At 43.3% G+C, this 115,343-nt stretch carries 98 protein-coding genes and 3 pseudogenes (1 of these 101 running past the window's edge); 50 read left to right on the top strand and 51 right to left on the bottom strand.

All coding sequences use genetic code 11. From position 1 onward, the window contains the following. Nucleotides 1-351: the 3' end of a FecCD family ABC transporter permease gene (locus vsple_RS20655; protein ID WP_261884282.1), read on the top strand. It extends 621 nt beyond the left edge of the window; 351 of the gene's 972 nt are visible here — the last part of the coding sequence; its start codon lies beyond the left edge, outside the window; it ends in the stop codon at nt 349-351. A 2-nt stretch (nt 352-353) separates the two neighbouring features. Next, nucleotides 354-1,118, top strand: coding sequence for a Fe(3+) dicitrate ABC transporter ATP-binding protein FecE (gene fecE / locus vsple_RS20650; RefSeq protein WP_261884281.1), 765 nt, complete (start codon nt 354-356; stop codon nt 1,116-1,118). A 108-nt stretch (nt 1,119-1,226) separates the two neighbouring features. On the opposite strand, the gene vsple_RS20645 is transcribed toward fecE, so the two are convergent. The 7 genes from vsple_RS20645 to vsple_RS20615 form a co-directional block, all read right to left on the bottom strand. Then, nucleotides 1,227-1,622, bottom strand: coding sequence for a DUF2391 family protein (locus vsple_RS20645; protein ID WP_261884280.1), 396 nt, complete (start codon nt 1,620-1,622; stop codon nt 1,227-1,229). A 576-nt stretch (nt 1,623-2,198) separates the two neighbouring features. Continuing rightward, the gene (locus tag vsple_RS20640) at nt 2,199-3,215 is read right to left on the bottom strand and encodes a nuclear transport factor 2 family protein (RefSeq protein ID WP_261884279.1); all 1,017 of its coding nucleotides are present in this window, start codon (nt 3,213-3,215) and stop codon (nt 2,199-2,201) included. Between the two features lie 157 nt (nt 3,216-3,372). Beyond that, entirely contained in the window at nt 3,373-4,347 is a 975-nt protein-coding gene (locus tag vsple_RS20635; RefSeq protein ID WP_261884343.1) for a nuclear transport factor 2 family protein, read from the bottom strand. An 18-nt stretch (nt 4,348-4,365) separates the two neighbouring features. Beyond that, nucleotides 4,366-5,598: a carbohydrate ABC transporter permease gene (locus vsple_RS20630; RefSeq protein WP_261884278.1), complete on the bottom strand. Its 1,233-nt coding sequence runs from the start codon at nt 5,596-5,598 to the stop codon at nt 4,366-4,368. Nucleotides 5,599-5,622: 24 nt separating this feature from the next. Beyond that, nucleotides 5,623-6,648 carry a carbohydrate ABC transporter permease gene (locus vsple_RS20625; protein WP_255232925.1) on the bottom strand — a complete coding sequence of 342 codons (1,026 nt, stop codon included), beginning with the start codon at nt 6,646-6,648 and terminating at the stop codon, nt 5,623-5,625. Nucleotides 6,649-6,796: 148 nt separating this feature from the next. Beyond that, nucleotides 6,797-8,011, bottom strand: a complete 1,215-nt coding sequence (locus vsple_RS20620) for an ABC transporter substrate-binding protein (protein ID WP_261884277.1) — start codon at nt 8,009-8,011, stop codon at nt 6,797-6,799. Between the two features lie 108 nt (nt 8,012-8,119). Beyond that, nucleotides 8,120-9,247 carry an ABC transporter ATP-binding protein gene (locus tag vsple_RS20615; protein WP_255232927.1) on the bottom strand — a complete coding sequence of 376 codons (1,128 nt, stop codon included), beginning with the start codon at nt 9,245-9,247 and terminating at the stop codon, nt 8,120-8,122. Nucleotides 9,248-9,633: 386 nt separating this feature from the next. Here vsple_RS20615 and vsple_RS20610 point away from each other — a divergent pair, with 386 nt between their 5' ends. The 8 genes from vsple_RS20610 (at nt 9,634) to vsple_RS22055 (ending at nt 18,919) form a co-directional block, all read left to right on the top strand. After that, nucleotides 9,634-10,650 carry a nuclear transport factor 2 family protein gene (locus vsple_RS20610; RefSeq protein WP_261884276.1) on the top strand — a complete coding sequence of 339 codons (1,017 nt, stop codon included), beginning with the start codon at nt 9,634-9,636 and terminating at the stop codon, nt 10,648-10,650. Nucleotides 10,651-10,817: 167 nt separating this feature from the next. Continuing rightward, a complete protein-coding gene (locus vsple_RS20605; protein ID WP_261884275.1) occupies nt 10,818-11,837 on the top strand; it encodes an ester cyclase in 1,020 nt (339 codons plus the stop codon). Between the two features lie 797 nt (nt 11,838-12,634). Further along, entirely contained in the window at nt 12,635-13,888 is a 1,254-nt protein-coding gene (locus vsple_RS20600) for a sarcosine oxidase subunit beta family protein (RefSeq protein WP_261884274.1), read from the top strand. A gap of 14 nt (nt 13,889-13,902) precedes the next feature. Continuing rightward, nucleotides 13,903-14,187: a sarcosine oxidase subunit delta gene (locus vsple_RS20595; protein ID WP_261884273.1), complete on the top strand. Its 285-nt coding sequence runs from the start codon at nt 13,903-13,905 to the stop codon at nt 14,185-14,187. 11 nt (nt 14,188-14,198) lie between these two features. Beyond that, nucleotides 14,199-17,216 carry a sarcosine oxidase subunit alpha gene (locus vsple_RS20590; RefSeq protein WP_261884272.1) on the top strand — a complete coding sequence of 1,006 codons (3,018 nt, stop codon included), beginning with the start codon at nt 14,199-14,201 and terminating at the stop codon, nt 17,214-17,216. Then, nucleotides 17,209-17,877, top strand: a complete 669-nt coding sequence (locus vsple_RS20585) for a sarcosine oxidase subunit gamma (protein WP_261884271.1) — start codon at nt 17,209-17,211, stop codon at nt 17,875-17,877. The genes vsple_RS20590 and vsple_RS20585 overlap by 8 nt, the downstream gene beginning before the upstream one ends. A gap of 57 nt (nt 17,878-17,934) precedes the next feature. Further along, on the top strand, nt 17,935-18,801 hold the full coding sequence (gene purU, locus vsple_RS20580; protein ID WP_261884270.1) for a formyltetrahydrofolate deformylase: 867 nt from the start codon (nt 17,935-17,937) through the stop codon (nt 18,799-18,801). 16 nt (nt 18,802-18,817) lie between these two features. Next, nucleotides 18,818-18,919, top strand: coding sequence for a serine dehydratase beta chain (locus vsple_RS22055; RefSeq protein ID WP_420833828.1), 102 nt, complete (start codon nt 18,818-18,820; stop codon nt 18,917-18,919). A 28-nt stretch (nt 18,920-18,947) separates the two neighbouring features. Here the strand turns inward: vsple_RS22055 and vsple_RS20575 are convergent, their stop codons facing one another. Beyond that, the gene (locus vsple_RS20575; RefSeq protein ID WP_261884269.1) at nt 18,948-19,979 is read right to left on the bottom strand and encodes a GlxA family transcriptional regulator; all 1,032 of its coding nucleotides are present in this window, start codon (nt 19,977-19,979) and stop codon (nt 18,948-18,950) included. 552 nt (nt 19,980-20,531) lie between these two features. Between vsple_RS20575 and vsple_RS20570 the strand changes: the two genes are divergently transcribed. Beyond that, complete coding sequence (locus vsple_RS20570) at nt 20,532-21,884, top strand: ISNCY family transposase (protein ID WP_261883140.1); 1,353 nt, start codon at nt 20,532-20,534, stop codon at nt 21,882-21,884. Between the two features lie 152 nt (nt 21,885-22,036). Next, nucleotides 22,037-22,483, top strand: coding sequence for a helix-turn-helix domain-containing protein (locus vsple_RS20565; RefSeq protein WP_261884268.1), 447 nt, complete (start codon nt 22,037-22,039; stop codon nt 22,481-22,483). An 878-nt stretch (nt 22,484-23,361) separates the two neighbouring features. Here vsple_RS20565 and vsple_RS20560 read toward each other — a convergent pair. Then, entirely contained in the window at nt 23,362-24,396 is a 1,035-nt protein-coding gene (locus vsple_RS20560) for a methionine synthase (RefSeq protein WP_261884267.1), read from the bottom strand. Nucleotides 24,397-24,414: 18 nt separating this feature from the next. Further along, nucleotides 24,415-25,392 (bottom strand): DUF1852 domain-containing protein, encoded by a 978-nt coding sequence (locus vsple_RS20555; protein WP_261884266.1) that lies wholly within the window; start codon nt 25,390-25,392, stop codon nt 24,415-24,417. 375 nt (nt 25,393-25,767) lie between these two features. Here vsple_RS20555 and vsple_RS20550 point away from each other — a divergent pair. The 3 genes and pseudogenes from vsple_RS20550 to vsple_RS20540 form a co-directional block, all read left to right on the top strand. Beyond that, nucleotides 25,768-26,337: pseudogene (locus vsple_RS20550) on the top strand (sulfite exporter TauE/SafE family protein); the annotation flags it as partial. A 35-nt stretch (nt 26,338-26,372) separates the two neighbouring features. Further along, nucleotides 26,373-26,819 (top strand): GNAT family N-acetyltransferase, encoded by a 447-nt coding sequence (locus tag vsple_RS20545; RefSeq protein ID WP_261884265.1) that lies wholly within the window; start codon nt 26,373-26,375, stop codon nt 26,817-26,819. Between the two features lie 139 nt (nt 26,820-26,958). Continuing rightward, nucleotides 26,959-28,110, top strand: coding sequence for a tyrosine-type recombinase/integrase (locus vsple_RS20540; RefSeq protein WP_261884264.1), 1,152 nt, complete (start codon nt 26,959-26,961; stop codon nt 28,108-28,110). A gap of 31 nt (nt 28,111-28,141) precedes the next feature. Here the strand turns inward: vsple_RS20540 and vsple_RS20535 are convergent, their stop codons facing one another. Further along, nucleotides 28,142-28,750 carry a TetR/AcrR family transcriptional regulator gene (locus vsple_RS20535; protein ID WP_261884263.1) on the bottom strand — a complete coding sequence of 203 codons (609 nt, stop codon included), beginning with the start codon at nt 28,748-28,750 and terminating at the stop codon, nt 28,142-28,144. A 160-nt stretch (nt 28,751-28,910) separates the two neighbouring features. Here vsple_RS20535 and vsple_RS20530 point away from each other — a divergent pair, with 160 nt between their 5' ends. Then, nucleotides 28,911-30,137 carry an efflux RND transporter periplasmic adaptor subunit gene (locus vsple_RS20530; protein WP_261884262.1) on the top strand — a complete coding sequence of 409 codons (1,227 nt, stop codon included), beginning with the start codon at nt 28,911-28,913 and terminating at the stop codon, nt 30,135-30,137. A gap of 13 nt (nt 30,138-30,150) precedes the next feature. Continuing rightward, nucleotides 30,151-33,333 (top strand): efflux RND transporter permease subunit, encoded by a 3,183-nt coding sequence (locus vsple_RS20525; RefSeq protein ID WP_261884261.1) that lies wholly within the window; start codon nt 30,151-30,153, stop codon nt 33,331-33,333. A gap of 167 nt (nt 33,334-33,500) precedes the next feature. Here the strand turns inward: vsple_RS20525 and vsple_RS20520 are convergent, their stop codons facing one another. The 4 genes from vsple_RS20520 to vsple_RS20505 all read right to left on the bottom strand — a co-directional run bounded on the left by vsple_RS20520 (nt 33,501) and on the right by vsple_RS20505 (nt 36,195). Beyond that, nucleotides 33,501-33,998 carry a DUF2867 domain-containing protein gene (locus tag vsple_RS20520; RefSeq protein ID WP_261884260.1) on the bottom strand — a complete coding sequence of 166 codons (498 nt, stop codon included), beginning with the start codon at nt 33,996-33,998 and terminating at the stop codon, nt 33,501-33,503. Nucleotides 33,999-34,041: 43 nt separating this feature from the next. Continuing rightward, a complete protein-coding gene (locus vsple_RS20515; RefSeq protein ID WP_261884259.1) occupies nt 34,042-34,638 on the bottom strand; it encodes a DJ-1/PfpI family protein in 597 nt (198 codons plus the stop codon). A 4-nt stretch (nt 34,639-34,642) separates the two neighbouring features. Then, a complete protein-coding gene (locus tag vsple_RS20510; protein WP_261884258.1) occupies nt 34,643-35,092 on the bottom strand; it encodes a GNAT family N-acetyltransferase in 450 nt (149 codons plus the stop codon). A gap of 203 nt (nt 35,093-35,295) precedes the next feature. Continuing rightward, a complete protein-coding gene (locus vsple_RS20505) occupies nt 35,296-36,195 on the bottom strand; it encodes a LysR family transcriptional regulator (protein ID WP_261884257.1) in 900 nt (299 codons plus the stop codon). A gap of 114 nt (nt 36,196-36,309) precedes the next feature. Here vsple_RS20505 and vsple_RS20500 point away from each other — a divergent pair, with 114 nt between their 5' ends. Then, nucleotides 36,310-38,352, top strand: coding sequence for an alkyl/aryl-sulfatase (locus tag vsple_RS20500; RefSeq protein WP_261884256.1), 2,043 nt, complete (start codon nt 36,310-36,312; stop codon nt 38,350-38,352). A gap of 121 nt (nt 38,353-38,473) precedes the next feature. Here vsple_RS20500 and vsple_RS20495 read toward each other — a convergent pair whose 3' ends face one another. The 3 genes from vsple_RS20495 to vsple_RS20485 all read right to left on the bottom strand — a co-directional run bounded on the left by vsple_RS20495 (nt 38,474) and on the right by vsple_RS20485 (nt 41,513). Next, the gene (locus vsple_RS20495; protein WP_261884255.1) at nt 38,474-39,142 is read right to left on the bottom strand and encodes an NAD(P)H-dependent oxidoreductase; all 669 of its coding nucleotides are present in this window, start codon (nt 39,140-39,142) and stop codon (nt 38,474-38,476) included. Nucleotides 39,143-39,293: 151 nt separating this feature from the next. Beyond that, the gene (locus vsple_RS20490; protein WP_261884254.1) at nt 39,294-40,391 is read right to left on the bottom strand and encodes a Fic family protein; all 1,098 of its coding nucleotides are present in this window, start codon (nt 40,389-40,391) and stop codon (nt 39,294-39,296) included. Between the two features lie 231 nt (nt 40,392-40,622). Continuing rightward, the gene (locus vsple_RS20485) at nt 40,623-41,513 is read right to left on the bottom strand and encodes an EamA family transporter (RefSeq protein WP_261884253.1); all 891 of its coding nucleotides are present in this window, start codon (nt 41,511-41,513) and stop codon (nt 40,623-40,625) included. 97 nt (nt 41,514-41,610) lie between these two features. Between vsple_RS20485 and vsple_RS20480 the strand changes: the two genes are divergently transcribed. Next, complete coding sequence (locus vsple_RS20480; RefSeq protein ID WP_261884252.1) at nt 41,611-42,993, top strand: aminotransferase-like domain-containing protein; 1,383 nt, start codon at nt 41,611-41,613, stop codon at nt 42,991-42,993. Between the two features lie 114 nt (nt 42,994-43,107). On the opposite strand, the gene vsple_RS20475 is transcribed toward vsple_RS20480, so the two are convergent. Next, nucleotides 43,108-44,184: a LacI family DNA-binding transcriptional regulator gene (locus vsple_RS20475; RefSeq protein ID WP_261884251.1), complete on the bottom strand. Its 1,077-nt coding sequence runs from the start codon at nt 44,182-44,184 to the stop codon at nt 43,108-43,110. Between the two features lie 256 nt (nt 44,185-44,440). Here vsple_RS20475 and vsple_RS20470 point away from each other — a divergent pair, with 256 nt between their 5' ends. After that, nucleotides 44,441-46,543, top strand: a complete 2,103-nt coding sequence (locus vsple_RS20470) for an alpha-galactosidase (protein WP_261884250.1) — start codon at nt 44,441-44,443, stop codon at nt 46,541-46,543. A gap of 113 nt (nt 46,544-46,656) precedes the next feature. Next, nucleotides 46,657-48,429 carry a solute:sodium symporter family transporter gene (locus vsple_RS20465; RefSeq protein WP_261884249.1) on the top strand — a complete coding sequence of 591 codons (1,773 nt, stop codon included), beginning with the start codon at nt 46,657-46,659 and terminating at the stop codon, nt 48,427-48,429. A 35-nt stretch (nt 48,430-48,464) separates the two neighbouring features. Here vsple_RS20465 and vsple_RS20460 read toward each other — a convergent pair whose 3' ends face one another. Continuing rightward, nucleotides 48,465-49,151, bottom strand: coding sequence for a glutathione S-transferase family protein (locus vsple_RS20460; RefSeq protein WP_261884248.1), 687 nt, complete (start codon nt 49,149-49,151; stop codon nt 48,465-48,467). 102 nt (nt 49,152-49,253) lie between these two features. On the opposite strand from vsple_RS20460, the gene vsple_RS20455 reads away from it, so the two are divergent. Next, nucleotides 49,254-50,153: a LysR family transcriptional regulator gene (locus vsple_RS20455; RefSeq protein WP_261884247.1), complete on the top strand. Its 900-nt coding sequence runs from the start codon at nt 49,254-49,256 to the stop codon at nt 50,151-50,153. Between the two features lie 172 nt (nt 50,154-50,325). Here vsple_RS20455 and eat read toward each other — a convergent pair whose 3' ends face one another. The 3 genes from eat to vsple_RS20440 are packed head-to-tail and all read right to left on the bottom strand — an operon-like array spanning nt 50,326 to nt 54,022. Further along, entirely contained in the window at nt 50,326-51,723 is a 1,398-nt protein-coding gene (gene eat, locus vsple_RS20450; RefSeq protein ID WP_261884246.1) for an ethanolamine permease, read from the bottom strand. A gap of 24 nt (nt 51,724-51,747) precedes the next feature. After that, on the bottom strand, nt 51,748-52,617 hold the full coding sequence (gene eutC / locus vsple_RS20445) for an ethanolamine ammonia-lyase subunit EutC (RefSeq protein WP_261884245.1): 870 nt from the start codon (nt 52,615-52,617) through the stop codon (nt 51,748-51,750). Then, nucleotides 52,610-54,022, bottom strand: a complete 1,413-nt coding sequence (locus tag vsple_RS20440; protein ID WP_261884244.1) for an ethanolamine ammonia-lyase subunit EutB — start codon at nt 54,020-54,022, stop codon at nt 52,610-52,612. Before vsple_RS20440 ends, eutC begins: the two co-directional genes overlap by 8 nt. Nucleotides 54,023-54,223: 201 nt before the next feature. Between vsple_RS20440 and vsple_RS20435 the strand changes: the two genes are divergently transcribed. Both vsple_RS20435 and vsple_RS20430 read left to right on the top strand, forming a co-directional pair. Further along, nucleotides 54,224-55,144, top strand: coding sequence for a helix-turn-helix domain-containing protein (locus vsple_RS20435; protein WP_261884342.1), 921 nt, complete (start codon nt 54,224-54,226; stop codon nt 55,142-55,144). A 357-nt stretch (nt 55,145-55,501) separates the two neighbouring features. Then, on the top strand, nt 55,502-55,948 hold the full coding sequence (locus tag vsple_RS20430) for a hypothetical protein (RefSeq protein ID WP_261884243.1): 447 nt from the start codon (nt 55,502-55,504) through the stop codon (nt 55,946-55,948). A gap of 131 nt (nt 55,949-56,079) precedes the next feature. Here vsple_RS20430 and vsple_RS20425 read toward each other — a convergent pair whose 3' ends face one another. The 3 genes from vsple_RS20425 to vsple_RS20415 all read right to left on the bottom strand — a co-directional run bounded on the left by vsple_RS20425 (nt 56,080) and on the right by vsple_RS20415 (nt 58,468). Then, entirely contained in the window at nt 56,080-56,616 is a 537-nt protein-coding gene (locus vsple_RS20425) for a hypothetical protein (protein WP_261884242.1), read from the bottom strand. A 132-nt stretch (nt 56,617-56,748) separates the two neighbouring features. Continuing rightward, nucleotides 56,749-57,540, bottom strand: coding sequence for a hypothetical protein (locus vsple_RS20420; RefSeq protein ID WP_261884241.1), 792 nt, complete (start codon nt 57,538-57,540; stop codon nt 56,749-56,751). 46 nt (nt 57,541-57,586) lie between these two features. Beyond that, nucleotides 57,587-58,468: a hypothetical protein gene (locus vsple_RS20415; protein ID WP_261884240.1), complete on the bottom strand. Its 882-nt coding sequence runs from the start codon at nt 58,466-58,468 to the stop codon at nt 57,587-57,589. A gap of 1,016 nt (nt 58,469-59,484) precedes the next feature. Here vsple_RS20415 and vsple_RS20410 point away from each other — a divergent pair. From vsple_RS20410 to vsple_RS20365, 10 genes are all read left to right on the top strand, one after another. Further along, entirely contained in the window at nt 59,485-61,734 is a 2,250-nt protein-coding gene (locus vsple_RS20410; protein WP_261884239.1) for a hypothetical protein, read from the top strand. A gap of 359 nt (nt 61,735-62,093) precedes the next feature. Then, entirely contained in the window at nt 62,094-62,531 is a 438-nt protein-coding gene (locus tag vsple_RS20405; protein ID WP_261884238.1) for a hypothetical protein, read from the top strand. A 314-nt stretch (nt 62,532-62,845) separates the two neighbouring features. Continuing rightward, nucleotides 62,846-63,643 carry a metallophosphoesterase gene (locus vsple_RS20400; RefSeq protein WP_261884237.1) on the top strand — a complete coding sequence of 266 codons (798 nt, stop codon included), beginning with the start codon at nt 62,846-62,848 and terminating at the stop codon, nt 63,641-63,643. Between the two features lie 434 nt (nt 63,644-64,077). Further along, entirely contained in the window at nt 64,078-64,905 is an 828-nt protein-coding gene (locus vsple_RS20395) for a helix-turn-helix transcriptional regulator (protein ID WP_261884236.1), read from the top strand. 34 nt (nt 64,906-64,939) lie between these two features. Then, nucleotides 64,940-65,536, top strand: coding sequence for a LysE family translocator (locus vsple_RS20390; RefSeq protein ID WP_206929422.1), 597 nt, complete (start codon nt 64,940-64,942; stop codon nt 65,534-65,536). Nucleotides 65,537-65,551: 15 nt separating this feature from the next. Beyond that, entirely contained in the window at nt 65,552-65,962 is a 411-nt protein-coding gene (locus vsple_RS20385; RefSeq protein WP_206929423.1) for a DUF2000 family protein, read from the top strand. Nucleotides 65,963-66,244: 282 nt separating this feature from the next. After that, the gene (locus vsple_RS20380; RefSeq protein ID WP_261884235.1) at nt 66,245-67,183 is read left to right on the top strand and encodes a LysR family transcriptional regulator; all 939 of its coding nucleotides are present in this window, start codon (nt 66,245-66,247) and stop codon (nt 67,181-67,183) included. Nucleotides 67,184-67,334: 151 nt separating this feature from the next. Beyond that, nucleotides 67,335-69,278 (top strand): TonB-dependent receptor domain-containing protein, encoded by a 1,944-nt coding sequence (locus tag vsple_RS20375; RefSeq protein WP_261884234.1) that lies wholly within the window; start codon nt 67,335-67,337, stop codon nt 69,276-69,278. A 29-nt stretch (nt 69,279-69,307) separates the two neighbouring features. Then, nucleotides 69,308-70,195 carry an alpha/beta hydrolase gene (locus vsple_RS20370; RefSeq protein WP_261884233.1) on the top strand — a complete coding sequence of 296 codons (888 nt, stop codon included), beginning with the start codon at nt 69,308-69,310 and terminating at the stop codon, nt 70,193-70,195. A gap of 343 nt (nt 70,196-70,538) precedes the next feature. Then, a complete protein-coding gene (locus tag vsple_RS20365; RefSeq protein ID WP_261884232.1) occupies nt 70,539-70,943 on the top strand; it encodes a hypothetical protein in 405 nt (134 codons plus the stop codon). A gap of 440 nt (nt 70,944-71,383) precedes the next feature. Here the strand turns inward: vsple_RS20365 and vsple_RS20360 are convergent, their stop codons facing one another. Both vsple_RS20360 and dkgB read right to left on the bottom strand, forming a co-directional pair. Then, nucleotides 71,384-71,968, bottom strand: coding sequence for an NAD(P)H-dependent oxidoreductase (locus vsple_RS20360; RefSeq protein WP_261884231.1), 585 nt, complete (start codon nt 71,966-71,968; stop codon nt 71,384-71,386). A 1-nt stretch (nt 71,969) separates the two neighbouring features. Continuing rightward, nucleotides 71,970-72,770, bottom strand: coding sequence for a 2,5-didehydrogluconate reductase DkgB (gene dkgB / locus vsple_RS20355; RefSeq protein ID WP_261884230.1), 801 nt, complete (start codon nt 72,768-72,770; stop codon nt 71,970-71,972). 111 nt (nt 72,771-72,881) lie between these two features. Here dkgB and vsple_RS20350 point away from each other — a divergent pair, with 111 nt between their 5' ends. Beyond that, nucleotides 72,882-73,787 (top strand): LysR family transcriptional regulator, encoded by a 906-nt coding sequence (locus vsple_RS20350; RefSeq protein ID WP_255232950.1) that lies wholly within the window; start codon nt 72,882-72,884, stop codon nt 73,785-73,787. A 331-nt stretch (nt 73,788-74,118) separates the two neighbouring features. On the opposite strand, the gene vsple_RS20345 is transcribed toward vsple_RS20350, so the two are convergent. The 3 genes and pseudogenes from vsple_RS20345 to vsple_RS20340 all read right to left on the bottom strand — a co-directional run bounded on the left by vsple_RS20345 (nt 74,119) and on the right by vsple_RS20340 (nt 76,875). Continuing rightward, a complete protein-coding gene (locus vsple_RS20345) occupies nt 74,119-75,324 on the bottom strand; it encodes a CobW family GTP-binding protein (RefSeq protein ID WP_261884229.1) in 1,206 nt (401 codons plus the stop codon). A 467-nt stretch (nt 75,325-75,791) separates the two neighbouring features. Then, nucleotides 75,792-75,881, bottom strand: a pseudogene (locus vsple_RS21965) (SGNH/GDSL hydrolase family protein); the annotation flags it as partial. A gap of 190 nt (nt 75,882-76,071) precedes the next feature. Further along, the gene (locus vsple_RS20340; RefSeq protein WP_261884228.1) at nt 76,072-76,875 is read right to left on the bottom strand and encodes a polysaccharide lyase family 20 protein; all 804 of its coding nucleotides are present in this window, start codon (nt 76,873-76,875) and stop codon (nt 76,072-76,074) included. A gap of 513 nt (nt 76,876-77,388) precedes the next feature. Here vsple_RS20340 and vsple_RS20335 point away from each other — a divergent pair. From vsple_RS20335 to vsple_RS20320, 4 genes are all read left to right on the top strand, one after another. Beyond that, nucleotides 77,389-78,216, top strand: a complete 828-nt coding sequence (locus vsple_RS20335; protein WP_261884227.1) for an MBL fold metallo-hydrolase — start codon at nt 77,389-77,391, stop codon at nt 78,214-78,216. Nucleotides 78,217-78,524: 308 nt separating this feature from the next. Next, nucleotides 78,525-79,322 (top strand): CLCA_X family protein, encoded by a 798-nt coding sequence (locus vsple_RS20330; protein ID WP_261884226.1) that lies wholly within the window; start codon nt 78,525-78,527, stop codon nt 79,320-79,322. Nucleotides 79,323-79,419: 97 nt separating this feature from the next. Then, nucleotides 79,420-80,133 carry an AraC family transcriptional regulator gene (locus tag vsple_RS20325; protein ID WP_261884225.1) on the top strand — a complete coding sequence of 238 codons (714 nt, stop codon included), beginning with the start codon at nt 79,420-79,422 and terminating at the stop codon, nt 80,131-80,133. Between the two features lie 97 nt (nt 80,134-80,230). Beyond that, nucleotides 80,231-81,139, top strand: coding sequence for a DMT family transporter (locus tag vsple_RS20320; protein WP_261884224.1), 909 nt, complete (start codon nt 80,231-80,233; stop codon nt 81,137-81,139). Between the two features lie 216 nt (nt 81,140-81,355). Here the strand turns inward: vsple_RS20320 and vsple_RS20315 are convergent, their stop codons facing one another. Together vsple_RS20315 and vsple_RS20310 are read right to left on the bottom strand one after the other, a co-directional pair. Next, entirely contained in the window at nt 81,356-81,922 is a 567-nt protein-coding gene (locus tag vsple_RS20315; protein WP_261884223.1) for a carboxymuconolactone decarboxylase family protein, read from the bottom strand. Nucleotides 81,923-81,932: 10 nt separating this feature from the next. Beyond that, on the bottom strand, nt 81,933-82,517 hold the full coding sequence (locus vsple_RS20310; protein ID WP_261884222.1) for an NAD(P)H-dependent oxidoreductase: 585 nt from the start codon (nt 82,515-82,517) through the stop codon (nt 81,933-81,935). Nucleotides 82,518-83,160: 643 nt separating this feature from the next. Here vsple_RS20310 and vsple_RS20305 point away from each other — a divergent pair. Next, a complete protein-coding gene (locus vsple_RS20305) occupies nt 83,161-84,540 on the top strand; it encodes a nucleobase:cation symporter-2 family protein (RefSeq protein ID WP_261884221.1) in 1,380 nt (459 codons plus the stop codon). Nucleotides 84,541-84,690: 150 nt separating this feature from the next. Here the strand turns inward: vsple_RS20305 and vsple_RS20300 are convergent, their stop codons facing one another. The 4 genes from vsple_RS20300 to vsple_RS20285 all read right to left on the bottom strand — a co-directional run bounded on the left by vsple_RS20300 (nt 84,691) and on the right by vsple_RS20285 (nt 87,053). Continuing rightward, a complete protein-coding gene (locus vsple_RS20300) occupies nt 84,691-84,960 on the bottom strand; it encodes a Txe/YoeB family addiction module toxin (protein ID WP_261884220.1) in 270 nt (89 codons plus the stop codon). Then, nucleotides 84,953-85,207 carry a type II toxin-antitoxin system Phd/YefM family antitoxin gene (locus vsple_RS20295; protein WP_255232963.1) on the bottom strand — a complete coding sequence of 85 codons (255 nt, stop codon included), beginning with the start codon at nt 85,205-85,207 and terminating at the stop codon, nt 84,953-84,955. Before vsple_RS20295 ends, vsple_RS20300 begins: the two co-directional genes overlap by 8 nt. A gap of 188 nt (nt 85,208-85,395) precedes the next feature. Then, complete coding sequence (locus vsple_RS20290; protein WP_261884219.1) at nt 85,396-86,370, bottom strand: DHH family phosphoesterase; 975 nt, start codon at nt 86,368-86,370, stop codon at nt 85,396-85,398. Between the two features lie 200 nt (nt 86,371-86,570). Further along, nucleotides 86,571-87,053 (bottom strand): MarR family winged helix-turn-helix transcriptional regulator, encoded by a 483-nt coding sequence (locus vsple_RS20285; protein ID WP_150897498.1) that lies wholly within the window; start codon nt 87,051-87,053, stop codon nt 86,571-86,573. A gap of 130 nt (nt 87,054-87,183) precedes the next feature. Between vsple_RS20285 and vsple_RS20280 the strand changes: the two are divergent. Together vsple_RS20280 and vsple_RS20275 are read left to right on the top strand one after the other, a co-directional pair. Continuing rightward, nucleotides 87,184-88,092 (top strand): annotated as a pseudogene (locus tag vsple_RS20280) (EamA family transporter). Further along, nucleotides 88,089-88,682 (top strand): NADPH-dependent FMN reductase, encoded by a 594-nt coding sequence (locus vsple_RS20275; RefSeq protein WP_261884218.1) that lies wholly within the window; start codon nt 88,089-88,091, stop codon nt 88,680-88,682. The pseudogene vsple_RS20280 and the gene vsple_RS20275 overlap by 4 nt, the downstream one beginning before the upstream one ends. 146 nt (nt 88,683-88,828) lie before the next feature. Here the strand turns inward: vsple_RS20275 and vsple_RS20270 are convergent, their stop codons facing one another. The 3 genes from vsple_RS20270 to vsple_RS20260 form a co-directional block, all read right to left on the bottom strand. Continuing rightward, complete coding sequence (locus tag vsple_RS20270; protein ID WP_261884217.1) at nt 88,829-90,139, bottom strand: DUF1501 domain-containing protein; 1,311 nt, start codon at nt 90,137-90,139, stop codon at nt 88,829-88,831. Beyond that, nucleotides 90,136-91,776: a DUF1800 domain-containing protein gene (locus vsple_RS20265; RefSeq protein WP_261884216.1), complete on the bottom strand. Its 1,641-nt coding sequence runs from the start codon at nt 91,774-91,776 to the stop codon at nt 90,136-90,138. The genes vsple_RS20270 and vsple_RS20265 overlap by 4 nt, the downstream gene beginning before the upstream one ends. 200 nt (nt 91,777-91,976) lie before the next feature. Further along, complete coding sequence (locus vsple_RS20260) at nt 91,977-92,861, bottom strand: LysR family transcriptional regulator (protein ID WP_261884215.1); 885 nt, start codon at nt 92,859-92,861, stop codon at nt 91,977-91,979. 132 nt (nt 92,862-92,993) lie between these two features. Here vsple_RS20260 and vsple_RS20255 point away from each other — a divergent pair, with 132 nt between their 5' ends. After that, the gene (locus vsple_RS20255) at nt 92,994-93,665 is read left to right on the top strand and encodes a type 1 glutamine amidotransferase domain-containing protein (RefSeq protein WP_261884214.1); all 672 of its coding nucleotides are present in this window, start codon (nt 92,994-92,996) and stop codon (nt 93,663-93,665) included. 59 nt (nt 93,666-93,724) lie between these two features. Here vsple_RS20255 and vsple_RS20250 read toward each other — a convergent pair whose 3' ends face one another. After that, nucleotides 93,725-94,678, bottom strand: a complete 954-nt coding sequence (locus tag vsple_RS20250) for a helix-turn-helix transcriptional regulator (RefSeq protein WP_261884213.1) — start codon at nt 94,676-94,678, stop codon at nt 93,725-93,727. Between the two features lie 163 nt (nt 94,679-94,841). Between vsple_RS20250 and vsple_RS20245 the strand changes: the two genes are divergently transcribed. The 3 genes from vsple_RS20245 (at nt 94,842) to vsple_RS20235 (ending at nt 99,197) form a co-directional block, all read left to right on the top strand. Next, nucleotides 94,842-96,434 carry an alpha/beta hydrolase-fold protein gene (locus vsple_RS20245; protein ID WP_261884212.1) on the top strand — a complete coding sequence of 531 codons (1,593 nt, stop codon included), beginning with the start codon at nt 94,842-94,844 and terminating at the stop codon, nt 96,432-96,434. A gap of 21 nt (nt 96,435-96,455) precedes the next feature. Then, complete coding sequence (locus tag vsple_RS20240; protein WP_261884211.1) at nt 96,456-98,438, top strand: TonB-dependent receptor domain-containing protein; 1,983 nt, start codon at nt 96,456-96,458, stop codon at nt 98,436-98,438. Between the two features lie 204 nt (nt 98,439-98,642). Further along, nucleotides 98,643-99,197: a porin family protein gene (locus tag vsple_RS20235; RefSeq protein WP_261884210.1), complete on the top strand. Its 555-nt coding sequence runs from the start codon at nt 98,643-98,645 to the stop codon at nt 99,195-99,197. 97 nt (nt 99,198-99,294) lie between these two features. Here the strand turns inward: vsple_RS20235 and vsple_RS20230 are convergent, their stop codons facing one another. Next, entirely contained in the window at nt 99,295-100,941 is a 1,647-nt protein-coding gene (locus vsple_RS20230) for an SgrR family transcriptional regulator (RefSeq protein ID WP_261884209.1), read from the bottom strand. Between the two features lie 243 nt (nt 100,942-101,184). Here vsple_RS20230 and vsple_RS20225 point away from each other — a divergent pair, with 243 nt between their 5' ends. Together vsple_RS20225 and vsple_RS20220 are read left to right on the top strand one after the other, a co-directional pair. Further along, on the top strand, nt 101,185-102,810 hold the full coding sequence (locus tag vsple_RS20225) for a phosphoethanolamine transferase (RefSeq protein ID WP_261884208.1): 1,626 nt from the start codon (nt 101,185-101,187) through the stop codon (nt 102,808-102,810). A gap of 468 nt (nt 102,811-103,278) precedes the next feature. Beyond that, nucleotides 103,279-103,662 (top strand): hypothetical protein, encoded by a 384-nt coding sequence (locus vsple_RS20220; RefSeq protein WP_255232975.1) that lies wholly within the window; start codon nt 103,279-103,281, stop codon nt 103,660-103,662. Nucleotides 103,663-103,798: 136 nt separating this feature from the next. Here vsple_RS20220 and vsple_RS20215 read toward each other — a convergent pair whose 3' ends face one another. From vsple_RS20215 to vsple_RS20185, 7 genes are all read right to left on the bottom strand, one after another. After that, nucleotides 103,799-103,954 carry a hypothetical protein gene (locus vsple_RS20215; RefSeq protein WP_261884207.1) on the bottom strand — a complete coding sequence of 52 codons (156 nt, stop codon included), beginning with the start codon at nt 103,952-103,954 and terminating at the stop codon, nt 103,799-103,801. Nucleotides 103,955-103,957: 3 nt separating this feature from the next. After that, nucleotides 103,958-105,256, bottom strand: a complete 1,299-nt coding sequence (locus vsple_RS20210) for an MFS transporter (protein WP_261884206.1) — start codon at nt 105,254-105,256, stop codon at nt 103,958-103,960. Nucleotides 105,257-105,342: 86 nt separating this feature from the next. Then, the gene (locus vsple_RS20205; RefSeq protein WP_261884205.1) at nt 105,343-106,332 is read right to left on the bottom strand and encodes a DUF2955 domain-containing protein; all 990 of its coding nucleotides are present in this window, start codon (nt 106,330-106,332) and stop codon (nt 105,343-105,345) included. After that, nucleotides 106,322-107,386 carry an HlyD family secretion protein gene (locus tag vsple_RS20200; protein WP_261884204.1) on the bottom strand — a complete coding sequence of 355 codons (1,065 nt, stop codon included), beginning with the start codon at nt 107,384-107,386 and terminating at the stop codon, nt 106,322-106,324. The genes vsple_RS20205 and vsple_RS20200 overlap by 11 nt, the downstream gene beginning before the upstream one ends. A 348-nt stretch (nt 107,387-107,734) precedes the next feature. Further along, complete coding sequence (locus vsple_RS20195; RefSeq protein WP_261884203.1) at nt 107,735-108,082, bottom strand: hypothetical protein; 348 nt, start codon at nt 108,080-108,082, stop codon at nt 107,735-107,737. 138 nt (nt 108,083-108,220) lie between these two features. Next, a complete protein-coding gene (locus tag vsple_RS20190; RefSeq protein ID WP_261884202.1) occupies nt 108,221-109,831 on the bottom strand; it encodes a YadA C-terminal domain-containing protein in 1,611 nt (536 codons plus the stop codon). A gap of 709 nt (nt 109,832-110,540) precedes the next feature. Continuing rightward, nucleotides 110,541-111,413, bottom strand: coding sequence for a LysR family transcriptional regulator (locus tag vsple_RS20185; protein ID WP_261884201.1), 873 nt, complete (start codon nt 111,411-111,413; stop codon nt 110,541-110,543). Nucleotides 111,414-111,522: 109 nt separating this feature from the next. On the opposite strand from vsple_RS20185, the gene vsple_RS20180 reads away from it, so the two are divergent. After that, nucleotides 111,523-112,533: an NADH:flavin oxidoreductase gene (locus vsple_RS20180; protein ID WP_261884200.1), complete on the top strand. Its 1,011-nt coding sequence runs from the start codon at nt 111,523-111,525 to the stop codon at nt 112,531-112,533. 182 nt (nt 112,534-112,715) lie between these two features. Here the strand turns inward: vsple_RS20180 and vsple_RS20175 are convergent, their stop codons facing one another. Together vsple_RS20175 and vsple_RS20170 are read right to left on the bottom strand one after the other, a co-directional pair. Further along, nucleotides 112,716-113,150 (bottom strand): YeeE/YedE family protein, encoded by a 435-nt coding sequence (locus vsple_RS20175; RefSeq protein ID WP_261884199.1) that lies wholly within the window; start codon nt 113,148-113,150, stop codon nt 112,716-112,718. Next, nucleotides 113,151-113,573 (bottom strand): YeeE/YedE family protein, encoded by a 423-nt coding sequence (locus vsple_RS20170; RefSeq protein ID WP_261884198.1) that lies wholly within the window; start codon nt 113,571-113,573, stop codon nt 113,151-113,153. Nucleotides 113,574-113,892: 319 nt separating this feature from the next. Here vsple_RS20170 and vsple_RS20165 point away from each other — a divergent pair, with 319 nt between their 5' ends. Beyond that, on the top strand, nt 113,893-115,257 hold the full coding sequence (locus vsple_RS20165; protein ID WP_261884197.1) for an amino acid kinase family protein: 1,365 nt from the start codon (nt 113,893-113,895) through the stop codon (nt 115,255-115,257). Nucleotides 115,258-115,343: the final 86 nt, after the last annotated feature.

Below are 115,343 nucleotides of genomic sequence, written 5' to 3'. Positions count from 1 at the left end.
GACGTGTTAGGGTTGGGTGAGGAAAGTGCGACTACATTGGGCATTAAGCCGAAACAGATTCAGATTCTTGCATTGTTGGCGGCTGTCTTACTTGCGAGCGTCAGCGTTTCAGTGGCAGGAACGATCAGTTTCGTTGGATTATTGGCTCCGCACTTAGCCCGCTTATTGTTTGGGCATAATCATAAATTGTTAATTCCGGCATCGGCTTTACTTGGGGCCACTTTAGTGACTGTTGCAGATGCGTTAGCTAGGGGCTTGAACCCTCCAACAGAGTTGCCAGCTGGCGTGCTTACGTCAGTGATTGGTGCACCTTATTTCATTTTTCTTCTTCATCGTTATCGAGGTTGGTAACCATGCTAAAAACGCAAAATCTTTCGGTTGCATACGGCAAAAAAACGATCATCCCAAACCTCACGGTTTCAATCCCTAAAGGGAAGATTACCGCGCTAATAGGCCCCAATGGATGTGGTAAGTCAACCTTGTTAAAAACTTTGGTAAGAATTAATAAACCAATGTCAGGGCAGGTGCTGTTTGAAGGTAAACCGCTATCAAGTTATGGCGATAAAGTGCTCGCGCGTTCTTTGTCACTTTTGCCACAAATTCTAGTTAGTCCAGAAGGTATTACCGTTAGAAAATTGGTGGAGTATGGCCGTTCACCTTATGTTTCACATTGGGGAAAGTTAGGTAAAGACGATCAAATCATTGTCGAACAAGCAATGCGTGATACAGGTGTACGTGAGTATGCTGACCAGCCGGTTGAATCTTTGTCCGGAGGTCAAAGGCAGAGAGCATGGATCGCAATGGTGATTGCACAAGATACGGACATCGTAATGCTTGATGAGCCTACTACATATTTAGATATGTCTCATCAAGTCGAGCTAATGAGTTTAATGCAAAAAATGAATGACAAAGGTAAAACGGTGGTTGTCGTGCTCCACGACCTGAATCAAGCGTGTCGTTACTGCGATCATTTAGTGGTCTTAAAGCAGGGCCGTGTTGTGGTTGAAGGGGCTCCTGATCATGTGATAACGGAGGCGTTGCTTGACGATGTTTTTGATTTGAATGCGAAAGTTTTCCGCGATCCGATTTCAAATACCCCAATGTGCGTGGCGCTCTAGCTGTTGTTCGACTTTTCATTGTTATAAGACTGGCATTCCCAAACCAGATGATTTGTTTGCGTTGTCTCTCGAAGCTCTGGGTTGGGAACTTGGTCATTGAAACCACATTTATTCCTTATCAAAACCATCAACAATAATGGCGCCCATTGATGCTGGCATGGTGATAACGATGACTCGTTTTAACGCGACCAAAGGAGAATCAATTACAGGAAGTTTATCAATGCACAGTAGTACTAAAGCGACGACCATCATGGTCAATATATAGGCAATCGTGATACGCAATACAAATTCTATGACTCTGCCGCTGATATTTCTTTGGTAAACACTCTCAAAAGCATAAATTGATAAGAACAGGCATGATAGGAGAGAAAGTAACGCTAGGTTGGTCGTAGGTAAACTTTCTCCTAACTGCCAGGCTTCCTCAGAAAACGAGATAGGCACAGCGAGAGCAAATGCGCCAACAAAAATTTGTCCGGCATCTTCAAGGTTAAAACTCTTTGACACGCAACCTCCTAAGTATTGGCATGTTTGTTGGTGAAACTACTATGATTAGTATACCGTAGGAATTGGGTCTTGCTCGTGTAACTCTTTAAAACAGATGAGTTTTCGTTATAAATGAGGAAAAGCATGTTTCAATCAGTCTACTGAGAAAAAGCCACGAATGAACGGTTACACTCATAGGTTATGCTTGGTAGGTATCTTAATAAGTCTCTGGTTATGACCTAAACGCCTTAACAAATAATCAAATTGAATAAATAACTGAGACGATAAATGCGAACTAACGCACTATAACTAAATGTCTTTACTCTAAGTTGACTATTCAAGAGAGTATTTTAGTGAAGGTAATTATTATCGATTGATGACCTGGCTTTTCACTTGAGAATATTTGGAAAACGTTAGTAACTTGTCGTACTTATCTCACCATCGATCACGCGATTGATTTCACAGGCTTTCGTAATTCTAGGTCGGTCATTGTACATACATTTAAACAACGACGTTCTTAGTGAATCACTTAAGCCTGTGATAGTGAAGCTCAGAGCAAGATTTTTGTTGCTTTGACTCTCTATTTAGCACTTTTATTTAGTAACTAGGGTTCATAATACTAGCCGTTCGTTCGAGTACATCTAACCCTTGCTGCTTTAACCAGTATGGGAGATCGATCAGAACCCAGTTCTCTGACAGCTTATCGTCTTCTCGATAATACACATCCACGACTTGCATATGAGCTCGCGTTTCGCCGCCCGTCATACCCAAAAAACCACCTATCGGTGTGTTGGATAGGTTAGGCCAACCAAAGAAACAGGCGAATTTTCCCTCGGCAAATCGACAAACGTGCCCATTAAATGTCTTATCTTTAAGGTTTTGTCGAAATGGCAGTTGATGCTGTTGTTGATAACGCGGAATTGTATAAGTTGCACCAATTCCGCAAGGTCCATACCAGAGCATATCTTTAGACCATGTTTTCTCTAAAACCTCAGGTGGGCAGCCCATAGAACCACTTTCATTCAGTGTTGAAAGGTCATCCACCATCTGGTTCACAAGCGCTAGTGTCTGAACGCCTTCTTCCGGTTTAGCATCTTCAAACAGTAAACCATCATGATTTCTTGGCCCCGGATAAACAAAGTGTCGTCCTGTAGATGGAGGTAGTGGGTAACAGCCGGCTTGATCCATTACACCCAATAAATCAATGAACAGACCTGTTTTTGTTATCTTGTCATTTTCTACGCAGCTAAATTCTGCATAGCGGATATTCATGATTTTCCCGGTTGGGCGAATCCCTAAATACTCGGCGTCAAAGAGTCCCATAAAATGGCCCATACTCATAACCCACACTTCATCGCTCTCAACTTCATTTTCGCCAGCAATGAAAATATCTTGGCGACGCTGCATGCGCGTTATTGATTTCATTAGTGGCGACCAAAATACCTCTGCCGCTGCCTGCGCACCCTCTTGCTCTCGGAATGGGTAGACGCCGCGAAAAACATAATCTTCAGAGGTATGTTCCTTAAGTACATTGACCACGTTTTCATGACTTGCTTGTTCAATAGCGTCAAAGTAGGCTCGAACAATACGTTTTGCATTTTGAAATTTAGACATATCCCTTTCTCGTCTCAAGTTTATGAAAGTATTAAGTTTGTGGAAGTTAATGGATTGTGGGAGTAAAAGTTCTGTGGAAGTGAGCGTTTGTGCGAATCATCAGCGACAGGGAGAGTATTACCTCTCCCAGTTGAAGCTGTTTTCACATTGAGCCGTTTTAACCCAGCCCAAGTAAAATCTGTTTGGAAATCGCTACCTCATCAATTAAGGTGTACTCGCGGCGAATACCCCAAGGTCCAAACTCGGCATGAGAGATCCCCATTATATACACTGGCTGCTGAGTTGGTTTACCAAGTAAACCGTAACCGCTGTGAGTACCTTGCAACGACCAACGAATAGCGGCTCTTGGCGACATCATCGGATCGTCATTGCCCATCACGTGCTCAATCTTGAACTCAGCGTCGGGTAGGCTCGAGCGCAAGCTCAACCAGAAATGGTCTATTTCGCCATGCGATAGTGCGGTTCGATTGCTAGCGTATTCACCGATACAAGCTCGGTCGTAAACCGTTGGAATCACCGAAAACTCGGCGTGCATGATGCGTGTCAACGTATCTCGATACGCCTCACCCCATTCACTTTTATTGCCGGCACCTTGGTATGGTCCTTGAACATCTATCTCAGGTGTAAAGGGCTGAACACAGCGCTCCAGTCCACCCTCCAATTCAATGAGTTCGCTTGCGTACTCCATTGGCGTTTTCCCAAGTTGAAGCGCTATAGCACCTTGGTCTCTCACCAACCATTCATCATTAATCTGATCGTTAATAGCGTGACAATCCGCTAAAATTCTGTACTTAATTAATTTTCCCGTAGGTGCACCATAAGCTCCCGCATGGCTATGTGTTGCGGTACACAACAAACGGTGTGATGAAAGCAAGCCTTGCTCGGGAGTACCTGTCCAAATGACATCTTCTCCAAAGAGTTGGCGATCGGGTAATTCAGCTAAAGTCGACATTGTCGCAGCAATGACGCCCTCATTGCCTTGTACTACTGAAGCTGGTGAACGAACGATAATATCGGGTGCATAATAGTGTTTTAGTGTATGCACACCACGATCTTCCCAAATCTCTTTCGTTACACCAATAATGTAATCTGGAAAATCTTTCCATTTAGGATTAAAGCCTTTCATTTCAATATTCTTCCACCGTTATTATTAACCTTTAACTGCGCCTTGAGTTAGGCCCGATACAATCTGTTTTTGGAACACGATAACCAACAAGAAGAGAGGTGCTGTAATTGACACTGCAGCGGCAACCGCCTCTACTTGGTCTGTCATTGTGGTTTCTCGATTAAAATATTGGCTAATTGCTGGCACCATAGTTTGTGACTGGGCGTCCAATAGTAGCGAGGTTACAAGGAAATCGTTGTACCCCAATAGGAACGAGAATAGCCCTGCAGTGATGATTCCAGGCCAGGCGACTGGAAGTACAGCACGTCGGAAGGCTTCAAAGCGAGTGCAACCATCGACCATTGCTGCCTCGTCGAGATCTTGCGGGATATTTTGGAAAAATGAGCGTAACATCCAAATTGTGAATGGTTGGTTGATGGCGACAAGCACAATGATAATCGCCATTGGTTTACCATAAAGTGTTGGCGCAGCGTCACTAAACAGTCCGAAGAACCATCCTGTCCAAGCACTCTCCCATAGCGGTGCTAAGATCTCGCTTGAATTGATAAATGCTGGTAAGTAGCCCGCAACGAGTACTGAGTGAGGCAGCGCGCGTAAGATCAAGGCGATTATCAAAAGCCAGAAAGCCAAGTTTGAATTGGTACGGGACAACGCATAGCCTGCTAGTGTACCTATCGATAGCGATATACAAACGACACCCGCTGTAACAATCATTGAGTTCGTAAATTGATTGTAAAAGCCATTCTCTAGCCATACTGCTTGATAGTGTTGCCAAGTAAAACCAATGATCGGTTCTACTAGACCACCAATGAAAGGGATCGATCCGAGCGTAAATGTCGCCATAAAGTTCATAGCAGGAATCACAACAAATGCTCCGATTACAATCGCTAGAACGTACACAGCTGAAGCAAGTGAATAGCTTATCCACTGTGGACGTGGTGTGTCACTTCTGGTCGATAAATAGTCCACTAACTTGGTACCATACTTGGCTGGCGCTTTGAACACAAGGTAGGCAAAGCTTGCCCAAAGCATCACTTGAAATGTCGATATTCCACCGACACTCTGCAAGGTTTCGAAACCCATCAATACTTGTAATGGATTATTGGCAAATGAATCCATTGGTAGTTTGAACGACATTACCGCTATCCACACCAATGGGAAGGAAGCAATTAAAACCCAGGCTGCTAAAAGTGTATTCGTGGTCAATTTCAAGCTAAGAGGCTGACGAAACGCTCGTGGTACTTCTGAAATAATCATGAATTAAATCCTTTAATTTCTAGACTAACTACGTTTGTGATCGCGCCAAGTACGTTGTAGTACTGGAATCAGCAGCAATACAATGCCCACTAGAGTCAGCATGGAAGAAGCTGAAGCACGCGAGATCGAACGGTTACCCGTGTTGTCCGGTGTGAGTAGGTCAAACGTCAGCCACTGCAATGAAATCACATGAGCTTCACTGCTAAACCCGATCACTTCTTCAAACACTCGGTATGCATCCATTAAATGCACCATCGAAACGAAAATAATGAGCGGCATTAAGTGGGGAATAATGACCGAGCGTGTGCGTTCCCAGCGTGAAGCACCGTCAACAATCGCAGCATCTAATGTGTCTTGATTGACTGATTGCAACCCGGCATAGAAAATGATGAAAGCAAAAGGAGCCACATGCCATACACGATAAAACATCATGAGTATTTCAATGGTCCACGATTGTGCAAACATCGCAAACTCATAACCCAGCAAATGATTAATCCCTGCACTCAAAATACCATCGCTGACAAACAACCAACGGATTGATAGCGCACCAATTACAGGCGTTATGATAAACGGCAGTAACGAGATAAAGATAATTGGGCCACGTAAAGATTTAACGGTGTTGTGAACCGCAATCGCCAATGCCAATCCTAAACCAAGTACCAACGGCAGGGTGATGAGGGTAAAAGTTAGGGTAAAGCGTAGTGCTTTGTAGAAGTCGATGGAAAATATACTTGATATGCTTTCACCTTCTCCGGTTAATGCAGCCACAACACGTTCTGGCTGTAGCATCTCTCGATAGCTATCGAGACCAACAAATTCGGTAACTTGAATTGGTTTACCTTCACTATCAAATGTTGGTCGGCTTGTGATTTCGGTGGTACAGATTTGCTCCATAAAGCCTGGGGAGCACTTTTCAATTTTCACTTCTTCAAAAACAGGCTTGGTCACATGTAGACTTTGCCAAAAAACACTCACCAGTGGTGCGGCAATAAAAAACACCATCATAAAAATTGAAGGGGCAATAAATGCCAGAAAGGTACTGCGTCGCATTACTTTCTCCTGAAATGTACGTCGTCCTGACATCACCTGCGTATACTAGCTCCGGTGCGGCTAGTTAAGCGCAAACGGAAGTTCATTCTAGAACCGAACAGGGGATGGAATCGCTACCTCTAAAAAACGACGAGGTAGCGTTTGAGTCTTACAGTAGTCCTGATTCCTTAGCGGTCGTCAGGTATTTAGATTCAATTTCTTGCAAGGTTTGTTCAAGGGATGTGTCACCAACTAGGTAGTTAGATACTGTTGTACCTAAGGCTGCTTGCATCATTCCCATAGGTACTGACGCAGGATAAGCAGGTGTGCCACTTTGGGCATTAGCAATTGAACCCGTTGAATACTTACTTGGTTTGTAACCTTTAACAAGCCATGTCGCCACTGTGCTATTGGTGTTCGCCATCTCAGGTGTTAGCGTCGATATGGCAGTGCGAAATGCGGCTTCAGCTTCTTCATCACTAATGTTGGCGGCGATAGTCATGCCATCCCACCATAAGGTAGCAGCGGGTTTACCTCCAGGGACAGCAGATGGTGCGGCGGCAAATGCAATTTTACCCGCGACTAAAGATTCGGCTTCATCATCGACGGCACTTGCGCGTGATGCCCAGAGGTTGGCTATGGCAGCTTTGTCTTGTTGTAACTTCTTTTGAACCTGCGTGGAGTCGGCAATGAGATATTCCGGATCCATATATTCTGTCAACGCTTTCATAGTAGTCAGGGTTTGCTTACCAGCTTCACTATTCACCATTGGTTGGTTTGATTCATCAAAAAACTGACCACCATAACTCATGTATAAATTGGTAAACTCCATCCCTAAGTTCCAACCTGTTTTATAGGTGCCTGTTAAAGGGTATTCCATAATCCCAGCGTCACGAATCTTTTTCGCTGCTGATAGAACTTCATCGTAAGTGGTCGGAGTCGGAATTTTCAGCTGATCCAAAATGTCTTGGCGATAGATGAGGTGCTGACTATTAATCATCATCGCAATCGCCATGATTTTTCCATCGACTTTAATTAATTGATTTGGTGATAAATGCTGTCCGTATTTGGCTACCAAATCGTCTAATGGACGAATCGTTTTTTCATTGAGTAGGGGTTGAATCGTTTCGTTTGATACCCCTGCAATATGATAAAGTGAAGGTTGAGTTGCGAATGCTGCAGGTTGTTTAATCTTAAATTCATTATCTAATTCAGCAGATACATTGCCGCATTTTTGCATCTCATTCGTGATCACTTTCCACGCTTGAAAGCTCGCAGAGAGTGACTTAACTTCTGTCTCGTTAGTAAAACCACAGTCAGCGTACGCGGAAGTCGCTAGCAAAGATGAACTAATGGCAACCGCGGCTAAAACTCTTTTAAACATTATAAAATCCTTTATTTTTCTGTTCGTCCCGCCAATCTAGATAAGTAAAAGCTCAATATATCCAGTTGAAGGCGTCCATCATCAAGCTGATACTTATCTGGATTAGAACTAGATTCTTTGACCGGTTTGTTTGTCGAATAGATGACAATGCGAGACATCGAGCTCAAAACTAATCGGCTGGTCGATATCAATTCTGAAATGCTTATCGGCTTTCGCCGCAAACAGTGCACTTCCCGTTTTAACCGTCACCATTGTGGCATCACCCAACAGTTCCATACTATAAACCGGTGCGCTGACCGCAATCTGAGGCTCAAACTCTTGGCGTTTTCGAGCCGCTGACCCAAGTTCGCTGTAGCTGTTGTAAAGCGGTACAGAATTGAGTGCTTGATGTTCTGTAACTTGCGCATCCTCTGCTCGATAACCCAAGATAACGTCACCCGTCACCTCTGTGCTTAAGCCACTGATACGGATATTCTCTGCTTCAAAGACACCGTCTTTAATGGTGCCCTCGACCAAGTTCATAGCAGGTGAGCCTATAAAACTTGCCACGAATACGTTGGCGGGGTTGTTATAAATTTCGGTTGGAGTACCTACTTGTTGAATCTCTCCACCATTCATTACAACTACTCGGTCAGCAAGTGTCATTGCTTCGATCTGATCGTGGGTAACGTAAATGGTGGTGACTTTTAGCTCATGCTGAAGATGCTTCAATTGAGCGCGTGTTGATACTCTAAGCTTGGCATCTAGGTTGGATAAAGGTTCGTCCATCAGGAATACGGTAGGTTCACGTACAACAGCTCGTGCGAGGGCTACACGTTGTCGTTGCCCACCCGATAGTTCTCTAGGATAACGATCAAGAAGATCCCCTAACTCCACCATTTCTGCTGCACGCTTAACTCTTTCATCGTGAGTCGCAGCATCAACTTTTCGAACTTTAAGTGGAAAACGAATATTTTCGTAGATGGTGAGGTTGGGGTACAGACCATAGCTTTGGAATACCATTGCGACGTCTCTGTCCTTGGGATCAAGTTCATTAACCACGCGATCTCCAATGTGAATTTCCCCACTTGAAGGGTCTTCCAAGCCCGCAATCATGCGCATCGTTGTTGTCTTACCGCATCCTGACGGCCCAAGAAAAACCACGAACTCTTGGTCTTTAATGTCTAGATTGACGTCGTTTACACCGTAGACTTTTCCCCACTTCTTAGTAAGGGATTTCAGTTGTATTCTAGCCACACTTCCTCCGAAGTAACATATTTGCAACAAGTTTATTAAAACTTTTCACATTATGAATACGAATGCAAATTTAAAAATAGGTACGTTGTGAATAATGAGACTTTGAGCAAAAAATAGCCATTGAATTACAGTCTTGAAAAAAGCAAATTTTTAGAGATTAAGTCTATTACATGGTTATATTCTGGGGTTTAAAGCTATTTTTGTTAATTTTATTGATACTTAGTTAAAGAAATGGCCGATAAATAATAACAGTAATCAGTGAAACAAGTTGTTTACAAATTGCAGTTCAGTGAGTAAAGATTACTTAGCTTATCGGTGGATAGGTATCCATCAATTCTTCATTAAACTTTTCTACTCAATAGACGAACATCCATTCGGAGAAATCTATGTCTACTTCACCATCAATAAAAAGTGCCAAAAAGCTCATCAAGCAGCTTTGGAAACATCTCGCTCATCCGGAATCACAATATCTTCTGCCAAACAAAGCAGCCTTCTCTAACGACGTTGACTTTTACGGCCCACAGCCGATTGGACAACTCTCCGGAGTTGAAGCAGTTTTTCAAAGCGTTTATCAGCCATTAGCGAGAACATTTCCACAAATACAGCGCAAAGATTATCTGTTTTTAGGTGGTGAGTTTGAAGGTGGGACTTGGGTGGTTTCAGCAGGGGAGTTTGTTGGAACAATGCAAGCGCCTTATGTTGGTATCCCACCGGCTAAACAACCCGTACGGTTTCGCTTTGGCGAGTTTTATAAGGTCGTTGATCAGCAGATTGTAGAAATACTCTGCCTGTTTGACATTCTCGGACTATCCGCACAAGCCGGTTTCCCGTTGTTACCACCCTTTGAAGGCAGAAGTGAGGTGGCACCCGGGCCTGCTTTAGATAATGGTTTGTGTTATGAAGACCAAGATCCTGATGAATCAAGGAAAACGCTTGAGCTTGTCGAAGATATGCTAGGCGGCTGTAATCGACTAAAGGGTAGCCAACTTGCCAGCATGGGAATGGCTGATTTTTGGCATGAAGACATGGTATGGCATGGACCGTGGGGAGTCGGGTCTTGTTACGGATTTGAAGAGTTTCAAAAGTATGCTCAAGGGCCATCGGTCGCAAGCTTCCCAGGTCGTACCGGCGGTTATCACAGAGCTCGTATCGCTGATGGTTTAACGGCAGCCTTTACTGGTTGGCCAAGTTTGAAAGGTCACTTCACAGGCAAACCGTTTAGAGGCTTTCAACCTACTGGTGGTGCAATAGGTATGAACATCATGGACTTCTACGTTCGAAGAGATGACAAACTTCATGAAAACTGGGTGCTTATTGACCTCATTGAGTTTGGCCAACAGTGTGGAGTTAATTTACTCGATAAACTTCCCAAATCGACGAATGAATTAGTGGAAGAAATTTAAAAGAGACTGACTACGAATCCAATTAAGATAAGTTCCAATTGATTCAATATATTGCAAATCACATCCAGCATTAATAACGATAGTTTATGAAATGGGCGCCAAAAACCCCGGTATAATAATTGGTTATTAATGTCACGTAACTGTAAGAGTTTATAACGGAGTAACGAATGACAACGTATTCATCGAATAAGGCTTTAATTCACACCCTTAACGAAGCACTTTATGATCATGAGCCAGAACATTTTATTCGTTTGTTAAACGAAACTTTAGCGCCTGATGCCATTGTGCAGATGTGTTTCCCTTTTGAAACGTTACAGGGACCAAACGAATACTACCATCAAGTTTTCGCTCCACTTATTTCTGCGATTCCTGATCTTGAAAAGCGGACTTACATTTTGATGGCTAATGAAGCCAACGGCGACGAGTGGGTTGGTGCCGGTGGCTATTACACCGGAACATTTGAACAGCCTTGGCTTGATATTCCCCCTACCGGTAAACAAGTATCGATGCGATTTCATGAATTTTATCGCATTGAAGGCGGACAGGTAGTGGAAATTCAAGCACTATGGGACATTCCTGAGCTTATGATTCAATCTCAATCATGGCCACTCTCTCCGAGCCTCGGCCGAGAGTGGCATGTCCCGTCACCAGCAACTCATGATGGCGTGATGCTAGGTGAACCAAATGAAGGATTGACACAAGAAACCTTTCACGTCGTCAACAATATGCTTCATGGCTTACTCAAACATGCTGAAGGTGGTGCCAAAGCAATGGGACTTGAATCCTACTGGCACCCACGTTGTAGCTGGTATGGACCATCCACCATTGGCACGGCGCGTGGGATTCAAGGTTTTAGAAAACACCATCAGATCCCATTTTTAAATGCGATGCCAGACAGAACCACCATCTGGGGAAATGGCGTATTATTTGCGGAAAATAACTACGTAGCCTTCACTGCATGGCCAGGTATGAGTATGACGCTTTCTGGTGATGGCTGGCTTGGTATTGCGCCAAGTGACAAAGAGATCACGATGCGTAGTTTGGACTTCTGGCGTTGTGAAGGCCCGTTAATTCGAGAAAACTGGGTACTGGTTGATATTCTCGATGTTTACAATCAATTGGGTGTTGACGTATTCGCTCGTATGCGTGAACTCAATCAATCTCGCTTCGGTTATTTGTCCCAATAACCGTTATCTAAGTTGGGTAATCAGCCTCGAGTACGGTTCACTTTCTACCGACTACTAGTCGATGTCTCGTAGAGTCATCAATCTGGTTACCCGGCTCAGCTATTAGCTGAGATATTTTGATAGCCAGCGTAGCGACCCCCAAATTTTATCCTATACGGGATGATCATTTAGGGAGGGTGAGCCTTACATCCTCTCTCTGCTTTCATAATAATTAAATCAGTCCCGCTAACTGTTTTTATAGTACGACCTAATTCAGAAAACGGATATAGAAATTAAAGTTCGTTATTATTTAAGAGCAAAGTATCTAGCGCCTTATTTATCTCTCAGTACATTACTAATTATTTGTCATGATTAGTAAAATATGTTCAGTAGTAATCAAGTTTTTATTTTTGGGTTTCAACGTAGTTACAGAACTACTTTTTTGATGATCTGTATTTTAACGTCATCAATAGCATTAAAAAGTCATTTAAACGATGTCGCAAATTAGATGGATTTGTCGTGATTACGCAAGCCAAGAGTTTCGATTTGGTTACCATAATGTTGCTTTATTTGGATTTTAGTTGTGGCTCTTAGTTTAATAATTCTTAAAGAACCTAACGCCAAAATAATAATGGTAGCAACCAATTTAAAGGATAATACATGGTCAACGCTACTCGAAACATCGAAACGTAATATAGGGAACGATGATCTCGATTGAAGAAGTAGGAAGCAAAGTACAGGCACTATGCCGTGACTTCCCTGCATACCAAGAGTTCTAAAACGGTCATTGATTTTAGCTGAAATGAAGGAACAGACAAATGCAGCATTATTCTGGTTTTGGGCTAATTAAACACGCATTTTCACATCATGAAAATTGGCAAAGTGTTTGGCGCAATCCTACTCCAAAAAAGAAATATGATGTAATTATTATCGGTGGCGGTGGTCATGGTTTGGCTACTGCATATTATCTAGCAAAAGAACACGGTATTACCAACGTCGCTGTTATAGAAAAAGGTTATTTAGGCGGGGGAAATACAGCACGTAACACCACAATCGTACGCTCTAACTACCTATGGGACGAAGCAGCATTCTTGTATGAACATTCATTGAAGCTGTGGGATGGCTTATCACAAGACCTAAATTACAACGTAATGTTTTCTCGTCGCGGTTGTCTGAACCTTGGACATACCCTACAGGATATGCGTGATATTGAACGTCGTGTTGCAGCCAACCGTCTAAACGGTATTCAAGGTGAAGTACTTGATACACAACAAGTAAAAGAGCTTGTGCCCCATTTGGATTGTTCTACTAACACTCGATATCCGATCCTTGGCGCGTCATGGCAAGAAAATGCAGGTGTAGCTCGTCACGATGCGGTTGCTTGGGGTTACGCTCGTGGTGCCGATAGCATGGGCGTTGACCTCATTCAGCAAACAGAAGTTGTCGATATGATAATCGAAGATGGAGCAGTCGTAGGTGTTAAGACTAATCGTTACGGTAATATCATGGCTGACACAGTAGGCTGCGTGGTCGCGGGTAACTCTGGTGTATTGGCGAAGATGGCTGGATTCGATTTGCCATTAGAGTCTCACCCATTGCAGGCACTAGTATCGGAACCGATCAAACCGATCTTAGATACGGTAGTTATGTCGAATCACGTTCATGGTTATATCAGTCAGTCAGATAAAGGTGACTTGGTAATCGGTGCGGGTATTGATGGCTACAATGGCTACGGGCAACGTGGCTCTTACTCTACTATCGAGCACACAGTACAAGCCATCATCGAAATGTTCCCAATATTTTCTCGCGTCAGAATGAACAGGCAGTGGGGAGGCATAGTGGATACGACTGCCGATGCATGTCCAATCATCTCTAAAACGCCAGTGAAAAACTTATTCTTTAACTGTGGTTGGGGAACTGGTGGCTTCAAAGCAACACCTGGTTCAGGCAACGTTTTCGCTGCAAGTTTGGCTAAAGGTGAAATGCATGACTTAGCAAAACCATTTTCTATGTTCCGCTTTAATTCTGGAGCTTTGATTGATGAACACGGTGCTGCGGGCGTAGCGCATTAACAGGGAGAAAATTTATGTTTTTGATTTATTGCCCTCACTGTCGTGAGTTTCGAGAAGAAGAAGAATTTCAACCAAAAGGCCAGGCGCATATATCTCGTCCGGTAGACCCGGATAACTGTACTGATGAAGAGTGGGGAGAATACTTATTCTTTCGTAAAAACCCTCGTGGTCTTCATCATGAGCTTTGGGTGCACTCAGCGGGCTGTCGTAAGTTTTTTAACATAACACGTGATACTCAAACGTACGAAATCAAGGAAGTGTACAAGATTGGAGAGCAACCTTCATTGGTTGCAGGTTAAGGAGTCCTAAGGTGAAACAAATAAATCGAATTTCATCGCGAAGCCGAGTTGATCAATCAAAGTCAATCAGTTTTGAATTCAATGGCAAGTCATACAAGGGTTATGCCGGTGACACCTTGGCTTCTGCGTTGCTGGCAAATGGAGTAGACGTTATTGGTCGTAGCTTTAAGTATAGCCGTCCTCGCGGCATTATTGCCGCAGGTGCAGAGGAGCCTAACGCGATATTCCAACTCGGAGCAACTGAGGCGACTCAGGTACCAAATATCCGAGCTACACAGCAAGATTTATACGACGGTTTGGTGTGTCAATCGACAAACGGTTGGCCAAACGTAGAGAAAGACGTAATGGGGCTGGTTGGTAAGGTCGGAAGTGGTGTGATGCCTCCAGGTTTCTATTACAAGACCTTCATGCAGCCAAAATCGATGTGGGAAACCTATGAAAAGTTCATCCGTCGCGCGGCTGGGTTAGGGCGTTCACCATTGGACAGCGATCCTGATCGCTACGAAAATATTAATCAGCACTGCGATGTGCTTGTAGTAGGTGCAGGTCCCGCTGGTTTAATGGCTGCGCTAACCGCGGCACGTGGTGGGGCTCGTGTGATTCTTGCGGATGAGCAAAGTGAGATGGGCGGCGACATACTTAGCTCCAAAGCTCAGGTTGATGGTCGTGAAGGGGTAGAGTGGGTCGCTGAGGTAGTTAAAGAACTTGAAAGTTTCCCTAACGTAATGTTATTGCCACGTTCAACCGTCAATGGCTACCACGACCACAACTTCTTGACCATACACGAACGCTGTACGGATCATCTTATGGATATTGCGCCTAGTAATACTGCACGTCAACGTTTACATCGAGTGCGAGCTAAGTGGGTTGTGCTTGCTACGGGAGCTCACGAGCGTCCGTTAGTATTTGGTAATAATGATCTGCCAGGCTGTATGCTTTGCAGCGCAGTATCCACTTATATTAATCGTTACTCGGTGGTTCCAGGTGAAAACCTAGTTGTAATGACAGCCAATGACAGTGGGTATCAAACGGCACTCGATTGGCACGCTTCAGGTCGAAAAGTCAGCGCAGTTGTTGACACTCGTGCTAATGCAGATAGTGCTTTGATTCAACAAGTTGCCGATAGAGGAATCCGTATCATCAAAGGCTCAGCAGTCGTTGAAGCTATGGGCAATAAGCGTGTCACCGGAGTCCGAATTCACAAGCTTGATGCAAGCGGTAATGCAGTAGATAAATCGGGCGAAACTCTGCAAGTGGATACGATTGCCACTTCTGGAGGATTCAGTCCGGCTGTCCACTTATCTTGTCATACGGGAAGTCGCCCTGTATGGGATGAAAGCGTGATTGGCTTTGTTCCGGGCGACACAAAGCAGAAACAATTAGTAACAGGCGCCATTAATGGCACGTTCACGACTCAAGGCGCACTAAAGGAAGGTATTGAGGCTGGAAACAAGGCGATTCAAGAATTAGGTTTGAGTGCTGTCGATGTGCATTTGCCAAAAACGGATGAAGTGCAGTTTGCTAAACCTATGGCCATTTTCCACATCCCTCATCCTAAAAAAACTTCACGCGCACCAAAACAGTTTGTTGATTTTCAAAATGATGTTACGGCCGCGGGTATTGAACTTGCGTGTCGAGAAGGTTTTGAGTCTATAGAACATGTTAAACGTTATACGGCTTTAGGCTTTGGTACTGACCAAGGTAAGCTAGGTAACATCAATGGAATGGCCATCGCAGCGAAAGCGCTTAACAAGTCAATTCCTGAAACGGGAACGACAATTTTCCGTCCTAACTACACGCCTGTTACTTTTGGTGCGATCGCAGGGCGCAATTGCAAAGAATTATTCGACCCTAAACGATATACAGCTATGCACCAGTGGCATCTTGAAAATGGTGCAAAATTTGAAGATGTTGGCCAGTGGAAGCGTCCGTGGTACTTCCCAAGAGGCTCAGAAACGATGCAAGAGACTCTAAACCGTGAGTGTCTGGCTGTTCGTAATTCGGTCGGTATTCTTGATGCTTCGACGCTTGGAAAGATAGATATTCAGGGTAAAGATGCTCGAGAATTTTTAGGGCGGATCTACAGTAATGCGTGGGCAAAATTACCAGTCGGGAAATGTCGCTACGGTTTGATGTGTGGCGAAGATGGTATGGTGTTTGATGATGGCGTCACGTCTTGTCTTGGTGAAAACCACTTCCTAATGACGACGACGACCGGTGGTGCGGCTCACGTACTTGAGTGGTTAGAACTATACCATCAAACAGAATGGCCAGAACTGGAAGTGTATTTTACCTCCGTGACCGACCACTGGGCAACCGCAACAATCTCAGGGCCGAACAGTCGTAATCTGCTTCAAGAGCTAACGGACTGTGACTTAAGCAAAGAAAATTTTGCGTTCATGGACTGGAAACAAGCGACAGTAGCCGGTGTACCAGCACGTATTTTCCGTATCTCATTTACTGGCGAGCTTTCATTCGAAATTAACGTACAGGCGAACTATGGGCTATACGTTTGGAAAAAGTTGATTGAACACGGCGCGAAATATGACATCACACCTTACGGTACCGAAACGATGCATATATTACGAGCAGAGAAAGGCTTTATCATTGCAGGTCAAGATACCGATGGAAGCGTTCATCCTTATGATTTAGGTATGGGATGGTGTGTGGCAAACAAAAAACCATTTAGCTTTATCGGCAAACGCGGTATGGCACGTGAAGATTGTGTCAAATCAAATCGTAAACAGTTGGTCGGCTTAAAAACGATTGACCCTAATGTTGTCATTCCTGAAGGCTCACAAGGTGTACTTGATCCAAATGCGCCGATTCCGGTGCCTATGGTTGGACATGTTACTTCTAGTTACTGGAGCGAAAACCTAAGTAGGAGTATCGCAATGGGCTTTGTGAAAGGCGGACTTGATCGCATGGGAGAAAAGATCTATTACCCACAAGCGGATGGTCGCGTAATAGAAGCTGAAATTTGTAGTACTGTGTTTTTGGATCCAAAAGGAGAGCGCCAGAATGCATGATAAGACACTGATAAGAGAAGAAAAAAAAGAGGTTTTGGTCGACTTGATGAACCAGGTTCCGAGTGGTGAAATCTTTGGTGAGTCTCCTTTGCATCATGTGGAGCTTGAAAAATTAGCGAGTATGCCAGCAGATCGAGAAGGGGTGATTCTAAAAGAGATAAAGCTCGTTGGGCACCTAACGTTACGATGTAACCCTGAAGATAAACAGATAGTGGAAGCAGTCTCTTCAATACTTGGTTTTCCACTGCCGTTTGAACCATTAACTTCAACGGAAAAGGGGGAGTATGCGGCACGCTGGATATCCCCAGATGAATGGTTAATTACTGTACCAGGGTTGGCGGCATTCGACGTTGAGTCTGCTTTTCGGGAACAAGTCAAAGGTCATTACTCATTGGTAAATGGCAGTGGCGGGTCAACAATTCTAGAGCTATCTGGTTTACATGCTGTCGATGTTCTTAAGAAATCTACCCCTATTGATCTTCATTTAGATGAGTTCCCTGTAGGTAAAGTTGTATCAACAGTATTTGCAAAAAGTGGCGCTATCATTCGTCGAATTGACGTAAATAAGTTTGAGTTGGTTGTTCGACGTAGTTTTGCTGACTACATATGGTTGTGGATTCAAGATGCAAGCCTAGAGTTTGGCTTGCGCATTGCGAAATAAAGTCAACTCATAAAGCCGGTATAGGATATACCGGCTCTCATATCAGTAGAGGAAACTATGGATAATTCAATTCAAACTTGGATTCTTACTGCTCATTGTCCGAGTAAAAGTGGCACTGTCGACGTCGTAACGCGTTATTTAGCGAATGCAGGACATTATATTAACGAAATTCAATCGTTTGACGATAGAGCGACAGGGCAGTTCTTTATTCGTATTGAGTTTACACCAGCACTGCCTGATTTTGATCCACTGCAGTTTGACTCCGAGTTTGGCGTAAGAGCGAGAGATTTCTCAATGGAGTGGAATCTTACGGCTTCAGGTCATCGTATGCGCATGGCTATTTTGGTCTCGAAGTATGATCACTGCTTGAACGATTTACTTTACCGCTATCGTACTGGTCAATTGAATGTTGAAGTGCCAGTGATCATTTCAAATCACCCGGATCTAGAAGAGCTGGCAAAGTGGCATGGTATACCTTACCACCATTTACCTATCACTCCAGAAACGAAACCAGAGCAGGAAGCTGAAATTGTTCGCTTGCTCGATCACTACAATATCGAACTCGTTGTGTTAGCTCGCTATATGCAGATTCTTTCTCCCTGGCTCTGCGAACGTTTAAGTGGCCGTGCGATTAATATTCACCACTCATTGTTGCCTGGTTTTAAAGGCGCTCGCCCGTATCACCAAGCTTGGGAAAAAGGGGTCAAGATGGTTGGAGCAACCGCTCACTATGTCAATAATGACTTGGACGAAGGGCCAATCATCTCTCAAGGTATTCAAGAAGTGGGGCACACACATTACCCTGAGGATTTAATTGCCAAAGGTCAGGACATCGAACGTATTACTTTGTTTAATGCTGTCAAGTATCACATTGAAAAACGGGTATTTTTATCCGGGTCTCGTACTATTGTTTTAAGCCATTAGCGGAGAGAGGTGATAGATGTCCATCAGTGTTTTTGATCTATTCAAAGTTGGTGTAGGGCCTTCCAGTTCGCAAGAGGTCAGTTTATATAATCATAATCTAAGTATGATGTTGGCCTAATCTTGGCGATTAATGTTAACTGGGTCAATCAAGACGATTTGTTTAAATTTTGTCGTAGTTGTGTTGGAGTATACCCAAAATGACCCTTGAAGCAGCTACTAAAGTGGCTGCTACTCACAAATCCACAGCTGAGTCCAACTTGAATAATAGAATCTCTATTTTTCTCTAATTCCATGTGTGCAAATAGCAAGCGTAATTTAAGATAGTATCGTGAAGGTGAAGTATCTAAATATGTTTGGAAAAGCCGCTCTAGCTGTCTTCTAGACATATTTAGGTACTGAGCGATATCTTCTGGAGTTAGAGGCTCTTCAATATTTGACTGCATTAATGAAATAGCTTCTCGTAAAGGTATTGGGTGGTTCTCTTCATGAATATGCGCACTATTATTTTGTACACTATGAATAATTTCTTGCCTTCCCTCTGATGCTTGGTCACAACTTAAAATCTCTCTGATTGCTCGGACTAAGTTGTTATCAAACTTGATCTTTATTATTTCAAGCATCATCTCCATCGCGCTATTCGGCCCAGCGCAACTAGCATTAGACTTATTAACTTCATATGTATGCATGGAAAGCTTTATCTCTGGAAATTGCTCCTTCATCAGCTTATGACTATTGGGGTGTACAGCTGAAGTCGTTTCAAGATCTATAGCTCCAGCATGTGCCAATGCTATACTTCCATTCCAAATACTCCCCAAGTTAATGTTTTGATTTTTAGCTGATGTTAGGCAATCTGTCAGTTGTTGAGAAAATTGCGTATCACAACGGAATCCACCACAAACGAAGAACCAGTCTAATTCACGTCTATTTCGCAGGGTTAGCGACGATACAGTCGCATCTGTGGCAATATCAATATTTATATCACTGAGTACTTTACGTGAGTCGATTCCAAAAGTTTGAATTTGAAATATCTCTGTATCATGCACAAGATTGGCTGTGATGAGAGTATCCACTGCAGCAGTAAATGCCATTAAGGAGAAATGAGGTTGTAGGATAAATCCAATTTTTAGAGGCAATAGGGTTGATTTTCCTTGTTTGTCAGAATAAAAGGTCGGTTGCATTTTAATGATCGCTTTTTATCTTGAAGGTTGAAAAGTATAAATGAAAAATTATCATTAATAGTCTGATATTCAAACACATATCTTTATCTATTTGGCAAGTTGATGAACTTCTATTAACAAGCTATCTAGACTTATTGTTGGTGCTGAACACAGAAAAATCGGAATTTCGTGACTAGATGAATTTTTGACTGATAATTATGTAATACCTAAAAATGTTGTTGAACAAGAATGCTTGGCATTCGCAGAACAACAACATTTATGGTTATTATCTATTTTATGGTAAATCTAATTATTGTTAAATCTGAAAAAGTTAGAAAACTGAGCGTACTTAAATTAAAGTTTTCGAAATACGCAGGAGGCTGGTTTATCTAAAGGACTTTATGAACAGAAGAAGTAAAACAGTTAATTTAACATAATGTATCTAATACGCACCAAAAATGTAGGCGCAAAGTTGTAATGTCACTATTTACCAAAGTTAAAATGTCTCTTTAGCTCGTAGTCACTAAGCTTTGCTTACAACCAGCTAAGGATGCGTTTAAGATGCTAGTGACTATGAATGATTCTGATATCAATCGTTTTAAAGTAATCCAAGATGTTTGCGATCGTAGGATCCGACGAGTCGACGCGGCAGACATTCTTGGTTTGAGTGTTCGCCAAGTTCAAAGGCTTATGAATCGCCTGAGAGAATTCGGTGCTGTAGGATTGACTCACCAAGCTCGAGGTAAGCCAAGTAATAACCGCTATCCCAGTGACTACCGAGACACAGTTTTAAAACTGATTCGTGATCACTATTCTGATTTTTCTCCAACGCTTGCTAGAGAAAAACTGTTTGAGTTACATAGCCTTCCAGTATCTAACGAGACCTTACGAAGTTGGATGATTGCAGATGGTTTATGGACGCCTCATTCGCAACGCAAGCCTAAAGTTTACCAACCTCGCTACCGACGTGATTGTTTAGGCGAGCTCGTTCAAATTGATGGCTCTCACCATGATTGGTTTGAAGGACGCGCTGACAAATGTTGTTTACTGGTCTTCATCGATGATGCGACTGGCCGCCTGATGAACTTAAGGTTCAGCGAAACCGAATCGGCCTTTGATTACATGCTAACAACGAGAGAATATCTTAATGAACACGGCAAACCCGTAGCGTTCTACAGTGATAAGCATTCGATTTTTCGGGTGAATCAGGAAAAGCAAAAACAAGTCGGTCAAACTCAGTATGCCCGAGTATTAAAAGAGTTAGGTATTGAACTGATATGTGCGAACAGCTCTCAAGCTAAAGGTCGTGTTGAGCGAGTAAACTTGACGCTACAAGACCGACTCGTCAAAGAGATGCGCTTACAAGGAATCAACACTATCGAAGAAGCGAATGCTTGGCTTCCCTACTTCATTGCTGATTTCAATCGACGCTTTGCTAAGCCGGCAATGTATCCGAAAAACATGCATCGAAAAGTGCGCGAAACCCCGCAGGAACTCGATGATATTTTCAGTTGGCAGGAAATACGTAAGCTCTCTAAATCTCTGACATTTCAATATGACAAAGTGGTTTATCTCATTGAACCAAATGAAGAAAATACTCGCTTAGTTCACGAGCATGTCAAAGTCTTAGACTATCCCAACGGAGACATTGCGATTGTGTATGGCCACAGAAAGTTGGCATTCAAAATTTTCGATAAGCTTGAGCATGTTCAACAAACCCAAATTGTCGACAACAAGCGATTAGGCCAAGTCCTAAAGTTTGCTCAACAGCAGCAAGAAGAATTCGAGCGACAACAGAAACGCACCAGGAGCAAAAAAGCCCCTCAACGCAGAGCTCAACAAAGAGCGCTTCAGGAACAACTAAGGGCGATAAACCCAGTTCTCATCACACCAGAAACCTTCAAAGCTTCTAGGAGTAAAACCTAACTCACCTACTCTATTTAGCTCATAAAGGGACATTTCTACTTGGGAGAAAAGAAGACATTTTAAAATGGGATTGACAAAAAATGTTATTACCAAGCGAAAATGTCCTAATATTACCAAGTGAAAATGTCCTGCATTTCCTTGGAGGTTTGAGGATGCTAATTACTATGAACGACCGTGAATTACAAAGACTGACGGTAATCCAAGATGTCTTACACCATAACCTAAGCCGACGCGATGCTTTAAAGTTATTGGGTTTAAGTTATCGACAACTCCAACGGCTCATTACTCGTTTCATTCAACAAGGCGCAGCTTCTCTGGCACATGGAAATCGAGGCAAGCCGTCTTCAAATCGTGTCAATGAAAGCGTCAAGCTGCAGGCATTAGAACTCATTCATCAGTACTATTCTGATTTCGGACCAACGCTAGCCCACGAAAAACTTCAAGAGCTCCATAACGTCTCGGTATCACTTGAGACTCTGCGACAATGGATGATCGCTGACGGACTTTGGACTCCATATTCTAGACACAAGCCTAGAATCTATCTTATGGCCAATACCATAACGGTTAATATAGCCGAACCTACACTAAGTACGAGGTGAATATCAATGCATTTTAGAGCATAAATATTCCAGTGAGTTATTGGGTACTTAGACAAGGCTCAAAAAATATTACGTACTTTCTACTTCTGAAGCTATACATGTGATTCAGGCAGTTCTGCACCAATTTGAAGCCATTCGATACAAATTAGTGGTTAAGTGACTGGCCATTTTGTGGCCATTTTACGGCCATTTTACGGCCATTTTGGATTTTACAGGGTTTAATACGAATAATATTCGAGTGTGAGGATGCTTGTAGATGGCCAGAGAATGGCCATCATTTGGCCATGAACTGGCCACGAATTGGCCACGAATTGGCCACGAATTGGCCACGAATTGGCCACGAATTGGCCAGAGAGGTGATGTTTTTTCTAGTAAAACTCATTAAATCAAACAATTTTAGCAGGAAAAATATTTGAGACCCTTCTTTAAGATTTAGAAATTTTTACACTTCTAAACTTTAGAAATTTATAAAGGGCTTCGCCTGAATTTATAGTTCAAAAATAATATTGTCAAGTGGACAATGTTATTTTTGAGCGGGGGATGACGGGTGGCTGGGGCCGAGCGGTCGGGGGTGTCCCCCATGATGCGGGAATTGATAGGGTGAGAGCTGGCTGTTCTCACCTACCCTCTAATGAATATCTAGCTCAGAATTCAGATTGAATTTCGGTTGGGTAATTTGCATTTTGATGCAGCGTCCCAATGATGCGCCAAACGAAGTTTAAGACCGTATAAGTCTTGTATTTGCGAGTTGACTCAGGTTCCGGTTTGGATTGCTCAGGGGCAATTTTAAAATGCGCTGTGGTCTATATGTAAGCTTTCATTCAAAACAAACTAAAAAAGGGACTTTCTTAAGCCCCGTTTATCATAGCGTTTTGGTATTAAGCACTAGCTTCAAGTTCTTTTCGAACGATGGCTGCGCCAGCACTTAAGGCGTCTAACTTAGCATTGGCCACAGTGCGAGATAATGGTGCCATACCACAGTTAGTACAAGGGTAAAGCTTATCTGCGTCGACGTATTTGAGCGCAGTTCTTAGAGTCTCTGCGACTTCTTCTGGCGTTTCAATTTCATTGGTCGCAACATCAATTGCACCGACCATGACCTTTTTGCCGCGAATCAGCTCAAGCAGTTCTACTGGAACATGTGAGTTGTGACATTCCAGAGAAATGATGTCGATCTTCGACTTCTGCAGCTTAGGAAATACCTCTTCGTATTGGCGCCATTCAGAACCTAATGTTTTCTTCCAGTCAGTGTTTGCTTTGATGCCGTAGCCGTAACATATGTGAACTGCAGTTTCACACTTAAGGCCTTCGATAGCACGCTCTAAGCATGCTATTCCCCAATCATTAACTTCATCGAAGAATACGTTAAACGCCGGCTCGTCAAACTGGATGATGTCGACACCAGCCGCTTCTAACTCTTTTGCTTCTTGGTTAAGAATTTTAGCGAACTCCCACGCTAGCTTTTCACGGCTTTTGTAATGGTCATCGTAAAGCGTGTCGATCATCGTCATTGGGCCAGGAAGCGCCCACTTGATCGGTTGTTTAGTCTGAGTGCGTAAGAACTTCGCATCTTCAACAAAAACAGGTTTTTGACGAGAAACCGGACCTACGACTGTAGGAACACTCGCATCGTAACGATCACGGATTTTAACGGTTTTTCTGTTTTCGAAGTCAACGCCACTCAAGTGCTCAATAAAAGTCGTCACAAAGTGTTGTCGTGTTTGCTCACCGTCACTGACGATATCGACGCCAGCAAGTTCTTGAGATTGTAATGAGACACGTAAGGCATCTTGTTTACCATCGACTAATTCATTACCTTGTAACTTCCACGGTGACCATAACTTTTCAGGTTCAGCGAGCCATGAAGGTTTTGGTAGGCTGCCTGCGGTAGAAGTTGGTAGTAATTTTGACATATGTACAATCCCCTAGCCTTAAACAGCGAAGCTTGCAGACCATTGGTCTAACGTGTGTTGAAACGGTTTGATAAAGTGCTCTTCAGCGAATTTACCTTGCTTGATCGCCAGTTTGCTACGCTCTTCACGGTCGTACACGATTTGTGTAAGTGAGTGATCTGAGTTCTTTAAGTTTGGTTGGTAACGATTACCAGCAACCGCATTCGCATTGTAGATTTCTGGGCGATAAATCTTTTGGAAAGTTTCCATCGTACTAATGGTGCTGATCAGTTCTAGGTTCGAGTAGTCATTAAGCAGATCACCAAAGAAGTAGAACGCCAAAGGAGCAACACTATTTGGCGGCATGAAGTAACGCACTTCTAGGCCCATTTTTTTAAAGTATTGCTCAGTTAAAGATGATTCATTTGGCTGATATTCGAAACCTAAAACTGGGTGTTGGTTGTCTGTGCGTTGGTATATTTTATTATCTGATACGCTTAGGCAGATAACAGGTAGCTTTTTAAAGTTCGCTTTGTATGTGTCAGACTTAATGAACGATTTGAATAAGTTGCCGTGCAGTTCACCAAAATTATTAGGTACGCTGAAGCCAGGCTTATCTTTATTATGCTCTAACAATAAAACACTAAAGTCGTAATCTCGTACGTATGAAGAGAAGTTATTCCCTACTATACCTTCAATGCGTTCATTGGTTGCGTGATCGACAATGTTAGTTTTCAATACTTCGATAGATGGGAAGTTTTCGCCGTTGCCTTCAATGTCGATATCAACAGACACGATCTCCAGTTCTACAGAGTAGCGGTCTCGATTTGGGTTGTCCCAGTTTGCTAAAGCATTGAAATTGTTGTTAATCATGTTCAATGCGTTACGAAGATTTCTCTGACGGTTTTCACCACGTGCTAAGTTTGCAAAGTTGGTTGTAATACGCGTGCTGTCTGAAGGGTGGTAATTTTCATCGAGTCCGATGCTTTTAATCGTAAAGTTAAAATCAGTAGTCATGTTGAGCGGTATCCTATTTCCTGAGTTGAAAGCTTATTTCCTTACTCTCTCTAGGCTTTCTGGATTATTTTTATAGTCCCAGTCATTAGTCACCACAGCTCTATTTAATAAATGAATAACTTCAAATTCCAATATAACTGTAATTGTTTCGCTAGATTTAGAGAAGAGTCTATTTTATAGCTCGAATCGAGGTTCGAAAAACAGTGGTAATCCTTCACATTGATTATGAGAAATATTCATGTAGTTATAGGGTGGCATTGATGTGCTACTCAGTTATATTACTTTATCCGTTTTGATGATTTTCTTTATATGGAATGCAAACCCTAACAATTAATTGGAGATTAAGGGTGAGTGAAATAGTACTGATATTGTGTTGTGCCGTGGGACATCGCACCTTGGATTATGGTCGGGGTTGCGTCGGGCGCACTGATCAGCGACTTTATGGCTGCTCAATTGCCAGACCAAGTCGTTATAACCATTTTCGCAGTGAGTGTATTTCTTATCGCGGTTAAAACGTTCCTTAGTAGCAAAAGCGACAATGCACCAGAGCGTACCTTACCTAATAAAGGCGTTCTTGCCGTTCTTACCACTATTACTGGTGCGTTGTCTGCGATGATCGGTATCGGTGGCGGTGCTCTTTTGGTTCCTTTGTTGTCTTTCTTTTCTGTTAACGTTAAAAAGGCGATCGGTTGTGCATCGGCATGTGGGATTATCATCGCGCTGTTTGGGTCTGTTGGTTACGTGAGCTCTGGCCTTCCCTACTTTTCATTGAATGATGGCTTTGCCGGATTTGTTTACTTGCCAGCCTTGCTTGGTATTGTTTCGACGTCATGGTTCACTGCACCATGGGGAGCAAAGGCTACTAACCATCTTCCTGTTGCAACGATTAAGAAAATTTTTGCAGTGCTTTTGGTTGTGATGGCCGCAAACATGGCGTTTAATTAGCTCCTTAAGTTTTAGTTGTATACGAGGAGCTCTTCTTGGAATTTAAAGAAACCGAACCTAGCCAGGTTCCTTTTGATTTGCTGTTAGAAGCGGATCCATCCGAGGCGAGCATTTCCTCGTATCTATATGATTCTTGGTGCTTTATTGCTTGTGACAATAAAGAAGTGCTAGGAGCTTGTATTGCAAAACCACTCACTTCTACCACTGTTGAGATTTTTAATGTCTCAGTACTGCCCAGTCACCAACGTCTTGGTATCGGTACAAAACTTTTAAAGTCGGTGCTTGCAGAGTTACCAAACAAAGGTATCACTTGCGTAGAACTAGGAACGGGTACCTTTGGCTATCAATTAACGTATTACCAAAGATTGGGTTTTCGCGTTGATTCGGTATCTAAAGACTATTTCCTCATCAATTACAAAGACCCAATATTTGAAAATGGTATCCAGCATAAAGACATGCTGAGGCTGTATATTAATCTCTGATCATCATCTCAACGCTCATTGTCTAATTAGCAGGTGAAACTCACCTCGTTTGACGGAGCTTTTTATGTCGATCGTCACCCTAATAAAATAGTGTGATATAATTACAGTTATATCACACTTGTTTATTAACATAAGTACTATGACGAACTCGAACTTCCCAACTCAACGACAAAATCAAGTTACGCTGTCACCTGGGCATTCTCATAAAGAAACAGTCCAGCAGTGGGAAAAGCAAAAAGAGAAACTCAGCCGCTTTAAACTTAACTTTCCCAACCTCAATGAGAGTTTTGATCCGAATTGGGCTGAATTACCTTTAGTGCGAAAGCACTTAGACGAGTTCGAAGAAAACCGTGGTGGGTTGAGTATTCATACTTTAAAGATGTTGGCGTTCGTTGTTCGTAAATGGGATGACTACTGCAAAGATCAAAACGTTTATAGCTTTCCTATCTATGCTCCTGTCCTATTGACTTGGTTCAAATCGCTTAAGCTAGAGTTCGATGTGAAAATTAACACGCTTAAGCAATATAGAGCGCAGCTTAGTCTGTTCCACAAAATCATGAATACGGACGACGTCACTAAACTACCAGCCATTGCCACCTTCTTTAAATCATTACCAAAAGATGAAATGGAAATTACCGGCTCGCAAGTTATCGAACTGCAAGCTAAACCATTTCGAAAGCACCATTTGCTGAGGTTGATGGATCTATGGGGCAACGAAAAACGGGCTATACCTTATCGAGATCTTGCTGTTCTTACCGTCGCCTATGGCACCCTACTTCGTGAAGGTGAGATTGGTAAAATACGCAAAAAGCACGTTAAGTTTCTTGAAAATGGCGACATTAACATTGAACGTGTCACTTCTAAAACTACAATTAGCCCAGAGCCTAAACGTTTAACAGGACGATTTTCAGCGATTGTAAAACGCTATATTCAGATCTATTGTCAGCCACTAGATGAAGACGATTTTATTTTTTGTTGGTTAACCGTTAAAGGCGCAAGGCCTGCAGGCTATCGTCAAACTCCAATGTCGGGCATGACTATCGACCGCATTTATCAGCGCGCCCACGATCTGCTCGCTGAGCTGGGTGACGTTGTCACATCAACAGAGGCGCATAGAAACATATGGAGTGGGCACTCTAGCCGTGTCGGTGCATTGCAAGATGGTTATCACGCAGGTTTAAATTTAACCCAGCTCATTCAACTCGGTGATTGGAAAAGTAATGAAATGGTACTGCGCTACTTGAGAGGTTTGAACAACCAAGACAGTCCAAACCTAATGCTCCAGGGTTAACAACGAATCCCTTTAACCTTTAATTAAAACATTAGTTTAAGCAGAATGCGTGTAAGTCTTTTATTCCGAGTTCCGCCACAGCAATAATCATCTCTGGAGACACATCATCCATAGAGTGAACTGACAAGCCATTGAGAAAAGTGGCCATGAAATGTGTCATCACTTGTGGGTCAGCAGACTCAATTAATTGACCTTCTTTTTGAGCCTTTGTGAACCTTGTTAGCAATATTTCACTCATTTCTTTTCGACAATCCACCATCGCTTGTTTTATCGGACTGGCATCTGCGCTGCATGCCAAAGCGCCTTGAATCATCAAACAACCTTTTGGTTTATCTTTACAGCTGTGTGCTTCCGCACACCCAATGATGATATCCGTGATCACCTTGCGTATATCAGCCTGTCCTAATGCCTGATAAAAATATTCTGATTCACGGGCTTTGTACATTTCGACCGCTTTAAGAAAGAGTTGTTCTTTATTGCCAAAGGCGGAATACATGCTGGGTTTATTGATGCCCATCGCCTTGGTCAAGTCAGAAAGAGATGTGCCCTCAAATCCTTGTTCCCAAAACACTTTTAATGCTTCTTCTAACGCCTTTTCTTGGTCAAAACTGCGTGGTCGACCTGCTGTACCGACTACCATAATTTCACTACCACTTATTCATTCAATCCCTTAAATGGTAATGCGGCAGGCATACGTTGTCCATATGTTGTAACCATTCATTCTATAAATTTTACTTGATCAATATCAAAAGTCAGGATTATTATACCGACCGGTACAAAACTAACATAAGGATAACGAGATGGTAGGTAAACACCTTAGAACGTCTCTTCTACTAATCTCATTTGCAGCACCATTGGTGTTGTCTGGATGTAAAGATTCACGCGCCGAAGCACCTGCATCAGCGCCGCCACCGCCAACGGTTGAAGTGGCACAAGTGCTTGTAGAGCAGGTTACCGAACTTGATCAATACACTGGCCGATTAGAATCACCTCAAACCGTCACCGTGATGCCTCGTGTGTCGGGTTACGTAGACCGTGTTCACTTCCGTGAAGGCCATCTCGTAGAAGCTGGAGAAGTGCTTTTCTCAATCGACAATCGTTTGTTTGTTGCTGAAGTTAACCGTTTGAAAGCGGAACTTAGCAGTGCTCAAACAAGCTTGAACCAAGCAATCAAAGATTATGAACGTGCGCTAAGGCTGAGCAAAACTAAAGCGATATCACAAGAGACTGTTGATGCACGTTTTGCGGATCAACAGCGTAGTGTTGCAAGTGTTTCAGCTCTTAAAGCTGCTTTGGCAAAAGCGGAATTAGACCTTGAATTCACTCTGGTTCGCGCGCCGATTACAGGCACAGTTTCTTTCGCAGAGGTGACCAAAGGTAACTATGTAACTACGGGTCAAACCGTTCTTACATCACTGGTATCTACTTTGAAAATGTACGCTTACTTCGACATTGATGAGCGTAGTTTCCTTAAATATCAAGAGATTAATAACCTCATCTCCGCAGATGGTGAAATTGAAAATGTTGTCCAAATGTCGTTGGCTAACGATACCGATTTCCCTCATATCGGTTACATCGACTTTGTAGACAACGCGATTGATGAAGCAACGGGAACCATTCAAGTTCGCGCCGTTTTTGATAATGAGGATAAGAAATTTCTGCCGGGTATGTTCGCGAAAATGCGCATCGCTGGCTCGGATAGCTACCAAGGTGTGTTGATTGATAACAAAGCGATTGGTACCGACCTGAACAACAAGTATGTCTTGGTTTTAGGCGATGACAATATTGTCCAATACCGAGCAATCTCTCTTGGTGAAGCCCTTAACGGTCTGCGCATTGTATTGGATGGCTTAAAAGGCGACGAAAAGATTGTCGTTAATGGCTTACAACGAGTGCGTGCCAACATGCCTGTTACGCCTAATGAAATCGCAATGGCTGATGAAAACACCCTTGCCAATATTCGCCAACAGCAAGCATTACGAGATAAGCAGCGCAGTGAACTACTGACTCTGCAAGTGAAGCAATAAAGGAACCGTTGCAATGTTTTCTCAGTTCTTTATTCGTCGGCCGATCTTTGCATCCGTGCTGTCGATACTCATCTTCATCGGTGGTGCATTGTCTGTATGGCAACTGCCTATCACTGAGTACCCTGAGGTTGTTCCTCCGACTGTCGTTGTAACAGCGACTTACCCCGGTGCGAACCCGAAAGTTATTGCGGATACCGTCGCATCTCCCCTCGAAGAAGAGATTAACGGCGTAGAAGACATGCTGTATATGTCTTCTCAAGCGACTTCAGATGGCGTGATGACGTTAACTGTCACCTTCGCCATTGGTGCCGACGTAGACAAAGCGCAAACCCTAGTTCAAAGCCGTGTTGATCGTGCCCTACCTCGTTTGCCTGAAACCGTTCAAAAACTTGGTGTTGTGACGGAAAAGTCATCCCCTGACTTAACCATGGTCGTTCACTTGGTGTCGCCAGATGAGCGCTATGATCTACTTTATCTTGCGAACTACGCAGCGCTTACTGTTAAGGATGAATTAGCACGAATTGAAGGTGTGGGCGCCGTTCGACTGTTTGGTGGTGGCGAATACAGCATGCGTATCTGGCTTGATCCAAACAAGGTCGCAAGCCTAGACCTCAACCCTAGTGAAGTCATTTCTGCGATTCGCGAGCAGAACCAACAAGCTGCAGCAGGTAGCCTTGGTGCTCAACCAAGTGGTTCGTCAGACTTCCAACTGCTTATTAATGTTAAAGGACGTTTAAGCGAAGTTGAAGAGTTCGAGAACATCATCATCAAGGTTGGTGAAGATGGTCAGATCAACCGTTTGAAGGATGTCGCTCGTATTGAATTAGGTGCCGAAACCTATTCACTTCGTTCACTACTTGATAACCAAGACGCAGTTGCCATTCCAATCTTCCAAGCTTCTGGCTCAAACGCGATTCAGATTTCTGACGACGTAAGAGCGAAAATGGAAGAGCTGTCAGCAAGCTTCCCTCAAGGTGTAAGCTACGAGATTGTGTATGACCCAACGGTATTCGTTCGTGGTTCTATTGAAGCGGTAGTGCAAACACTGCTTGAAGCGGTATTGCTTGTTGTACTAGTTGTTGTTCTGTTTTTGCAAACTTGGCGCGCATCGATCATCCCATTAGTTGCGGTTCCAGTTTCGCTAGTTGGTACATTCGCTTTCATGTACTTAATGGGCTTCTCTTTAAATGCTCTTTCACTGTTTGGCTTAGTACTCGCTATCGGTATCGTTGTTGATGATGCGATCGTAGTGGTGGAAAACGTCGAGCGAAACATCGAAGAAGGTCTTGCTCCAATCGCAGCGACTGAAAAAGCGATGCGAGAGGTTACAGGCCCAATTGTTGCGACTACCTTGGTACTCGCTGCGGTATTCATCCCGACAGCGTTTATGTCTGGCTTAACGGGTCAGTTCTATAAACAGTTTGCGTTGACCATCACTATCTCGACGTTTATTTCAGCTATTAACTCACTGACTTTGAGCCCTGCTCTTTCTGCCCTATTGTTACGTGGTCACGACCAACCAAAAGATTGGCTAACTCGTGCAATGGATGGTTTGTTTGGGCGCTTCGTATTTACCCCATTCAATAAGCTATTTAACAAAGGCTCTGTTGCTTACGGTTACGCAGTGAAGAAGAGCATTCGACTTGGTGCACTGATTGGTATGATGTATGTTGGTTTGCTTGGCTTAACTGCTTATCAGTTCGATCAGACTCCTATGGGTTACGTTCCGGGTCAAGACAAACAATACTTGGTTGCATTCGCACAATTGCCAGATGCGGCTTCACTTGAGCGTACCGATGCGGTTATCCGTGAGATGTCTGAGATTGCGTTGGCACAACCGGGTGTTGAACACTCAGTAGCCTTCCCAGGTTTGAGCATTAACGGGTTCACAAATAGTCCAAATAGCGGCATCGTGTTTACTCCGCTGGCTGATTTCGAAGAACGTCAAGATCCGAGTCTTAGCGCAAATGCGATTGCAGGTCAGCTGAACCAAAAATTTGCTTCTATCCCTGATGCATTCATCGCGATCTTCCCACCACCACCGGTTCAAGGTCTGGGTACGATTGGCGGTTTCCGTTTGCAGATCCAAGATAGAGCGAACCACGGTTACGATGCGTTATACGGTGTCACCCAACAGGTAATCATGAAAGCATGGGCTCACCCGGCACTAACTGGTGTGTTCTCGAGCTATCAAGTGAATGTTCCTCAGTTAGACCTCGATGTTGACCGTACAAAAGCACTCAAGCAAGACCTGTCATTAGACGATGTTTTCTCTACCCTGCAATCCTACATGGGGAGCACGTACGTCAATGATATCAACCGCTTTGGTCGCACATACCAAGTAAACGTTCAGGCCGACGAAAAATTCCGCCAAACACCAGAGCAGATTCGCCAACTAGAGGTTCGAAATGCGAACGGTGAAATGATTCCTTTGGGCGCGTTTGTGGATGTGAATTACAGTGCTGGTCCTGATCGTGTGATGCACTACAACGCTTACACCACAGCAGAAATCAATGGTAGCCCTATGCCAGGTTTCAGCTCAGGTGAAGCGCAAGCGGCGATTGAGCAGATCCTTGCAGAAACACTACCGATTGGTATGACCTACGAATGGACAGAGCTGACCTACCAACAGAAGTTGGCCGGTGATACAGCTATGTTGATCTACCCACTGGTTATTTTGTTGGTATTCCTTGTACTTGCTGCGCAATACGAAAGTGTACGCCTGCCAATGGCGATCATCTTAATCATTCCTATGACGCTTTTATCTGCGATCAGCGGTGTGATTCTATGGGGTAGCGATAACAATATCTTCACTCAAATTGGTCTAATCGTACTGGTTGGCTTGGCAACTAAAAACGCCATCCTAATCGTAGAATTTGCCAAAGAGTTGCAAGATAAAGGTCGCACGGTGATGGAGGCGGTTCTTGAAGCATCACGCTTACGTCTTCGCCCAATCTTGATGACGTCGGTTGCCTTCATCATGGGTGTGGTTCCAATGGTGTTCTCTACCGGTGCCGGTGCTGAAATGAGGCAAGCAATGGGTATCGCTGTTTTCTCTGGCATGATTGGTGTAACCATATTCGGCCTGCTACTCACACCACTGTTCTACTACGTATTGGCTAAACGTACGCCTAAAGAGCAGAGTGATAACACCGAACAAGTTGCACTAGAGCCGATTAACGAATCCACTGTCTAATCCTTTAATTTTGAGTGATTAGAAAGGCAGCCCGTGCTATTTGGGGCTGCCTTTTTTTGATCTATGGTTTGATAGAACTACCTTGAGCGGCGATTTAAAGACTGACAAAGTAAACCTTATTCATATAACGAGGACAAGGTGAACTATGTCATGATAAGTAGTTGTAGTTAAGCATGTACCAAAGTCTTCAAAGAGCTGGGAACAATGATCTTGTGTACCGGAGCCACGAAGAACATATAAGCTTTACCCCAACGGTTGTGTACATGAACTACTGTCGTTGCATGTACAGTGGCCTTCTCCCTTTGAGGATCCAATAAAAATGACACTCTCACGTCCAGATGCTTGTCACTATCTTCCAACACGATCTCGTTGTTTGTATTGCTCACCAAAGTAAAAATACCAAGGCGATCGCCAACCTTAAGGTTATCTGGATCTATATCCATCGCGGCATCTTGTAGCCGACCTAAGTGTTTTAATCCAAACATCGACACGACCCGATTTCTCATGGCCATCAAGAAGGAGATCCAATTAGGTGTTTGTTTCGCTATTTCAAGGTAAACATCGAGGGCTGTTTGGCCTTTGTTGATTACTTCACATGAAAAGTTATCTGCGAAATATGCACCTTTCGCATAACTAAACAACGCAGAGTTTTGAGGGATTTCCATATATGTTCCTGCAAGGTGTAGTGGAATCTTTGTTAAATCAATTCTACAAGTATTCTCCTACTACAGACATGCACTGTTTGACAGTACGTTCTTTTTCTCCGACGGGTGCTACATAATGAATGGCTGACTCAGCGTCATGCTTACCTGATAATTTACAGATAACCCATGTAACCAAGTATTTGGAAGACAAGCAACCACCTGCAGTCGCAACATTTCCCTTGGCATAAAACGGCTGGTCAAGCACAGAAACACCGGAGTCAATTACCCAAGGTTTCGTGGTTAAGTCGGTACATGCAGGTACTTCATCCAATAAGCCTAGAACAGACATCAGCAGAGTACCAGAGCATTGCCCTCCAATTAACTGCTTGTCTGGATTCAGTTTTAATCTTGATAGTATGTTCTCATCACGCGCAATATCACGTGTCAGAGCGCCACTGCCAAACAATACGACGTCGGCTCGATTTGCAAACTCTAGAGGTTGTTGAGATTGGATGGTAACGCCATTCATTGAGGTAACGTAATGAGAGGGACTCGTAATTTGTACATTCCACCCTGCGTCTTTCATCCGATTTAGAATGCCGGATGCGATAAACGAATCTAATTCATTAAACCCGTCAAAAGTGAGTATTGCAATATCCATATTTTTACCTGCTTGGTTGGTATGTACAGGTAAGTGGATATCGCATTTCTATTAGTTGATGTTCTCCTACAATCTCTACTTCCCGCACAAAGCTAAAGCCAAATCTTTCATAATATTTTCGAAGGTAACTATGAGCATGAATCTCAGTCAAATTTACACCCTGCTTTTCAGCATAATCAACCAACGCTTTCACAATTTCTGATGCAATACCTTGACCACGGTAAGCTTCTAGTACGGCAACTCGCGCCATCACCGACGAACCATCAGAGTGAATTAATAGTCGTGCTGTTGCTATCGCTTGGTTGTTGTCCATAACAAGAGCATGCATTGAAGTATTATCTAGACCATCGAAATCCAGTTCATTCGGAATACTCTGCTCAACGCTAAACACCTGAAATCGTATAGCCTGAGCTCGTTCGATAATCTCAGGAGACGTTCCAATGATCACTTCCATATAATTTTTCCTTTTAAGCAACTAAAAGCCTTCTTGGGCATGAGTCGTACTAATCCGTCTATTATTGTTGTACGCGCAACTTGTTTACAAAAGTATCCGTATTTTGAGGACTTGTTATTCTAAGGAGTATACACCTTGCTATGAAGCGAAATACTTGGCGAAGCTGAGTTAAACATAACAAATCTTGACTATTTCTACATGACCTAACCTTCAATCAAATAAGATTTCAGTTTTTCTCTGAGCCAGATATTTGAGGGGCTCTTCTTATCTCGGTTATGGACGAAGAGTTGGTACTTTATTGGGAATGTTGAGAATGGCATCGGTATTATTTGCAGTCCTAGCTTATCAGCAAGTTCATTGACCAAACTTCTTGTCATTGAAGCAATACAATCGCTACTCGATACCATCGACATTTGCCAAATAAGGGATGTGCATTCAGCAGCAACCTTTCTCTCTTTCAGGCTGACTTCTGTGAAATAGTCCGCTAAATACGCCTGCTCTCGACGCAACTTAAGCGTTATATGCTTCTCACGATAGAATTCATCTTGGGATATTGAACCTGTGATCCTCGGGTGACCTTTTCTCGCAATAATGCACATCTCGTCATCGAATAACGGCTCTGTAAAGAATGAGCTGGATGTGTGGTTTGAGAACTCAATTGCGAGATCAGCCTGCCTCTGGTTGAGGTCATCCATCAATTGTTCTTCATTAGAGCGCGTAGGATGAAGCTCAATCGTAACGTTACCCAACTGATTATCGGCTTCAATTTTCGTCATTAGTCTTAGCATCACTGGTTCCGATGTATACACCACAAATTTATGAGGCGTCTCAGTATTAAACTCTTCCAAGTTTTCCAGCGCATTATTAATTTGTATTAACGCTGGCTCGACTTGACGAATCAGCTCTTGCGCTTGTCTTGTTGGTGCTATCCCTCTACCAGAACGAATGAAAAGCTGACAGCCTACTTGTTGTTGCAATCGCTTGAGCAAACCACTGACACCGGGTTGAGTCATCCCCATTTCATCTGCAGCGAGCGTGATCGATTGGTGGCGATAAACCGCGGAAAACACTCTAAGTAGGTTTAAATCGAATTTCTCTAACATAGTTCATTACATAACAAATTGTGATGTTTATAATCCATATTCGTTTATGTATTCTTATGTGTCAATCCTCTAAATTTGTCTCATACCAACTTGAGAGACAAAACGAGGTTCTCTATGAAAACGACTCTAAACCGTTCTGTACTATCCCTAGCTATCATCGTTTGTTTCAGCGCGACGGCCGACAACGAATATGAATCAATCGAGACATACAAAGGTAAGCCTGCAACGGAACATACCATTGCAGCCAACAATGCACTGGCTGAAACACTGCCTTGGCAAGATACCTCAGCATTTGAGCGTTCAGAGCGAGGACTCATCGCAGCGTTTGGTGACCATCGTGTAGGTGAGCTGCGTAATCGCATGTCTCACATGAACGTAGATAGCATTCGAGAAGACCGCCCGGATACCGTTAATCCGTCTATCTGGCGCCAAGGTCAAATGAACTATGCCTCTGGCGGCCTTTATCAAGTTACGGATGGTGTCTATCAAATTCGCGGTGCCGACCTCTCAAACATGACAATCTACCGCACTGACAACGGCTACCTTATCCACGATCCACTGCTGCATGATGAAGTCGCAGAAGCAGCTTGGAACTTCGCGAAACAACACCTACCAGCGGTCAACGGCGAACATAAGATCACCGGTATGATCTATTCACACACTCACGCCGACCACTTTGGTGGTTCAAGAGGCATCATTAACACGGGCGACTTTGTAGAAGGTGCCCCAGTTATTGTCCCTGGCGACTTCATCAAAGAGATGGCAGACGAAAACATCATGGCGGGTAACGCGATGTCACGTCGCGCACAATATCAATACGGCCAGTCTTTAGAAAATGACGCCACAGGTATTGTAGACAACGCTCTGGGTATGGGGTTTGGTAAGGGAGCGGTAACCTTAGTAACACCAACAACAGAAATTGTTGAACGCGAAGAAACACGCGTCATCGATGGCTTAGAGGTTCACTTTATCAATATGCCCGGTGCTGAAGCGCCCGTTGAAATCGTAAACTACGTACCCGCGTACCGTTCATTGAATACCGCCGAACTCACTTACGACGGACAGCACAATATATACACATTCCGCGGCGCAAAAGTACGTGACTCGTTGGCTTGGTCTAAGTACCTAACTGAACTTAAGATGCGTTTCGTAGACTCTGGTCTTGTGGATAACATCCATTCTGCCCATTCCGCTCCGGTTTGGAACAACCCAGAAACCGAAGAGAATGAAATCGGCCACTACATGGAAATGCAACGTGATAACTATAGCTGGCTGCACAACAACTCGGTGCGCTTAGCTAACCATGGTGTGAAAATTGGCGATGTTGGTCGTTCAATTGAAGAGATCGTGCCAGAGTCACAGAAACAAAACTGGGCATCACGTGGCTATCATGGTTCGTACAGCCACAATGCTCGAGCGATTGTAAACTTGTACTTAGGTTATCTCGATCTGAACCCAGTCAATATAAACCCACTTAAGTCAGTCGATAAATCTTGCACTTACGTGAACGCTGGTGGGGCAGATAATTTCTATAAGTCGGCTAAAGCTCACTTTGATTCAGGTAACTATCAGGAAGCCGGTCAGCTATTGAATGACTTAGTACTGTGTGAGCCAACTAATATCGAATACCGTGAATTATTGGCTGACGCATTTGAACAACAAGGCTATCAGTCTGAAACGATGGCATGGCGTAACGCGTACTTGCAAGGTGCGGTGGAACTTCGTACGAATGAAATCGGAGAGTCTTTAAAGACAGCCTCTGAGGACGTTATTGCAAACACACCGACAACAAACTTCTTGGACTTGGTAGGTGTGCAGCTAAATGGGCCAAAGGCTGAGACTGCAGACTTGAACTTTAACATGGGGATTTATCACCCTGATATTGAAGAGCGCCATTACATCGAAGTTTCTAATGCTACCTTCTCTCACCTACCAGTAACTGAGTTGGGTTTAGAGAGTTCTATCCCAACATTGGATACAGAAATCATTATTCACAAAGCCGATTTAACCAAAGTGATTACTGGCGAGACGACACTTGAAGCATTATTTGAGAGTGGTCAGGCTGGCATACGTGGTGATGCGAAGAATCTAAAAGACTTAGCGAGTTCTCTAGATAAATTCGACATGAAGTTCGATATTCTTCCGCTAAATCGTTAGTAATAAGTTGCTAATAAAGAAAATAAAAGAGTCGCAGTGCGGCTCTTTTGTATTCTTTAGAGGTAGGAAGAAAGGTGCTTTAAATCGCCGATCTCTCATGTAAAGACAGAACTGCGCGCCGTTAGTAATGCCCGACTTCAATTGCAGCTTCATCGAAGATCGTTTGTAAACGCTGAGCATAGTTTTCTAGCACTTCAATACGCTCTTGTCGTGTTTTACGTGCAGGCCCAAATACTTTCTGTGGAGCGAGAACCGAAAACCCAGTGAATTCGAACACGCCACGATGTATTGGTCTTAAAATCGCGTCTAAGTCACCATTCCAGCCGTCTTTCTCGTATAGCTCTTCTGGCCCGCCCATCGTCACGCTCACCATGGCTTTCTTTCCTTTGAAGACACCGTTCTCGTAAAATCGGCCCCCGCCATACACTCTACCCATAGCAAATACACGATCCACCCAACCTTTAAGCGCTGCAGGCATACCGAACCACCACAGTGGAAATTGGAAGATGACCAAGTCGCACCACTCAAGTTTTTGTATCTCTTGTTCTAGGTCCGGTGAAAAGCTTTGATTCTCCGACGCATACACCTCTTCGAGTTGTTGTTTGAAAAACTCAGAATCCATTTCACTATTGAAGTTATGACGCCCAGAGACTGGATTAAAATTCATCACATGTAAGTCTGATGTTTTCACTTTATGCCCAGCCGACTCTAAGGCTTCTACCGAACGGCGAAACATAGCGCCATTAAAGCTTTGTGGCTTTGGATGCCAGTAAACAACAAGTACGTTCATTATTTGCTCTCCAACAGTTTCACTATAACGATATTTTTGTGCAAGCATTAAAGGTGTCTTCCCGTCGAAGGCACTAGATCAGTTTTTGCGCTGACACCAAATAAAGCATAGACCGTCTTTATCGAACTTAATGACGTTTAGTATCGAACTTTTACTTGGGTAATTGGTAGCGAGTACTTCGACCACCGCCCGTTTTCACTAAACACTTTTGCTCAACCAGTGTGGTTAAGTGACGAGTTGCCGTTGGTTTACTCACCTTGGCGACTTTATGATACTGAGATGTGTTTATGCCATCCTCAAAGTCACCATCAAGCATGCGATTGAGCACTTTAACTTGTTCTTCCACCAGCTTAGTTTGATCGACATGACGCCAAAAGTTGGTCTTGAATACCGTTTGATCGATCTCTCTTAACACCTCACCGAACGTCTCATTAAGTGTATTGAAAAACCAAACAAGCCACGGAGTAATATCCAGAGCCCCTTTCTGGGTTTGTTCTAGAATATCGTAGTAGCTTTTACGATTGGCCAATATACCTACAGACATGGCATAAAAACGTACCGATTGCTGCTCTGCCTGTGCAAGGGCAAGGTCGGTAAGAAGACGAGTAATTCGACCATTTCCATCGTCAAGGGGATGCAGAGTCACAAACCACAAATGAGTGATTGCGGCTCTTATTAAAGGGTCGAGCGATATCTCTTCTCTGGAATCGTTGAACCACTGGATGAATTGGTTTAGCTCAGCATCAAGTACATCACGACTTGGCGCTTCAAAGTGAACGGTTGGCCTGTCTATTCTGCCGGAAACCACCTGCATTGGCGTGTCACCTCGTAGTTGACCGCCAATAACCGGGTTGAACATGGTGTAGCCTTCAGGAAAAAGTCTGTCGTGCCAGTGTAGAATCCGGTCCAGTGTTAACGGCGTGTTCAGGTTTTCAACAGCATCAACCATGATTTCCGCCAAACCATCCGTCTGTTCGGTGGTCGGGAATGGCCTTTCTTCCGATAAACCCAGTTTATTCGCCAATGAAGAACGCACTGAAAAAGCATTCAGCTTCTCTCCCTCTATGGCACTTGAATGAAGGATATTGGCAAGCAAGGTATCTAACATGCTCTCAGTCTGATCTTGAGAGTGGCTAAACATTTTTCCCAATAGGATCCCTTGGTTGAGACGCGTACGCCTTACCATTGGTTCTATAATATTGTTGTCCCAGTCAAACTGTGGCCAATTCGTTTGTTGCCAGATCCACATACCCATGCCTTGATTCGAAAAATTACCATAACCAAATCACATTATGATTTGTTTATACCACATAATCAAATCACAAAGTGATTAGATTAATGCCATTATTCATCTCATCAACGCCAACCCAACCACCTAAATGAAAAATGCCACCCTCTTAAGGTGGCATATCATTCAATCAATTACCGCTCGACACTAACTTAATCATCACTCTAGTTCCGTGACTATCGATTCACATGTTTAGTTCGTAAGTGGTTTACCTGCAGCTTCGATTACCTTCTTACCAGGTTTAACTATCAGCCCTATACCAATAAGGAAAAGAACACAGGCAACAACTTGCGCGGTACTTAGCATTTCATCGTACATGTAGTACCCAGATATCAAAGCAAAAACAGGTACCAACAGAGTCATCGGTGCGGTCGTGCTCAATGGGTATCGGATCAATAAGCGATTCCAAACCCAGTAACCAAACAGTGTGGTTGGATAGGCTTGGAACAGAACAGCAATCGTCGTATTCATATCCCACACTTCAAATGCTTCTGTCACGATGTTTGGTCCGTAAATACTCACCGCAAACATAACCAATGGAATGGGTGCGAATAACATTCCCCATACGTTGAACGCAAAGGCTTGAGTGGTTTTAGACGCTTTAACGATCATCCCCATAATGGTCCAGCAAGTCGCCGCTATCATGATGAAGATACCGCCTTGTAACGTCACATTACCGTTGGTTGCAGAAACGAGAACCATCAGTGCAATGAGTGCTGTTATCGCACCAACAACTTTTCTTTTCGATGCCGCCTCCTTATGAATGAATACCCCTACAGCCATGCTGATGAGCGCATTTGACGATAGCAAAACCGATGACATACCAGATGATAAGCCTGCTGTAATTGACCATGACGCCATGCCCCAGATACCAACACCAAAAACCAATCCGTAACTAAACAGATAGCGCCATGCAACGTTCGGCCTGCGAATGAAAAAAATCGCTGGAATCACCGCCAACGTGAATCGCGCCGCCGTCGCTAATAGAGGGTGGACCTCCGTGATACCCATTTTGATCATCGAAAAGTTGAAGCCCCAAATTGCCATCACAAAAATTGCCAAAAATAAATCGTTTCTAACCATAAACTGCCCTCCTTCTTCTTTGAAAAAGAGTATCAATCAAGTACAGTTTCCAGTACAGATACAGTTTTTAACAAAAAAATAAGTACAGTTGGCATCTATGAGTCTTTACAAAACATTGGCGAGTCAGTTTGTTCAGGAAATTGAAGACGGGAAATTAAGCGAAGGGAGTCGTATGCCCTCTTTGCGACAATTAGCGAAACAGCAAGCCGTTAGCATGTCGACTGCGGTCAGTTGCTATCAAGAATTGGAGTCTCAGGGTTTTATCCACTCTCGTCCACAAGCGGGCTACTATATCTCTGCGCGTAGTAAAAAACACAACACACCACAGTGGACGCAGTTTGTTAGTAAAGTCTCTCAAGTACACCAAAACTTCTCAATTCACTCTCTTTACAATGGGCCACTTGGTGTATCGAGCACGACAATTGATGACACCGCATTACTGGAGCTCGAACGTAGCTTTCGTCGGTCGAGCAAGCGACTAGGCAGTCGACTGAATCATTACCCTCACACTCAAGGCGACCCGTCATTGTGTGATGCTTTGAGCGTTCATTTTTCGAAGTTGGGGATTCATATCAACCCACAAGACCTCGTCATTACATCTGGTTGTATGCCCGCGATTAAGGCTGCCCTTGAAGCATGTACCCAAGTTGGCGATGCTATAGCCATCAGCTCTCCGTGTTTTAGTGGGATATTGGATCTACTGGGGAAAATGGGAAGGCGCATTGTTGAGATCCCGTCAATCGATGAAGGAATCGATCTTTCACAGCTTGAATTACATTTACAACAGGGGAGCATAAAGGCTGGCATCTTTTGTACGTCGCATATGAATCCACAAGGTATCACTATGTCCGCTCAGCAAAAGCAAAAACTTGCCGAGCTTGCCAATCATTACCAAGTGCCGATGATCGAAGACGACGTATATTTAGAGCTATCTTATTCAGAGCATACCCCTTTACCAGCTAAGTATTATGATTCAAATGGCTACATACTTTGGTGCGGTTCGATTTCTAAAAGCTTATCGCCAAGCTATCGTCTTGGTTGGTGTCTACCGGGTCGCTATACCGACAGCTATCGCCAACAACATTCTGCATCATGTTTTGGTGTGTCACTCCCTATTCAACTCGCAGTGGCTGACTTCATTGAATCAGGCAACTACGCCAAGCAATTAAAGCGCCGTAGAACGAAGCTACTTAGTTTACGGCAGTCTTATCTCAACTATTTATCCGAGCGTTTGCCAAGCGGGGTGAACATAAGCCAACCGCAAGGAGGAATGGTACTGTGGTTACAAGTTCCAAAACTCAACCTCGAAAAGTTCACCAAGTTAATTGAAAAACATAAAATCGACATTCGATTAGGTCAGCTATTTAGCACACTCCCACTCTACAACGATTGTTTTAGGATCAATATCGGTTTCGACCTAACTGAAGATGTGAAAAGGGAAATAGACTTATTGGCGGATACGATCAGGGATTCTGTCTAGCTACAGATGTCACGCGGTTATTTATTGTTTGCCCTGGCCCTGTTGGAAGCCGCCACAATACATACCCCGAGTAAAATGAAACCTGTCGCCGAACAGTACAGCCGTACGTGATAGCTATTCAGGTAAGCGTAACTCTATCTGCTTCAATAGTTCCTGGATACCTTTCTTATCATAGGTTTGCTTTGTTTTAGGTTGGCTACTTTTACGGACGATTAATTCCACAGGAATGCGCGTTTGTTTGAATTGAATTGGCGTGTTCGACGGATGTTTTTTTAGCTCAACGGCTTGAATGACACACTGTTCGCCAATAGCCGTGAAGTCTTGCTTAACCGTTGTTAGGGGTGGATTGAAATATGCACTGTCGGTGATTCCATCAAAACCAGCAACTGCGACTTGATCGGGTACCTTTATGCTGAACTCATCCAGGGCACGCAACACGCCAAGTGCCATTTGATCACTCGCAACAACCACGGCATCAAAACTCAATTGTTTTCCAATCGCTTCACTAATCGCAAGGTAACCACTTTGTGCTTGCCAATCTCCTCGGTAGCAATCTACGGCTTTCGTTTCTGATGCATCGATTTCCGCTAGCCAAGATTGCAGACGAATATTGGCCGCTGTTGACGCCTCCGGACCAGCGACCAATAAGAACTGACTTCGTCCTGTCGCAACCAGATGCTTGACCACTTCAGAAGCCCCAACAGCATGCTCACCGTGAACAAAGTGTACAGGAGTACCATCAGGTACGTCGATAAAGATCAGATGTAAGCTTGGAAACTGCTCTGCCAAGACCACAGCATCGTCTTTGCTAAGTGGCACGTTGAGAATGATGCAATCGACCTGCTGAGCAATCAGTTCTCTCATCGCACCTTGAATACTGGATAAGCTAGGCTCGGAAACGACAGAGAAAGCAGTACCAAAATTCAATTCATGCGCTTTTCTTCTTACACCATTTGCGATGAGTGCTGCGCCATGCAAAGCCATATCTAATGTCACTAGGCCAATATTGGTCGACTTCGCTCGGCTCAACATCTGCGCTCCCTTATTGGGTACATAACCTAGCTGCTTGATCGCCTTATTCACTTTAATGCGAGTGGATTCAGCAACATTATCTGACCCATTCGTCACTCTAGATACAGTCTGGGTGGATACACCCGCCAGTTTTGCCACATCTTTAAAAGTTACATTCATCGTCTTTTCTAATTATCTCTGCTGTCTTAGCTCGACTCTAACAGACTGGTTTCAAAAAAAACGTCACACACCCCTCAAAATGTTTTCGAAAACATAATTTTTTGTTCCCGAAAACAGTCGATCTAGACCAAATTTAGGCAACTTTAAAACTGCCTAAGATCACAATTAAGCGGCATTTAAGTTCTAAAAGCCATAGATAAGCGCAATATATTTCAAAAAATATGTTCACGCAAACAAACAGCAGAGCGAGCAAATAATGAGTGAGTTTGTCCATTTACAAAGCAAAAATCACAGCCTAATTATCAAAACTGACCGAGTGCCAGAGATCCTTCATTGGGGCGCAAAAATTGCCCAAATAGACGAAGGCCTGTTGCTTTCAACGGAGCGCCCTATTTCGCAAGCTCGTTTAGATGTCGATGTTCCTTTATCACTGTGTCCTGAACTGGGTAGCGGTCACTTTAACGCGCCGGGCATTGAAGGCCATCGCGACGGCTACGATTGGGCACCAGTATTCAAACTAGCATCGACTCAAGTTGAAGAAAACCAAGTGACATTTGGTTTAGTTGACGATATTGCAAATCTTGAATTGAATGTTGAGCTTAAATTGCACTTCGAGACCGATGTTGTTCAAAAACGTATTAGCGTTAAAAACCTAGGCGACAGTAAATATTATCTTGGCAAGCTTTCTTCAACTCTACCTTTGCCAAACCACGCCAACGAATTGATGACTTTCCATGGTCGTTGGTGTCACGAGTTCCAAACACAGCGACAACGCTTTGAACATGGCGGTTTCATGCAGGAAAACCGTCGCGGCCGCACTTCTCATGAAAACTTCCCAGGTCTATTCGTGGGTACAAATGGATTCAGTGAACAGCTTGGTCAAGTATGGGGTTTTCATCTTGGTTGGAGTGGTAACCACCAAATGCGTGCCGATGTACGCAGTGACGGTCGCCGTTTTGTTCAAGCTGGTGAGCTTTTACTGGCTGGTGAATCGATCCTTGAAGCTCATGGTGAATACCAAACACCATGGCTGTATGGGTGTTACAGCAACACTGGCTTGAACGGTATTTCTCAACGCTTCCAACAATTTGTTCGCGATAACATTGTTAAGTTCCCTGTAAACAAGCCTCGCCCTGTACACCTAAACACATGGGAAGGCATTTACTTCGACCACAAACCTGAATACATCATGCAAATGGCAACAGAAGCGGCCGAAATGGGTGTAGAACGCTTCATCATTGATGATGGTTGGTTCATTGGTCGCGACGGTGAACGCGCAGCTTTGGGTGACTGGTATTTAGATGAAAAGAAATACCCTAATGGTTTAGAACCGGTGATCAATCATGTGAATCAACAAGGGATGGAGTTTGGTCTTTGGGTCGAACCAGAGATGGTAAGCCAAGACTCGAATCTGTATCGCAACTACCCTAATTGGGTTCTGGGATTACAAGGTTACCACCAGCCTTCTGGTCGTTGGCAATATGTGCTCGACTTACAAAACGAAGATTGCTTCAACTATTTGTTTGAGCGCTTAAATGACCTACTCACACGTTACAACATTACTTACTTAAAGTGGGACATGAACAGAGAGCTGGTTCAGCCCGGCCATCAGGGTCGCCCCGCGGTACACGGCCAAACGCAAGCGCTATATCGGCTTGTCGATGAACTAAACCAAGCGCATCCAGAAGTGGAGATTGAATCTTGCTCTTCCGGTGGTGGTCGGATCGATTTTGAAATTCTCAAACGAACACAACGTTTTTGGGCATCAGATTGTAATGACGCGTTAGAGCGTCAAGCCATTCAAAAAGGCATGAGCTACTTCTTCCCACCAGAAGTAATGGGTGCACATATCGGCCCTTACGAGTGTCACTCAACCAATCGTCGCCATGGCATAAACATGCGCGGTGTGACTGCATTGGGGGGCCACATGGGTGTTGAGCTTGATCCGGTGAAAGAATCAAAAGAAGAGAAAGAAGCATTTTCTCGCTATATCGCGCTTCATAAAGAATATCGCCATCTCCTTCATGGTGGCCGAAGTTTCCGTATCGATCCGGCAGACAAAAATCAAAACATTTACGGCGTAGAGAGTGACGATGAAATGTTGATCACTGTGTGTCAATTGGCGATGCCAGATCATGCGCTTCCCTCGCCATTAAGAATCAGCTGCGCGGATATCAACGCCAAGTATCAAGTGAAGTTGGTGGAGATGCCTCAAACCAGTTTCCAACTGATGAAGCAACGTCCTCAGTGGCTAGATAAAACGCTCACACTCAGTGGCGACAACCTGAAAGAGATCGGGGTGACGTTGCCAATTCTCGACCCTGAATCAGCACTGATGGTACACCTACAAAAAATCTAATACGTCGTCAGTCATAACAAAACATCGGGCAAAGGCTGTTGTGAAAATCATCACGATACCTCTGCCTGACAAGATAACTAAATGTGAAATTCCAATAATTTAAGGACAAAACTATGCCAATGACAATCCTACTGTCATTCTTTTTCTTCACGGGCTTTGTGGTGTTTTACACCTGGTCGCGTGTTAAGAATCAGAAAAATGACTCTAAAGATGGTTTCTTCCTCGGTGGTCGAAGCCTAACCGGTGGCCTTATTGCAAGCTCACTCATTCTGACCAACCTTTCCGCGACCAGTTTCGTAGGGATGAGTGCCCTATCCTTTAAAGGCAATATGTCAGTAATGGGGTATGAAGTTGCTTCAGGTATAACGCTGATCATTATCGCGCTCTTTTTGGTACCTCGTTACCTGAAGCAAGGCATTACAACGATTCCTGACTTCTTAGAGTCTCGCTATGACTTATCAGTAAAGCAGTTCGTAACCGTATTGTTTCTACTGAGCTACATCGTCAACCTTCTGCCCAACACGCTATACGCAGGTGCAATGGTTATCGGTGGTATCTTTGACATCGAAAGCATGTTCGGAATTAGCCGTTTCCAAGCGATCCTACTTATCGCATCAATTATCGGTTTCCTCGGTCTGTTCTACGCTATTTACGGTGGTCTAAAAGCGGTGGTCATCGCTGATACGTTGAATGGTGTGGGTTTGATTGTTGGTGGTCTGATGATCCCAATATTTGGTTTGATCGTGTTAGGAGACGGCAGTTTTATGGAAGGCTTGGACGTAATTACGACCAACGCAACAGACAAACTTCAAGCCGTTGGTGCCGAGAATGATCCTAACGTCCCTTTCTCAACAATGTTCACTGGTCTATTACTCGTTAACCTTTATTACTGGGGTACTGACCAAGCCATCATCCAGCGTGCACTTGGTGCCAAGAACCTAAAAGAAGGCCAGAAGGGCGTGATCCTCGCAGGTGCTATCAAAGTTGTGACACCTCTGTTCCTGATCATCCCTGGCATCATTGCTTATCATATGTTTGGAACAGTAGACGCAGCAGGTCAAAGCTACGAAGCGGATACCATGTACACGCGTTTGGTTAACGAAGTACTGCCTAAACCCCTTGTCGGCTTCTTCCTAGCGGCAATGTTCGGTGCAATCCTATCGACCTTCAACGGTGTATTAAACTCGTCAACGACATTATTTACCCTTAACGTCTATAAACCAATTTTTGATAAAAAGAACAAGCTTTCTGATGAACAGTTGGTCAACAAGGGGCGAGTGTTCGGTCTGTTCATTGCAATTCTATCTGTGGGTATTGCGCCATTCATCATGTTCGCACCGAATGGCCTGTTCGATTTGCTACAACGCTTAGCCGGCTTATTCAGTGTGCCAATCTTCACTATCGTGTTTATGGGTTACATCACTAAGCGTGTGCCTGCGGTAGCAGCGAAAGTTTCATTGGCAGTATTTGTCGCTGCTTACGGTTTTGTGCAATTCACTCCTGCTTCAATGCACGATTACTTAGGTCCACTTAAGCCATTGGCTGAACTACATTTCTTCCACCAGCTAGCAGTATTGTTCGTGCTATGTTGCGGCATCATGTTCGCTATCGGTAAAGTACGTCCACGCGATACAGACTACGTATTGCCAGTCAACGAATCGATGGACATCAAGCCTTGGGAATTCCGCTTTGAAGCCTCTGCAGTAATTCTATACATGGTGCTCGGTGCCTACATCACCTTCTCTGACTTAGGTTTGGTCGCAGGTGACACGTCATTCATGGTGACTTACGCACTTTGCGGCATCGTCATTATTGGCGGTCTGTTTGCCCGCATTAGAAAAAAGAAAGCTCAATCAGCGCAACTTAATGCTCAGAAGACTCAGTAACTAACTTGCCACCCATAAAAGCCAAGCAGAGCCCATTATCGGCTCTGCTTTTTTGATTGTGTTCCTAATAAACTCACTGTTTCGCAAATATCACTATTTAGTGTTTCCTTCCGTAGACCGACATTCGAAAGTTGCATAGGTACAAAACCAGGTAGCCCTTCTACTCGTGTCAACCAGGTTTCCAAAACTGGACAGCTGGCTAAGCTTATTCCTCCCTCCGGCGCTAACTTGATATAACTGTAGAGTGCTAAATCTGCAATAGTAGGCTTTGTTCCAACAAACCATTGACGGCCGTGTAAGTAAGTTTCAAGTTGTTTTAGGAGCTTATGTGCTTCTAGAGTATGCGATGCACTATCTATGCTGCGATTAAATAAGTTCGCTGCACGAAGTTTAGCTATTGAACCTGCTAGTCGATGAGCAGCGAGAGATAGAAACTGCTCGATATGTGCACGCACCACTGACGACTCTGGAAGCCACGTCTGTTCTTTGTCATAAACACTAGCAAGATAAACCAAGATCGCGTTTGAATCAGAAATGACAACTTCATCATCGACTAATACTGGTATTTGTCCAAAGGGGTTAAGTGCCAAAAACTCTGGCTGCTGATGCTCACCGTTAGGTAAATCGACAGTAATGAGTTCAAAGTCCAATTCGAGAATATTTAATAGCATGTGCGCGCGGTGTGCATGCCCCGACATAGGGTGCCAGTATAGCTTTATCATTATTTTCTCCTAGCTCGTTGTCTGTTCTACATTTAAGAACAAGTTGCCAAGAAGAAAAACCCCGCTAACATGGAATGATAATTTCCAAAATGTTGATAGTTTATGGACACTATAGATGGAATGAGAACAGTTGTGGCTGTGATAGAGACAGGCTCATTTACTGCCGCTTCTGAACGTTTGGGTATTTCCAAATCTCTGACCTCCAAATATGTAAATCGCGTCGAAGAGCAACTCGGAGTCAAACTGTTTCATCGCACGACCCGAAAGCTCTCAATTAATCAGGATGGTCAAGAATACTACCTGCAAGCACAACAGGTTCTGGCTAAGTTTGATCAGCTATACCATCAACTCCATTCAAATAATAAAGAAGCATCCGGCTCAATACGTGTGACCGCTTCGCAGGGTTTTGCTGAGGAGTTATTAAGCCCACTTCTTCCTGAGTTTTACGCGCGATATCCAGATATTCAGATTGACATCATCGTTACCAATCAAAAACTGGATTTAGTCGAACAAGGCATAGACATCGCTTTTCGTGCCAGTGAACTCGAAGACTCCAACTTGAAGTATCGTAAGGTAATGTCCCTTCAAAGTTCTGTTTATGCGGCGCCTGAATTAGCGAAACAGTGCTACGATGGTATGGAATTAAAACTGTTACCTTGCCTTGTCGACAGCAACCTTCACTCAACAGCTCGTTGGCCTATAGCTAACACTGTGAAGCAAAGCAGTGCTTATCATAACCTCTCCGTAAACGCCGTTTTCAAAAGCAATAGTCCACGACTTATTCGCCAGTTGACGCTCTCTTCGGTTGGAGCAAGCTATCAGCCCGATATTATTGCTGCACCTTATGTGGAAAAGGGACTTCTGAAAAAACTTGATATCGGTTTCAAACCACTCAAGTATCCGCTGAACGCTCTATACCGTGGAGGGGCTTATCAACCTGAACGAGTGAGAGTATTTTTAGATTTTGTTGTGGATAAACTTGGTGCAATTGACAATAACTGACGAGTTGTAATTACCAAGGAAGCCTGACTCAAATCTGCCCCTTTTCAAGTTAACAATATCGTTGATGAACACCCGATTATCGCAGGTTTACCCTGTAAAGAAGGGCTATTCAAATTGTTAGATGTTGAGGCTCTAGGAAAATGCTAGAGCCTACCTTATGAGCTAACCCAAACTAGTTTGCAGCCTCTAATTCTTTTTCTGCTACCGATAACATCTCAAATTCCTCTTCTGCCGAGGTTGCGACCAGTTTGTTGCGGCTATAAAGACCATAATACGCACCACCAATCACAAATAGCCCCATAGTCATAAAAAATGCCGATGGGTCAAAGGCGTAAACACCTGTCATTGCAATAAGTGACAGAACAAGAGAGGTGCCTGAAGTCAGTACGCCACCTGGTGTTTTGTACGGGCGGTGAAGCTCGGGCTGCTTAATACGCAATAGAATATGACTAAGTGACATTAACGCATAAGATACCGTTGCCCCGACAACTGCCATTGCTAAGATTAGATCTCCTTCTCCGGTTAATGACACAGCGAAACCAAACACTCCCGGTACCACTAGAGCGCGAGCCGGCACTTTGTTTTTGTTGGTAAGCGACAGGCTTTGCGGTAGGTAACCCGCACGCGACAAAGCGAAGACCAAGCGGCTGTAGCCATAAATAATCGAGAAGAATGAAGCGATAAGTCCGGCAAGCCCTAGAACATTAACGGCCGTTGCAACCGTTGGGTTCCCAGTTAATTTCAAAGCATCAACAAGTGGAACGGCACTATTTGCAATGACTTCTGAACCGACCGCACCTGCAAGCAGCAGAACCACTAAGGTTGCGGTAACAAGCAAGAATAACATTGCGCCGATAATGCCTTTTGGCACATCTTTAGCTGGATTTTTTGCCTCTTCGGCAGCCAGTGGAACACCCTCTACCGCAAGAAATAACCACATTGCAAATGGCAGTGCCGCCCATACACCATACCAACCGAAAGGAAGTAGCTCAGTGGCTTGTGCGGTCGTCGGAGCGATATCAAAGAGCTTACTTGCATCAAACTCACTCACTAATACTCCAGCGGTCATAAGAATGGCGAGTACAGCTAATCCACTGATAACCATCATGACCTTGAGAGCTTCTCCCACTCCGGCCATATGAATACCGATAAAGATGGCATAAAAGATCGCGTAAACAAGGGGGCCATCGATACCCATTAATTCATTCACTGCCGAGCCAATAAAAATGACGATGGCGGCAGGCGCTAAAGCGTACTCAATTAAGACCGACAAACCCGTAAAAAACCCACCTGTTGGCCCCATTGCTTGTCGAGCGAAGCTATAGCCACCGCCTGCAGCAGGGATGGCAGCAGACATCTCCGCCAAAGAGAGAACAAGGGTGAAGTACATCACTGCCATAGCAATGGCCGCGATAAGAAAGCCTCCCCAGCCGGCTTGACCGATACCAAAGTTCCAACCAGCAAAGTCACCGGAGATCACATATGATACTCCCAAACCAGCTAGCAATATCCACCCTGCGGTGCCCCTTTTAAGCTGTCTTTGCGCCAAATAATCCTGATGTTCTGACATTGTAAATCCCTCTATCTTTGTGTGTTATCCAATTAAAAAATTGCTTATGTGCTTGTCATCCAACTGATCACCAACTTCTTCCTCGATACTCGAGCGGTCTTTAAGGTTGATTCCAGATAGCTCTAACCGACGGGCTTCCTTCAGTAGGTATATAGCTCGCTGGCACGCATCCTCATAAACCAAGCCTTGTGGCCGAATATTGGAAATGCAGTTTCTATCTGAGTCTTTTGAGCCTCTTCTGGCCTGCCAAGTCAGGTAGATCCCCATGCTATCCGGAGAGGTGAGTCCAGGACGCTCTCCAATTAAAACCAGCACAATCTTGGCTTGTAAGCACTCCCCAACATCGTCTCCTACCGCCACTCGGCCTTGATTTACAACAGTAATTGGAGCAATACGCCATGGCATTTCGTCTTCTTTTAGTGAAGAGAGTAGGTACTCAATGACGGGCTTGGCATGATTTTGAATTGCCACTGAAGACAAGCCATCGGCAACCACTATCGCGAGGTCAAACGGCGTCGATTCCGAGCGATGGATAGCTTGTAGATGCTTCCAACAAGCATCATCAAGCTGACGACCCAGGTCTGGCCTTTGTAGGTACATAAACCTGTCAACCGCTTTGCTGTGTGCCTTAATTGGTGGTTGAGAAGTGTGATGAATAACTGGGTTTGAATGACTGAGGTGTTCAATGAATGCGTCTATATCTAGAGCACAATGAACCGCGTCCATTGCCTGTGCATGGTCCAGTTGAAATGAAAGCAACTCTTTAGTTGGTACACTATTTCCGCTTCGGCCCAGTGCAATGCGTGCCGATGTAAAACTTCTAAGCTCATGCCAAGGGTTTTGAGTGACCACCTTGTCAATTGAGTGCTTTTCTATAGAAATAACCTTACCCATGTGCGCGCCCCCCATTAAGTTGTGCGAGAGCACCAGCAAATGAACCGGATAGACGTTCGTTTAGGCGTACCTCATTGACGTCATCAAAAATCTGCATCTGAGTTAGCCACTCTTCAAATTCCGGCGCAGGTTTTAGGCCCAATACCTTGCGGGCATAGAGCGCATCATGAAATGAGGTCGTTTGGTAGTTGAGCATGATGTCATCAGAACCGGGAATGCCCATAATGAACGAGCATTCGGCAACACCAAGCAGTGTCAGAAGGTTATCCATATCATTTTGGTCGGCATAGGCGTGGTTGGTGTAGCAGATATCACACCCCATCGGCAGGCCAAGTAACTTGCCACAAAAATGATCTTCAAGTCCGGCTCGAATGATCTGTTTTCCATCAAAGAGATATTCAGGACCGATGAAGCCGACCACGGTATTAACCAATAACGGATTAAAATGGCGTGCTACGGCATAAGCTCGTGTCTCACACGTTTGTTGGTCGACACCATGAAAAGCATTGGCAGAGAGCGCGGTACCTTGCCCAGTTTCAAAGTACATAACATTGCTTCCTACGGTGCCTCTATTTAGAGAAAGTGCCGCCTCATAAGCTTCTTTGAGCACCGAAAGGTTAACACCAAATGTGTCGTTGGTGCCTTGAGTCCCCCCTATCGATTGAAAGACGAGATCCACCGGAGCACCCATCTCTATTGCTTCAATTGTATTGGTCACGTGAGTCAGTACGCAAGATTGGGTTGGGATTTGGTAATGCTGAATGACTTCTTCCATCAGATTCATCAGCTTCACCGCCTGTGGTACATTATCTGTGGCTGGGTTAATGCCGATCACCGCATCTCCATTGCCATACATTAGCCCATCAAAAATAGTGGCAGCGATGCCATTAAGAGAATCGGTTGGATGATTAGGTTGTAGGCGAGTAGATAATCGACTAGGCAAGCCTATGGTGTTACGAAACGCAGTCACCACCCGACACTTTTTCGCTACCTGAATCAGGTCTTGATTGCGCATGATCTTGCTTACTGCCGCCACCATTTCCGGAGTTAAGCCAGACCGCAGTTTGGCAAGGGCGAGACTGTCGGCTTCATTACTGAGTAGCCAGTTACGAAAGTCACCTACGGTAAGGTGCTCAATTGGCTTGAATGCCTCTCTATCATGGCTATCAATGATCAATCGAGTGATCTCATCGTTCTCATAAGGAATCACAGCCTCATTTAAGAAAGTCTTGAGGGGTAAGTCTGCTAGTGTCATTTGAGCCACGACCCGCTCTGCAGCAGAGGCAGCCGATACACCCGCTAAAGCATCTCCAGAACGTTCAGGTGTCGCCTTTGCCATGAGATCTGCTAACGACTCAAAGTTAAAAACCAGATGTCCCTGCTGGCGACGATAAGTTGCTGTCATAAATACCCTCTCAATAAACTGGTTCAGTTCTTGCTGACTAACCTTTTGTGTATAAAGGGTAATTAAGCGATTTTTGAACCGATTGAATATCAAGAATTGGCAAATATAAAAAATCATTAATAAACAGTAATTTAAGGTGAAATTTCGCTAAGTTGGGTCAAATGGGTAGGTCATGAAATGATGAGAGAAAATAAACAATTAATGGGTCATGCACCTGATTTGTGCACGTTTAACACATTTGATGCAAATCAGCAGGCAGCCAGTCTTTTTAACTGGCAGCAAGAATATGACCAACTAAGCCGCGGCCGTTTTCTAGGTCAGATTCGTGAACGAAAGTTTTCTCACGTGCACCTATTTCAAGAAGACAGTAACCGAAAGCTCAAGCAGCAATGCCGCGTTAATAAAGGGATATGGTTGGGCCTCAGTGCAAACGATAGACCTTTACACATCAACCACGCTCAAGGCGACTCTGATAGCATTTTGGTCCGTGAGGATGGGGTAGATTTTGAGTTGCTTACGCCTGAAAACTTTTCTATTTATGGACTGGTTATTAGTCCGGCATTGGTCGAGAGGATTCAGCAGCAGCTAGAGGTAGAATCATTGACCAACAAGAGTCAGTTTCTTTCTTGCTCTCAACACTATACTCAACAAATCAAAGCGTACTTGGCTATGTTACTTTCCCCAAATCAGCCTCGCTGGTCTTTTGATACTCATCAGAGAATTGTTCAAGATATGTTGGTTGAGTTGTTTGCTCAGTCTTCTAGTAAAGGGACTCGAAAAGCCACCTCCACACAGCGAGAAGTAACCATGCGTCGAGTTAGGCAGTACCTAGATAAATCGCAGTATCGTAACCCCATTACCGTAACTGAGCTATGCGATGCTGTTCATGTTAGTCGTCGCACGCTGCAATATACTTTCGAATCTTGTTGTGACATTTCACCGAAACAATTTATACAAAGCGTGCGTCTCAACCAGGTGCGACGTGTTCTGCAAGATACCAGCGACCGACGTTGCATCAATGAAATCGCCTTCGACTTTGGCTTTTTCCATTTAGGGCACTTTTGTCAAAGTTATAAACAATTGTTTGGTGAATCGCCGATGCAAACACGTTCTAATGGCTAAGTATCAAAAGTTAGAAAAGAAAAAGATAGGCCATCATCATCTATTATTAAATTTAATAACACACCTCTTGTTAAGCAGAATATATGCTCTATCACGCTTTTGCCCCAAAACAATTCAGAGCAAAAGCTCTTACTTACTTCGAACCTAGTAATTTCACCTATCAAAAGTTATCCGAAGGAGTTTGGGTAACAGCATTTTTCTGAAATTATAAGGCATCATGCAATCTAATTTCTGTTAACTTTCATTAACCTATTGATTACACGTTGATGTGGTATGAGAAAGGTTGCATTATAGCAATATGAAAGGCGGCTAAAAGCCGCATAGAAAGCGTTATGTGCTACTACAAGAGGAGTATTAATGGATGTTACTTTGACAGCTGGCGTAACTTTGATCGACTTTTTAAATAAGTCATTGGATACGCTAAAATTAATTCAAAAAGATGAACCAAATTCTATGGAAATGCAACTGCATTTGGCAACGTTGACACAGCAACTGTCTTTAACCATGGTAGAAGCATCTCAATTGAATGGTATTCTTGCTCAAAAAAACGAGGAAATCAGGTCACTCCAAGCAAAACTCGATGAACGTCAATCTGTTCAATATGATAACGACACCGAAATGTATTGGGCTAATGGTGACGAATCTCCCTTTTGTACAAAATGTTACGAGGGTGATAACAAGCTAATCCATCTGAAATTCGTACCAGCTAGCCCTGCGATGAATGGGGACTTCTACATGCCAGGTTCGTCTGCTCATTATTACTGCACGACCTGTAGAAGTTCTTACAACAAAATACGCACATAACAAGCATTTAAGGTTTCAAGATACTTTTTCTAACCTGACATAAGCGTTTTAGAGTAACTATACTAACGCGTTTATGTCCAAAAACGTTTCATAGAGCCAAGTTTTGGGACAAAAGCGCCTTAGTTCATTCATTACTGGTACCCTTGCCAATCTTCTTCAATTTGCCATAACGCGCGGCTGCCCATTACTTCTCTGATTGATTGGATCACTTGTTCATATTGATCTGAGGAAAATCTAGACCACTTTGCAAGCTCAGCCTCTTTCCAGCGAGACTTCAGTCCTCCGATATTACTTCGGCGCAAAGCTTTCAACAACACGGCATCTATGGGAGGGTGCAAATCGGTGACCTTTACGTGCGAATCATATCCCCCGCAAACCAAAGCCGATTTTAAGTACATGTTGATTAATTTGGCTGCGATCCCATGAGTAAAGGCCAATCCAATTTTACTCGCTTCAGTAATAAGTTGTTCACGCCATAGGCGGTGCTGTTTGTTAATGTCTTCTCTTGCTGGTAGTTTATCTGGATCGTCAACCAATGTGTCTAGACCTATAGACTCGATAAGTTGTTTACCTTGTTCTACCGTAAACCTTGTCCCCTTAACACTTGATGCTCTGGAAGCTGCCCATGCAGAGAAGCGATGTTTATGTTCAGTTATTGTGTATGTCATTAGTTTAGTTTTTCTCGTGTAGGGACAAAGCGCCTCAGACCTACTAACTTCGAATAAGTCTTAGACTTTGTAGCAGCACTTGAATCAGTACCGCTAACAAAACAAGCGTAAGCTGAGACTAAGGCAGAAAAATCATGCCCATCTACGCTCCGCAACAGCGGCTACATCATACTCAGATTCATTATCTAAAAATGTTAATCGACCAAAATCCTTACACAAAGTATCGAGAAAAACGTCACTTTCCAGTGCGGTCTCCATAGGAACAGGCACAATGTCATCATCATGGAATTTGCTTAGAGGAAGACCATAGCACTCAAACGAATGATGCTCTTCATCGCTTAAAGATGACTTCACCTTATGTTCGAAAACTCTGCCATATAGCCAACATTTGATATTGCCAAGTGAAAATTCGACGAGTGGTTCTCCGTAATGAGAGTCATCTTTTCTGTCATTGGCTTTCATCATAGCGTGAACGGTTAATACAAGGGCGACGCTGTAAGACTTGTCTCCGATTTCTATTTCTGGGTTTCCAGTTTCACAACTGTGATCTGAAGCAGATAGTTCATATAGCTTTTCTTTTCTGATCTTGGCCGCATCAACTAACTCCGCTCGAAGGTAAGGATGAGAATGGGCTGTTCCAATGTATTGGTGCTGCTCTCCGAAAACCTTTGCAATGTCTTTTTTCAATTTCAGTGATTGGGCGTTAAACTCTACCGAAGATCTCGTTCGTTTTGCAGAACTCTCAACCGAAACATGTTTGATAGTGCATTTAAATGGACGGGTTTTGTTTACGTAACCCCAAAGTAGCGCTCCTGTCTCAACAGACACACTACTGCTTTCTTGGTGTTTAACGGAGTAGGCTTCTAAGCCTGCCATGATTAACTCAAATATAGCGCTTTTTGTTACAGAAATCGTTGCTACCATTATTTTCTCTTTATTTTGTTAATGACTTAGATTGGCATTTTTAATATTAAAAATGGTGCGTAATGCGATTTTTGAGTTTGTGTTCATAGCGTTCATATAACGCATCCCATACATCTTCACCAACCATGGTAAGCGGTACATACTCTGCAAAAATCACTCCATCGTCATCGGGGTATGCAAGCTCGGTATATTGATGCAAAGGTGCTTCTGCATTGAGTTCTAACCAACATTGAATACACTCCTCTTTGAACCATTTTTTGTCTATTAGATCCGGATCATCGCCTAACAAGTGGGTTAAATTAGGAGAATTAAAAAACGTGTGCTCTTGACTCTTAGTATCGAAAAGACAACTGTTGAAAAGAGCAATCGACCTTCCATCCCAGAGTTTGTATCGATGATACTGGCTTTCGTAGAATACCTGAACTCTATCTAATAGGTAATACTTGGAAAAAGCGTCTATTTCATAATGATGCACAGAGGGTACGTCAGGGGTAGCGGAAATATCATAGAAGTGTTTATGGCCGAACAAGTATCGATGGGTAAGTTTCACTGCAATTAATTCTGGCGAACCTCTTAAAGCGATATCGTTACATAACAATTGCTGTGATGAGGCGGCAATCTTACAGGCTAGATCATTTACAATTGTTGAAGCGACAGACTTTACCTCGTCTATCATTTTTAAGCTTATGTGGCCTTTTCCTGAAATACGTACCCCATTCGTCTTCTCTGGAGTATGTTTCGGATTTTCAAGGCGTGATTTCAATGACCAACTTATCGAATGAAAAGCAGCCTGTTGATCCAAATCTAAGTTTAGGTATTTACAGAAATTTTCAAGGTGAAGTTTGAAGCTCGCTAACAGTTCTAACCTTTCCTCTTCGAGCTCTTTGAGTTCTTCCTTCGTGATCTCTTGATAACCCGTATATGACATAATATTCACCCCATGAATTTATTTGGTCGCACCCGTAATATATACATCATTCAAGAGATAATCTTATGATTTTGACGAAAACTCAAGTCGTTAGGGGACAAAAGCGACTTAGGAATTAGCATAAGTCGCCAAGCTTTATATGATTTTCATTAGATTGAGGACTTAAATTGCTTCCACTACGATTTGTGTACGCTCTCTTTTTCTAGGAGAAAAGCCTACTCGACGAAAGTAGGCTTCGATTAAGTGTTGCCATTCCGAGTCATGGTGATCATCACTAGGCTCAAACTAGTCTGATCTGTACAAACATTCTTGCGCGATCATTGTAGGGACTATTTGATGTTGTTCGGAATCAAGTGACCCTTATAGGGTGGGAACTATTTGATGTTAACCAAAGAATTCAGCGAGCTGTTTTGCATCAGATCCTGAACGAGTATGCGAGTTAACTGATTATTAAAGTAAAAGAGCATGACTCCAAACAACCTAAGTAGTCGGTATCCGAATACAACGTTATCAGCTAGAGCTTGCCCATTTGATAGTTGTTGGTATACCTCTATGTACCTGACCAGCGTGTCCACTTCACGTAATTAAAGGTGATGCTCATTTATGACATGCCTTACGAAAGCAAGCTTGAAGCATTTTTCAAGATATTGTTGAGCGTTAACACTGTCACCATATCGATGGTTAATAGAGGCCTGTAGTTGGTTTGTGTTGGTCACTAGAACAAAGATTGCTAGGCTCAGATAATTCGCTAGTCGTAAGATATTTTTATATTCATTTGCCTTTTTCAAATAGGTAAACAATATAAACATCAATTACACCAATTATTGAGCGCTATCTCATACTAATTTAAAATAACTCGATATCCATCACCCAACCGTGAATTCAGTCTGTATAAATTATAAACAACCCATTAGCATCAAGCGATTAAATAGAATTGAAATACATTGTTTTAAATAAATTCAAGTTAGTTGCTTAGGACAATACATACAACGTTAGTTATGGATAAGGTGGTTAATATGGATACAGTATTCAAAAAGTCGATAGTTTGTGCAGCAGTCGCGAGTTTAGTCGCATGTGGCGGAGGTTCCGGGGGAGGCGACACACCAACTGGTGATACCGCTACCAGACAAGTAACAGCAATGGACGGACTGCTGTATAACGCAGTGATATTCAGAGACAACAACGCAAATCAACAGTGGGATTCAGGGGAAGCTCTACTTGGTTTGACCAATCAACAGGGGCAAGCAACGGTAGAAGCTGGTAATAATGATGTGTTGGGCGTTGTAACACTGATATCGGGTTCGCCAACAAGCCTTGCGATGGCACAGCAAGACGATTTATATCAAGGGGTATCTACCATTGATATGGATTTTCCAAATACTCCGATGGCTAAGGAAGTAACCTTAGTTGCACCATCTACAATTGACGTAATCTCACCTTACACTCATTTACTTTCGGTAATTCAAAACCAGCAGAACATCGATTTAGATGAAGCAGAAGCACTATTGTCTCAACAGCTCGACACTGAGGGGCTTAAATTCACTTTAAAAGAGGACTATATTAAAAATGGCTCCTCAGAACAGCACAAGGTTGCTCAACTTCTTACGGATGCAATGGCTGCTTCTCCAAGTAAAGTGATTACAGATTGGCAAGATTTTGTACAGGAGGCTGCACAAGTTGTGAATCAAATGGGCGAAGCTGAGTTAAACAATCCGAGCTTCAGACCCGCCTTAGATGGTGACAAGACAACGCAAGCTGTAAATAACACTAAGTTAGTCTTCAACCCAGAGGCATGGGATGCCTTAATGAAACAATGGGATAGTATAGGTGATATTTCAACGGGTGATTCAGGCATGTTTTTTACTATAGACTTGAATGCAATCCCTATCGAGGGCGGAACTGCGCCACTCTACGAAGACCCAGATAGACCAAATCAAGGCGTCGACTACTCATTAATCCATTTCTGGGCCCATGGAGCGAAACAAGAAATCAGTTTCGACAATCGATTAGATGTTAAAATTGAAGCGGACGGTACAACGCTATCCTTATCGTCTGATGAGATCTTTAAAGCGGAGCGTAATGATTTCTTCCTTGCCGCTAACGACTATAACGCAGACGGAGACTTAGTCTTCTCTATGCTATCACTATTGGATATCAATACCTCGTCTGTTAATAAATCGCCAACTGTGAGTGCCAATGCCCAGAATGATATCCAGCAATTGATTGATGCCAACTGGAATCTAGAAAAAGGCCAAGGATTTGAACAAGCTTTAGACTTATCACAGTGGTTTTCAGACCCTGAAGGAGACACATTAACCTACACCGTATCTGGTAGCTTGTTAGATGTAGGGTTGAGTGCTCAGCAAGATCAAAATAGCATTATAATATCCGGAGTTCCAGTACGCTCTTTCAGCGAAGAGAACATCCGTCATAGCTTGACGATTACCGCTTCGGATGGCTTTAATTTCACAACAGCTCAAGTCACTGTTCAACTACCAGAAGTGAATGAAGGCATGCTAGTAGATTCAAACCCGCTAGTTGGGAAAAGCTGGTACTTTATCGAAGAGGTACAAGAAGACGGTGTGACCAAAAACTACTGCTCTTACGTCCAATTCGCCGATGGAAAAGTCACGCAAACCTTAAGCGACGTCTATGACTTTTCCGGTTGTGGTCAAGCAGAGTCTCAAACCATCAATGCAACGTCATATAATGAGGTCAACTTAACCACGATAAAAGAATCGGTGTTTGTTTCTACCAAAACTTACACGGTTCGTTACCAACAACCAACAGACACAGGTATGGCCTATGCTGTATCAATCGACCATTACAATGGTCAAGATAATCATGATGTACGCATGTTCTATAGTAATAAATCGGAAGTGGAACAGAGACTGGATATCGATTCTAACCCGGCACCTTTTGAATATGCATTAGCGATAGGCGAAAACGTTGAGCAAACAATGGTTACCCCAGAAGTTGGCGACAACTACATCAAGTTAGCTTTTGCTGGCGATGTTAGTTGTGACCAATTGAAGGACCATTTCAGATTGAATCAAATAAGCAGCAATAAACCGAATGTCTTTGGCGGTAGCGGACTTTGTTTGGACAATATTGACGGAATCGGTGCTGATCCACACTATGTACTAGAACTTATGGGTGATAACACCTTTACCCAAGGTGAAACTTACTACGTCCACCTTCAGTACCGAGAAGGGGATGCCAAAGAATACGGCGAGTCATTAAAGCTGAATTTTATTAAAGACTAAATCATGTAGGTAACATTGATATTGGATATGAAGGGCTCAAACTACTTCCTTCTTGGATATTACCCTTAAACATAAAACGCCTGTTATTTTGATCTCGAAAAAATCAAAGATAGCAGGCGTTATTTTTGTATCCGTTACATTATGTCGCCATGCTTTGGGACAAAAGCAAGCGAGGAGGCTACTTTATGGCCATTGACATACTTATTACTCACCTGATACTTTACAGACTAGGTTTGACGCCACCTAGACCTGACTCGTGGTCAAGGCGCTTTCATCTTAACTAATGAATCAGTACTCATTGGGATTAGTGCATGAGAGTCACATTGCATGTCTTTAGCCCAATAAACGAGGATTGATAAATGTCTAAAAAAAACAAGTATCCAGTTTACCCTTCACAGCTTAAACAATTTAAAGAATCAGCTAAGCAATTTGCAGTCCTGATTTCTAATGAATCAGAAACTTCTCTAATTTCAGCTTTCAAGCGAAATGATTGGCTTTCCCTTGCGTTAGGCCATAAAGGCCATAGTGACCTCACCTTTTTTGCAAAGTCTTGTCGTGACGCCGACGCTTCTGAAGAGTTGTATTTGTTCTGTGATGATGACCAACTTCAGAGTGCGATTATTGACACTTTCTCTTTAAAGTTTCCTGATGTGTCCAAAGAGGCTATTGAAAGTGCAGCATTTCAAATAAGAATGGATGAATATACCAGAATGTTAAATATGCCATTGACAGAAGAAGAAAGTGAAACGCTATCAAAACTTGGTAGTTACGGTATGGACGATACGTATCGTGGCTAAGCTTAGAGGGGATGGAAACGTATTGGTCGGAGTGTCCTGCTTAGGGGCAAAAGTGATTTAACCTTTAGAGTCATCACAATTTAGATGTCAAACCGCAGGGCTATGATGATCGTGAGCTGTTTAAAAGTGGTTTTGACATTAGATGTCAGCTCCATCTTATCGTCAGAATTCTCAGGTTATGGTAATCGTGACTGGTTCAATAGTGGTATTGATGTTTGGGGCATCTTGTGAGGGCTCTATATTGAGAGCAGATTTTCACAGTGGCAATGTGATAGGTTAGCCCTATACTTTATGTAATTTTTGAGAGCATATTAGTGAGTGCCTTATTTCAGATAATATCCGACCTGCATGAGGAGTTCTGCGGAACTACTATCATGGATTTAGTTAATCCTGGTGCTGATATTGTGATTGCTGCCGGCGATATAACACATGGTGTCGGGCTAGCAGAGTTAGCATTGCAAGCTGCAAAATCTAATCCAGATATTGAGTTTATTGTTATTGCTGGCAACCATGAGTTCTATCAGAGAGGCTTTGATTATCAGGATTACCTGTCTTGCGTTCCTCTTTGGAATAAATTAAGCAACAACCTACACTTCCTAGAAAACACTTCTGTAGTCCTTAGCAAATTTGACCTTGAGTTATTTGGTGGAGTTGGCTGGTCTAATATTAGTAAGCTGAACGACGTCAATACACTTTCTTTACAGTTGAAAGTTCATGACTTCAAAAGCATCTCTGTAAATAACCAAGTGCTGACACCCTCGAAAATGAGATCACTGAACCGTGAGTTTAGAAACGCTTGTATTAAATCTATGTTAGCTTCCACAGCACAAAACAAGCTGGTTGTGACCCACTTCCCACAATCCGTTGAACTGAGGCATTCAAAATATCCAGTAGATCTTTTGACGTGTTATTTCTGTTCTGACGATAATGAGTTAATCCGAGAGCTAGCTACGCACGGTGTGGGAGTGATGGTAAGTGGACATACTCATGACAATTTCGATTGTATTGTTGAGGGTGTTAGGCAAATCTCTAATCAGATTGGCTACCCACACGAGGATGGCAACAGAAAAAGCCTCCTTAATTCACGAAGATTGTTTAGGTTATTTAATTGACCGTGTTTAATGCTAATAGCATTGAATGTGGTTACGTATGCTTGATTTTTGTTCTTTGAGGGCAAGATGTGAGCAAAAGTATCTGTTTTATCTGATTTTTTATCTATCGTACTCATAATTTTTTTATTTCTGACCTATTTTAGATGAGTTAATGATTCATGGTGGTCTACGGCAATAATGAACGATTTAATAGTGGTTTTGACATTGGGATTATCCTAGATCTGGTGATGTACATATTCATTGAAGTGACTCACGCGGTAGCTCGCTTTGGGACAAGAGCGCCTTAGTGCGACTGCTCTAAAACACTTCTGCCCCAAAGCTTGCTAGAGAGCAAAAAGTAACTGCTATGCATTTAGCAATTTTGTTCTATCTTCACTATCACTTGCTACCTATACTTTCATTATGTTTCCACTATGTAGATTGAGTCGGTAAGAATGCATGAACAATTTAGTTATCAACAAAGTGCGCACACGCTAGGGTTGTGTTCATTTTCAGCAAAGATGAAAGACTTTAGTTACGGTAAGCATGCGCATGAAGAATTCAGTATTGGTGTAACTTGCCGTGGACGACAGGATTTTTTTAGCAATGGTGCTTTTCATAAAAGTCAGGCAGGAAACGTAATCTTTTTTAGTCCAGAGCAGGTTCATGATGGGCATGCTGGAGATGGAAAAGATATGGAGTATGAAATGCTCTACATACCTGATTCGATAATGATGAGCCTGATGCAAAGCATAGGTAATGTATCTAAGGATCAGTCTCGGCTGAGAGAGGCATCCTTTTATGATCTGATTTTGCAACGACAGGTTATGTCTTTTTCACGTTCTATGAACTCAGAACAACCACTTTCTTCATTAGAGGAAGAACACCTCTTACTAGGCATTGCCCATTCAATAGTTCGTCTAGGTGGCGGTTCGTTTATTGAGAAAGTGGCTCATGGGCGAACAGAGATGCTCTTAGAGCGAGCAAAGGAGTTTATTCACTTCAACCTTAATCGAAAGATAGACATTGAAGAGATATCAAGTGCCGCCAATATGTCTAAATATCATTTCATTCGACTGTTTAGTAAACAGTTTGGCATGACGCCACACCAGTATGTACTCAGCAATAAAATCAACCGTGTAAAACGCGAGTTAGAGTTAGGTGACAACGCTGCGAATATTGCTTTTAAGTACGGTTTTTCCGACTTAAGCCATCTTAATCGTAACTTTAAGAACACGTTTGGCATCACGCCGACTCAATACCAAAAACAACTCTCGCTTTAGCTTCAACTAAAGCATCTACTAAAAGATAAAAACTATGCTGGACATAATTATTTATGCTCTAGGGGTCATGTATACCCCCGGGCCAGTCAATGCTATCTGTTTAAACAGTGGTATACAGAAACAAAGTTCAATATTTGGCTTTAGTCTCGGTGTCTCAATCGCCATGTTTGCATTATTCGGTACTGTTTCGCTGATTGGTGAGGCATTAATGAATGATGCTTTCTTACGATGGACGGCAATATTGGGCGCTATCTACATTCTTTGGTTGGCATACAAAATATTCTTCAGCCGAGTAGGTAAAGTTGAATCAGAGCCAAGCCAAAGCATGAGTCTGCAAGACGGTTTGATGCTTCAGCTTCTCAATCCCAAAGGCATTACGGTTGCATTGCCTATTGCCACCGTTCAATTCCCATCAGCAGGTATTACAGGCGGATATATCTATGTATGGTGCGCTATTTTGGCACTACTTGCGTTTGGTGCTCCTACTGCTTACTACATTGCTGGACGCCTAATTGGCAAAAAGATAAACGAAACTAACTATCTGGCTGTAATGAACAAACTAATGGCAGTGCTGTTGCTGTTTGTTGGTTTAAAGATGGGTGTACCACCTGTCATTGATTTAGTGTTCTGATTAATAAGAGGTTATATGCAATTTGATTCTAAGTTTGTCATTGTTGTGGCAGAGGATTTACCAATCTGGCAGAAATTGAATGTTGTCAGTTTTTTGTCTGGTAGTATCACTTCAACATCAGCGGTTGAGACTGGTGAACGATATGTAGATGGGAGTGACAACACCTACTTACCGCTTTGTATTCAGCCAACAATCGTACTAAAAGTGAAGAGAAATAAGTTGCCTACTTTTATCCAACGCGCTAATCGCGCAAATATTGAAACCGCAATATTTATCGAAGATATGTTCGCGACAGGTCATGATGAAGCGAATCGAAGTACCGTTCGATACTATGATACGGAAAGCTTGCCTTTGGTCGGTATTGCTATGTGCGCGGAGAAAAAAATAGTGGATAAAGTTGTCAAAGGTGCGAAGCTTCACGACTAGTGTTTAAGTAAGCTACACCTTTAACAATCCTAAGTCAGGGTGAGGAGTCAGAGGTAAGTCTGACTCACTTATGTCCAAAACCTTCGCGGCGAGCACTTCATAACTCAAATCTGCCCCATTTCGAGTTTGCGCAACAGATTAGTTGTGTTTGTTAGACCTAAATCGCTAATAATAGGCAATGCCTCAATCGAATCATGACTCGAACGGCCGAAAACACTTACCACAATCTATAAAAGTTTATGTACTATGCCACCTACTGGAAGCATAGCGGGCATAATTGACATGAACTTATCTCAAATTGATCTAAATTTACTCTTCATTTTAAAACATTTACTCGAAGAAAAGCATGTATCCAACACCGCGATGGCTTTAAATATGAGTCAGTCTGCGGTGAGTCGAGCACTTAAAAAGATGCGTATTTTCTTCGATGATGAGTTGTTAGTGCGCAAGAAATACGGTTATGAGCTGACACCAAAAGCGGAGTCAGTAAAGCACGATATCAATAATGTGATTAGCAGCTTAGAAAAACTCGCTCATAAAGACTCATTTGATCCGAGTACCGTATCAAGCACTGTCAAGATTTACGGTCTTCTACCTCAGATTAATACCTTAATGCCCAAGGTTATTGCCAAGATTCGAAAACAAGCGCCAAACCTTACGGTGAGTTTAGATTCGGCACCAAAACGTCATTTTGATGCCCTAGTAGCGGGAGACGTTCATTTCGCCCTCTCTTCTCATCAACCACCAAGCTCAGAGCAGAATATCTATCGTATGGTTGTTGCTAAGCGAACTTTCCGCTTACTGATGAACAAAAAGCACCCACTGGCAGAGCAAGAGCTTACCCCCGAGAAACTCGCCGACTTCGATTTTGGCCAAGTTTCTTTGCAGGGCGAAAAGCGATTATCGTTTGAACATAAGTACCAAGAGCTTGGTTTAGCCAACAAAAAGCAACGTTTATCTGCTCCTGTCCAGCTGAGTAATTTTAGCTCCGCACCGAGTATCGCCGCGGAGACAGATATTATTTTCCATCTACCCACACCTTTTGCAGAAGCTGCTTGTCAAGATCCTCGATTAATTGTACGTGAAGTCCCTAAAGCGCTGCAGTTGGATTTTCAAGAGGTTTACTTGTATTGGCACAAACGCTTTAACGATGACCCTATGTGTGAATGGGTAAGGGACATATTTAAGCAACTCTACGTAGGAAAAGACACCTTATCTTAAATGCAATATCCGGGTAAATTGCTTGTGATTATTCGCCTGGTGGATAGTGATATTCTCTTCCTGTGATAAGGATTGCCTTGTCAATGAATATGACCATCAGGTTTAATTGAGAATAATTATTAAATGTAATTACATTCTAAGCCAACTCAATATGAAACCTCTTTTCTCATACTCGCTACTCTCTAAATCAGTTGTTTCTGCATGTATTTTGGTACCCATGGCCTGTGTCGCCAACGACCAACTTGCCGATTCGGGTACCAATACAACGACAATGGAAACTATGGTGGTTACTGCTTCTGGGTACGAACAACTTGTAACAGAAGCGCCAGCAACAATCAGTGTTATAACGCGAGAGCAACTTGAAAGTCGCTCTTACAAAGATCTCACCGACGCTCTAACTGACATCCCAGGCGTGACTGTGACTGGCGGTGGCGATGGTCAAGATATCTCTATTCGCGGCATGCCTGCTCAGTATACGGCCATTCTTGTTGATGGCAGAAAGCAGTCTGGGAGAGAAACTCAAACGAATGGCAGCACGTTTACCGAACAAGATTGGCTCCCACCGCTGAATGCAATTGACCGAATTGAAGTTGTTCGTGGACCAATGTCTACCTTGTATGGTTCAGATGCGCTGGGTGGTGTAATCAACATCATCACGCGTAAAGACTATCAAGAGTGGCACGGTAGTTTGCGTGCAGAGACGACTCTTCAAGAAAATTCGAAATCTGGGAATAGCTACCAAGGACAACTTTACCTTGCAGGGCCAATCATTGATGGTTTATTGAGTGCATCTGTAACTGGACTGTATCAGGAAAGAAATGAAGATGAGATTGTCGGTGGCTATGCAGGTAAGACACTCGATAACTATCGTGCTTCTTTGTACTTAACACCAACCTCTGACGACACTTTTACTCTGGAGTTCACCAATCATAACCAAGAGCGAGAGACCACTTTAGATAAGTCAGTGGAGCGAGAGTCTCAAGTTGCAGTAAGGGAATATGAGCGCCAATCTATTGGTTTTGGACACGACGGTAACTATTCTTGGGGCTCGAGCTCTTCATTTATCAGTAATGAAACAGTCAAAAATATCGGTGCAGATAAAGAGGTCGAGAATAGTCACATCAATACGCAATGGGGACTGCCAATTGATGACCACTATTTAACATTGGGGGCGTCTTTTGAGAAGAAAGACCTGACTGATAATAATCTATCCTTGGCATCCGTGAACAAACAGTGGGCTGTCTTTGCTGAAGATGAGTGGTATATCACTGATGATTTTGCTCTTACAGTTGGCTTACGCTACGACGACAATGAAATTTTTTCGGGGCAGTTAAGCCCAAGAGTTTATGGGGTTTGGTCAGTTGACCAAAATTGGGCGCTAAAAGGTGGTGTATCTACAGGCTATCGAGCTCCAAGCCTAACTGAAATGGATGATGATTGGGTTCAAGAAAGTTGCAGAGGTCGTTGTTCCATTTACGGTAATCCAGACTTAACGCCAGAAACTTCAGTAAATACCGAGATGGGTTTGTACTATGCAGATAATCGCGACCTATCCGCAAATGTCACTCTGTTTTATAGCGACTTCAAAGACAAGATAGAAAGTGAATTTGTTGACCCGAATTGTACTGACAGTAGAAGCTGCGACCGCACCTACGTCAATATTGATGACGCTATCAGCTATGGTGCGGAAAGCTCCGTTTCTAAGGGCGTTACAGATTCGATCACACTAAGCGCAACTTACACTTTCACTCGCAGCGAAAAGAATACCAATGATGAAAATGATGGTTTGCCACTTGTTCAAGCGCCTGAGCATCAGCTCTCTGTCAATGGTGATTGGGCAATACGTGATGATATCGGTTCATGGGCACGCGTAAATTATCAAGGCGAAGAGAAAGATAACGTTACGAGTACGAGCTCTAGAACCTTAGCGCCTTCTGTGACTTACGTTGATCTTGGTGCAAACTGGCATGTCACTAAGAATGTGAAGTTAGTGGCGGCTGTTTACAATCTACTTGATAAGCAGACTACAGAAGAAGAGTTTGGCTATATTGAAGATGGTCGACGCTATTGGTTAGCCGCTGAAGCGACTTTCTAGTTAATTGTTTCTAAACGAAGAACGACACCATGAATACGAAGATAAAATCTGCGATAGCTTCTCTACTACTAATGCCGCTTGTCAGCATGGCAGGGGAGTTTAACGTAGAGAAAGACATTTTGTTCAAAACCATCGGTGAACGAGAGATTAAGCTTGATCTCTATACACCATCGGCTGAAGCAACGACTCAATACCCGTTGTTGGTTTGGGTACATGGGGGGGCGTGGAAACGTGGAAGTAAAGATGCAATTCCAGAGAAAAACCCTCTACTGCTTCAATCTGTATTGAACGAAGGATATGCATTAGCGTCCGTTGATTACCGCTTGAGTGGGGAAGCGAATTTCCCTCATCCGGTTCAAGACATCAACGATGCACTGAACTATCTACACGATAATGCGGAGAAGTTAGGTATTAACGCTGACAATCTTGTGATGATGGGGCGCTCTGCTGGCGGGCATCTAGCGGGATTTATTGGTGCGACTAACTCGGCATACAACCTAGTCGATTTCTATGAGCCACCAAAGTACAAGGTCTCTGCCGTGGTGAGCTTTTTTGGCCCTACCGATTTACTTGAATTGGGCAATAAAGGTGGCAAGAAAACCAGCAAGAAATCGTCAGTGTCTCGTTTCTTAGGGGATATTCCAAGCAACATTCCAGAACTTGCCAAGCAAGCATCAACGACAAGTTATGTGAATAAAAATACCCCACCATACATTCAGTTACATGGCACCCTGGACAAACGAGTACCGTTATCTCAAAGTGAAATACTTAAAGCGAAGCTTGATGAGCACGGAGTCATCAACCAACTTTACATTGAAGAGGGTGTCGGACACAGTGCACCAGTCTTTGATACTGAGAAATATGTTCCTCACGTTTTGGACTTTTTGAATACGCACTTTCCGAACGAACAGATCTAATCAATACTCGATCTAAAAGTGTAGACAGCTTTATACGAAGCCAATTGTGATTACAGTTGGCTTTTTCATATCTATCGGTTGGAGTTCTGAAAATTCAGAATAGTGATTAAGTAGCTTATTATTTAGGCAATGGTCAAGTTAACTAATAGCTATTTTGAAGTGATACTCTAACGCATGTTTATCCCATTTTAAAATGACTCATTTCTGCCTCTTTCTTGTTAAGTTAAATAATCATCCATGAGCTGTATATCTGATTTTTCATGAACAATCGAGTAGAAACCTTGCTAGTTATTGAGTTAGGTTGCATTTTACTACTTTTGGCCCCGTTCACTTAGGATCGTCTATGATACATATATGCTCAGTACTTTTATTATTGTTTTCTAGTGCTTCAATTGCAGGTCAGATGTACAAGCTTCCGTCTGGTGAAAAAATAGAAATCATTGGTATTGAATATGGGTATGTCAAAGGGGCAGATGAGTGGGTATATACGCTCAAGTATTTGACTAATGATCTCAGCGACATGGAAGTACTATGTCAAAGAGCAAATTACTTGTGGCCAGTGGTTAAGCAACAAGTAGAGAGCAAGGGGTGGTCATGGGCAAGCGTGAAAGCTCAAAAGATCACTGAACAATCAGACCTTTTGCTTGGTTCGGGGACAAAAACCGAATATGCCGGGTATGCAATCGGTTTTAAGAAAGACGAATATGGAAATTGGGTGGATGTTGGAGAAAAGTGTTCTCAAAATTAAACAAAATTCGACAGAATATTGGGAGGGAGTATAATCTAAAACTCACCCATATAATTCCATCCAAGGCCTACATTGCTACCGTCCGTAATCCTGTGCTCTTATTGACTTTATGTTTTTGAGACAGGACTAAGTAAGTAATATTTTTAAATTTGAGATAATTTTTCTTATCCCCCTTTATTACCCTCAAAGATGTTTGTGTTGGTATAATGGGCTTCGCTAAGAAGCTTTTGCTCCAAACCGTTTCAGAGAGTGTGGTTGGTGAGTCTATACAGTTCATAACGGCATCCTGACTAAATACAGCGCATCGAAATAAACATGAGAGTCGAGATTTAATGTATCAAGCAATGACCAACATACTCACCCTCTCCAAATAAAAGGGTGAGTAGACAATAATCCAGAACCAATTAGGCCCAATCAGAAGATGGAAATATCAGTCTAGATTAACTTGAAAACACTTCTTTTAAGTGTGCTTTATACCTGTCAAAGTCGTTTTCTATCTGAGGTTTTTTTATAACATCATTGCACATAAATGTGCTCAAGGGGGACATTCCCAAAAACTGATGTGCTTTATGAAATGGTAAGTACACACCATCAACGCCTACCCCTTCAAAAAACTGAGATGGATCAGTAAAAGCTTCTTGTGGGGCATTCCATGTAACCGAAAGCATATACTTTTTCCCTTGAATCAACCCACCTGAACCATACATTGAGTTGCTATCAATTCGTGTTCTGCCATCACTTTGATACAAACGACCGTGCCCAATAGTAAAGACATCATCGATATATTTTTTTACGATCCAAGGTGTTCCCATCCACCATGCTGGGTTTTGGTGGATCACAACATCTGCCCATAACCACTTTGCTATTTCAGTCTCTATGTCGTAGCCGCTATCAACCTCAGTAACCTCTACGTCGTGGTTTAGCTCGGTCAAATAGCTCACAGCTAATTCGACTAAGCTACTATTAAGTGCTCCTTGGGAGTGAGCAAACTTTTTACCACCATTAACAATTAATACATTACTCATTTTAATCGTCCCACTGTGGAGCAAGACCATCAGGACTAACTTGACGCCCGTTACGCTCAAGGCTATCGATTAATTTGATATCCTCACTCAATAGTTGAATCTGTTGAGCTTGAAGATTACTAATGAGGTTCTCACGCTTGGTTGAAGATGGAATCACTGCAAATCCCTTTGCTAGCGCCCACGCGAGCACAATTTGCGCAGGCGTTGATTGGTACTTACTTGCGATATCAATAATCGTTGAGTCCTTTAAAGCTTCGCCATAAGCTAACGTCATGTAAGAGGTCACTTGAATGTCATTTTCTTGCATAAATGACACCAGCTTGTGGTTTTGCAAGAATGGGCTTAGTTCAATTTGGTTGGTTGCTATATTTTCCTTGCCCACCGCATCAAACGCTTTATTTAACAACTCGATATTGAAGTTTGATACCCCAATTTGTTTGGTTAATCCCAACGATTTTGCTTCAAGTAACGCTTGCATATACTCTTCGACGTTGTTGTTTGAACCCGGCCAATGAATCAATGTTAAATCGACATAGTCAGTTTTTAGTTTCTCTAGGCTCTCTTTGAGGCTTGGAATGAGCTTATCCTTAGACATATTATCTACCCAGATTTTTGTCGTGATGAACAACTCTTCTCGTGGCAACTTAGATTCAACCAGTGCTTCTCCTATGCTCGCTTCATTACCATAGATTTGAGCGGTATCAACCACACGATATCCAACTTCCAATGCGTTGCGTACTGAATTTTTTACCACTTCACCCTCTAAGCGAAAAGTGCCTACACCAAATGAAGGTACTGTCATTTTTATCTCCTAAGTATTTATCTTGTCTTTGTTGTTGGCACTAACTTTACTTGATGATTTTGATTCCCTAAAGTAAACATTAGTTAATTATAAAATTACAAAAGGTAACGAATGAAATCGACCTTGGATGAAATGAAAGCTCTAGTCGCAGTTGCCGATACTGGAACTGTGAGAGGAGCGTCAGAGATTCTTTCTATAACACCAGCTGCGGTGAGTAGAACTATTTCTAGGCTCGAAGCGAAACTAGAAACCACCTTATTAAACCGGACTACACGTAAATTGAGTGTCACTTCAGAAGGCAGTATCTACCTGAAAAGAGTACGCAAAGTGCTCGAAGAGGTTGAGTTAGCAGAAGTGCAGTTGAAGCACCAGAAAGAGACGCCCTCAGGTTTTTTACGCATAAATGCAGCCACGCCCTTCGCGATTCATGGGCTTGCTCCGTGCATTTCGCGTTATCAATCCCTTTACCCTGACGTTGAAATCGAGTTGACGACAGATGAAGAAAACATAGATTTAGTTGGTAAGCACACCGATATTGCTATCCGCATCGGGCAGCTGAAAGACTCCTCATTAAGAGCAGTATTTATCGGTAATAGCAGAATACGTATTGTTGCTAGCCCTGAATATCTGAATGAATTTGGTACACCAAGTAGTATTGATGAGTTGTCCAACCATAGGTTATTAGGTTTTAGTCGGCCTGAGATTTTGAAAAACTGGCCGCTCAAAGATGCAAACGATAAGATCTTTAGAGCAACGAGTGACTTGCAAGCCGACAACGGTGAGGTGATCCGGCATCTAGCGTTAAGCGGAGCTGGCATCGCATGCTTGTCTGACTTTATGACATTTAGTGATAGAAGAAATGGTACCTTGGTAGAACTGTTCAAAGAGTCTTCACTCAAGATAGAGCAGCCCATTCACGCTATCTACTATAAGAACTCAGCAACATCTCTAAGAATTTCATCGTTTATTGAATTTATCAAGGCGAACTTAAATGTTGAGAAAAACGAGTTTATGTAGCTTTTCTTTCGCACGAGAGCGAACCATGACTTAAATACACACCATCCTTCGAATAACTTGATGCGTTTGCGCTAAATCATTCAGTCTGCCCGATGAGATAACCTTAAGCGGCTTTCTTCCATTAAAGAACACGCTTCTGCTCGATCGGTTTATAAAGCTTGCTTACGCTGAGCTTTCTCGATAAAGCAGTTGCAAGCACTCATCAATTTCTGTGATGTGTTTAACTCGTTGCTCTGCTTCTGGTGCACCAGTCTCAGGGAAGATGGGTGCTATTTGACTTGGTGTCGCTCCATAATGCGAAGGATTACAACAAACTGTTTCGTTCCAAAGGTTACTTTTGGCTTAACTTAGCTATTTTCTTTGGCCAAGGATCTTCAAATGTTGCTCCTTGTTGCCATTGCTCCAATTCCGCATCCGTTAAAAAGCAGTTTTCCAGCGCATCGATAAACACATCGACTTCGTTTTCTTGCCCAATCACTGTTAAGCGACAACGACGATCACCAAAACGGCTTTCAACGCTGTCTATCTTATCTTGCAGGATTTGACGATGTTCATCAGTGAAGTTTTGCGATTCGTCATTGATTACTGAAGCGCGCCAAAAGCCTGTGATTTCAAGCCCCATATTACCGTTCGCTTGACTCCAAAGCAGTGAAACATCGTCTCGATTTGGGAACCAAAAGAACCCCTTACTGCGGAAGACACCTTTAGTTAAATACTGATGGCAGGTATTCCACAAACGCGCAGGATGAAAAGGTCGATCATCTTTGATCACTTTCGCGACAAGGCTTTGTTCGTCTTTATCAGAGAGATTCAACGGCTCATTCACCGTCTCACGAAGTTCTGCGATTAACTGCTCAACGAGGAAGAAATTATAGTCTTGATCACCTTTCAACATGCGGATATCCAAGTTTCCCCATGACGTTTTGATTATCTCGGTATAAACATTAAGCGGGTGAATCGCCTGCGCGATGTTGCGAACGGTATTGTCATCCACTTTGTCCGTCTTGGTAAGCATGACACGGTTTGAGAACATGATTTGCTCTACCAACAAGTTTTCAACGCCGCGAACACCCTGCTGCACCTTCTCCTGCCACTTCGGAATTAAGACAGAACCTTGACGATAGTCATCTCGCAACCAAGTCGTATCCACCAACGTAATCACGTCTTTGAGAGCGAATGGTGCGTTATTTTTGAAATACTCAACCAAAGGCAAAGGATGACTACTGCCCGACGTTTCGATCACAATCCATTCTGGCGATTTTTCTACGCAGAGCTTTTTAAGGGCTTTATCAAGCTTCCTTACACCACTTTGGCTGCTGATGCTATCTCCACTGATCGTGACAAAGTTGCCCTGCTCTTCACTCACCGCATCGGTATTTAAGATAAGCACGCCATCGACGTCTAACTCACTCATGTCATTCACAATAACGGACAGTTCAACACCAGAAGAATCGGCTTGTTGAAGAATATTGCGTAAAAACGTGGTTTTCCCTGACCCGAGAAACCCATGCAAAATAGTGACTGGAATTGATGGCATACCTTTGACCTGCAAACTCTGAATAAACCAACGTTATAACATAACAATTTAATGAGTTATAGAAGGAATACAATTGCTGTCTTAGACTGAAAGATTAAGAGCCGGTTAAGACCACAGAGGCTGGTGTAACAAAACTCACCTTCGTTTCTTATCATGTGTCACCACCAGCAAAGGCCTGACTATTGATAAAAATAATAAGTGGTTACAAAACAACCATTGCTTTGTTTATAAAATTGGAGAAAGATGACAATACAGTGATTTATAGGAGGTGGTGTTATGACTTTAGTTCTTACCGTTCTTATTTTCATAAGTTGTATTGCGATGCTCGCAATTGGTGTGATGTTCTCACGTATGCCGATCAAAGGCGGAGGTTGTTGCAAATCGTCCAATGTTGCGGATGTAGGCGCACGTAAAAGGCAATCCCGCAAGGATACATCGTGTTCCAGTACATCAAGGTCCAGATAGCAGTTTTTCATGTCGTTCGTGCCGAGCATAATAATGACCAAGTCAGGCCGATGAGATTCCAAGCAAGGGCGTAAATAACGCAGGCGAGTTTTCCATACCTGTAGTTATTCATTTATTACTAATTTAGCAAAGTCGCTGGCAAACTTCTTGTCCACAAATGTTTCGGTTCATGCTGACCGAGTGGGATGACCGGACGTTATAGTGGCTGGAACAATTCTAGTTGACCGCCAGACTCTATGTTGACCAACAACTCCGATAAGGATCGTAGATTTGGAATATGGCTTATTCCAAATCCGTATTTGATTCCTCAATCAAGGTTCGTGAGTAATCATCCAACAGCAGAGCAAAGGTGTTGACACTGTGGTCGCGGTAAATGCCCGCTTTAAAATAGGGGCCGAGACAATCGACATAACTGGTCGGCCCGTGGTGGTTCACTACACGTTGGTCATTAATGGTAATGGCAAGGTAGCCATCAGAGTTAGGCGTCCACTTCACCTTGACATCAAACTGATACCAGCGATTCTTTTCGATCGGCGCGCTAAGGTAGTGCTGAGTTCTCGTCATGCCGTGTTTGTTGTCGCTGTTCACCACCAACTGACTAGTTTGGGAGCGTATCAGAAAACGGTCATTACGCAGTTCAATCCCAAGGTTAGGGCTACGGCTGATTTCATTCAAATGACGATCTGGCGTGGCATGCCACTGAGCAATTAAAGCGCGCACATTGTCGTGCTGCCATTGGTCAGTGATCAGCACTTTAAACCGATAGTGTATTGGCTGATTGAACGGTGCTTTATAGCGCTCGTACACTTCCGCTCGATAAGCGTACCCAGAGCGAGTGTGAAATTGATCGCCGTCTCGCAATTCTAATCGCAGTACATTATTGTTTGAGTCCATCGGATCTTGGACTATCATCGCTGAGTGCGGGTAACCAAAATGTCTTCCCCAACCCTGCAAATCATCAAATGGACTGTGCCATTGATGCGCTGTGTCATCGGGTTTGATATCAGGGCAGCTCAAATGAGCGACCGATTGCTCAGCACACGCCACCAACAGTGGCGACAAAATAATGGGTAAAAGTAACTTCATGATAAACGCAGACCTGCCACCACTGAAAAAGAGGTCAATAAACCGATGAGATGTTTGTTTCGAGAAGTATATCGTTGAAATCGCCTACGCGTCTGTGTCCTGTGCCATTATTGGGGCACTGGCGTTTAACTTACTGTAGAGCGATGGATGGGAAAAGCGAGGATCGGATGACCTCCTCGTTTTTGTTTGGTGGTTGCGATTGATGGTTAACGTATGTTTTTAGTTGTTCGCTCTGATTTGCCCCAAAGTTTGTTTAGATAGCCCCAAAATTTCACAAGATTAATTCAGTCAACATAGTCAATTCAAAAACCCTCATTTCTAAAAAGATTTGTTTCGCTATCCAAATGATGTAGTTCTATCGGTACGTCATAAAGTAAATAGCGTATCTTTTTCCTTGATTATGCAACAAATTGCTCTTAAGGTCGTAGCTCCCTTTTGGACTAACTCAGCGCTCAATGAGTGTCTTGGTAAGTCAGAATCCAAACTAAGCAGTAAGTGTTTTCAGGTGATTTCGTGAAAAAAATTATATTAGGTGCCCTTTTCAGTGCATCGGTCTTTGCTTCTTCAAGCAAAGACGTTCCAACGATGAATGATAAGAACGGTTATGTAGAACCGTTTCAGATGTTTGATAATGTTTACTATGTTGGGGACAAATGGGTTTCATCATATGTAGTTGTCACAGATGATGGACTCGTGATAATTGATACTCTCGATTTCCCTTATTCGAAATGGATTCCTATCAACCTTGAGAAGCTAGGGTTAGATAAAGAACCAGTAACTCACATATTGGTCACTCATGGACACTCTGACCATGTTGGGGGCGCTCAGTTACTTCAAAAGATGTATGGTTCTAAAGTTGTGATGACCAAAAGCGCTCATGAGCTATCTATACAGCAATCAAATAAAAGCAAAGGTGAGAACAAGTTCCTTCCACCAAACCTAGACATAGAGATAAAAAGCGATAGATCTATGGTTATTGGTGATCATGAGTTTAAGTTCTATCTCACACCGGGTCACACTGAAGGTGATTTTTCCCTAGACTTCGCAGTCGAAGATAAAGGTGCTGAACATCGTGCTTTTATCGTTGGTGGCCATAGCGTAAGTGGCAACGACCCAAAAATAATTGACCAGTTCTTGAGTAGTATGGAGAAAATTAGAAAGATTTCACTCCAGTCGCCTGTTGTGAGCGTCAACCTTTCGAACCATCCACATAAAAATTACCTATTTGAGAATAGGGAGAAGCTAGGTGCAAATGAGAATCCATTTATTAGTGAGACAAACTTCTTCATGTTCCTTAAACAACAAGAGAACTTAGCTAAGAATAAAATAAAAGTCCTGTAATAGTTCTGCAGATAATGTGTAGTCTTCTCTACTGGGTTAAAAGTTTAGCGATACCGAAGATAATCCGTTAAATGCTAAATTGGAAAAGCCACTGACAAGTTTCTGCCCCAAGATGTGTTTAGAGCGCAAGAAACCACCATGAGATTTATTTGTGAAACAAGCTGTTTCCCAATTGTCCAACCGGTTGTTGGACAAATTCTAGTAACCATGTGATCACCAAGCGATTCTGTCTTTTTCCAAACGCTACCCACATCAATTGATGTACAATAGACGCAGCCCCAATCACTACCCATCGCTCAAGGTGAATCTTGCGTTTAACTAGCTTTAAATACAAAACTCGTAAGGGCCCAGACTATCGTCATGGGGAGCAAGTGTCGTTTATCGACATTCGAGATACCTTTGGCATTGGTAGTATTCGTGTTGGCAAGTGGGTCAATCAAGAAGAGAAAGACCTAGCGGCTAATCTGATCTTTGATTCGTTTGCCGATCTTGCTTATATATTGGCGCTACCACCCAAAGCCATTGGGTTGAGAGGTAGTCTAAATTTGGCTTTCGGTAGCGGTGGACAAAAAGGTGTTCAAGCCCACTACGCACCAAACCAAAGAGAACTAGCACTTGCGAAAAACGCAGGAGCTGGCGCTTTGGCTCATGAATTTTGGCACGCGTTTGACCACTACATTGCAGAGAAAGCGTTTGATATAGGTGACAGATCAGGGCCGCAAAAACGAACGATCTTTGCCAGTGACTGTTGGCTGAAAAGCGTGGCGCATTTTCCGCATCCGTTGAATGACAGATTGCTCAAAATATTTGATGCGGCGTTACTTACGGATGATCAACAAGATCGACACGACTATGTGTCACGAAGTGTGGTTGCTGACAAAGCGATGGGAAGTCATTATTTTTCTCTACCAACTGAGATGATGGCGAGGGCTTTTGAGTCAGTCGTAGAATCGTGTTCAGGCATTGAAAACAGTTACTTAGTCTCCGGGACAACCAAACCCGAACACATCAAAGTTTACCCTGATTTAGAACACCGAATAAAGATACACAACGCACTGCAAGCCTACTTAAAACCTTTGGGTGAAGCCTTAAGTGGTTTGCACTAGAAAGCTTTAAAAGCTTATAACAAAGTGAGTACGCCTTCAGCACGATTTATAGTGCAGCTACCTTGTTTACACTTCAGTCAAATGGATGGACTTCGCGATGCAACCTACTCTCAGTATTCGAGCCTACACTAAGAAGCTAAACAGTCATTCGCACGATGATTACCACCAGCTTGTGCTTCCAGTTCAGGGCAACATCAATATTCAAATGGATAGCTTCTCTGGAAAGGTGACCGTTGGTGAGTGCGTTGTGATTCCAGCAGGCGCGACTCATGGTTTTCAAGCCGACGAAGCCGCTCGATTTATTGTTGCCGACATGCCAACGCTTCCAGAGCATATTCTCGAGAGTAGCGTACATGTGTTTTCTATCACAACGCCGCTACTGAGCTTTATCTATTTTGTAGAGAAGCAGCTAGAACACCAAGTGGACAAAGCGATTGAGGCTTCGATTCTCGATGTCTTTACCATGCTACTTACACAGCAACCAATAACCTCAAAAATCGATCCTCGGATCCGAGCTGCGCAGAGCGAGATTTTTGACAATTTAGCTAGCCCACTCTCGATCGCAGACCTATCAAAAATCGCTTGTCTGAGCCCGACTCAATTTAAAGTACTTTTCAAAACCAACCTCGATATGAGCGTCCAACAATACGTGACTCACCATAGAATGGAAAAAGCCAAAGCACTTCTTACACATACTGACTTACCCGTTCAAATTGTTGCTGAAAGAGTCGGCTATAACGACCTTTCTGCTTTCAGCCGACGCTTCTCTCTTCATTTCGGCCTTCCCCCTCGCCAGTTCACACGCAGTTAAAAGCGTCCTTTTAAAATACAACTTCGTCTTTTCAGCAAAATATAACTTTCTTCCATCGCTTATCCTTTCAGTATCAAATGAATGATCGGATTAAGACATGATGACAACACGCTTTCAGTTATCACCACATCAACACGGATCTCTTTTTATATTATTGGCTTCGATACTTTGGGGAACGACAGGTGCAGCAGCCACGTTAGTTCCGGAGGTAAGTCCATTAGCCGTTGGTGCATTTTCTATGGGTATAGGTGGTTTGATACAGGCCTTTTTAGCAAATACTGCCTTGAAGAGAAACGCTTCACGACTAAAGCACCACAGAAAAGAAGTACTAATTGGCGCACTTGCATTAATGGTTTATCCAATGGCTTTCTACACTTCAATGAGAATGGCCGGTGTTGCTACAGGCACTGTAGTCTCTATCGCCTCTGCCCCACTTTTCACTCTTCTATTCGAGTGTCTATTTAGCACAAAAAGAAATCTAAACACTCGAAAGTGGGTGAGCTTAGGTCTTGGGGTTGTTGGCATTGTACTTCTCGTCAATGCCGAGAGCACTCACGGTCACGCTCAACCGCAATTTAAACTTTGGGGAATCTTACTAGGACTAGTAGCTGGCCTGAGTTACGCCACATATTCATTAATGGCAAAAGAGCTTATCAATAAGGGGGTCCAATCACAGGCTGCTATGGGTGCCATCTTTGGGCTGGGGGCGTGTTTACTTCTACCTACGTTACTCGCTTCGGGAGACAACTTATTTGTATCTCAAACCAATACCCTAGTGCTCATCTACATGGCTGTTATTCCAATGGGTGTGGGTTACATCATGTTTGGTGTGGGGTTAAGACACATCAATGCCAGCACAGCTAATATCCTAACGCTGTTCGAGCCTGTGGTTGCAGCAGTCATCGCTGTCTTAATACTCGAAGAGTACATTCCGCCTATAGGTTGGTTTGGCATCGCTTTAATCATGGTTTGCTTGCTTTTTCAGTCTAGCGCTGGAGCCGATTAATGAAAAAATCTATCCCTGAGCCTTGAAGTACATCCCACCCTGAATCAACTTTAGCTATTGGCTCAGAGAGGGGCTTTTCTCACTCTATATCGGACAGGTAACAGAACTAACCACTTTCCGGTTGAAAACAACAACAAACGTATCAGAATCAGTCAAAAGCACTGTTTGCGTAACGCCTACAGTGCTTTGGCAGCGTTCAATCAAACATCTAGACAATTAACGTTCACTAGGGTGCGTCCAAGCAAACTTTTGAAATGGCGCATCTGGTTCAGTGTGTGCGATTGCGTTTGTGAAGTTTGAGATAAGCTTCGCAGACAACCCCGTAAGTACTTCAAGTGCTTGACGCTTAGTGAAACCAGCATCTAGGAAGGCTTGCAGTCTTTCATCACCAATATGGCCGCGATTATCAAGTAGATCTTTGGTAAAATCGTGCAAAGCTTGGAGCTTCGTATCTGGAATTGCAGTACCCTCACGCAGCGCTTCAATGACTTCATCTGGCATTTTGCCTGCTTTCATCATCCATGTATGACCCGGAACGCAGTAGTGGCAGTTGTTCTCGAAATTTGCTGTCATGAAGACCACCTGCTGTTCTAGCGGGCTGAATGTTGTGTTCTTCATAAACAGTTCGAAAACCGTGTTGTATGCTTCATATGTTGCGGGTGCTTCGGCAAGAACAGCATGTAAGTTTGGTAGCATGCCAAATCCTTTTAGAGACTGTTCCACCAGAGCTTTTGACTCTTCAGGCGCAGTTTCTGCATCATAGTAAGTAAATTCAGTACTCATGGTCTTCTCCTTAGAAGTTAGCGTCTAGGTGTGCTTCAAAACGTACGAAATCATTTTCGATGTCACCATTTTTCATTACGTCATAACACGCAAACGTTGGAAGTGCAGACATACCAAAGAAACGGAAGTTTGCGTGCATATGGAACATCAAATCATCAACACTTCGGCCTTGGAATAAGTACTCGTTGTCATCATTAAATGATTCTTCAGGTGCGTTGAATGTGAAAGACAACATATATTTAGTGTTAGTGCGAGTGCCGCCCGTACCGTAGTTCTTCTTCGGTTCTTCTGCATTACGGCCATCAAATGCACAAAGAGAGCCACCCATCCCTGCGGTAAATACATCGTCCATATATTTTTTAAATGACCATGGAATCGTCATCCAGTTAACAGGTGACTGAAGGATCACGCGGTCTGCCCATTCGAAGTGTGCCAGTTGCTCATCAACAATGATTTCGTCTTGCATGGTAACAACACGAACATCATGACCTTTTGACTCTAGCGTGGTGAGAGCTTTCTCGACTAAAGCAGCATTTAGCTTACCTTCAGAAAACGGAGATGGTTCGTGTGCGTTAATGATTAGAACGTTACTCATGATAATTAACCCTTAAATGAAATGACTATTTTCCAAAGCGAAGATGATTTCGCCTTCTTGTGGTTTATTATGGTCACCTAGAGCTATAATACAACCAGTTAACTTTTAGTAACCGCTATAAATCCCGGCCAAGCCCAATTTAAGACATTGTTTTATAAGAGTTTTATTTTTTATAAAAGGTTGAGATTAGATGTGTAAGCAGAACTGAAGATTGGCTTATGGATCAATACCCATTCAAAGACGCATTGATTGGTTGTTTAGGCTTGGCGACATATCTGTACCGCTTGCTTCTAATTCAAAACGTTATAGACCTTCGCACTATTCATAACGACTCTCTCAAATAAGGTAAGCACGGCTTAAGCAACTTAGCCATGACAACCGAGTTAACAGGACCTGCTATCACGCTACACAAATCAACGAGCGGTGCACACCCTCCTCAAGAAGGAAAAGACTAGGAACATACTCTCGACGAAACATGTGTTTAATTGCACCAACAGCGACCAAGGTTGGCAACTTTTAGTGCAACACCAGCATGGTTTGATATCTGGCGTCCCGATATAAGGGCATTTCATCATTGGTACGTATATTGCTCACTATGTTGATTAAGAATTGTATACAATAATAAATACATTAAGGAAATCACATGGAACAACGTAACAGTGAATTGATCTACGGACTGGATGATCGCCCGTCGGTGAAAGCCGCCAGCTATGCGGCACTTCAACACGTTTTGGCTAGCTTTGTTGGCATTATCACACCCACTCTCATTATCGGCGGCGTATTGGGTTTGGGAGAACATATCCCTTTCCTGATTAGTATGGCCTTGATGGTTTCTGGCGTTGGCACCTTTATTCAGGCGAAGCGAATCGGCCCTGTCGGCGCCGGGATGATCTGTGTACAAGGCACCAGTTTCGCATTTTTAGGCTCAGTGTTGGGGGCGGGCTTTCTCGTTAAAGCCAATGGGGGTGGCCCAGATGAGATGTTAGCAACTATTTTTGGCGTCTGCTTTTTGGGTGCCTTCGTTGAAATCGCGCTTTCTCGCTTTATCGATAAACTGAAAGTCGTCATCACGCCAGTTGTGACTGGCATTGTTATTACCACTATTGGTATCTCTCTAATTAAGGTTGGAATTACCGATATCGCAGGAGGGTTTGGTGCAGAAGACTTTGGTGCTCCGAGCAATCTGATGCTTGGTGCAATCGTTCTTGGTGTCATCGTCGCTTTAAATCTGAGTCAGAACATCATGGTAAGGCTGTCGTCTATCTTGATAGGTTTAAGCATTGGGTGGGCAATCGCGATTGCCATGGGTAAAGCATCTATGCCTGACTTCGCTTCGCAGCCGTTGTTGAGCATTCCTGTACCATTCAAATACGGTTTTGCTTTCGACTGGCAAGCGTTCTTACCAATCGCCTTCATTTACCTAATCACAGCTATTGAGTCTACAGGTGACTTGACGGCAAACAGTATGTTCTCAGGCCAACCTATCCAAGGACCTAAATACATAAAACGTCTTAAAGCTGGTGTACTAGGTGATGGCGTTAACTCGCTCATTGCTGCGGTATTCAACACCTTTCCAAATACCACTTTCAGCCAGAATAACGGTGTTATTCACTTTACGGGTATCGCCAGTCGATACATCGGTTACTTTATCGCGGGCATTCTATTCTTATTGGGGATGTTTCCAGTGTTAGGAGCAGTGTTAATGACTATTCCAAAACCGGTATTAGGAGGTGCGACGTTGGTGATGTTCGGTACTGTCGCTGCAGCAGGCATTAAGATTATTGCTAATCAGGAGTTAGATCGCCGTCGTATTATGACGATCGCCATCTCTTTTGGTTTAGGCCTTGGCGTAATGCTTGTGCCTGACTTGCTAAAAGAGGCACCCAAATTGGTTCAAAGTATCTTCGGGTCTCCGGTCACCATGTCAGGTATCGCCGCCCTCATTATTACTGGATTAATGGCTATCATCCCTGAGAAAGGCGAAAGACCTTTACCAAGTAATACGCAAGCAAATGAAGCTTAAGCAAGATACCTATTACTGATATGAACGCACTTCGGTTAGTTGACATACTCAGCTAGCCGAACTGTTTGAGCCATCACGATGATACATAACCTCAAATTAAAAATCTTTGAAACTTGGCAAGACCAAGTATCTGACTAAACTCGTCGATTACTAGTAATGGTAGCGACATGAAATGACTGTGGTCGCTTGATCATCTACGGCATACACCAATCGATTAGTTTCATCAATTCGCCTAGACCAAAACCCCGAAAGATTCTCTTTTAACGGTTCTGGCTTTCCAATACCTTCAAAAGGTGACCGCTTGACATCATTGATGAGTTTGTTGACTCGTTTTAGTGTTTTCTTATCTTGAGTTTGCCAGTATAAATAGTCGTTCCACGCCTCATCAGTCCATGAGAGCAGGCGCTGACTACTACTCATCGATTAATTCTCGCTCCGTTGTCTTACCATGACGGTATTGCTCAATAGAACGACTCAAATGCTCCGCATTCTTGGGTGAGCGCAGCAAGTGCACCGTTTCCATCAAACTGTTGTAATAGTCTAAAGACATAACGACAGCATCTTCGGAATCGCGACGAGTGATCACCGTGGTATCAGCATCGTCCACCACCCCATCTAGTACAGATTTAAGACTGTTCCTTGCTTCAGTAAAAGATACGATTCGCATATAAACCTCGACATGTACATTTTATGGCACAATTATAAACGCTGATTCAAAAGCTGTACAGTAAGTTGAACATGTGAACAAAAGTATAGCAACAGCCGAAGGGAACCTCTTAGTAGCAAGTCACCGACTAACTCTATAAAGTGAAAGCGTTATCTGCTGACGGATTTACGCAAGATAAACGGCTGCTATCAACTGACGGTGTTCGAATAGTAATCCGTTAATACTTGAATAAAACGTTGCTTATCCGCCTCTGGCAGCACATTGATACCCGCCGCCGCTTTTCGACCGCCGCCCGTTGTAAAACTTGAACAAACCTCGTCAGCACCAGTTCTATTCGACAAAGGGGCTCGCAAGCTCACCGTGTAAGATTCGCCATCTTGGTTTTTTGTTAGTACAGCTTGAGCACGGTTTGGATCTTGGTTAACGATCTCATTACCAAAGACACCGCTAATACGCCTCGCCCATGTTTCGCTCGGTAATTCAAAGACACGTGCTGAAGGGCTCTCATAAGCAGGGGTAAGGTTCGACACTTGTTGGAAGTCACTTTGGTAAGCCGCACGTAAGCGGTAGAACACCGACTCTTCATCACTCAAAAGATCAAATGGATTTGGGTATTGATAAAGCGTCTGATATAGCTCAACAGGCGTGAAGTGGAGATCACTAAGTGACGCTCCATAACCGTTATAATTGACTAAGGTACCCAACTCCTCCAAGAACGCAATTTGTGATTCGTTAAAGCCACTTTCTTGCGCGAGTTTAAGCGCGACAGCTTTTAAATTGTCTCCGAAGGCTGCTGCAATTGCCCACGCAACATGTTTACCGTTGAGCTTCTGGTTGATCAACAAACTGGTACAGCACTCTGGCGCTGTGTCGATTAAAGTTTCAAGATGGGCAGAATAAGGCATTTCCCCTGTACGATGGTGGTCACAATAGAACACATCGACCTTGGCATCCAACAGCGAACGTAACGCATCCTGATTTTTCTCCATCGACACATCCAGTACCGTGGCCGAAGAGACATCCTTTTGACCAACGACTTGAGAGAGTAACTTAATATCACGCTTCACGCCGGTAATAAGCACGCTCTCTTTCGGCTCACTCAAACGCAGTTGTAATAACGCAATGATGCCGTCTGCGTCTCCATTGAATACATCGTAATGCATTGGGGTTCCTTTCATTCTCTACATCAAATTGGTCAAAACACGAAGTTGTATTTTTACAAGCGACTTCATTTCATATCAATATCAAGTTGTTAGGTGATATAACACGATTGAACTACACCGCAGGAAACAAGCTCCCATAAAACATGCGAGTATCAGCAATGCTTCTTAAGAAAATAAAACCTGTAGGATCGATCTTAGAGTTATTGTTCTGCTATGAGTACTTTCTTCAACAAATGCGCCAGTTGATCTTGTTCTTGTTTGCTTAGGACGTTTAGCATTTTATCCATATTGGCGACATGTGAATTCAAAACTTTATCAACCAATTCAACACCTTCTTGAGTCAAGACGACTTTGCAGCTTCGTCTATCATGCTCACTAGCAATTCGTTGGACCCAATTACGTTTCACCAACTGTTCAATACGAGTACTCACTGCACCTGAAGAAAGCATCAGAGTTTGATACAACTCTGTTGGAGTGACGGCTGCATCACAGCGACGCAACGTGGCAAGAATATCGAATTCGATACTGCTAAGCCCGTATTCTTGGAACACCGGATCTAGCTTCTTCTTCCACACACCACTGGTGCGACGCAATCGCCCGACCACTCCCATCGCTGAACAGTCAAGATCCGGTCTCACTTCATCCCATTGAGCAAGAATCCTATCGACTTTATCTGATGCCATTTTTATCTCTCCAGTAAATATCTTTTCAAAAAGATACTTGACTAGAAAATAAACCTCAATTACTTTTTAAAAAGTATCTTTTGCAAAAGATACTTTTTAAAAACAAACTACCAATTCAGAAAGGTGAGGTATGAATAGAGCTCAACAGATGAAAACCGTCGCACTAACGGCTGTTGCACCAATTGTCTGGGGCAGCACTTACATTGTGACGACAGAAGTACTACCACCAGAAAGTCCTTTAATTGCGTCTACTATTCGTGCGCTGCCAGCAGGTCTCCTATTAGTGCTCTTAAGTCGCACCTTGCCCTCTGGGTTATGGTGGTCTCGTATGGCAGTGCTCGGGTTTCTAAACATCGGACTGTTTTTCTACTGACTATTTTTCGCAGCGACTTACTTACCAGGCGGATTGGCTTCCGTCGTGATGTCGGTACAACCGATCATTGTGATGATCATAAGCTGGTACTTATTGGGGGCGCATTTTTCTTCAAAACAGATGGCAGCATGTGGACTTGGGGTTATTGGGGTCACGCTTTTGGTACTTAATAACTCGACCCAACTCGATATACGAGGCGTACTGATCGCCATACTTGGCACATTAAGCATGGCTTCAGGGGTGGTACTAACGAAAAAATGGGGGCGCCCTACAGGCATGACAATGCTTGGCTTCACTGGTTGGCAGTTGTTGTTTGGTGGAGTGGCATTACTGCCCGTCGCGCTTTGGCTAGAAGGTATTCCAGCTCAACTTACACCAACTAACTACTTGGGTTACGCCTACCTAAGTTTGATTGGGGCCATTTTGGGATACTTTTTATGGTTTCGCGGCATTGAAAAGCTCGCACCAGTAACGGTCTCATTTTTAGGCTTTCTTAGCACTGTTTCTGCCTGCTTTCTTGGCTATCTCATTCTAGATCAGAGCCTTACTTGGCTCCAATCTATCGGTGCTGTAGCGGTTCTCGTCTCGATTTTCCTCTCAACACCTCGCTCAACTAAAACACAACCATCAATCACAACTTCAGATCTTAAAAAGGGATTATTATGAAAATTACCATCGTATCCGGAAGTCAGAGAGGACAATCTCAAAGCTTAAATGTCGCTAATTATTTGCAAAAGTTAGCTTCGTCCTACTTTGATGACACAACCGTTCTTGACTTACACCAACTCAATTTACCGTTCTGGAATGAGGGCGTGTGGCAAGGCAGTGAAGAATGGGACTGCTGGAAACCCATCGCTCAAACCCTCAAGCAATCAGACGCATTCATCTTTATCACACCTGAATGGCATGGAATGGCAACACCAGCACTCAAAAACTTTTTGATGCTGACCTCTGATGATGAACTTGCTCACAAAGCCGCGTTGTTAGTGAGCGTGTCTGCCAGCATAAATGGTGTTTACCCGATAAGTGAACTCCGATTGACGGGCAACAAAAATAACCACGTATGCTTTTTGCCTGACCATTTGATATTTAGAAATTGTGAAAACACCCTAACTGCTGATCATGAATGTACAGATCAGCAGCTCCACGAGCGTAGTCAATACACCATGGAGCTACTTGCCGCTTACGCCAATGCATTGGCCCCTATTCATCGTGATATGGTCAACGCAGGTAAAGCATTCCGTTATGGGATGTAAGAAATAAATAACTAAGAACCACCTTCCCAAAACAGGTGGTTCTTGGTCGACATAAGCTTAAAAGATAAATTAGCTTTCACGATCCCAGAACGACTTAAAGTGGTAGGAATTAGAAGCGCATCATATTCCTCACTACTCAAACTAAGTTATTTCAAAAAGCCTAAGTCTTTCACCGAAAAATTCGTCAGGTTCGGAAAAACGTAGTCCATCGCGCTGTCTGTATTCACTCCCATCCACTTCGCGATCGTCGCACCGATTTGCTCAACGGATGTCGTTGGAATCATACGCCCTTTGTTGAAGTCATTCTCTCCATCAAGGATCAGAGATGGCCATTGCCCGTACAATTGCCCACCGTTCAGAGCGCCACCCATGATAAGGTGATTACTCGCCCAGCCGTGATCAGTACCGGTGCCATTACTTGCCAGACGGCGACCAAAATCGGACATGGTCATTGTGGTCACCTTGTCACCTAAACCAGCGGCCTCCATGGATTGATTAAATGCTGCAAGTGACTGGCTCAGGGCGCTCATCAGTTCTGCATGGTCGTTCAATTGGTTGGCGTGGGTATCAAAACCACCAAAACCGACAAAGTAAACTTGCCTTTGGTGACCCAGTTGATCGCTCGATTTAATCAGTCGAGCAACCGTGTGTAGCTGCTTACTCAACGAGAAATCGGGAAAGTGGTCTTCTTCGGGTATCGAACTGATCGCATTTGCGAGTGTATCTCTTATTGAAACCGAGTCGTTTTTCACCCGGTCAAACTCTCGTCCGAACGCGGTGTGTGGCGATAAACTCATAACACGATCGAAACTTTTTCGACGCTGAGTATTGCTAATCGCATTTACTCTAGGTAGCGAAGAGGCATTGATCAGATTAGCCGTATAGTCACTGCCGTTCAAAAGTTGAGCATACCCGTTAAGACTGAAAGTTGGGCTAATGGCATCTGATTCACTGCTCAATACATCCATTAGTCGCCCTGCCCAACCTAGCGTCGTATTACTACCAGACCAACCGCGTTGCCATTCCGCTTGCTGGGAATTATGAGAAAACAAGAAAGGTGGCATGGCATGTGTACCATCTTTCAATCCCGTCTTAGTCGCAGGTTCAATGAGTACACCGCTATTAGCAATAGCGACCATTTTCCCGCTATCGAATAGACTTTGAGCCTCACCCATAGAAGGATGCAAACTCAACGATAAACTTGACCCAGTGTTTAATGATAAAGGAAGCAGTGATGCTTGTGGGATGGCAATGTCTGGGCGAGCATTCGCGTATTCATCGTAGTGTGCGTTATCATTAGGCACCAACATATTGAAACCATCATTGCCACCAAATAAAAAGACACAAACCAGAGCCTTATAATCATTATTTGGCAACGCATAAGCGGAGCTGGTGCCCATCATGGAAACAATGGGTGTTGAGGCCATAGCCGCTAATAATTGACGACGTGAAATCATTGGGCTAGCTCCTCAATGTGAAACTCTTGGCTCGTTACTGCGATATAGATGGCATTACGAACCTTTAAACTCTGTTGTGTATCTCGAAGCTCTTCTAATGCTTCTAATACTATTTCCCTAAGTTCATCACTCATTCTTTCAGAGAGTAAGCGTCTTTCAATTTCTGCAATTAGAGCTTCGTGATCATTGGCGATAGCTTCTAACGGCGCTGTATTGATCACAATACGAGAGGGATTAGTCTCTCCCTCATAGTTTGTTCTGCCGGTTGCTGCCCAAAGTTGGTTGTTAGTCAAAATGAAATTATTCCAACTCAATATTTCAAACTCAGGCGCTACGTCGTTAGCCGCTGCTATTTCACCATTTGGCGCGTAGTCCGGAGAGAAAAAGTTGAACACACTTGGTGAGCCCAGTGGTGACTGTCCGTATGCACCAAATGTATTGATGGAGTTATGGAATCGTCCTGTAGGATCAGCCGACTTAGCCTCAAATGCGCGGAAAAAATTAGTCATCGCGATCAAGGGTTCTTTCATTTTAACCGGTGTTCGGTCACCACCGCTCACTGCTTCGCTATCGGTTAATATGCCACGAATCACGGCTTTCAAGTCGCCCCTCACACCTGAACCATTATCCGCAAACAATGCACTAATTCTAGCGACATAAGCAGGAGAAGGGTTCGACGTGACCAATCTTTGAATAAGATGTTTACTGATTAATGGCGCGGTGTTGGGGTGGTTGAGTAACATATCCATTGCTTGCGCCATGTCTTGCTCTGGCGTCTGACCTTGAGCAAACACATTGCCCATCACGACTTTTTGCTCATCATCATGGTAGTCAGGATACGCCACCATTGGGACAAGCCAATTTCCCTCTTTCGATCCCCACCACGGTTTGGTTTTTTCAGCGATGTGCCAGCCTGTAAATACTCGCGCAAGATTTTCAATATCATCCTGCGAATAAGTTGGGATCAGTTGCCCTTGGCTATCTAGCTTATCCGTACCATCTTGGTTTAACTCATACAGACCGATGCTAAACAGCTGCATCACTTCACGTGCATAGTTCTCATCTGGAAAACGATTATTGTCTGGATCCGCTTTTTGGTTTGCCATCATGGATAGGTAATCACCCATTGCAGCATGCAGCGTTACCGATTCTATAAGATCACGATAGTTGCCAAACGCATGGGTGATAAGCATATCGTAGTAATCGGTCATCTCGACTGCGCGACCACCTAGGCTCGCACCATACCTTGAGATCACGAACAGTTCACTCAACGCGAAGGCGACACGCTGGCGAAGTTGGTCGGGCGCATTCAGGCTAACATCCCACCAAACCGCCACGCGATCAGATTGGCTGTAAGTGTCTGCGTTCTCTGCCAACGTGTATTGTTGCAAACGAGTTGAGTGCAACGTTGGCGACATAGAAAATTGCTGATCTAACCATGCGGAATAGCCTAGATTCGCTAGTTCTTGATAAGAGTCTGGCTCTGGGCCAAATGTCGAGCGATACAGAAGGTCGTAACGCTGTTCTTGTGTTAGAGAGTTGGGTGTAGTTGAATCTCCCTCGCCTCCACCGCACGCTGAGAGTATTGAGAGACTAAGAAAACAGACGCTCAGTTTTAATAGAGAACGCTTTAACATATAAGACAATCCAGAAACACATACACTACATATAATTTACCGCACACTAGCGAAGAACGTCATTCGCGGCAATTCGGTGCAGCATAAAGCGTGCTACGGGTTCAAGTTTAACAATCAAACCAATACACAATCCTAGCGACGCAGCTTAGTAAAAATGTGTCCGCAGAAAGGTGCTCGAAAATGGTAAAAAAGCGTGCAATTTACTCCTGCCAACCAGCGAAGTATTCGAGTAAGAAATCAATAGCCAACCTCGCTCTTAATGGCAGGAAATGTCGGTTTTGGTACACAATCCAGCTACTATTGCCACTGCCCCAATAGGGTTCAAGTATCGGCACTAAACGCCCAGAAGAAATAGCATCGTTAAAGCTACTCTTTGGCAAATAGGCAATACCTAAGCCTTCGGTACAGGCTTGCAGAACCGTGTGGGCATTATTGCTTTTCCATCGACCATGTACCTTCACTCCATCTAACGGCTGTCCGTCTTTCTCAAACAGCCAAACGTCTTTGTTTGCGATGATGCAGCTGTGATGTTTAAGCTGCTCCGGGTGCGTTGGTAAGCCATGTTCGTCAATATAACTCTGACTTGCAGCCGCTGCCATTGGACGGTCCACCAGCTTTCTTGCAATTAAGCCGGAATCACTGAGCCTTCCGTAACGAATCGCAAAATCAAAGCCGTCTTCAATAAAGTTAACCATGCTGGTGTTGAAGTTAATCTCTACCGTGAGATTGGGGTGTTGCTTAGCGAACTCCATCAAAGCGGGGGCAACGTGGTTTTCAGAAAATGCACCAGCAGCACTGACTCTTAGTACGCCACTCAATTGAGTCTGCTGCGTCGTTAACGTCTCATTCGCTTGCTGAAGCCCAATCACTAGCTCCTTGCATTGTTGATAATACGCCTGACCTGCATCAGTCAAACTCACCATTCTCGTTGAACGTGCTAACAAAGCGACACCTAACCGCTCTTCTAATCTCGTGACTTGGCGACTCACGTGACTGGTGCTGCATCCCAACTGTTTTGCCGCGGCAGAAAACCCTTTGCTCTCCGCAACCGTAACAAACTCGTTAATGCCTTCGAAACTATCCATAATCACCTGTGCTATAACTATCTTTGCTATTTAGCAATAATGTTTTGCCAATTAAACGTATTATCACTTATTTGATTAGCAATTAGTATGAAGGTGTTCAACAAATACACGCAATTTCACAAGGACATCATCATGAAGAAAGTACTGATTATCGTTACAAACCACGCAACACTAGGTGAAACTGACCAAGCCAACGGAACTTACGCACCAGAGCTAACGCATGCCTTGAGCGAATTATTGGATGCCGGCTTTGATTACGACATAGCTTCTATCAAAGGTGGTCAAGCTCCTCTATACGGAACAGATATCGAAGGCGATGCAGTAAACGCAAAAATATTGGCGGATGATGATTTCCAAAACCGTGTGAACAACACAATTCCTGTATCGCAAATCAATGGAAATAACTACGATGCGATCTTCTACCCAGGCGGCTTTGGTCTGCTTTCAGATCTAGCAAACAACGAAGACTTCGCTAAGATTTCGGCAAAGCACTATGAAGATGGCGGTATTGTCGCAGCAGTTTGTCATGGCCCGGGTGCCCTACTACCAATTACGCTGAGCAATGGTGAGAAGCTGCTTGCATCTAAATCAGTGACTGGTTTTACTCGCGAAGAAGAGATTGACTTTGGCACCATCAACGACATCCCATTCTTATTGGAAGAGTCTTTGGCTCGTGGCGCAGCGCGTTACTCGAAAGTGCAGCCATGGCAAGAGCTTATCATCGTTGATGACCGCGTCATCACAGGTCAAAACCCGACGAGCGCTCATGGTGTAGGCAAAGCTATCGTTGATCTTCTGAAGTAAAGATTAACTTCAAGCCGAATAAAAAAGGAAAGCATGTTTGGTACTGCTTTCCTTTTTCTTTATCTCAGGACTCGTTTGTTCACAGTGTCTGCAGGCGGATAACCGAAGGCTTTCTTGTAGGCATTCGTAAAGTTCGAAGGGTGGCGATAACCCGCGTAGTAAGCGACTTCCGTTATTGACGCTAAACCTTGTTCTAGGTGCTTACGAGCAACCTCCAAGCGTCGGCGACGTATGTAACTTTTTAGACTACAACCAATCACTTCTTTGAACTTGCGTCTGAGGTTGGACTCACTTGTGTATGTATACTCCGCTAACGCCTTAACAGAAAGGTCGCTATCGAGGTTGTCTTCAATGTGGTTAATAAGATCATCAATCGATCTCTTGGTGTTCTCCGTTGTGATTGTCGGGGCTTCTAACAAAACAGACTTCACAGGTATATCGCTGTTCGTGAGCTGTTCAAACACCTCTAAAACCAAGTTTTGAGTCAGCGCCTCCAACTTAATTTTCTTAAATGTTTCGTTTCCGTTGTGTAACTCAATAATCTTATCGATCGTTGAACGTAAGTGCTCATTGGAATACAGGTCAAAGTTAGATAAGTGTTGCGAGATAAATTCGTCTACTCGACTGCCTTCTTCTACTCGCTCCGCAATCCACTCCTGAGGGATCAGGACTTTCAACTTAGCCACCTTATTCCCCTTTTGAACAGTACGTCTAAAAGTGGCAGGCTTGGCCAAATTAACAACTAGGCCTTGATAGCCATCTTTAGAGTCCATCTTAAAGTTCAAATCATCGTAACTAAAATCAAGTTTACCATTCGTTAAGATTATTAGGATCAAAGCCTTACGTGCTGTGGATATGACTTGATGATCTTTAAGCTCAGTTGTCGTTCCCCAATGAAGAGAGAAGCTCTCTTTGACCTTGCACGTATCCACATTCCCTTCAAGAAGTGGATCTGCCTCGGTGAATTGTTCAGACACCATTTGGTACTTCTCTTCGGTCTCGATCCAACGCACAAGAGCACTTTTCCTAAAAGATGAAGATATTCGACTATTCATAAGTGCCTGCCAATTTTCATAACAGTCTAGTTACTTTGCATAACTCAAACTGCTGTTCCAGAAAGAAAAATGAAATTACCATAAATGATAATAAATATCATTAACATCAATTGGACTTTTCATGAAATGGCTTTTTCTCTCTATTGCTTTAATCACTCAGCTACCCAGTGCTCTAGCAATGAGCGTTGATGCAAACAAAGCTCAAAACATCAAGTTCGACTCTCAAACGGAACTGATTTTAAAGGTCGATAAACCCGGATATTACCGTGGCTACATTCGCAGCGAAGGGTTTATGGACCAAGTGATTGCATTTAACTCTTCTGGCGACCCAATCAAAAAGCTACTTAACGACCACTCTCGTGAAACGGAGATATTTTGGTACGTGGATGAAGCTGATACCTATCAAATCGAAGTAACTACGGACAGCAACGAACCAGTCAACGTCGAGATGCAACTCAACCCGATGGCGCTAAAAAGCGATCAGTATCTATCTCCCGATCTACCAATAATTAGTTCAACTCTCTCTCAAACCGCTCAAGATATAAAAGGTGGTGTAAAAGATGCCGAAAAAAAATTTTGGCAAATCATTGAATCGCAAGGCGCACCGTTAGTTGAATACCAAACACCCAACAAAGCTATCGTGACCTTTTTATATAGAGGTAACGTTAACAATGTGCGCTTGTTAGGTGCTCCTTATGGCGGCCACGCTCAGATGAGTCAAATTAAAGGTAGTGACATTTGGTTTCGTTCATTTGAAGTACCAGACACGACACGCCTTTCATACCGAATTGCGCCCAATGTGCCGCAACTGCGAGATGACATTAATCGCGAACAGAGAAAAGCAGTGCTAGCGACAGCAGCACCCGACCCACTAAACCTGAACCCAACTTTTGGAGCAGACACAGGTCTCTTTGGTTCGGCTTCAACGTTAACGCTGGATTATGCGCCTACAGATAAGGTCGCAACGGAACAAGAGCAACCTAAAGGGCTGGTTCGCCACCTTTCTTACCGTGACTCAATGAGTAACGAAGAGAGAAAGATCAGTATCTATGAGCCTAATAAAGTGTACCCATTAGATAGGACTTCACCTCTACTGATTCTCTTCGATGGTGATGCCTACCTAGATAAAGTACCAACTCCGCTTGTAATGGATAACTTGATTGCCGACAAAGCCATTCCACCAATGAGAGTCGTGTTTGTTAACCCACCAAGGCCAAGTTTGCGGGGTAAGGAACTCACTCCCAATGAGACGTTCGCCAACATGTTGGCAAATGAGCTGATGCCGTGGCTTTGTGACACGCAGTCTATATGCCCAACCGCAGAGAACACGGTGTTGTCTGGCTCGAGTTATGGCGGCTTAGCATCGACTTATATTGCTTTGGAGCACCCAGAACGTTTTGGCAAGGTTCTGAGTCAATCTGGTTCATTTTGGTGGAAACCACGAGACGCCAAACAGCAGTTACTCAAGCAACAGAGTTGGATGAGTGAGCTTGCCGCAACCAAAAGAAAAATGGACATTCAATTCTACCTCAACGCCGGTGTATTTGAGACAGAGCCAAAGAACGCAAGTATTTATCAAACCAACAGAAACCTATTCAACACCTTAAAACAAAAGGGCTATTCCGTGACGTTCAAAAGCGTCGCGAGTGGACATGACTACTATAGCTGGCGCGTGATGCTGGCCGATGGACTAACAACGTTATTTAATAAATAAGTACCAAGGATCCTCCAAGAAATGGAACATATAAAAACAAAGAAACATCAATTAGCAGTGGCCGTCGCTTTGGCGGTCTTCACCTCGTTACCTTCAGTGGCAAGTGAATCGGCACAACACACAGAGACTATGGTGGTAACAGCCAACCAATACGAAACATCGATAAAAAACGCACCGGCATCCATTTCAGTGATCACGCGTGAAGATATCGACAAACTGCCTGCTACCGACATATCGACAGCACTAGAGAGCGTGGCAGGTGTGCACGTTGCTAAGACAACAGGTGCTGAGCCAAGAATTATTATCCGTGGTCTGCAGAATCAAAATTCATCTAACGGTAACTACACTCTGTTTTTGATCAACGGACGTCGAATCAGCTCGAGTGAAACCGTGATCCGTGGTGCTTCATTCGATCTATCAAGTATTCCAATGAGCGCTATTGAACAGATCGAAGTGGTAAGAGGGCCAATGTCTTCGCTCTACGGTAGTGAAGCGATTGGGGGTGTGGTCAACGTAATCCTGAAAAAAGCGTCAACAGAAACCCATGTTTCAGGCAGCCTGAGTTACAGTATGCCAGAAGACAACAACGCCAATGCACTGTTGCCCAATGCTGGCGGCGAATTAAAGACAGGGAATACATTTGTTAGCGGCTCAATCATTCCTGATGTACTAACCTACACCGCGACCGTAGACATCAGTGATCAAGAAGCGTGGTTCCCAGATAATGCAGGCGAGAACTTTTCCCCTCAGACAGAGCAGAAAAGAAACGTGTTCCGAGGCTCTTTAAACTGGTTTGTCACCGACAGGGACGACATCTACCTTGATGTGTCCTATTCAAAAGATGAACGTGTGGAGAACAGCTACTTTAGCAGTAGAAATTTATTAGCAACGAGTTATTACGATGGCAAAAAGCTGACCAGTACTTTAGGCCATGTGCGCAGTTGGGATTGGGGCGAATCGGATACCAGTTACTTCTATGAAACAGCACAAGTGAACGAAAACAACTTCCACCCATTGGTTGATGAAGCTGAACTGAACCAAGACAACCACACCGTAGATTCAAGATTTGTGGTCGACCATTTTGACAGCCAGATTCTATCGCTCGGTGCCCAGGTCTCTTACACTAGCGTCGAGAACCAACGTGACTATTCGAGCTCACGCTCAGTGACGCAAAGTGCCGTCTATCTTCAAGATGAGTATTTCGTGACGGATGATTTCGCAGCAACATTAAGCGGACGTCTCACGCACAACAACCAGTTTGGCAATGACTTCAGCCCACGTGTCTACTTTGTTTACAACGGTATTAATAACGTAACCTTAAAAGGTGGTTACGGTGAAGGCTTTAAGTCACCAACCCTGTTCCAATCGTCGGAAGATTTCTCTCTGGTAAGCTGTGGTGGACGATGCACACTTGTTGGTAATCCCGATCTGAAGCCACAAACATCGAAAACATACGAGTTATCTGCCATGTACTCTGGCGTCGATGGTTATGTGCAAGCTACAGGTTTCTTCAATGATGTTAAGAACTTGATTGACCGTGACTTAACACCTTTCTTCGATGGAACATCGACCATCATTCAATACGAAAACGTAGACAAAGTTGAAACAAAAGGTGTTGAACTTGAGGGTAGCTATGAGTTCTCTACAAGCTGGTCATTTACAGCCAATGCAACCTACACCGATGCTGTTAACAAAGTAGATGATAAAGACATCGCTTACACTCCAGAATGGTTGGCAAACGCAAATCTAAACTGGCTGGCAACACGTGATTTATCTTTCTTTACTGGTCTTAACTACACCGGTAAGCAAAAAGATGGTAGCGACAATAACCTCGACGCCTACACGGTTGTTTCATTAGGTGGTGCATATGCGCTTAATGAGAACTTCACATTCCGTGCAGGCGTAACTAACCTGACGGATGAACGTTTAGACCAATCGACACAAAACTACGAAGAGACAGAGATGGGCCGAACATACTATGTAAAAGTCGATTTCGACTTCTAATCTGACTCACCACCCTCACTCTTTGCAACAATAACCATCGAGAACCCTGTCACTGTGCAGGGTTCCATTTATCTCTTCAACTGAATACTACCCAATCAACCCTCAAAAGCAGGAAAAGGCGAACAATGTAAATTCACCTATTCCTCTTTATTTGAATTCCGCCAGCGCATACTTTCATCATCATAAAGAGTTGAGGTTCTAACCATGAAAAGTATGACAATCATTGCTTTGTGCGCAGCTTGTTTTTCCGCATCAACATACGCAAATACCTTCACTGACTTGTTCGACGGTGTGACAATCGGAGCCGGTTATGCTTCCGATTCTGCTGAAGGGTCTACACTTGGAGGTTACTCTGTTTATTCTCAAGGCACTTTGTTCCCTTCTTTAAAAGACTATTTGTTTACAGACTTTCGATATACAACGACTAGTAAAGAGGATTATTGGCTTGATCCTTCGAGCAATTTAATCAAGCAAGATGTTGATTTGAATCGATATCAGGCTTCCCTTGGTCTGGGTTACCCGTTCCAAGTATCTGAGTCTGTGGTTCTCAAACCGTACGCGACTGCAGGTTGGTCTTGGGATAAAGTGGAATACTCAGACGCTGGTAGTGGTGCTAATCAAAAAGACAATAGCTTTATGTCAAGTGCCGGCATTCAAGGCGAGTTTGGCAAACACTTTGTTACCGGAATCGGGTATTCAAAAGAAACGAGTGGCTTTAAATTAGGACAATGGACATTTGATGTCGGCTACCGCTTTTAAGTACACAAACTATCGTAGTCAGTAAGGGGCCGAAACTCTTAATTGGCCCCACTTTATCCCCACCTATGCACCTACCAAAGGCAAAACAATCAGAGCACTAACGCTTATCTAACCAAATCTCCGCTAAGTTAAATAAACCGAAGTTATTTGGTCGATGCCCTCTTATTGAAGAGTGACAATTATAACGTGTCGACTTACGCCACAGTGGCAGTACCCGATACTCATCGATACAGTGTTGCTCCAATTGATAAAAGAAATCAGGCAATGACTGACTCAGTAACATTTGGTTTCTCCAACGCTGAATGGTCGTTACAGGCAGCATTAATTGAGCGTAATCGCTACAGAGTAGCCAGTAATACTGACCAAGAGTAACGTTGTTCCCAAACGAGTAATCTCCAACCCAAAAATCGGCAGCTTCAATGCTATTTACAGGAATGGTCTCTATCCCAAGATGATTAAGGTGTTCTAAAGCTGAATGCAACACTCCTGAGTCCTCAACAAAGTAACGCAGTGTCGTGAACTCCAAACTCTCTACAATTTGCTCGTCGCTCAATGGAGTTAAAGCTTTTAACTCCAACGCTTCGCCATATCCGATTAAGGTAGTGCATGGATTTTTAGATGTATTGGGGGCGCGTTTAATCTTGTGCTTAAATAGATAAACTAAAACCTTACGCATGTTTTTGGGTAGTCGTTGGTGGAAACATAATGCATTACATCCGTTGATTGGGATGTCTTCACTGCTAAAAGACTTTGGCGTATTAATGCTCTCATATCGAATTACATAAGGATTAAGTTGCGCCTCCGCCGAATCAAGACGCCAAAAATCGGCACGGCTTAAAATACCGTGGACTCCAAAATAACGTTCATTTTTAACGAGTGACCAAGATGACTCATTACGGGTATCCCAACTATAACTTCCTGTACCGATAGGAAAACCCTCTTCAATCTCGTTGTTTAAAATCACCGAAAAGTGCACATCAGATAACAAATGCAGCAACATAGGATCGTCATAGCGCATTCGTATCTCCACCCACTGCCTATTAACTTCAATACTTTCAATTGATGCGAGTAGTTGACGATAAAGATCGTTGTAGTCTTTCAACTTAAGAAAATGTTCTCGAACTAATTGGGGAGTAAGTAAGACGCCATTGTGGAAATGCACGTTGGGACGAATCCGAAAGGCAAAACCAAAATCAGTCTTTTGGAATTGATGCGCTAGGTGAGGCGTAAAGGAATCAGTCAAAGGGTCAAAATTAATTAAAGTATCAAACAATACCGTGGCGTATAGACCTGAATGTATGTCAAACAGATCGACTGGATGACAACGTTCTAACGCATGAGGGACAATAAAGATGACTTGATCGGAATTTTCGTTACTTTCTGAATAGGTCTCAAGCCACTTAGGCAAATTTTTCCTAAACCATCCTTGATAGTGGAACGTTTCTGCGAACTGGTAGGCGTCATTCAAACTACCAGCCTGAACTTTTGATAGAACCTGAAGAGTCAACAGCTCTTCGAATTTCACGACAATTGAGAAGTGTGACTTAATCCCCCTCCCTCGACCTGCCACCCAATTAATCAAACCAAGCGCATGCAGTTTCTTCATCACTTTGGTCACATTTCGAGTTGAACAAAACAACACCTCAGAAAGCTCGGCAATACTCGTTTCTATGTCCCCCAGCCCGAAAGCATCTTCCAATTGCCTCAATCTTTGCAGATGGATCGCACTGATCGCCTCATACATATTGATCCCTCTTTTAATGAGTTTCAGGATTAGGATACCGGTGACCCACACCAAGATACCCGAAAATAAACAGCGTCTATACTTCTATAGTATGGGACACAAAAACATGAACACACCCAAGAGAAGCCGTCATCTTTTAGATAAACCAATGTCTATACACTCCCACTCTCTTTACCGACATACCAATTTGGCAAAACGTGATCACCGTGATTCCCCGGTACACCTACACCCACGAGGAACCTCATGCTATTCAATAAGCCACATCTATCCTTAAATAAGCTGCCTTTTGTAATGGCGCTCTATTACACGTTAGTTGTAAACATACCCATCGTCAGAGAACTATGGAAGATCGTCAGCGAACTAGAAGCAGCACAAATTGGCTTTGTTGTTTCTATACCGTTGTTCTTCTTTGCGGCTTTTTACTTGATCTTTCATTTATTCAATTGGCCACGCTTTTCCAAAATCTTCTATGTTTTTCTGCTACTGTCTTCCAGCATAGTCAGTTATACCATGTACAACTACGGTATCTTTGTCGACTATGGAATGATTGAAAATTTATTCGAAACAAACACTACCGAGGCGAGCAACTACATTAGTGCTTACTCCGTCATATGGTTCGCCCTTATGGGCGGTATACCCGCACTATTACTTGCCTTTACATCGTTAGAGAAGAAATCTTGGAAGAACTTTTTGGGCTGGAAGCTCATTGGAATGACAGGTTCGATGCTTGTCATATCGATCATTGCTGCACTCTATTACCAAAACTACGCTTCCGTTGGCCGCAACAACCACTACCTATTAAAAATGATCATTCCGACAGCCTATGTAGGTGCTACGGCGAAATACATCAATAATACCTACATCAAAGAGCCACAACCCTATCAAGAGCTAGGCCTGGACGCGAAGCAAACAGACTCTGCCCTTTCGGCAACAAAACCCACACTACTTGTTTTCGTTCTCGGGGAAACAGCTAGAGTATACAACTACGAGTATTACGGCTACAAAAGAGAAACTAACGCATACACAAAGCCTTACGAGCCTGTTTTCTTCTCGAATGTTCAATCCTGTGGCACTGCCACTGCTGTTTCCGTACCTTGTATGTTTTCCAATATGAATCGTAGTAATTACGACAAAGAGACAGCGTACAATCAAGACAACGTCGTCGATATCATGACGCGAGCAGGAGTCCAAATCAATTGGAGAGAGCATGACGGCGGAGATAAAGGCGTCGCCCACAAAATTCGAAAAATGGCTCTACTACCACACGATAATGACCACCTATGCAATAGTCAGGTTTGCTATGATACTGCGATGTTGGAAGAGTTTGACAGTGACACTAAAAACCTGAGTGAGAATAACGTATTGTTCTACCACATCGTCGGTTCACACGGGCCAACGTATTACAAACGCTACCCTAAAGAACATCGCCGGTTCATCCCGGATTGCCCTAGAGCGGACATTGAAAACTGCACTCATGAACAGTTAGTAAACAGCTATGACAATAGCATCTTATTTACGGATTACTTTCTTTCACAAATCATGAGCAAGCTTGAGCAACTCCAAGATAAATACAATGTTGCGCTAATCTATGTGTCTGATCACGGTGAATCTTTAGGAGAGAATGGCGTTTATCTGCACGGTATGCCTTATTCATTTGCACCGAAAGAGCAAACACATGTACCGATGATCTTCTGGTCATCAAATGATTTTGCGACTCAGAAAAATCTTAACGTGAATTGTTTACGAGAAAAGGGACAAAACGCACACCTATCTCATGACAACATATTCGACTCGCTACTGGGGATTATGGATGTGCAGACCTCAGAATATCGCAAGGACCAAGATCTCTTTGCACAATGTCGACAATAACCCTCTCATGAGGCGCTAAGGGTGGGTTCGTTGCTATTGCGACGAGCCCATCAACGCTATTAGATTCGCCTGATTCTTCAGCTCACAACACCCCATTAAGTTACGACGTCACCGTTAGTTCTGTCTAGCGCTATCCATCACGCATTCACATCATTTGCATCAATCTTCGTAAATAATTATTCACCTTAAATGGTCAAAAAACCCAATTGTTGCATCAGGTAAACTGCAATAGTTCATCTCTAGGGAAGTGCCCGTCTAACTCTTGGTGTTGTAAGCCATGTTATAGGCTATTCATTGGTGTATTCCTATTCTCCATAGCTATATTCCGACCACGTTTCGTTCACGCCGATAAGTGATTCATTTAGCCGCACATCTTTGAATAGATATTAAATGAAAAGCGTTATTTATTTTGTTCCCACGATACTTTAGACTGCGATTAAAAGTTGTAAAATGAAACAAGGACAGACAATGAGCTCAACTCAAATTTTAGACCAAGCATTGATCGAAAGCGGTCGCGATATCCCACTAACGGAGCTCCTATTTGCTAAGCGAGTGTTGGACAACTATCTAGCTGTGGCGAAAGAAACAAGCCCAACCGAGCTACTTGTGGAAATGCGCGAAGCAGCTCAAGGTGTTGAATACTTCAAGACTACATCAAACCCGTGTGAAGCTCGAAATGTGATTAGCGAAATGTTTAAAGCCATCGATGCGGCTCATTCATTCGAAGACTACAAGACCATTGCGTCCAAGCCACAGCAAGCACTGCATGAACTTATCCTAGATAGAGCACAACTTATCAAGCATGAGCGAGGTCTACTCCTGGCTGCGGGTTACGACTTATCACGCGTGTAGACATCAAAGACTGAACCTACTTTCTCTGGGAAATAGATGCCACCAGCAAACGCGCAATTTGAACTTTGAACTTCTTCATGCGTTTGCGCCCAAAGAAGTGTTAGAGGGCATAAAAAACCCAGACGGACATATTGAGTCACGTCTGGGTTAGGTACAAGCCAGCACTCCATATAGAGACGATCAGGACGAGATCTTTGTAAAGCTCCTGTACCGCTTGATTGAACTCCACCTGATTGGGATTACGCTGTTCCAGCCATTGGAAAAAATCTTGATGGTCTTGTGTTACGGACATGCCTTAAACCTCCTTCAGTTTGAAAGCTACGATGAGCGCAAAGCAGCTACTCAATGAGAATAGCACTAGAACCGCTGCCATATTCCACTGTGCCATAAATCCGCTGACTACCCCGTATATCAGAAGCAGAACACCAATGACCGTATTACTCACAGAGACATAGTCTGTTCGTTTGTTACCGTCAGCCATATCAACAAGGTACGTCTTTCTCCCTAGCCGCACCCCTTGATGAGTGACAGCAAGAAGAAAATAAAGTAAGAGATAAACGGCTAAAACAGAATTTGATGACAAGTTGGGTTCGAACAGAATGTGAAACAAGGCCGAGAACAGAAATATGCCAATCGACAATGTCGCCGTTAATAGGATGACATATCGACTGCTTTTATCAGCGAGAAGTCCCCAAAACAAACCACTGGCTAGATTGGCAAGCCCAGTTAGAATCACAAAAAGGAGAACACCCGCAAAGTCGGTATGAGGCGTGGCAAGCAAAACGATAAATGGTGCTGCCAGTCCAGAGCCCATTAGCAGCGTACGCACTGTAACAAAGCATTGGAATTGCTTATCGTATCGTAAAAGGTTGAGGTTGCGAACAGCAACTTTAAATCCATTATTGGCTCCTTCGGTCGCACCAGCATATTCAATGATCGACCCAAAGCTCAGTGCAGCTAATAACCAGCAAAGGCTCGCGATCACTAGCATGACAAGCAAGAATGTGACTGAGGGTTGTTGAAAGGAAAGCATGCTCCCAGTAACAACTAAAGTCACAATGCCGGAAAGACTGGCGCTCAACCCACCTAGCCGACCTCGTCGTGCTTTAGGTACCGTTTTCCCTAGTACATCTTTGTTTGCAATGGAGCATAAGCCGCGACTGAACGAAAAGAAGATCAACAATAAAATGATGGCCCAACCCAATTCAACACCCTCAAGTTGAGTAGCGGAAATAGCCATCAACGCAACCAGAGCTCCCTGCAGCAGCGATCCAATAACATAAAATTGCTTACGCTGTTGAAATTGCCGAACAAGGCCACCAAGAAATAGCTGTGGTATGAGAGAACCTGACTCACGAATGGGAACCAAAAGCGCAGCAAAGAAAGCCGGAGCACCCGCCGAAGCAAGTAGCCAAGGCAGAACAACTTTACTGCTGCTAAACGAATCGGCAAGCTTGGTGCTGAATTGGGCCACTAAGATTTTTAGAAAATTACCGGGAATTTCTCGGCAAGCCTTTTCGGATATACCGCTACACGCCCTCGCATCCTCTTCGTTCGAAAGTCGTTCATAAAGTGTCGTACTATTGAGTTTCATTCTTTCCTCCGCAGCTCTTTGGTACGGAGGAAACTGAAACTAAGTTCAAAGACATTCTCAATAACGTGTTTTAAGTGAGATACTCGTTATTTTTCTTGCTTTGAGCCAAATAAGTTTAACACCAACACACCAAGGGCTATCGCAATGGAAATCGAAATTAGTCGCGTAGTTTGAGCCGAAAATGACTCGATACCAGGATTACTGATAATCTGATAGGTCAGTACTGTAAAGTTAGTAAAAAGCAACTGATAAATAGTCAAATTCGTTTGACGACGTATAGCAAAACACGCCAACTGTAGGCCACAGAAAATAGCGATACCTAACACAACATAGGTAGACGTCCCAATCGTAACCGCTAGCATACACGGCAACGTAAACAGTATCCCCAACGTTGCTGTAACAAATCGATGCTGCCCAAAAGAGTGGCTATCTCGGTTGATTGGAGGTCTAATCATGCACCCAAATGTGATGGCGATTAACAATGTTTGTGTACTTTCCAATGCAATAAGAGCGTATAAGACCACACAGAGCGCTGTCGCTTTAAAAAGGATGATTCCTATCCACTCGTTTGCACCATCAATATTGCTGTCGTCTGGCTGTATATCTTTCTCATCACCAGGAAACAACCAGAAACTGACGTATGTGGCAATTAACGCCACAACAAAGCCCATAAAGAGAATCCAAGGTAAACCAGATAGAGATACCGCCGTTTGTTGACTCATCACTATAACCAACAACACCACTATCAACGTAAGTGTTGAAACGATATCTTTTGGATCGCGATGACTTCGGTAGTAGCTCCAGCAAAGAAGCGACCAACTAAACAACAAAAAGCCAGTACTAGAGCTCAAGAGAGTTTCTGACAGTGTTGTGATACCAAAGCTAAGCACTGACAATACCGCCAACAATTTCAACATCATGTTGAACGGAGGTTTAGACGGCATAAGTGTCAACAAAATAACAACAAATACGGGTGCCAGAAATGGGACTGGAGCACCAGAATAGTGTAAGTAAAACAGCAATAGAATCGGAGTGAAAACCAACCTAAAGATTGGGTTTGCCGGATTATGAAACATAGGTCCAAATACTCAGCACTTTCATCCATATTGAAGCAAGCCATTCTCCAAACGAGCTCTGCTCAGTGTAAAAGGCTACCGTTGCTTTAGAACCATAGCGGATGTTTTCTGGAATAATCTCCTCATCAAAAACAACATTTACTGGGTAGCGCTGTGCATTTAGAGAATTGTTGTCTGCAACCAAAAAGCCGGTCGTAGAATCCACCTCATTACTGCCTCCAGTCCCCCAGCCAATACTTTCCACTCGGCCTTCAAAGACTCGCCCAGGCAGTGCATCTAATACAATTTGTGCTTTTTGACCGGCACGAATATTCTCAAGAGAGTTTTCACGTACGAGCGCAGATACCCAAACCCCTCTAGGATCTATGAACGTTAACAGTGGCGAGCCCGTCGTCGCTTTCTGTCCTGTCGTAAGCTGTAAGTTTGAAACGATACCATTCGATGGAGCAACAACTTTGGTTCTTTGTAGATCCAGTTGCGCCTTTTCTAAACGAGCAATGGCAGCCAAGATCTGTGGGTTGTCTTTCCCTTCAGGCCCTAGATTATGCTTTGCTTGAACGAGCCCAGCTTCAGCTGCCTCTAAGTTAGCCTGAGCACGTGCTTTTAGTTCATTCGCATCATCTAACTCAGATTTACTTAGTACACCCTTTGCAGCCAACTCAGAAACACGAGCAGCTTGCTCTCTCGCATTGTCTCTTGCAGCCAGTGACTCAATGACCTTAGCTTGCGCAACTTCAACGGCTGCGGTGCTCGCTCCAATATTCTGACCAGCGATGGCTAAATTTGCTTCTGCTGATCGCAGATTAATTTGATAGTCCCTTGGGTCAATTTCAAAAAGGACCTCACCCGCATCAACAATCTCATTGTTGCGAACATGAATTTGAGTCAGATTCCCTGATACTTCAGGTGTAATACGTACTAGGTACGAGTGAATTCTGGCAGTGCTTGTAATAGGTGTGACTCTGTCAGCCCATAAGCTATACAACCAAACAACAAGAACGACACCTATGACTATGAAACTCAATTTTCTAGATGAAGACTCTGCTTTAGACATTCTATTTGCTCTTTTCCTTACAATTTAAGGTTTTAATATTACTATTGATAAATTTAATCGTGCAATGAAAATATATTTCTCGCGGAAATTTGGTCGGAGTTGATCACGTTGTGCTCATAAATCGAGTAGTAGTAGAGAGGTTTCGCTGAATGGGTTCATTGCCCGACGGACGAGCTTTGAACATTGTGATTGGTATCGGTGTGTGAAAATTCTGGCTTTTCTATGATCTCTCGTCGTATTACGTCTAAAAGTCAAACAAGGATAGACTGACAAGTACTAAGAAAATAGGTATTTGTCAGTCTAATTTTTAAATGAGTACAAGAAAATTTAGTACACTATTTTAATCGTCTATCTCTCATTATTAATCGATACGTGACAACTGAAGGCAGCGCCCTGTGTTGGAATAATATTAACGTCTAGTTCCATTTTCTTACTTTCATCCTTAAGATCATTTTTTAGAACCTGGCGCACCTTATCGCAATCCGACAATTTTTGGTCCATATCTTGGTTTTTTAGGTCCCAATTAGTATTAAAGTACCATATACCATCTTGAATCGAATATGTGCCATAAGTCATTGCATAATCGTTTTCTTGGTCTTCAAATGAGCCTGACAAACCATTTAATGCCGAAGCACAACCTGTTAGCATTATTCCAGAAAGAGCCATAACTAGTGCTGATTTCACTATCATATTCATTGCATTTTACCTTACTACATTACTTCTATTTAATTTTTAGTTGGAATATATGGGTGTGTTTCTATCGACTTTAGATTTGGGCACACACAATCACTCTCTATGAATCGTGTTTACTTTAATTGTTGTAAAGTAAATCCATTACCATTCCCAACCAGCCCCTACATAGCTAGACACTTGTTCTGTCCCGGTATCATAAGCACCACCTAATTTGACAGTGAACTGCTCATTAATTCGCATACCCGCACCTAAAGCTAATGCGTTGGCACTTCCAGAGTGACCCAATGCAACTGTGGTATTAATCTTACCTACATTATAAGGGCTGACTAAACCGGCAAATGCTGACGCTTGAGCCATTCCGCCGTCTATACGTTTAGCTTGCTTTTTAAGTGCTTCACGCAGATCTTTAATTTGCAGTTCATTCTTCGCAATATTCGCTGAATTGTATTGAATATCCGTTGTATTCTGATCTGCTGTTGATTGAGCTGCATCTGCAGCATCTCTTGCTTGGTTGGCACTATTCGTTGCTTGATCGAGAATACCGGTGGCAGTAGGTGAACCACCTACCAATTGTTCAATTTGACCAATACGACTATTAAAGTGTCCTTGGTTAGTCGCAATGACGCCCTGGTTAGCTTTTAATTGGTCTACGTCACCCACGACACCATGTTGACCATCTGAGCCCCCTAGAACATGTTCGACGACATCTTGACGCTCATCCATATCATGCGCTATCTGTTTAACACCCTCTGCTAGATGAGTACGCTCGGATTTAGATTCAGTATTAACTTTAGCCAACTGGTCATGGGAAGCTGCATTTAAAGCAGAGTGCTCAATAGTATTAACACGACCTTGCAATGCATGAGTTTCAGATTGCAGTGCTGTTATTGCACCTCCATTCGTGCGAGATGCTGTCATCGCATTGTTAGCTGTAGTTTGAGCGCTTGCTGCATTACTAACTGCTGTAGCTGCACTTTGTTTGTTTTGTTCAACTTTGTGACTAATTGAGTCAGCGTTAGCTTGTAGCGTATTGTCGCGGCTTAATGGCGTACCTAACGCTTGCTCTACTTTATCCAAGCGGCTCTTTAAGCCTTCAGCGTTATAGTGGGTTGTGCTGCCTGTAGGATGCCCATTGGAGTCAAGTACTGGCGTAGTTACATCACCCCCGCTGAGTTCTGCATGAATATTGCTATTTTCTGCAACTAGGTTAGCAATATGATCCTGGTTGTGGTTTGCCGTAGATAGCGCCGTTCCCGCTGTTGACGAGGCTCCAGCAATTTGACTGGACAAGGTATCAGCTTTCTGAGTTAGGTGATTCTCTGCATGTTGTACACCTACTTTTTGCTCCAACTCATCTAAGCGAGCTTTCAAGCCTACGGTATGAGTAGTGGTTTGAGGTACCATTCGCGGATTTTGCGGGTCGGTCATATCAACATGACTCTTAGTAACGATATCACCACCAGTGAGAAGCTTACGGTTGTCCTGTAACATCTTCGTTTTAGGAGTATCTTGAGTCACCATAGCACTCACTTTTTGCTGTAATTCAGAGATAGATTGGCCCGTTTGCGGCGTTAAATCACGCTTTAGTTTTTCAATCTCATCGGCATTAACTTGGATCTTTTGTTGTAAACCCTGACCGTCTACGGCTGTAGTTGAATCACCAAAGCTTTGAACATTAGCAGTGGCTGCGATTGCTGAAGAAGTCGCTAGAAGAACGGAACTAGCTAGAAGTGTTTTAGTAAATGTATTCAAAATAACGTGCCTGTCTAATTATCATTAAAGTATTGTTTCCCTTGCTCCTGACGAAGAAATTAAAATATTATTATTCTATTTTTAAAATCATTATGTTTTTAATCCAACACTTATAGTGAGTCATGCTCATCAATTTCATTTTTAAAATACTTCCCGCTAACGCAGATCCAATAGGAACCAATGCAATCACTATAAACACACCGACAGCGCCTAATTTTAATGGCGTAAATATACCTTTCCATTAAACGGGCATGTACTATCAAAGCTGAGGTACATGTTTTATTTTTTATATATCAATCCCTATTTTATAAATATTGTGATTTATCACTGGATGGTGAGATATTCCATTAGCATGAAATTGAATTCCTACATGACAAGGTTTACAAAGCTACAATTAAGTTTTTTTGTAGGGTTGGTACTAACTTGCTGTATGGCTCTCAAAAGAACGGGCAGAAGTGTATGAAAATCAGTGAGTTTAAAAGATGACGTATTCTACCTAGATCGTTCATCTTTTTTCATCACTCTAAAAAAGTGAGGGTAAGATACATATTGGGGCGGACTGGGACCATGACAATCATAGTAAGCAACGACTTAATACGATTAGTCTCATCTAAACCCTATTTTTGATAGCCAGAGGGAGAACAAAAGTATAGATAGGCGCATAAAATTACCGAACACCTAATAATTTTTTAAAGGCATAGAAACTCTACTAAAGCGCATTATCGAATACCTGTAAGCAATGATGCTGAACCTCACTATGTCGGCATAGCCAGACCGTTTGCTCGCAGCTATAGGGACACCCCAAAACGGTGATCACTTTCAATCCATGCTCTTTAGCAACATAGTCCGGAAGGTAAGCCAAAAGTGGTTGGTGTTTTACCAATGCTATCAGTGTTGAAATCGTGTCGACGCGTGCGGATATGCGACGGCTGAACTCTTCGTCATGCCAACCATCAAGGCTTCTATGTTTCGCCATTGCACCATAGATAGGCTTCGACGGCACAACGAAAGGATAATGAAGCAAACTTTCAATCGAGACCGCTTCCGCTCCTTCCTTTGAGAACAATGGATGATCTTGATTGGCGACGGTAACAAAATTTGCCTGACTCAGCTCTGTTGCTATTAACTGTCGTTGGTGTGGAGGAAACCCATTTAAGCTAGACACTAATGCAATATCGACCTCATGTTTGTTAAGTAATGTGAGGTCTTGAGCACTCTTTGTTTCAAGTGAGACATCATGATTATGACTCAATAAACGCTCAATCAAGCTTGGTACAAAATACCCCAGCACCGCCTCAGAACCGCTAACACGCAAATGTGGGCGACGTGGTTTACCCAGTTCCCGTTCAATTTTGTCATTGATCGCCAACATCTCAATAACTCGTTGAAACAACATATCTCCAGCTTCGGTGAGCCCCCATTGCGTGCCATGCTTGTCGAACAGTTTCTGTTGATAATAGGCTTCAATGCGCTTAATCAATTTAGATACTGTACCGGGCTGCATACCAATCTTTTTGGCTGCCTCACGCATACTTGGCGCTTTAGCTACCTCAACAAACACAGCCAAATCATTCAATTTCATCGCTCTTCCCTTGTTTCCATTTTGAAAACACTTGGTGAAATAATGTTTCTTAATTTTATCACCTTAAGTCTTTAAAATGGAGCGAATCAACGGATACATAGGAAACAGTATGCGACGCTTTCAACCATTAAATATCGCAACTCATACACTGAAAAATCGACTTGTTGTACCACCAATGGCTTCTCAGACAGCCACTACCGATGGATTAACGACAGACGCAACCACTGAACATTACCGAAACTTATCACGCTCCGGTGCTGGCTTAGTGATGGTTGAATACAGCTTCGTCCATACAACAGGCAAAAGTGAACCTAACCAACTTGGTGCTCACAATGATGAATGCATTGAAGGGATGACGAAAATTGCTGATGCAATCCACAGTAACGGTGCGAAAGCAGGCTTTCAGCTCACCCATTGCGGTGGCAAAGCACAACTCGATATCTGTCCCGATTTAATGGGCCCTTCAGGAATAACAGTCCCCGCTTATGACCGGACACTACCTCAACCAAAAGCAATGTCGGTAGATGATATTAAGCTATGGATTGAATCATTTGTCCAAGCAGCGATTCGAGTCGAGAAAGCAGGTTTTGATTTTGTTGAACTCCATTGCGCGCATGGATATGGCCTTAACCAATTTTTATCACCGATCACTAATCAAAGAGACGACCAATATGGAGGATCATTAGAAAATCGTATTCGAATGGTTGTAGATATCATCAAAGCCATTCGCTCGACTACCCAGTTGGCAGTCATGGTGCGTATCCCAGGACAAGATCTCTACCCACAAGGATTAACTCAAGAAAGCGTGGTTAAGATGTGTCAGTCTTTTATTGCAACTGGAGTTAGCATCATTGATGTCTCCTCTGGAATTGGCGGCTGGAACCGACCAAAAGATAGACGGGGTGAAGGCTATTTGGTTTCAGAGTCTCACTATCTTAAGAAAGCAGACTTGGGAGTACCTATCATTGGTGTAGGCGGTATAGAAACTGCCGACTATATCGAGCAAGCGTTAGAACATTCTTATTTCGATCTCGCGGCCGTCGGGCGGGCGATTCTACGTGGCCCAGAACAATTTGCTAATGACGTCATGACCGTCCACCCGCCAGAGATCGCTTACTGATATTGCCTAACAGATGCCGACATAGTTGATTAAGATAATATCCACTTGGGATCGTCAAGGAATTTGGGCGATCCCAATATGTTGATAATACGATGACTTGTTCGCCTTGTATCGACTATAAATTTTGTTTTACTTGATAGTTTAGATTGCAACTAAATCTGTCTATCCTAAGGCTAGTTTGGTTAGGATGTAACAAACTTCTGGGAAACGAAGGCAACCAACTTCATCCCACTCATCATGCTAATGATAAACAAGATGATGGTAATACTGCCCTCACCGAAACTAGCCACCGCTGGCCCAGGGCAAATCCCACCCAACCCCCAGCCTAAACCAAAAATAGATGCTCCCAAAACCAGTGTTCGGTCAATCTTTGTATTCGTAGGCAGATTCAAGGCGTTACCATCAAAAGTTTTACCACGGGGTTTGATAATGAAATGGTAAAAAGGCGTAAATACGAGTAAAGCTCCTCCCATCACAAAAGCAAGACTAGGGTCCCAATCCCCTGTGATATCAAGAAACGCAAAAATGTTGGCAGGATCAACCATGCCAGAAATATTCATTCCAATACCAAACAGAACACCGGACAAAAGAGCGATGAATAGCGAGACAGGATTCATTTAAAGCACTCCTAACATACGACGAACAAACACAACAGAAATCGCGACGATCATGAACGTACATGTTGCAACAACAGAACGTTTAGAAAAACGGCCCATGCCAATAATCCCATGTCCGCTCGTACAGCCATTGCTTAAACGAGTGCCTATACCGACTAATCCCCCAGCAACAATGACTAAACCAAGGTTCATAGCGCTTAAATCAGGTAACTCAAAGCCGATTGGACGCGTAAATACAATGCTGATCACCATTCCAAACAGAAACAATACTCGCCATAATCGATCTCCCGCTTTCGAGGTCAGTAACCCTCCAAGAATCCCACTGATACCTGCAACTTTTCCGCTAAACAACATAAGTAAACCTGCAGATAAGCCGAGCAAAGCACCCCCCGTTAAAGCGTGCCAAGGTATTGAGAACTCCATTTACTTCTCCTCTTGTTTATGTGCGCAAATGCGTTGTGAAGTGACACCATCAAGCTCACCACGCAAATCTAGCTACTATGATGATTTAACTTTATATATTAGTCAATTCTAATTTAGACAAGTTTAATCCACCACAGATAAACTGGACCTAGAAAGCCCTTACAAAATTACAGCACTAACAATTTTTTTCATTAAAAACTCAGGGGCCAGCACTAAAACCTTGTTTGAAGGAGGAATAAATTGGTGTATCATACGAAATATACTTAGTGTTCAAATTATTTTTGGTCACAACAGTCACTCAGAAACATTAAGGGAGAGTATGTCTCATACGGTTGAAAAAATAAGTGGTTCTTCCATGACAGCGTTTGATGCTGTTCTAGACAACATTATTCTCAAACCGACGTCTCAAGCCAGATACAATAGAATTCTTGTCATTCCAGCCTATCAGGGGATCACCGATGCGCTTTTGGAGAGTAAAAACACCTATGAACCTGGTGTCTATCATTACGCTCTAAGTGGCAGCGATTTATGGGAAAGCAAGTTAGATAGTGTCGTTCAACGACTTTTGTGGGTAAATGAAAGTGTATTCGCAGACCCGATGTTGCGTAGAGAGGCTGATGATTTCATTATCAAGCGAACCTCTCATACTCGAAGTTGGGTGCGCGAAAGTTTGGCTACTAAACGCTGTCTCCCCCAAATTCGGGAGCAATTAGCCGCTATTGGAGAAGTACACAGTGCTTATAACACTGCGCTAAAAGCAAAACGTTATGGTGTCCAAACAAAGTTCATTGATCTAAGTGATGCTACGAATGAGCCTTCTCAATCGTTTGATACTAAGTTAAAAAATAACTTAGAAGATGTAGATTTAAGTTGTGAGCTCCCTGTAGTGGCAGCCTGTTCTTCACATGACATCAATAAGAGCTACCAACACGATCGCCGTTATGGAGATTTAACATTAAGCCGTATTGCCGCAATAACAGATGCCAAGCAAGCTGTTATTCATAAATCTCACCATCTGAGTTCAGGGGATCCTACATTGATTGGTGAAGGTCAGGTTTCTCCTATGGAAGACTCGAGTTACCAAGTAGTCGATCAACTATCGGCGTTATCAAATGATGTTGTTCATCCGGCAGCTATTGCAGAGCTGTCTGAGAAAAACATTGATCTTCACATGAGATGTACCTTTGAGCCAGAGCATCCCGGCACTTTTATTAGTCGCGATCACAGCTCCGCTGAACATAAAATTGAACTGGTATCAGGTAAAGAAGATGTATGTTCGTTAAAAGTTGAGCTAAAAAATCACAGCATCGACTTCAATCAATTAGAGAAGCAGATCCAACTACAGTCTGAATTTAACTTGTTGCACAGGTACGTGAAGGGGAAAGTCGCGCATTACTATTTCAATTGTGACGTTCGTCATTTTGGGGCGATTCTGACTAAAGTAAAAAAGCTTATACCAGATAGCGATATTACGATTCAACAAGTTGCTTTGCTTTCGGTTCTTGGTTCAAAAATAGAACTAGAGCAGACGCTCCTAAAAGGTTGTCATGCTCTGGAAATAAATGGAATCAAACCTCTTCATACTTACAAATCTGAAAGCAAAAACAGCGTCAAATTTATTGTATCAAGTGCTCATTATCGAGCGTCTTCATGCGCTTTGCATGGTGCTTTTTTACAGTCATAAAGTTGAGTATCAACATGCCCCTATTCATTTTTACGGCGCGAAAATGGGCATCGTTGCCCAGTCGCCGTCAATGCCATCTCCAAAGT

Origin of the sequence: Vibrio pelagius, from assembly GCF_024347575.1 — a bacterium.
In the GTDB taxonomy this organism is placed as follows: domain Bacteria; phylum Pseudomonadota; class Gammaproteobacteria; order Enterobacterales; family Vibrionaceae; genus Vibrio; species Vibrio pelagius.
This window is presented reverse-complemented; position numbering and strand designations above follow the sequence as displayed.

Bases quoted from the DNA above. Each gene is read 5' to 3' on its own strand.
- vsple_RS20310 (WP_261884222.1), bottom strand. From the start codon at position 82,517: ATGAGTAACGTTCTAATCATTAACGCACACGAACCATCTCCGTTTTCT.
- vsple_RS20555 (WP_261884266.1), bottom strand. From the start codon at position 25,392: ATGACTACTGATTTTAACTTTACGATTAAAAGCATCGGACTCGATGAA.
- vsple_RS20565 (WP_261884268.1), top strand. From the start codon at position 22,037: ATGCTAATTACTATGAACGACCGTGAATTACAAAGACTGACGGTAATC.
- vsple_RS20440 (WP_261884244.1), bottom strand. From the start codon at position 54,022: ATGACAGCAACTTATCGTCGCCAGCAGGGACATCTGGTTTTTAACTTT.
- vsple_RS20340 (WP_261884228.1), bottom strand. From the start codon at position 76,875: ATGAAGTTACTTTTACCCATTATTTTGTCGCCACTGTTGGTGGCGTGT.
- vsple_RS20410 (WP_261884239.1), top strand. From the start codon at position 59,485: ATGGATACAGTATTCAAAAAGTCGATAGTTTGTGCAGCAGTCGCGAGT.
- vsple_RS20230 (WP_261884209.1), bottom strand. From the start codon at position 100,941: ATGTATGAGGCGATCAGTGCGATCCATCTGCAAAGATTGAGGCAATTG.
- vsple_RS20165 (WP_261884197.1), top strand. From the start codon at position 113,893: ATGTCTCATACGGTTGAAAAAATAAGTGGTTCTTCCATGACAGCGTTT.
- vsple_RS20170 (WP_261884198.1), bottom strand. From the start codon at position 113,573: ATGGAGTTCTCAATACCTTGGCACGCTTTAACGGGGGGTGCTTTGCTC.
- vsple_RS20560 (WP_261884267.1), bottom strand. From the start codon at position 24,396: ATGTCAAAATTACTACCAACTTCTACCGCAGGCAGCCTACCAAAACCT.
- vsple_RS20175 (WP_261884199.1), bottom strand. From the start codon at position 113,150: ATGAATCCTGTCTCGCTATTCATCGCTCTTTTGTCCGGTGTTCTGTTT.
- vsple_RS20205 (WP_261884205.1), bottom strand. From the start codon at position 106,332: ATGTTTCATAATCCGGCAAACCCAATCTTTAGGTTGGTTTTCACTCCG.
- vsple_RS20200 (WP_261884204.1), bottom strand. From the start codon at position 107,386: ATGTCTAAAGCAGAGTCTTCATCTAGAAAATTGAGTTTCATAGTCATA.
- vsple_RS20405 (WP_261884238.1), top strand. From the start codon at position 62,094: ATGTCTAAAAAAAACAAGTATCCAGTTTACCCTTCACAGCTTAAACAA.
- vsple_RS20510 (WP_261884258.1), bottom strand. From the start codon at position 35,092: ATGGAAGTGATCATTGGAACGTCTCCTGAGATTATCGAACGAGCTCAG.
- vsple_RS20425 (WP_261884242.1), bottom strand. From the start codon at position 56,616: ATGACATACACAATAACTGAACATAAACATCGCTTCTCTGCATGGGCA.
- vsple_RS20255 (WP_261884214.1), top strand. From the start codon at position 92,994: ATGAAGAAAGTACTGATTATCGTTACAAACCACGCAACACTAGGTGAA.
- vsple_RS20470 (WP_261884250.1), top strand. From the start codon at position 44,441: ATGAGTGAGTTTGTCCATTTACAAAGCAAAAATCACAGCCTAATTATC.
- vsple_RS20525 (WP_261884261.1), top strand. From the start codon at position 30,151: ATGTTTTCTCAGTTCTTTATTCGTCGGCCGATCTTTGCATCCGTGCTG.
- vsple_RS20485 (WP_261884253.1), bottom strand. From the start codon at position 41,513: ATGGTTAGAAACGATTTATTTTTGGCAATTTTTGTGATGGCAATTTGG.
- purU (WP_261884270.1), top strand. From the start codon at position 17,935: ATGGATAATTCAATTCAAACTTGGATTCTTACTGCTCATTGTCCGAGT.
- vsple_RS20290 (WP_261884219.1), bottom strand. From the start codon at position 86,370: ATGCATTACGATGTATTCAATGGAGACGCAGACGGCATCATTGCGTTA.
- vsple_RS20325 (WP_261884225.1), top strand. From the start codon at position 79,420: ATGCAACCTACTCTCAGTATTCGAGCCTACACTAAGAAGCTAAACAGT.
- vsple_RS20420 (WP_261884241.1), bottom strand. From the start codon at position 57,540: ATGGTAGCAACGATTTCTGTAACAAAAAGCGCTATATTTGAGTTAATC.
- vsple_RS20300 (WP_261884220.1), bottom strand. From the start codon at position 84,960: ATGAGTAGTAGTCAGCGCCTGCTCTCATGGACTGATGAGGCGTGGAAC.
- vsple_RS20515 (WP_261884259.1), bottom strand. From the start codon at position 34,638: ATGGATATTGCAATACTCACTTTTGACGGGTTTAATGAATTAGATTCG.
- vsple_RS20595 (WP_261884273.1), top strand. From the start codon at position 13,903: ATGTTTTTGATTTATTGCCCTCACTGTCGTGAGTTTCGAGAAGAAGAA.
- vsple_RS20295 (WP_255232963.1), bottom strand. From the start codon at position 85,207: ATGCGAATCGTATCTTTTACTGAAGCAAGGAACAGTCTTAAATCTGTA.
- vsple_RS20480 (WP_261884252.1), top strand. From the start codon at position 41,611: ATGAGTCTTTACAAAACATTGGCGAGTCAGTTTGTTCAGGAAATTGAA.
- vsple_RS20360 (WP_261884231.1), bottom strand. From the start codon at position 71,968: ATGAGTAATGTATTAATTGTTAATGGTGGTAAAAAGTTTGCTCACTCC.
- vsple_RS20505 (WP_261884257.1), bottom strand. From the start codon at position 36,195: ATGTTAGAGAAATTCGATTTAAACCTACTTAGAGTGTTTTCCGCGGTT.
- vsple_RS20490 (WP_261884254.1), bottom strand. From the start codon at position 40,391: ATGTGGATCTGGCAACAAACGAATTGGCCACAGTTTGACTGGGACAAC.
- vsple_RS20455 (WP_261884247.1), top strand. From the start codon at position 49,254: ATGGACACTATAGATGGAATGAGAACAGTTGTGGCTGTGATAGAGACA.
- vsple_RS20195 (WP_261884203.1), bottom strand. From the start codon at position 108,082: ATGAATATGATAGTGAAATCAGCACTAGTTATGGCTCTTTCTGGAATA.
- vsple_RS20585 (WP_261884271.1), top strand. From the start codon at position 17,209: ATGCATGATAAGACACTGATAAGAGAAGAAAAAAAAGAGGTTTTGGTC.
- vsple_RS20460 (WP_261884248.1), bottom strand. From the start codon at position 49,151: ATGATAAAGCTATACTGGCACCCTATGTCGGGGCATGCACACCGCGCG.
- vsple_RS20240 (WP_261884211.1), top strand. From the start codon at position 96,456: ATGGAACATATAAAAACAAAGAAACATCAATTAGCAGTGGCCGTCGCT.
- vsple_RS20265 (WP_261884216.1), bottom strand. From the start codon at position 91,776: ATGTTAAAGCGTTCTCTATTAAAACTGAGCGTCTGTTTTCTTAGTCTC.
- vsple_RS20570 (WP_261883140.1), top strand. From the start codon at position 20,532: ATGAATGATTCTGATATCAATCGTTTTAAAGTAATCCAAGATGTTTGC.
- vsple_RS20605 (WP_261884275.1), top strand. From the start codon at position 10,818: ATGACAACGTATTCATCGAATAAGGCTTTAATTCACACCCTTAACGAA.
- vsple_RS20465 (WP_261884249.1), top strand. From the start codon at position 46,657: ATGCCAATGACAATCCTACTGTCATTCTTTTTCTTCACGGGCTTTGTG.
- vsple_RS20235 (WP_261884210.1), top strand. From the start codon at position 98,643: ATGAAAAGTATGACAATCATTGCTTTGTGCGCAGCTTGTTTTTCCGCA.
- vsple_RS20385 (WP_206929423.1), top strand. From the start codon at position 65,552: ATGCAATTTGATTCTAAGTTTGTCATTGTTGTGGCAGAGGATTTACCA.
- vsple_RS20215 (WP_261884207.1), bottom strand. From the start codon at position 103,954: ATGTCCGTAACACAAGACCATCAAGATTTTTTCCAATGGCTGGAACAG.
- vsple_RS20520 (WP_261884260.1), bottom strand. From the start codon at position 33,998: ATGGAAATCCCTCAAAACTCTGCGTTGTTTAGTTATGCGAAAGGTGCA.
- vsple_RS20350 (WP_255232950.1), top strand. From the start codon at position 72,882: ATGAAATCGACCTTGGATGAAATGAAAGCTCTAGTCGCAGTTGCCGAT.
- vsple_RS20305 (WP_261884221.1), top strand. From the start codon at position 83,161: ATGGAACAACGTAACAGTGAATTGATCTACGGACTGGATGATCGCCCG.
- vsple_RS20315 (WP_261884223.1), bottom strand. From the start codon at position 81,922: ATGAGTACTGAATTTACTTACTATGATGCAGAAACTGCGCCTGAAGAG.
- vsple_RS20365 (WP_261884232.1), top strand. From the start codon at position 70,539: ATGATACATATATGCTCAGTACTTTTATTATTGTTTTCTAGTGCTTCA.
- eutC (WP_261884245.1), bottom strand. From the start codon at position 52,617: ATGGGTAAGGTTATTTCTATAGAAAAGCACTCAATTGACAAGGTGGTC.
- vsple_RS20375 (WP_261884234.1), top strand. From the start codon at position 67,335: ATGAAACCTCTTTTCTCATACTCGCTACTCTCTAAATCAGTTGTTTCT.
- vsple_RS20435 (WP_261884342.1), top strand. From the start codon at position 54,224: ATGGGTCATGCACCTGATTTGTGCACGTTTAACACATTTGATGCAAAT.
- vsple_RS20395 (WP_261884236.1), top strand. From the start codon at position 64,078: ATGCATGAACAATTTAGTTATCAACAAAGTGCGCACACGCTAGGGTTG.
- eat (WP_261884246.1), bottom strand. From the start codon at position 51,723: ATGTCAGAACATCAGGATTATTTGGCGCAAAGACAGCTTAAAAGGGGC.
- vsple_RS20245 (WP_261884212.1), top strand. From the start codon at position 94,842: ATGAAATGGCTTTTTCTCTCTATTGCTTTAATCACTCAGCTACCCAGT.
- vsple_RS20345 (WP_261884229.1), bottom strand. From the start codon at position 75,324: ATGCCATCAATTCCAGTCACTATTTTGCATGGGTTTCTCGGGTCAGGG.
- vsple_RS20640 (WP_261884279.1), bottom strand. From the start codon at position 3,215: ATGTCTAAATTTCAAAATGCAAAACGTATTGTTCGAGCCTACTTTGAC.
- vsple_RS20600 (WP_261884274.1), top strand. From the start codon at position 12,635: ATGCAGCATTATTCTGGTTTTGGGCTAATTAAACACGCATTTTCACAT.
- vsple_RS22055 (WP_420833828.1), top strand. From the start codon at position 18,818: ATGTCCATCAGTGTTTTTGATCTATTCAAAGTTGGTGTAGGGCCTTCC.
- vsple_RS20540 (WP_261884264.1), top strand. From the start codon at position 26,959: ATGACGAACTCGAACTTCCCAACTCAACGACAAAATCAAGTTACGCTG.
- vsple_RS20225 (WP_261884208.1), top strand. From the start codon at position 101,185: ATGCTATTCAATAAGCCACATCTATCCTTAAATAAGCTGCCTTTTGTA.
- vsple_RS20415 (WP_261884240.1), bottom strand. From the start codon at position 58,468: ATGTCATATACGGGTTATCAAGAGATCACGAAGGAAGAACTCAAAGAG.
- vsple_RS20185 (WP_261884201.1), bottom strand. From the start codon at position 111,413: ATGAAATTGAATGATTTGGCTGTGTTTGTTGAGGTAGCTAAAGCGCCA.
- vsple_RS20285 (WP_150897498.1), bottom strand. From the start codon at position 87,053: ATGGCATCAGATAAAGTCGATAGGATTCTTGCTCAATGGGATGAAGTG.
- vsple_RS20610 (WP_261884276.1), top strand. From the start codon at position 9,634: ATGTCTACTTCACCATCAATAAAAAGTGCCAAAAAGCTCATCAAGCAG.
- vsple_RS20210 (WP_261884206.1), bottom strand. From the start codon at position 105,256: ATGAAACTCAATAGTACGACACTTTATGAACGACTTTCGAACGAAGAG.
- vsple_RS20620 (WP_261884277.1), bottom strand. From the start codon at position 8,011: ATGTTTAAAAGAGTTTTAGCCGCGGTTGCCATTAGTTCATCTTTGCTA.
- vsple_RS20260 (WP_261884215.1), bottom strand. From the start codon at position 92,861: ATGGATAGTTTCGAAGGCATTAACGAGTTTGTTACGGTTGCGGAGAGC.
- vsple_RS20530 (WP_261884262.1), top strand. From the start codon at position 28,911: ATGGTAGGTAAACACCTTAGAACGTCTCTTCTACTAATCTCATTTGCA.
- vsple_RS20630 (WP_261884278.1), bottom strand. From the start codon at position 5,598: ATGATTATTTCAGAAGTACCACGAGCGTTTCGTCAGCCTCTTAGCTTG.
- vsple_RS20275 (WP_261884218.1), top strand. From the start codon at position 88,089: ATGAAAATTACCATCGTATCCGGAAGTCAGAGAGGACAATCTCAAAGC.
- vsple_RS20475 (WP_261884251.1), bottom strand. From the start codon at position 44,184: ATGAATGTAACTTTTAAAGATGTGGCAAAACTGGCGGGTGTATCCACC.
- vsple_RS20390 (WP_206929422.1), top strand. From the start codon at position 64,940: ATGCTGGACATAATTATTTATGCTCTAGGGGTCATGTATACCCCCGGG.
- vsple_RS20535 (WP_261884263.1), bottom strand. From the start codon at position 28,750: ATGGTAGTCGGTACAGCAGGTCGACCACGCAGTTTTGACCAAGAAAAG.
- fecE (WP_261884281.1), top strand. From the start codon at position 354: ATGCTAAAAACGCAAAATCTTTCGGTTGCATACGGCAAAAAAACGATC.
- vsple_RS20220 (WP_255232975.1), top strand. From the start codon at position 103,279: ATGAGCTCAACTCAAATTTTAGACCAAGCATTGATCGAAAGCGGTCGC.
- vsple_RS20625 (WP_255232925.1), bottom strand. From the start codon at position 6,648: ATGCGACGCAGTACCTTTCTGGCATTTATTGCCCCTTCAATTTTTATG.
- vsple_RS20500 (WP_261884256.1), top strand. From the start codon at position 36,310: ATGAAAACGACTCTAAACCGTTCTGTACTATCCCTAGCTATCATCGTT.
- vsple_RS20370 (WP_261884233.1), top strand. From the start codon at position 69,308: ATGAATACGAAGATAAAATCTGCGATAGCTTCTCTACTACTAATGCCG.
- vsple_RS20430 (WP_261884243.1), top strand. From the start codon at position 55,502: ATGGATGTTACTTTGACAGCTGGCGTAACTTTGATCGACTTTTTAAAT.
- vsple_RS20320 (WP_261884224.1), top strand. From the start codon at position 80,231: ATGATGACAACACGCTTTCAGTTATCACCACATCAACACGGATCTCTT.
- vsple_RS20575 (WP_261884269.1), bottom strand. From the start codon at position 19,979: ATGCAACCGACCTTTTATTCTGACAAACAAGGAAAATCAACCCTATTG.
- dkgB (WP_261884230.1), bottom strand. From the start codon at position 72,770: ATGACAGTACCTTCATTTGGTGTAGGCACTTTTCGCTTAGAGGGTGAA.
- vsple_RS20270 (WP_261884217.1), bottom strand. From the start codon at position 90,139: ATGATTTCACGTCGTCAATTATTAGCGGCTATGGCCTCAACACCCATT.
- vsple_RS20495 (WP_261884255.1), bottom strand. From the start codon at position 39,142: ATGAACGTACTTGTTGTTTACTGGCATCCAAAGCCACAAAGCTTTAAT.
- vsple_RS20180 (WP_261884200.1), top strand. From the start codon at position 111,523: ATGCGACGCTTTCAACCATTAAATATCGCAACTCATACACTGAAAAAT.
- vsple_RS20380 (WP_261884235.1), top strand. From the start codon at position 66,245: ATGAACTTATCTCAAATTGATCTAAATTTACTCTTCATTTTAAAACAT.